A 115,343-nucleotide genomic window follows, 5' to 3' on the forward strand; every position below is an offset into this window, starting at 1 on the left:
GCCTGTTCGTTGCGGCCCTGGTGGTACGGCATGACGCCGGCGTACTCCACGAGTGCCTGCCCGAGGCCGGCCACGTTGCCGTGGCCGAAGACGCCCCAGGTGCCGGCGATCAGACGGTGCCGTACGCCGTCGCGTTCGGTGTACTGGGCGGCCAGGAAGCGCACCAGGGCCTGGGCGGTGGTCAGTCGGAGGGTGACGGCGCTCATGCGGACCTCTCGGGTGCGGTGTAGAGGGGGAGCCGGGGGTCGACCGGACGGCCGGGCCAGGTGTCGCGGATCCAGGCGTGGCCGGGATGGTCGCTGATCAGCCAGGCGCGTTCGGCCCCGGGGCCCGCCATGACGTTGAGGTAGTACATGTGGTGGCCCGGTACGGCCATCGACGGTCCGTGCCAGCCGTCGGGGATGAGGACGACGTCCCCGTCGCGGACCTCGGCCAGCACGTCCGTGCCCCGTCCCCGCCCGGACGGCGAGACCCGCTGGTAGCCGAGGCCGGGGATGCCGTCGTGGGCGGCGAACTCGAAGTAGTAGATCTCCTCGAGCACAGACTCCTCGCCGGGGCGGTGCTCGTCGTGCTTGTGCGGCGGGAACGACGACCAGTTGCCGCCCGGGGTGATCACCTCGACGGCGATCAGCCTGTCGCACTCGAAGACGTCCGCGGCACCGAAGTTGTTGACCTGCCGCGAGCAGTTGCCGGTGCCCCGGAGCTCCACCGGGACGGACGAGGCCGGGCCGTAGCGGGCGGGCAGGCGCCGGGTGCAGCGGGCGCCCGTGAGGGCGAACCGGCCGCCGCCGGCGGACGTCACCGTCGTACGGGCGTCGCGCGGTACGTAGGCGAAGTCGGTGACGCCGTCGAACACGCCGGAGCGGCCGGTGAGCTCGAACGTCTCCCGGCCGAAGTCGTCCGCGGTGGCGACCGTGCAGCCGCCGCCGAGCGGCAGGACGATCCATTCGCTGTCGCCGCTGTCGAAGGTGTGGTTGCCGCCGGGCGGCAGGTGGAGCACGCGCAGACCGGAGTGGCCCCAGCCGGCCTTCTCGGGCGTCACGTCCACGGTGTACGGGCCGTCGGCCGCCCCGCCCGCGGGAAGGTGATAGGTCATCGGGTCCTCTCCCGTCCTCTCTCGCGTCACGTCTCCTGGTTCACAACAGGCCGACGGCGGTGTCCACCGCCTGTTCCACCGTGCCCTCCGCGGGGTAGAGAAGCGAGCGCCCGACGACCATGCCCTGCACGGTGGGCAGCCTGAGCGCCTTGCGCCAGCGCTCGTAGGCGGCGGCCTGGTCCGCGGGGGAGCCGCCTATGTCGCCGCCGAGCAGCACCACGGGCAGCGTGGAGGTCTCCAGGACCTCGCCCATGTCGTCCGGGTCGCGGGTGACGGGCAGCTTCAGCCAGGTGTAGGCGGAGGTGCCGCCCAGGCCCGAGGCGACGGCGACCGAACGGGTGACGGCCTCGGCGGACAGGTCGTTGCGGACGCGGCCGTCGATCCGCCGGGAGACGAACGGCTCGACGAACACGGGGAGCTCGCGCGCCGCCATGGCGTCGACCGCGCGGGCCGCGGACTCCAGGGTGGACAGCGAGCCGGGGTCGTCGTAGTCGATGCGCAGCAGCAGCTTGCCCGCGTCGAAGCGCAGGCGGGCGATGTCGTCGGCGCGGTGCCCGGTGAAGCGGTCGTCCATCTCGAAGGCGGCGCCCGCGAGGCCCCCGCGGTTCATCGAGCCCATGACGACCTTGTTCTCCAGCGCCCCGAGCAGCAGCAGGTCCTCCAGCACGTCGGCGGTGGCCAGCACCCCGTCGACACCGGGCCGTGACAGCGCGGTGCACAGGCGTTCCAGCAGACCGGCCCGGTTGGCCATGGCGAGCCGCCGGCCGCCCACACCGAGCGCGCCGCGCGCCGGATGGTCCGCGGCCACGATCAGCAGGCGCCCGGAGTCGCCGATCAGCGGACGGCGTACCCGGCGGGCCGCCGCCTCCGCGATGGCCTCCGGGTGCCGGGCTCTGACCGCCGTGAGGTCGGGGATGCTCAGGGACAAGGCAACGCTCCGTTCAGGGAGTGGCTCGCGCGAGGAGGCCGTCGACCTCCGCCCCGGTGGGCATCGCGGAGGAGCAGGCGAGACGGGAGGCGACGAGGGCGCCGGCCGCGTTGGCGTACCGCACGGTCCGCTCCAGTTCCCAGCCGGACAGCAGGCCGTGGCACAGGGAGCCGCCGAACGCGTCGCCCGCGCCCAGGCCGTTGACCACCTCGACCGGCACCGGCGGCACCTCGGCCGTCCGGCCGTCGCGGTGCACGGCGAGCACACCGGCCGGGCCCTGTTTGACGACGGCCAGCTCCACGCCCGAGGCCAGCAGCGCCTCGGCACAGGCCCACGGCTCGCGCACGCCGGTGGCGATCTCGCACTCGTCGAGGTTGCCGACGGCGACGGTCGCGTGCCGCAGCGCCTCGGCGTAGTGGGGGCGGGCCTGGTCGGGGTCGGCCCAGAACATCGGGCGCCAGTCCAGGTCGAAGACCGTGATCCCGGCCCCGGCGCGGTGGGCGAGGGCGCCCAGGGTCGCGGTGCGGCTCGGCTCCTCGCTCAGTCCGGTGCCGGTGACCCAGAAGACGCGGGCCGCGCGGATCGCGTGGTGGTCCAGCTCCTCGGGGCGAATCTCCAGGTCGGGAGCCTTGGGCCGGCGGTAGAAGTAGAGCGGGAAGTCGTCCGGCGGGAAGACCTCGCAGAAGGTGACGGGCGTCGGGTACGCGGCCACCGGTGCGACCCAGCGGTCGTCGACGCCGAACTCCCGGAGGGCCCGGTGCAGATAGCGGCCGAACGGGTCGTCGCCCGTGCGGGTGATGACGGCCGCGGCACGGCCGAGGCGGGCGGCGGCGACCGCCACGTTCGCGGCCGAGCCGCCGAGGAACTTGCCGAACGTTTCGACCTCCGCAAGGGATACGCCCGTCTGAAGTGGATAGAGATCCACTCCGATGCGGCCCATCGTGATCAGATCGAACTGCCGGACCGGCTCGGCCATGTACGACGCTCCTCGGGCTGGGCGGGGGCTGCCGCCTCCCAGATGTAGGACGGCGGAAGGACCCTGTCAATAGTTTGTACTTACATTCTGACCAGCTCGTGAAATAATGTCCTAACAAAGTATTGACAGCGGGCCTCTCAGGGACTTGTATCCGGTCCCAGCGCCAACAGCCGTTCTTCTCCCCTCCGACACACGGTTCCCCGTCGCACAGTGAGGTGCAGGAAAGATGGTCCGCTCTTCGCACGCCCGCTCCCGCAGACTCGCCCCGGCCGTGGCCCTCGCCGCGGCGGCGCTGACCCTCGCCGGCTGCTCCAGCGGCTCCGGGGGCAAGAAGGCCGACGAAGAGGGGGACTCCGGCGCCTCCGCGGGCAAGGCGAACACCCCGCGCATGACGGTCGCCCTGGTCACCCATCAGGCGCCCGGCGACACCTTCTGGGACATCGTCCGCAAGGGTGCCGAGGCCGCCGCCGCCAAGGACAACGTCAAGCTCGTCTACTCCGCCGACCCCAACGCGGGCAACCAGGCCAGTCTGGTGCAGAACGCGATCGACCAGAAGGTCGACGGCATCGCGGTCACCCTCGCCAAGCCGGACGCCCTCCGCGGGGTCCTGGCCGAGGCCGAGCAGGCCGGCATACCCGTCGTCGGCCTCAACTCCGGCCTCGCCGACTGGAAGAAGCTCGGCCTGCTGGAGTTCTTCGGGCAGGACGAGAGCGTGGCGGGCGAAGCCTTCGGCAAGAAGCTGAACGAGGTCGGCGCCAAGAGGGCCGTCTGCGTGATCCACGAGCAGGGCAACGTCGGCCTGACCCAGCGCTGCGACGGGGTGAAGAAGACCTTCGAGGGCTCGGTGGAGAACCTCTACGTCAACGGCACCGACATGCCGTCCGTGAAGTCGACGATCACCGCGAAGCTGAAGCAGGACGGCGCCGTCGACCACGTCGTCACGCTCGGCGCCCCGTTCGCCATGGCCGCGACGCAGTCCGTCGAGGAGACCGGCAGCAAGGCCGAGGTCGCCACCTTCGACCTCAACAAGGAACTCACCGGCGCCATCGAGAAGGGCACCATCGAGTTCGCCGTCGACCAGCAGCCCTTCCTCCAGGGCTACTTGGCGGTCGACGGCCTGTGGCTGCAGAAGAACAACGGCAACTACAGCGGCGGCGGCGAGCAGCCGGTGCTGACCGGCCCGGCCTTCGTCGACAAGTCCAACGTCGAGGCCGTCGCCGGGTTCGCCGCGAAGGGCACCCGGTGATGAGCGCGTCCCCACGGGCCGAGCCGGCGGTGACCGCACCGCCGGCTCCCGGCCCGCGACCGGCCGACGGGCGGACCCGGCGGCGCTCGCCGGCGCTGCGGCTGCTGGCCCGCCCCGAGGTGGGCGTGTTCCTCGGCGCCGTCGCCGTGTTCGTCTTCTTCCTGGTCGCCGCGCCCCCGGTCCGCGACGGCGGCTCCATGGCGACGGTCCTCTACCAGTCGTCCACCATCGGCATCATGGCGCTGCCGGTCGCCCTGCTGATGATCGGCGGCGAGTTCGACCTGTCCGCCGGCGTCGCCGTGGTCACCTCGGCGCTCACCGCCGCCATGCTCAGCTACCAGCTCACCATGAACGTCTGGATGGGCGTGGTCGTCGCCCTCGCGGTCTCCCTGGGCGTCGGCGCCTTCAACGGCTGGGTACTGGTCAGGACCGGACTGCCGAGCTTCCTCGTCACCCTCGGCACCTTCCTGATCCTCCAGGGCGTCAACCTCGCCGTCACCAAACTGGTCACCGGCAACGTCGCCACCGACGACATCAGCGACATGGACGGCTTCGACCAGGCCGAGGCGCTCTTCGCCTCGTCCTTCGGCGTCGGCGGCGTCCAGGTGAAGATCACCGTCGTGTGGTGGCTGGCCTTCGCCGCGCTCGCCACCTGGGTGCTGCTGCGCACCAAGTACGGCAACTGGGTCTTCGCGGTCGGCGGCGACCAGGAGTCGGCCCGCGCGGTCGGCGTCCCCGTCACCTTCACGAAGATCACGCTGTTCATGCTGGTCGGCTTCGGTGCCTGGTTCGTCGGCATGCACCAGCTGTTCTCCTTCAACACCGTGCAGTCCGGCGAGGGCGTCGGCCAGGAGCTGATCTACATCGCCGCGGCCGTCATCGGCGGCTGCCTGCTCACCGGCGGCTACGGCTCCGCCGTCGGCCCGGTCTTCGGCGCCTTCATGTTCGGCATGGTGAACCAGGGCATCGTCTACGCCGGATGGAACCCCGACTGGTTCAAGGCGTTCCTGGGCGTGATGCTGCTCGGTGCCGTCCTCATCAATCTGTGGGTCCGCCGCGCGGCGACCCGGAGGTGATCGGAAATGACCAGCGAGACCACCGGCACCCCCGGCGCCGTCCTGGCGGACACCGCCCCCGGCGACGGCGGCCGCCCGCTCGTCGAGCTGCGCGGCGCCGGCAAGACCTACGGCAACATCCGCGCCCTGCACGGGGTCGACCTGGCCGTCCACCCCGGCCGGGTGACCTGCGTGCTCGGCGACAACGGCGCCGGCAAGTCCACCCTCATCAAGATCATCTCCGGGCTGCACCGGCACACCGAGGGCGTCCTCCTCGTCGACGGTGAGCCGGTGCGCTTCGCCACGCCGCGCGACGCCCTGGCCCGGGGCATCGCCACCGTCTACCAGGACCTCGCCACCGTGCCCCTGATGCCGGTGTGGCGGAACTTCTTCCTCGGCTCCGAGCTGACCAGGGGGCCCTGGCCCGTCCGCCGCCTCGACATCGCCCGGATGAAGAGGACCGCGGACGAGGAACTGCGCACCATGGGCATCGTCCTGGACGACCTGGAACAGCCCGTCGGCACCCTCTCCGGCGGCCAGCGCCAGTGCGTCGCCATCGCCCGGGCCGTCCACTTCGGCGCCCGCGTCCTCATCCTCGACGAGCCCACCGCCGCACTCGGCGTCAAGCAGTCCGGAGTGGTGCTCAAGTACATCGCCGCCGCCCGCGAACGCGGCCTCGGCGTCGTCCTCATCACCCACAACCCGCACCACGCCTACCTGGTCGGCGACCACTTCAGCGTGCTGCGCCTGGGTACTCTCGAACTCAGCGCCGCACGCGCCGGCATCAGCCTCGAGGAACTCACCAACCACATGGCCGGCGGCGCCGAACTCGCCGCACTCAAGCACGAACTGGCGCAGGCCGGAGGGGTCGACACGGCGGCGCTCCCGGAGGCTCCCGCGTCCGGCGGCGCGGCGCCCGCGACCGGCGCGTCCGGCACCGCCGAAGGGAAGGCCTGACATGCCCGCTGCCCTGGACCGCATCCGCGTCGGCTCGGCCCCCGACTCCTGGGGCGTCTGGTTCCCCGACGACCCGCGGCAGGTGCCCTGGGAACGCTTCCTGGACGAGGTCACCGAGGCTGGCTACGAGTGGATCGAACTGGGACCCTACGGCTACCTGCCCACCGACCCGGCCCGGCTCACCGACGAGGTCACCCGGCGCGGCCTGAGGGTCTCCGCGGGCACGATCTTCTGCGGGCTGCACCGCGGTCCCGCCGAGTGGGACGCCACCTGGGAGCAGGTCGGCCGCGTCGCCGCCCTCACCCGGGCCGTGGGCGGCACCCATCTCGTCGTCATCCCGTCCTTCTGGCGCGACGACAGGACCGCCGAGATCCTCGAGCCGCCGGAGCTGACCGGCGAGCAGTGGACGCACCTGACCGAGGGCATGGAACGCCTCGGCCGCGAGGTCGGGGAGACCTACGGCCTGGACGTCGTCGTCCACCCGCACGCCGACACCCACATCGACAGCGAGGAGCACGTCGAGCGCTTCCTCGACTCCACCGACTCCGACCTGGTCGGCCTCTGCCTGGACACCGGCCACTACGCCTACTGCGGCGGCGACAGCGTCAAGCTGATCGAGACCTACGGCGAGCGCATCGGCTACCTCCACCTCAAGCAGGTCGACCCGGAGGTCCTCGCCGAGGTGCGAGCGAACGGCGTGCCCTTCGGCCCGGCCGTCCAGCGCGGGGTGATGTGCGAACCGCCGGCCGGCGTCCCCGAGCTGGGCCCGGTGCTCACGGCGGCCCAGCGCCTGGGCGTGGACCTGTTCGCCATCGTCGAGCAGGACATGTACCCCTGCGCGCCGGACAAGCCGCTGCCTGTCGCGGTCCGCACCCGCAGGTTCCTGCGCTCCTGCGGAGCCTGAGGCCCGGTCCGCCCCTGCGGTTCGGCGCGCCGTCGCCGGGACGAAGCGCTAGCGTGCAAGGCACGACCGTTCGCCCCGTTCCGGGAGGTTTCCATGGCCTCGCGCCTCAATCCGTACCTCAGCTTCGACGGCGACGCCCGTCAGGCGATGGAGTTCTACGAGCAGGTCTTCGGCGGGTCGCTCTCGCTGAACACCTTCGGAGCGTTCGGCGACGCCGACGCCCCGGAGGCCGACAAGATCATGCACGGCACGCTGGAGACGCCCGGCGGCTTCACCCTGATGGGCGCCGACACGCCGCCCGGCATGGCGTACAGCCCCGGCAACACCTTCTCGGTGAGCCTCAGCGGCGACGACGAGGCCGAGCTGCGCGGCTACTGGGAGAAGCTCTCCGCCGGCGGCACCGTGGCCGTGCCGCTGGAGAAGCAGATGTGGGGCGACGTCTTCGGCATGTGCACGGACCGGTTCGGCATCCCCTGGATGGTCAACATCAGCGGAAGCCGGGGCTGACCGTCGCCCGGGGGCGGACCGGCCGTGCGCGGGTGCGGGGGCGCCCTCAGGGCCGCCGCACCTCGGCGACGGTCACGGGGCGGTGCTCGCGCAGCGACAGCGTGCACGCCTCGGCGATCCAGCCCGCCTCCAGCGCGTCCCCGATCGTGCAGGGGGAGGGGCGTGTCCCCGCCACGACCTCGGTGAACGCGGTGAGCTCCGCGCGGTAGGCGGCGGCGAAGCGGTCCATGAAGAAGTCGTGCGGGACACCGGCCGGGAAGGTGGCGCCGGGTTCGACCGAGCGCAGCGGCAGCTGGTCGTCCAGGCCGACGGCGATGGAGTCGGCGAAGCCGTGGATCTCCATCCGCACGTCGTAACCGCGCGCGTTGTGACGGCTGTTGGAGACGACGGCGATCGTGCCGTCGTCCAGGGTGAGGACGGCGCCGGTGGTGTCCGCGTCGCCCGCCTCCCGGATGAAGCCGGCACCCCGGTTGCCGCCGACGGCGTACACCTCGGTCACCTCACGGCCCGTCACCCAGCGGATGATGTCGAAGTCGTGCACGGCGCAGTCCCGGAAGATGCCACCCGAGGCGGCGATGTACGCGGCCGGCGGCGGGGCCGGGTCCAGCGTGGTCGACCGCACGGTGTGCAGCGTGCCCAGCTCACCGCCGCGCACGGCCGCCCGCGCCGCGGCGAACCCGGCGTCGAAGCGGCGGTTGTAGCCGATCTGCACCGGCACGTCACGGCCCGCGACCGCCTTGAGCACCTCGACGCCCTCCGCCACGGTGCGGGCGACGGGCTTCTCGCAGAAGACGGGCACGCCGGCCTCGACGGCGGCCAGGATCAGGCCCGGGTGGGCGTCGGTGGCGGCGGCGATCACCACCCCGTCCACCCCGGCCGCCAGTACCGCCTCGGGCGAGGCGGCCACCTCGGCACCGAACCGCTCGGCGGCGGCCCGCGCCGCGTCCGCGAACGGGTCGGCGACGACGAGCGAGCCGACGGCGTCGAGTCCGGAGAGGGTCGCGGCGTGGAAGGCGCCGATGCGGCCGAGGCCGAGGATTGCGATGCGCATGGTTCCGCTGCTCCTTGTGTCTGGTTGCCCTCGTGCGTACGCCGCGGTCGCCGGAGCCCGCCGGGCAGGTCCGGCTCCCGCTCGCCGGCCCCGGCGTCACTCCTCGGCGTGCACCTCGACCCAGGCCCGGCGCTCGGCCGACCGGGCCATCGCGTCCAGTACGGCCGCGCTGCGCACCGCGTCCGGCAGCGTCGCGCCGTGGGGCGTGCCCTCCGCCACCGAGCGCAGGAAGCGGTGGGCCTCCACCACCTTGAGGTCGTCGTAGCCCATGGCGTTCGCGGCCCCCGGCTGGAAGGCGGCGAACTCGCCGTGCGCCGGACCGACGTGGACGGTGCCGACCGGCTGGTCCTGGTACAGCGTGCCCCGGGCGACACCCAGTTCGTTCATGCGGCGGAAGTCCCAGAACACCGCGCCCCGAGTGCCGTGCACCTCGAACCCGTAGTTGTTCTGCTCGCCGACCGAGACCCGGCACGCCTCCAGGACACCGCGGGCGCCGGAGGCGAAGCGCAGCAGGCAGCCGGCGTAGTCCTCGTTCTCCACCGGGCCCGACTCGCCGCCCGGGGCGCGCGCGTGACCGGCGGTTGCGGCGGCCGGGCGGGGCCGCTCCGGCAGGAAGACCGCCGTGTCGGCGGACAGGGACGCGATGTCGCCCAGCAGGAACCGGGCCAGGTCCGCGCCGTGCGAGGCCAGATCGCCGAGCACCCCGCTGCCGCCCCGCTCCCGCTCGTAGCGCCAGGTCAGCGCGCCCTCGGGATGCGCCGCGTAGTCGCTGAACAGGCGGAAGCGGGCATGGGTGACGGCGCCGATCTCCCCGGACGCGATCAGCTCACGGGCGGCCTCGACCGCGGGCGCGTTGCGGTAGTTGAAGCCGACGGCGCCCTGCACGCCGGCCGCGCCCACGGCGGCCGCCACCGCGCGGGCGTCCGCGACGGTGAGGCCCACCGGCTTCTCGATCCAGATGTGCTTGCCGGCCCCGGCCATCGCCACGCCGATCTCCCGGTGCAGGAAGTTCGGCGCGGTGATGCTGACCGCCCCGACGCGCGGGTCGGCGGCCACCTCCCGCCAGTCGCGGGTGGCCGAGGCGAACCCGAACTGCGCGGCGGCCTCCTCGGCCCTGCCCGGCACCTCGTCGGCGACGGTGATCAGCTCAGGACGCAGCGGCAGCAGCGGATAGTGGTGGCGGACGCGGGCGTACGCCCGGGCGTGCACCCGGCCCATCCAGCCGAAACCGACGACGGCGACACCGAGCGCGTCCACCATGCGAGCCCCTCGAGGACCGGTCCGTGATCTGACGAGGCCCACCCTGTGCGGAGCCCTGGCATCATGTCAACCTTTTGACAGGACAAAGGTGCGCGGCGGGAGCGGTCCCGCCCGGCGGGACTACCCGAGGTCGACCGCGTACGCCTTGCGCAGCGTCTCGTGCACCGTCCACGTCGTCAGGTCGCCCTCGCGCAGGACGGCCGGGTCGCCGGGCCCGACCCTCAGCGTCGGGCCGCCCTCCACCTCGATGGTGGCCGAGCCGCTCAGCACGACGAACAGCTCGTCCGCCTCGGTGTCGGTGACGACGCCGGGGGTGATCTGCCAGATGCCGCGGGCCTGGCGGCCGTCCGCCGACTCCCGGACCACCTTGCCGGTGACCTCGGGGCTGCCGGACACGATCTGCTCGGGGGAGAGGGGCTCGGGTACGAGCTCGGCGTCGGGGACGTGGACAACGAAGCTGTGGGTCATGCGGCGACGCCAGTCGGGACGGGCGGGGCCGCGGGGGCGAGGTTCGCGCTGACCGCCTGCGGCGTCTTCCTGCTCAGCGTCCACATGCCGCTGGCGCTCACCTTCGTGGCGGTCTTCCTCACCGGAGTGTTCCTCAACAGCGCCCAGACCACGATCTACGCGACCGTCTCCATCGGCTCCGCCCCCGCCGACCGCGCCACCGCGATCGGCTGGACGTCCGGCATGGGCCGCTTCGGCGCCGTCTTCGGCCCGTGGCTGGGCGGCCAGTTGCTCGCCGCGGACAAGGGCGACTGGGGCTTCACCGCCTTCGCGCTCGCCGGTGTCTCGTCCATGGTCTTCATCGGCGTCGCGGCCCTGCGCACGAGGCCGGCCGGGGACGGCGCGGGACAGAAGCTGGTCACCGCGCACTGACCGCGTCCGGCGACGCGGGGGTACGCACGCGCGGGCGTGCCAGGGGAGCCGGGCCGGTCAGGGTGACGTGAGGCCGCGGGCGTCCAGTTCGTCCCCGCACTCCTCGGGCACCATGGTCACCGTCAAGGTCTGGACGGCCTGCTGCGCAGGGGACGCGGACGGTGCCGGCCACGCCTCCGCCTCCTCGCGCTCCCGGCGCCCCTCGCCGACACGGTCGGCGATCTCCGCGCAGTCGACGGCGTGGCTCGCCGTCGGAGCCGGATCCTCGCCGGGGGACCCGGGCCCGTCCGCGTACGGATCGGCGCCGAGGGCGGCGGTGGCGGCGAGGCCGGCCAGGCACAGCCCCGCCCAGACCGCGACGATCCGCCGGTGGCCGTTCACGGGCCGGCCGTCCCGCCGGCGCCCGCACGCACGGGTGGGGCCGTTCTCGCGCCGCACACGATGCTCAACCCGGTTTCCTCCGCCGCGTCACCGGTGCCGTACCGCCGGGGCCGCAGATTACCGTCCCCGGCGGGACAGCCAGGCGGCGGTCAGGGAGCCGGAGACGTTGTGCCAGACGGAGAAGACCGCGGCCGGCAGCGCCGCCAGCGGACTGAAGTGGGCGGTGGCCAGGGAGGCCGCCAGGCCGGAGTTCTGCATGCCGACCTCGAAGGCCATGGCCCGGCTTGCCGGTTCACCGAGCCGGCCGAGGCGCCCCGCGCCGTAGCCCAGCGCCAGCCCGAGGCCGTTGTGCAGCACGACGGCGAGGAACACCATCGCCGCCGCCGACTTGATGGCGTCGGCACTGCCCGCGACGACCACGGCCACGATCACGGAGATCGTCAGCGCGGACAGCCACGGCAGCGCGGTCAGCGCCCGTCGCACGTACCGGCCCGCCACGAGCCGTACGACGACGCCCGCGAGGATCGGCAGCAGGACCGTCTTGAGGATGTCCGTCACCATGGACCCGGCGTTGACCGGGAGGTACTCGCCGGCCAGCAGCAGCGTCAGCGGCGGGGTGACCAGCGGGGCGACGAGCGTGGAGACGGTGGCGACGGAGACCGAGAGGGCGACGTCGCCCCGGGCCAGGTAGGTCACCACGTTGGAGGCCGTGCCGCTGGGCGCGCAGCCCACCAGGATCACGCCGGCGGCGAGCTGCGGCGAGAGGCCGAGCAGGTGGGCGATCGCCCAGCCGAGCCCCGGCATGATGACGTAGTGCGCCACCAGCCCGAGGGCCACCGCCCAGGGGCGCTTGGCGACCCCGCGGAAGTCCTCCGGGGTCATGGTGACGCCCATGCAGAACATCACCACGCCCAGCAGGTACGGCACCGCCTCGCCCCACCCGGTGAAACTCCCCGGGAGCAGCAGGCCGACGGCGCCGGCCGCGAGGACGAGAAGGGGGAAGACGGTGACGGCCCGGCGGGCGGAGCGGTCGCCGGTGACGTCGTCGCTGATGTGTTCGGGTCGTTCGGTACGCACCGTGCGAGGTAACGCCCGCCGGCGGCGGGACGCAACGCCGTCTCGCGATGTGATCATCGGGGCGGCCCGGGCCGCCGGCCGCGCCCCCTCCGGCGGATGGGGTAGGGTTGACCTGCGTGATCACACGGAAACCGCTCACCCGCGGCCCGTGGGACGCACACCGGGACGTGGCGCAGCTTGGTAGCGCACTTGACTGGGGGTCAAGGGGTCGCAGGTTCAAATCCTGTCGTCCCGACGGTGACGAAGGGTCTTCGCGAGCAACGGCTCGCGAAGGCCCTTTAGCGTGTCCGCCCCGCACGCGGCCGACCACGGCGTGGACACCCCCTTGACGCACCCGGGACACAGGCCGACACTTCCCTGGTAATCCTAGTGAACAGGTAGGGAATCATGGGGAGCATCGAGCCGGTCACCGCCGACGCGGACCGCCGCACGCCGGGACCGTCGCCCCTGCTCACCTCCCGCCGTCACATCGACCTCCTCCGCGTCCGCAGCGCCATCACCTCACCGCGCTGAGCCGTCCGGCACCGGCCGCCCGCGCTCCCGCACGCGTCCCGTGCGGCCGGGTGCCCGCGCACGGCCCGCCCGCCGCCGCCTCCGCCGCGCGTGTCCCACGCGCCCGCACCCGAGGAGCACCATGACCGTCACCCGCCTCGCCCCCGCGCCGGCCTTCCGGGGGCGCATCGGCCGCGACCCGCGCAGCGGCCACTACGCCGTGCCGCGCCGCTACCGCCTCCACCTGTCGCCCGGCCACGACGACTGTCTGCGCATCGCCGTCGTGCACGGCCTCCTCGGACTCGACGACGTGTGTCCGGTGACCCTCCTCGACCCCGTTCCCGACGGTGCCGACGGCGGCCACCCCGCGCTGCGGTCGCTGTACGAGGCGAGCGCGCACCACTACCGGGGACCGGCCGTCGCGCCGGTGCTCAGCGACGACTGGTCGGGCCGCATCGTGAGCACGCACGCGCCCGACATCATGCGCGACCTCGCCCGGTACTTCGCCTCCGCGGGCCCCGAGCTGTACCCGGACGGCCAGGACGCGGCGATCGAGGCCGTGGAGCTGCTCTGCGCCCGAGCGGAGGACCCCGCGGCGCTGGACTCGCTGGAGCAGCGGCTCGCCGGCCACCCCTACGTCCTGGGGGAGCGGCTCACCGCGGCCGACGTCGAGGTGTGGGTGGCCATGTCCCGGCTCGGCGCCGCCCACCGCACGGACCGCCACCCCGCCCTGTGGTCCCACGTGCGGCGCCTGAGCGCGCACCCGGCCTTCGCGCACCGCGTCGGAGACCGTCCCGTCTGACGGGACGGCGTTGACACGAGCACGGCCAACTGCCTTACTTACGGACCAAGAACGGTCATGAGCGTCAGTGACAAGCCCTGGCTGGCTGACCGGCAACCCTCGCTCCGCGGTGGGGTGCCCCAGGTGACGACCGGACCGGATGCACTTCGGTAAGCGCGAGGCCCGCAGGGCCGGAACAGTGACGATGACGGACATGTACGCAGCTCCCAGGACGGCGGACCGCCGCCCCCAGGGCCCTGTACGCCCGTACCCGAGCCCGCTCGTCGCCGACCGTGCCGTCGATCTGCTCCGCGTCAGCAGCGCACTGTGTACCGACCGCGGCCGCGGCCGCCGCCAGGGCTGACCTCCCTCCTTCCGGACCTCAGCGCTCGCGGCGACCGCCCGGCCCCTACTTCGCCGCCAACCCGGGCGTCGCCTATCACGTCACACGGACGGCGAAGACCCCCGGCGCCACGCGCAGCGCGGGCACCTACTCGGGAGCCGGCGCCTCCCTCCAGGGCCTGATCGCGGCCACCGCCAAGAAGGACAGCGGGCTCGCCGAACCGATCGCGGACGCCATCAACCACCTGATCGACAACGGCCAGTACGCGAAGTGGCTGGCCGTCTGGAACCTCTCCAGCGAGGCCGTCGAGTCGGCCGAGGTCAATCCGCCCGGCCTCCCCCTCGACAACAACTGACGACCCGTCATCATAACGTCCCCCCGCCGGTCCGTCCGCAGGAGAGGAACCCGAACCCGTGACCCAGCCGACCGGCCTACGCGTCGACACGGCCCCTGCCGCCCTCGCCCCGCACCCCCTGGACAACGCCGTCTGGGCCGCCCTGACCGGCCCGCACGCCCCCTTCGCCGAACGCCTCGGCAGGGCCGCCCGCTACCCGTCGGACGTGGCCGTCTTCGCCGCCCTCGAGGACCCCGCCGATCCGGCCGCCTGGGCCGACCTGCACCGCCTCGTCGGCCCCGGCACGGCGGTCGCGGTGCCCGGCGCGCCCACCGTCCCCGCGGGTTGGCGGGCCTTCGGCGGCGTGCCCGGGGTGCAGTTCGTCGACACCGCGCTGCGCGCCGAGCCGGACCCCGGGGCCGTACGGCTCGGGCCCGCCGACGTCCCCGAGATCCTGGACCTGGTCGCCCGCACCCGGCCCGGCCCCTTCCTGCCCCGCACCGTTCTCCTCGGCACCTACCTCGGCATCCGGCACCGGGGCCGGCTGGTCGCCCTGGCGGGCGAGCGACTCCGGCTGCCCGGCTGGACCGAGATCAGCGCCGTGTGCACCGACCCGGCGCACCGCGGCCGGGGACTCGCCACCCGTCTGGTCCGCGCCGTCGCCGCGGGCATCCGCGAACGCGGCGACACCCCGTTTCTGCACGCCGCCGCGAGCAATACCCGGGCCATCGGGCTGTACGAGTCCATCGGCTCCACCCTGCGCCGCCACACCGAGTTCCGCGACGTGCGCACACCCGGCACGGCCGCCGCGCCGGGGAACCGGTGAACGGCCGCGCGCCCACGGCGACTCCGCCCGCCCGGCGGACGGAGTCGGGTCCGGCGCGTGCCCCGGCCCCCGCCCGCCCCCGCCCCCGGCCGCCCGGCGACCCGCGGCGCGTGGCCGGCGCGCTCCGCCACCCCCGGCCCGACGCGCTCCACCACCTCCGGCCCGACGCCCACCCCGCCCGCTCCCGGTGAGAACCCCGTTTCCCTCCGGACGACCAGGAAGGCAGACCACCCGTGTCCACCACTCCTCCCACCCCGCTGCACCTCGCCGTCGCCCTGGACGGCACCGGTTGGCGCCCCGCCTCCTGGCGCGAGCCGGTGGCCCGCCCCGCCGAGCTGTTCACGGCCGCCTACTGGGCCGGCCTCGTCGCCGAGGCCGAACGCGGCCTGCTCGACTTCGTGACCATCGAGGACGGCCTCGGCCCGCAGTCCTCCCGCCTCCTCGGCCCCGACGAGCGCACCGACCAGGTCCGCGGCCACCTCGACGCCGTCCTGATCGCCTCCCGCGTCGCGCCACTGACCCGGCACATCGGACTGGTGCCGACCGTGATCGCCACCCACACCGAGCCGTTCCACATCTCCAAGGCGATCGCCACGCTCGACTACGTCAGCACCGGCCGCGCCGGTCTGCGCGTGAAGATCTCCGCCCGCCCGACGAGGCCGCCCACTTCGGCCGCCGCACCGTCCCGCGCATCGAGAGCTACGAGAGCCCGGCCGCACGCGAGCTGGTCACCGAGCTGTTCGAGGAGGCCGCCGACCACGTCGAGGTGGTCCGCCGCCTCTGGGACAGCTGGGAGGACGACGCGGAGATCCGGGACGCGGCCACCGGCCGCTTCGTCGACCGGGACAAGCTGCACTACATCGACTTCCGGGGCCCCGCTTCAGCGTCAAGGGCCCCTCCATCACCCCCCGGCCTCCGCAGGGCCAGCCCCTGGTCACCGCCCTCGCCCACTGGACCGTGCCGTACCGGCTCGTCGCCCGGCAGGCCGACGTCGGCTACGTCACCCCGCATGACACCGGCCAGGCACGGGCGATCGTCGCCGAGATCCGCGCCGAACAGGCGGCGGCCGGACGGGCCGGCAAGCCGCTGCACGTCTTCGCCGACCTGGTCGTCCTCCTGGACGACGACCCGGCCGATGCCACCGCCCGCAGGGAGCGCCTCGACGCGGCGGCCGGGACGCCGTACACCGGCGACGCCCGCGTCTTCGCCGGAAGCCCCGCCCAACTCGCCGACCTACTCCAGGAATTCGCGACCACCGGGCTGACCGGGTTCCGGCTCCGCCCCGCCGTCCTCGGCCACGACCTGCCGGCGATCACCCGCGGTCTCGTCCCCGAGTTGCAGCGCCGCGGCGTCTTCCGCGAGGCGTACGAGGCGGACACCCTGCGCGGACTGCTCGGCCTCGACCGTCCCGCCAACCGCTACGCCGCCACCCCCACCGCGACCGCCTGAGCCGGGAGGACACCACCGTCATGACCAAGCCGCTGAAGCAGATACACCTGGCCGCGCACTTCCCCGGCGTCAACAACACCACCGTGTGGAGCGACCCCCGGGCCGGCAGCCACATCGAGTTCGCCTCCTTCGCCCACTTCGCACGGACCGCCGAACGGGCCAAGTTCGACTTCCTGTTCCTCGCCGAGGGCCTGCGCCTGCGCGAACAGGGCGGGCGGATCTACGACCTGGACGTCGTCGGCCGCCCCGACACCTTCACGGTCCTCGCCGCACTCGCCGCCGTCACCGACCGGCTCGGCCTGACCGGCACCATCAACTCCACCTTCAACGAGCCCTACGAGGTCGCCCGGCAGTTCGCGAGCCTGGACCACCTCTCCGGCGGCCGCGCCGCGTGGAACGTGGTCACCTCCTGGGACGCCTTCACCGGCGAGAACTTCCGCCGCGGGGGCTTCCTGCCGCAGGAGGAGCGCTACTCCCGCGCCCGCGAGTTCCTGGCCACGGCGAACGAACTCCTCGACTCCTGGCACGGGGACGAGGTCGTCGCCGACCCGGTCACCGGCACCTTCCTGAGCGACGCCAAGGCCGGAGCCTTCGCACACCGGGGACAGCACTTCGACATCCACGGCCGCTTCGACGTCCCGCGCTCCCCGCAGGGCCGCCCGGTCATCTTCCAGGCCGGGGACTCCGAGGAGGGACGCGAGTTCGCCGCCGCCGACGCGGACGCGATCTTCAGCCGGTACGCCACCCTGGAGGAGGGCCGGGCGTTCCACCGGGACGTCAAGAGCCGCCTCGCCAAGTACGGCCGCCGGCCCGGCGACCTGCTGATCCTGCCCGCCGCGACCTTCGTGCTCGGCGACACCGACGACGAGGCCGAGGAACGGGCGCGCGAGGTCCGCCGGCAGCAGGTCAGCGGGGCCACCGCCCTCAAGCACCTGGAGTTCGTCTGGAACCGGGACCTGTCCGCCTACGATCCGGACGGCCCGCTGCCCGACGTCGACCCGGACGTGTCCGAGGGGCACATCGCGCGCGGGCGGGCCCAGGTGCGGATGTACCGCGACCCGCTGGCCACCGCCCGGGAGTGGCGCGAACTGGCGGCGGCTCGCGGCTGGTCCATCCGCGACCTCGTCCTCCACACCGGCAACCGCCAGACCTTCGTCGGCTCCCCGGCCACCGTGGCCCGCACCATCAACGACTTCGTGCAGGCCGACGCCGCCGACGGCTTCATCCTCGTCCCGCACATCACCCCGGCCGGCCTGGATCAGTTCGCGGACGAGGTCGTCCCGCTGCTCCAGGAACAGGGCGCCTTCCGCACCGACTACGAGGGCACCACCCTGCGCGACCACCTCGGCCTCACCCACCCCGACACGCAGCTCGCCGACGAACGGGCGGCGTCCTGATTCACCGGCCGCCCCGATGACGGCGGTGCCGTGTCCGCCGCCCCCTCGCACGGCGGACACGGCACGGGCCGGGGACGTCACCCTCCCCCGAAGGCGACGTCCCCGGCCGTCCCCGGCGCCGGACTGTGGCCGGCCGTGGCCGGGTGCGGCGGATCCGTGCTGTCACCAGCACATGACCGCCGTCTCGCCCGCACCCCACGAGGAGTACAGGCGCACCCGGGCGGTATAGCGGCGGCCCTTGACGAGACGGGCCCTGATCATGGCGTTGCGGAGTGTTCCCCCGTCGTCGTGGCCGGCGAGGTAGCGGGGCTCCCCGTCGCGCTCCTCGAAGACCACGACGACGGCGTCGCTGTCGCCGAACGTGCCGACGGTGTACTCGCGGGTCTCCGGCGGGTCGAGGCGGAAGTCGGCCTGCTCGCCCGGTCCGAGGCCGAGCGGCACCGAACGGAACGGCACCAGCGGTCCCGGCCGGCCGGCGGGCGGGTACCAGCGCAGCGCGAACTCCTTGTCGGCGGCGGAGAGGGTGCCGGGCGGGTGCAGACCCGCGCGGTGGTGCTCCGGCTCCAGTATCAGCCCCGACGGGAACGGGTACTCCAACCACCTCTACGGCGCCTACACCCGCCTCGGCGCCGGAGACCGCGGCGCCCTGCCCTGGCTGGTGGACCTGCCCGCGGCCCAGCTCGCCTGACCGGACCTCAGGCGGCGCCGAACGCCGAGAACGCCCACCCCGTGGCCTGGTGCACCGCGTCGCCGGGCAGCGCGGCCCGCGCGTCGCGCAGCGACTCCGCCAGGGACAGACCGGCGTCCAGCCCCTTGTGCAGCGCGAGCATCAGCGGCACCACCGCGGCGTCGTTGACCGGCGCGCTGCACGCCACCACCCCGGCCGTGCCCAGCGGCAGCAGCGCGGTGACCAGCCCGAGCAGCTCGTCCGCGCCGACGGACGCGAAGCGGGCGGTGTCGCAGCAGGACAGGATGATCCGGTACGGGCTGCGGTCCAGGCGCTCCAGGTCGTGCACGATCAGGGGACCGTCGGCCATCCGCAGCGAGGAGAACAGCGGGCTGTCCGCACGGAACGTGCCGTGCGCGGCGATGTGCGCCAGCGCGGCCCCGTCCAGCTCCCGCAGCACCCGCGGCACCCGCGCCTCGTCCCCCTCCAGCACGACCGGAGCCCCCTGCCGGTCCCGGGCCCCCGGTCCACCGTCCCGCGCGTCGTCCGCTCCGGTGCCCGGCGACGGCGGGATGCCCGGCCCGGGGCTCCCGCCGCGCGCTCCGTGGTCCCGCATGGCGTCCGGTGACGGGGAGCGGCCCGCGAGTTCCGTGACCTCGGCACCGCCGGTCGCCAGTCCGGGGCCGCGTACCAGGATCCGGCGTCCGCCGGGCGGCGGTGCCGTCTCGCGGGCGCGCAGCCAGCTGCTCGCGGACGGCGACACGCTCAGCACCCGCTCCCGCAGCGCGGGGAGCAGCGCCCACGGCACCCGGTGCAGCCGCGCCGGCGGGACGACGACGACCGGGCCGGTGCCCAGGTGCGCCGCCGCCGGACCGAGCAGCAGCTCCTGCAGCCGCGCCCCCGCGGCCTCCACCACCGGCAGCCGCGCCTCCGCCCCCGGATGGGCCAGCCGCCGCAGCCCCGCCTGGACGTGCTCGGCCTCCCGCTCCGCCGCGGCCAGCAGGCCCGCCTCGAACCGCCGCACCCGCCCCTGCCCGCACAGCAGCACGTGCACCCGCCCGTCGAGCACGGCCAGCTCCACCAGCCGTACGCCGTCGCCGAGCCGCCGCAGCAGCCGGTCGGCCTCGAACCGGTCCCCGTCCCCGGACGCCTCGCCCCGCATGTGCAGGGTGCGGGAGCGGATCTCCCGTTCCAGGCGCCGCTGTTCGCGCTCCAGCGCGGGAACGGGCCGGCCGCCGTCCAGCCGGGCCTCCTCCGCACGGGCGGCGATCTCCCGGAACGCCGTCATGCCGCTCAGCAGCGCCGGGTCGGTCGGCGGCCGGGTGGGCGGCGCCGACAGCACGGTCGCCCGCCACCGCTCGCTCCACACCAGCAGCCGACGCGGTCCGCCCGAGACCAGGCTCGCCCGCTGAGCCATCGCCGCCAGCTCCGCGCCCTGCGCGGTGGCCCGGGCCCGCAGCTCCGAGGCGCCCAGTGTCATCCGGTGGTCGTCCAGGACGTCCAGCCCACGCCGGCAGGCCTCGAGCACGCCCCGCGTCGAACCCGCCGCCCGGGCCCGCAGCGCCTGCGCCGCCCAGCCCGTCATCCGCGCCAGCGGCGGCCCACCGTGGCGGCTGCGCGCGGCGACCGCCAGATGCCGTTCGGCGTCGGCCGTCCAGCCCAGGTCCAGTGCGATCCGGCCGGCCAGCAGCGACGCCTCCGGCGCGGCCGGCGCCCCGAACGCGGCCAGCCGTTCCGCCACCGCCGCCGCGTCCGCGACCAGCCGGCCCGACCCGCGCCCCGCCGCCACCCGTGCCTCGGTCAGCACCAGCCGGGCGTGCGTCTCGTACCAGGTACGCCGCTGCGCGGCGAACAGCCGTACCGCGACGGCCGCGCGCGCGATCGCGGTCCGCGGGTCGTCCGCCAGCCGGGCCGCCCGCGCGGCGACCAGCAGCAGCTCCGCCTTGCGCGTGGACTGCCCGCCGATGCAGTCCAGCGCGGCGACCGCCCCGTCCGCCTCGGCCAGCGCCTCCCGGGCCAGCCCCGCCGCCAGCAGCACCTCGCAGCGCCGGATGGTCAGCATGAACGTCGGCGTGCCCAGCTTGGCGTACCGCTCCTCCGCCTCGTCCAGCAGCCGCAGGGCCGCCGGCACGTCACCCGACCGGTACGCCGCGAGCCCGCGGCTCTCCACCGCGTCGGCCTTGTCGTGCTCCTGGCCGGTCGTGTCCCAGAGCGCCTCCGCCGCCGCGAAGTCCGCCTCCGCCCGCTCCACCGCGCCCAGCGCCAGGTGCACGGTCGCCCGCAGCGTCAGCGCCCGTGCCGTCCAGATCACGTCGTCCGCCTGCCGCAGCACCGGGACCGCCCGGCGCACGTCCTCCAGCGCTTCGCCGTGCCGGCCCAGCACCCACCACACGTACGCCCGCCGGAACAGCACCCGCGCCCTGGTGTGCCCGGTGCCCCGTGCCACGCCTTGCTCGAACGCCGCCAGCCCGTCCCGGGTGCGCCCGGCGTGCACCAGCGCCACCCCGAGCGTGGCCAGCACGTCGGCCTCCCGCTCGGCCGAGTCCGCCCGGGCCGCGAGGTCGCGGGCGCGCCGCAGATGGGCCAGCGCCCGCCGCAGGTCGCCGAAGTCCCGCTGCCAGATGCCGATCACCTGGTGGGCGACGGAGGCGTGCAGCGGCGACGGATCGGCGTCGAGCACCTCTCCCGCCCGCTCCACGGCCTCGTTGGGGGCGGCGAACACCATCGGCAGCAGTTGGAGAACCGAGTCGTTTCCCGCTGTCACCCCACGGATGGTAGTGCTCCGCAACCACGTCCCACAGGTTCGAGTCTGTATCAATCACCCACCCCGGGACTCCGATTGACGACAGCCGGCGACCGCGAACGGCCACCGGCGACCGTCGCCCGACAGCCGCCTCAGTGGAGGACCCGCATGGCACCACAGCGATTCCGTGAGCAGTTCGACCAGATCCAGCGCTCGATGCCCGGCGTCCCGCTGGCGATGGGCCCGGACGACTCCGCCGAGTTCTTCTACGAGAAGGGCGTCGTCCTCGCCCGCGACGGCGAGGAGGCCCGCCTGGTCGAGGACACCGTGCGCGAGCACTTCACCACGTTCGCCGGCCTCGCCCCGGACCACGTACGCCGGGCGAGTCCCGAGACCAACCGCACGGGCATCACCCGCATCCAGGTCGGCGACCCCGGACAGGGCGGCCCGGACGGCGATCCCGGAGTGGCGGGCGCGCTGCGCTCCCTCAGGACGGTGGAGGGCCGCGCGGGCCGCCGCCTGATCAGCCGCAACCACGTCGTCTCCATCGCCGTCAACGCCTGCCCCGGCGACGAACCCGTGCCCGCCGCGGCGGGCGAGCCCCCGAACCCGGCCCCGGCCGCGACGGAGTACGACGCGGGCACGGCCGTCGGCGTCCTCGTCGTCGACACCGGGCTCATGCACGACTACCGCTCCTCCCCGCTGCTGGCCCACACCGAGGGCGACGCCCAGGCCCGGGAGTGCGACGACGACGGCGTCCTCCAGCAGTACGTCGGCCACGGCACGTTCATCGCCGGCCTGCTCGCCGCCGTCGCCCCCAACACCGACGTGACCGTGCGCGGCACCCTCAACGACGCCGGTGCGATCCTGGAGTCCGAGTTCGGCGAGAAGCTGTTCGAGGCCGTCGACCGGGGCGGCTGGCCCGACATCCTCAGCCTCTCCGCCGGCACCTCCAACGGCCGCACCGACGGCCTGCTCGGCCTCCAGGCCTTCATGGAGGAACTCCGTGACCAGGGCACCCTGCTGGTCGCCGCCGCCGGCAACAACGCCAGCGCCACGCCCTTCTGGCCCGCCGCCTACGCCGACCTGCCCGGCTGGGAGAACGCGGTCCTCTCTGTCGGCGCACTGCGCGCCGACGGCGAGTTCGGCGCCTGCTTCAGCAACCACGGCGGCTGGGTCAAGGCGTACGCCCCCGGCGAGCGCCTCACCAGCGCCCTCACCGGTTTCCGCACGCCCGTGCCGTACGTCTATCAGCACTCCACCTACGACGCCTGCCGGTTCGGCTTCGGCTACACCTGTACCTGCCAGTACCCCCGGCACAACGGGATCCTCAGCGAGCCGGGGGGAGCCCCTGCCAAGCCGGACCAGGTGATGTTCGAGGGGCACGCGCAGTGGAGCGGCACCTCCTTCGCGACCCCCGTGGCCGCCGGCCTGGTCGCCGCCCACATGACGGCGCACAAGGAGAGCGACCCCCGTGCGGCCCGCAAGCAACTGCTCGCCGCCGTGACCGAGTTCGCCGAGGTACGCGGCGCGCACGTACCGGCGCTGCTGCCGCCCACCTGGCGTCCGGCCTCCGTCGAACCGCCGGCCGCGGGGGCGTGAGCGGTGTGACGGCGAGCGGAACGGCCCCCTGCGCGGCGTACGATGACGTGTCGTACACGAGGGGTGGGGCCGTGGACCGTGCAGATGTCGGGGCGCTCGTCCGGTCGGCCGCCGACGGGGACGCGGCGGCCTGGAAGTCACTGGTGGACGGGCTGGGACCGCTCGTGTGGTCCGTCGTACGGGCACACGGCCTGTCCGACGCCGACGCGCACGAGGTCTACCAGACCGCCTGGTTCAGGTTCGCCCAGCACCTGGGGCGGATCCGGGAACCGGAGAAGACCGGTTCGTGGCTGGCGAGCACGGCACGCCACGAGTGCCTGAAGCTGCTCAAGGCGTCGAAGCGCTGGACGCCGACCGACGACCCGCAGCTGCTCGACCGGCCGAGCGAGGACCGTACGCCGGAGGAGTCGGTGCTCGACTCCGAGGCGGCCGCCGCGCAGACCGAGCGCGTGCGCCGGCTGTGGCAGGAGTTCGAGGAACTGGGGGAACGCTGCCGCCAGTTGCTGAGGGTGCTGATCTCCTCGCCACCGCCCAGTTATCAGGAGGTGTCCGCCGCGCTGGGAATCGCGGTGGGCAGCATCGGGCCGACGCGCCAGCGCTGTCTGCGCCGGCTGCGGGCCCGGCTCGAGGCACGGGGGACGACATGAGCGACCTGTACGACGGCCACGACGACTCCGAGGACGGACCGCCCGGCGGGACGCCCGGCGACGACGGTCCGGACACCGGCCCGCTGGAGGAGGAACTGCGGCAGGCCGCCGCCATCCTGGACCCGGTGCCGGCCGGGCTGCGGCAGGTCGCCGTCGACGCCTACGCGCTGCACGACCTGGAGGCGCGCGTCGCCGAGCTGACGTTCGACTCGCTGACCGACGCCGTCCCGGTGCGCGGGGAGCCGGACCCGCCGCGCATGCTGACCTTCCGCGCGGACGACGTGATCGTCGACGTGGAGGTGACCTCCGACGGCCTGTTCGGACAGGTGATCCCGCCGGGCCCGGCCCGGATCGAGGTGCTCGGCGGCCCGCTGGCCCACGCCCGGCTGACGGCGGACGACATGGGGCGCTTCACCGGCGACGCCCCGCCCACCGGCCCGTTCGCCCTGCGGCTGCGGACCGGCGGCGAGGTGGTCGTCACGGAGTGGCTGCGCGCCTGACCGCCGGCGCCCGCGCGGGCGCTCCCGGGCCGGTGGGCGGGTGATCAGCCCGACACTGCGTCGACGAGCGCCGCCAGCGACGACGCGAGGCGGGACAGTCCTGGGCCGGCCGGGCCGCCCGGCTCGGTCATGTAGGTGTCCCGGCGGATCTCCACCATCAGCGCGCCGACCTCGCCCCGCTTCCCGTAGAACTCCAGCGGCACGTACGTCCCGCTGAACGGGCTGTCGAGCCCGGTCTCCCCGCAGGGCGCGAACGCCCGCCGGGCGGCGGCGAGCAGCGCGGGCGGCGTGTGGAACCCGTCGGTGCCCAGGCAGACCGGCGGGCGCGGACCCTCGCCGTGCAGCTCGTAGGGCAGCGGCTCGGTGGGGTAGGAGTGCACGTCGACGATCACGGCCCGCCCGGTGGCGGCGAGCCGGTCGGCGACCGCCTCGGTCATGGCCCGCGCGTACGGCCGGAAGTACCGCTCCAGCAGGGGCTCGGGGTCGACGCCGTCGGCCCGCAGCACCTCCCGGTGCGAGGTCCGCGTGTACACGGCGCCCATCCCGACGGCCGTCATCTCCTCCCGCTCGTCCGGGAACCGCTCCGGGTCGACCACCAGCCGCGAGGCCCGGTTCACGAACCGCCAGGGCGTGACGCCGGCCAGCCCGGCGGCGGCCTCGGCGATCTCGGCCGTGTGCGAGTCGGTGATGTGGTCGAGCTCCCGCTCCAGTGCCGCGTCGTCGAGGACGATGCCGGGCCGGACGTCGGCCGGTATCTCCCGCGAGGAGTGCGGCACGTGCAGGATCACGGGGGAGTGCGCGGCGCCGGGCAGCAGCTCGAAGGTCCGCGGGGCGTCGGTCATGGGACTGCTCCAGAAGTGTGGTCGTGGGGGCGGGGAGGGGAAGGCGGGCGCGAAGAGACGGGCACCCCGCCTCCGACGTGCGGAGACGGGGTGCCCGGGAGCCCCGTGGGGCCGGCGAGGATCAGGCGAGGGACGCCAGCGCCTCGTTCCAGGTGGCCGACGGACGCATGATCGCGGCGGCCTTGGCCGGGTCGGGCTGGTAGTAGCCGCCGATCTCGGCCGGCTTGCCCTGTACGGCGTTCAGCTCGTCCACGATCTTCTGCTCGTTGGCGGCGAGGGTCTCGGCGAGCGGGGCGAAGGCCTTGGCCAGGTCCGCGTCGTCGGTCTGCCCGGCCAGCTCCTGCGCCCAGTACAGGGACAGGTAGAAGTGGCTGCCGCGGTTGTCGATGCCGCCGACGCGACGGGTCGGCGACTTGTCCTCGTTGAGGAAGGTCGCCGTGGCGCGGTCGAGGGTGTCGGCGAGGACCTTGGCGCTGCCGTTGCCGGTGGCCGCCGCGTACTGCTCCAGGGACGGCACCAGGGCGAAGAACTCACCGAGGGAGTCCCAGCGCAGGTAGTTCTCCTTGACCAGCTGCTGGACGTGCTTCGGCGCGGAACCGCCGGCGCCCGTCTCGAACAGGCCGCCGCCCGCCATCAGCGGGACGACCGAGAGCATCTTGGCGCTGGTACCCAGCTCCAGGATCGGGAAGAGGTCGGTCAGGTAGTCGCGCAGCACGTTGCCGGTGACGGAGATGGTGTTCTCACCGCGGCGGATGCGCTCCACCGACAGCTTGGTCGCCTCGACGGGGGAGAGGATCCTGATGTCCAGACCCTCGGTGTCGTGCTCCGGCAGGTACGCCTTGACCTTGGCGATCAGGTTGGCGTCGTGGGCGCGGCCCTCGTCCAGCCAGAAGACGGCCGGGTCGCCGGTGGCGCGGGCGCGGGTGACGGCCAGCTTCACCCAGTCGCGGATCGGGGCGTCCTTGGTCTGGCAGGCGCGGAAGATGTCGCCGGCGGAGACCGTCTGCTCCAGGACGGCGTTGCCGTCGGCGTCGACCAGGCGGACCGTGCCCGTGGTGGGGATCTCGAAGGTCTTGTCGTGGCTGCCGTACTCCTCGGCCTTCTGCGCCATGAGGCCGACGTTCGGGACGGAGCCCATCGTCGACGGGTCGTAGGCGCCGTTGGCGCGGCAGTCCTCGATGACGGCCTGGTACACGCCGGCGTAGGAGGAGTCCGGGATGACGGCGAGCGCGTCGTGCTCCTGGCCGTCCGCGCCCCACATGTGGCCGGAGGTGCGGATCATGGCCGGCATGGAGGCGTCGATGATGACGTCCGACGGCACGTGCAGGTTGGTGATGCCCTTGTCGGAGTCGACCATCGCCAGCTCCGGGCCCTCGGCGAGCTCGGCGTCGAAGGAGGCCTTGATCTCGGCGCCCTCGGGCAGGGCCTCCAGGCCCTTGTAGATGCCGCCCAGGCCGTCGTTCGGGGTGAGGCCGGCCTTGGCGAGCGCCTCGCCGTACTGCGCGAACGTCTTCGGGAAGAAGGCGCGGACCACGTGGCCGAAGATGATCGGGTCGGAGACCTTCATCATCGTGGCCTTCAGGTGCACCGAGTACAGGATGCCCTCGGACTTGGCGCGCGCGACCTGCGCCGTCAGGAACTCGCGCAGCGCGGCGACGCGCAGCACGGAGGCGTCGACGACCTCGTCCTTCTTCACCGGCACGGACTCGCGCAGCACCGTGGTGGTGCCGTCGTCGCCGACCAGCTCGATCCGCAGCGTGCCGTCCTCGGCGATCACCACGGACTTCTCGGTGGAGCGGAAGTCGTTCTCGCCCATGGTCGCGACGTTGGTCCTGGACTCGGGGGTCCAGGCGCCCATGCGGTGCGGGTGGGTCTTGGCGTAGTTCTTCACCGAGGCCGGGGCACGGCGGTCGGAGTTGCCCTCGCGCAGGACCGGGTTGACCGCGGAGCCCTTGACCTTGTCGTACCGGGCGCGGATCTCGCGCTCCTCGTCGGTCTTCGGGTCGTCCGGGTAGGCCGGCAGCGCGTAGCCCTGGCCCTGCAGCTCGGCGATGGCGGCCTTGAGCTGCGGGATGGACGCCGAGATGTTCGGCAGCTTGATGATGTTCGCCGCGGGCGTCTTGGCCAGCTCGCCGAGCTCGGCGAGGGCGTCCGGGATGCGCTGGTCCTCGGCGAGGTACTCCGGGAACAGGGCGATGATCCGGCCGGCCAGCGAGATGTCCCGGGTCTCCACGGAGACACCTGCCTGCGAGGCGTACGCCCGGATCACCGGCAGGAAGGAATACGTCGCCAGGGCCGGGGCCTCGTCAGTGTGTGTGTAGATGATGGTCGAGTCAGTCACCGGGTGCTCCGCTCCACGTCTGCAACATTGCTCGACATCAAGATATCTCGTGTCCGACCTCGGCTCGACAGGGGTCGCGCGGAGATTCCGGCCAACCGGCCGCGCGACCCCCGCCGAGCGGGTGACGGTCACGCGAACGGCACGGCGTCCTCGCCCGACCGCTGCTGCGGAATGACCACGGTCCCCTGCTGGAGCGCGACCGTCCGGGCGGGCGCCGGGATGCGGATGCCCTCCTCGCGGTAGCGCCGGTGCAGGCGCTTGATGAACTCGTGCTTGATCCGGTACTGGTCGCTGAACTCGCCGACGCCCAGGATCACGGTGAACCCGATCCGCGAGTCGCCGAAGGTGTGGAAGCGCACCGCCGGCTCGTGCTCCGGCACCGCCCCGGTGATCTCCGTCATCACCTCGGCGACGACCTCGATCGTGACCCGCTCCACATGCTCCAGGTCGCTGTCGTAGGCGACACCGGCCTGCACCAGGATGGTCAGCTTCTGCTCGGGGCGCATGAAGTTGGTCATGTTCGTCTTGGCGAGCTGCCCGTTGGGGATCACGACCAGGTTGTTGGAGAGCGCGCGGACGGTGGTCTGCCGCCAGTTGATGTCCTCGACGTAGCCCTCCTCCCCGCTGCTGAGCCTGATGTAGTCGCCCGGCTGCACGGTCTTCGAGGCGAGGATGTGGATGCCCGCGAACAGGTTCGCGAGCGTGTCCTGCAACGCCAGGGCGACCGCCAGACCGCCCACGCCCAGGGCGGTGAGCATCGGCGCGATGGAGATGCCCAGCGTCTGCAGCACCACCAGGAAGCCGATCGCCAGCACCAGGACCCGGGTGATGTTCACGAAGATCGTGGCGGACCCGGCCACCCCGGAACGGGACGTCGTCACCGTCCGGACCAGCCCGGCGATCACACGGGCCGCCGACACCGTCACCACGAAGATCAGGAGGACCGTGAGCACCTGGTTGACGTGGTGCTGCACCGTCCGGGTGAGCGGCAGCGCCGCCGCCGCGCCCGCCGCGCCGCCCGCGACCGCCGCCCACGGCACCACCGAGCGCAGCGCGTCCACGACCACGTCGTCGCCGCCCCAGCGGGTGCGCTCCGCGTGCCGCCCCAGCCAGCGCAGCAGCATGCGCAGCAGGAACGCCCCCAGCAGACCGGCGGCCAGCGCGATGCCCGCGGGCACCAGATGGTCCATGGTGAGGTCGTCCGTCATCGGCCGCCTCCCAGGGGCGCGGCAGCGGCGGAGCCGCTCGCGGACGGGCGGATGTGCTTACTCGTCACCTGTCACCTGCTTGCTTCCGTGATGTGCGATCGCACCGGCCCGCAAGGGAGTTCGACCGGCGCGAGGGCTCATCCTGCCGTATGCGGCACGGCCGTCCGAACCGGCGGTGGGCGTTCGGCCACCGCCCGGTCCGGTCCGGCCACCGGCGCCGTACCCCCGTTCTCAGAGCACCCCGGTCCGCACCAGCACCGCCAGTGTCAGCGCCCCCGGCAGCAGCGGCAGCCACACGGTGATGACGCGGAAGGCGAGCACCACCGCCGTGGCCACGGCCGCCGGGCCGCCCGCCGCGACCAGCGCCACGACCAGCGCGGCCTCCACCGAGCCGATGCCGCCCGGTGTGGGCACCAGGGCCACCGCGACCGTCGCCGCCAGATACGCCACCGCCATGTGCCCGGGCGGCACCGCGAGCCCCAGCGACCTGCCGACCAGGACCAGCACGGTCGCCTGCAACGCCGGGAAGGCCAGGGCACCGCCCCACAGCGCGAGCGCCCGCGCCGGGCGGGCGTGCACCGACCGGGCCTCACCGAGCGCGGTCCGCAGGAAGGAGACCACGGCCGTCCGCAGCCGCCGCACCAGCACCAGCGCGCCCGCCGCCACGGCCGGCACCGCTCCCGCCGCGACCAGCAGCGGACCGACGGCTTCCTCGGGCAGCAGCGTGCCCGGCCGCAGCGCGCCGGGGAACGCGAACAGCAGCCCGCCCAGCAGGGCCAGCCGGCCGGCGCTCTCCGCCAGCAGATACAGGGCGAGGGCGGCGGACGACCGGGCCAGGGGCAGCCCGCACACCGTCATGAACCGCAGGTTGACCGCGCTCGCGCCCAGCCCCGTCGGCAGCAGGTGGTTGGCCGCGCCCGCCGCGAACTGGGTGGCGAGCAGCCGCCGCCGCGGCAGCCGCTCCACCACGGCACCCTGCCGGGTGCAGGCGGCGGCCATCCAGGTCAGGCACGTCACGCCGGCCGCGGCCAGCAGCCAGGGTCCCTCGGCGGCGGAGAGCCGGCCGAAGCCGTCGGTGAGCACGGACCGGTGCCGTACCGCGACCACGGTGACCAGCAGCAGCGGAAGGACACAGACGAGCCGCCGGATCGGGCGGGCACGGCCGTCCCGCCGGATCCGGCCGTCCCGGCCGGTCCGGGCACGGCCGGGAAGGGGCGTCTCGGGGAGGCGTACCGCTGTCACAGCACAAGAGATTCCCCCAGCCCCGCCAACTGCGGATGACCGACGCGCGGACGCGGGCTTACGGATCCCCGGCACGGCGTCCTTGACCTCAAGGATGCTTGAGGTCATACCGTCCTCCGCATGAGCATGGAGACCACCGCCTGGACCCAGCTGCACAGCGTGATGAACGCCGAGCAGGAACGCCGCCCCTTCGCCCGTGCCACCCTGCGCCGCATCGGCGCGTTCGCCCGTCCGCACCGCCGCCGCATCACCTGGTTCGTGCTGCTCGGGGTCGCGACCGCGTTTCTCGCCGTCGCCACCCCCGTGCTGGCCGGGAAGGTCGTGAACGTCATCGTGACTGGCGGCGACGAGAACACCGTCGTCCGATTGGCGCTGCTGATCGCGCTGATCGCCGTCGCGGAGGCGGCGCTCGGCATCCTCTCCCGCAGGCTGTCGGCGAGGCTCGGGGAGGGGCTGATCCTGGATCTGCGGACGGCGGTGTTCGATCATGTGCAGCGCATGCCGGTCGCGTTCTTCACACGTACCCGTACGGGAGCGCTCGTTTCCCGTCTCAACAACGACGTCATCGGCGCCCAGCGCGCCTTCAGCAACACCCTGTCCGGCGTGGTCAGCAACCTCGTCACCCTGCTGCTGACCCTCGCCGTCATGCTCACCCTGTCCTGGCAGATCACCCTGATCGCGCTGGTGCTGCTGCCGGTGTTCGTGCTTCCCGCCCGGCGGATGGGCCGCCGCATGGCCCGCATGCAGCGCGAGGCCGCCACCCTGAACGCCGCGATGGGCACCCGGATGACCGAGCGCTTCTCCGCGCCCGGCGCCACCCTCATCAAGCTGTTCGGCCGCCCGGAGGAGGAGTCGGCGGAGTTCGCCGCCCGCGCCCGCCGCGTCGCGGACATCGGCGTGCGCACCGCCACGGCCCAGGCCGCCTTCATCACCGCGCTCACCCTCGTCTCCGCCCTGGCCCTGGCCGTCGTCTACGGCCTCGGCGGCTGGTTCGCCCTGCGCGGCACCCTGGACCCGGGGGCCGTCGTCGCCCTGGCGCTGCTGCTGACCCGGCTGTACGCGCCGCTCACCGCGCTGGCCGGCGCCCGCGTCGAGGTGATGAGCGCCCTCGTCAGCTTCGAGCGGGTCTTCGAGGTGCTGGACCTCGCCCCGCTCATCGACGAGAAGCCCGACGCCCGCCCCGTCCCCGACGGCCCGGTCGCGGTCGAGTTCGACGACGTCCGCTTCGGCTACCCCTCCGCCGACAAGGTCTCCCTGGCCTCTCTCGAGGAGGTCGCCTCCCTGGACACCCGGGGCGGCGACGAGGTCCTGCACGGACTCTCCTTCCGCGCCGAACCCGGCCAGACGATCGCGCTCGTCGGCTCCTCCGGCGCCGGCAAGTCGACCATCGCCCAGCTGCTGCCGCGCCTGTACGACACCGACGCCGGCGCCGTACGCGTCGGCGGCGTCGACGTCCGCGACCTCACCGCCCGGTCACTGCGCGACACCCTCGGCATGGTCACCCAGGACGGCCACCTCTTCCACGACACCGTCCGCGCCAACCTGCTGCTGGCCCGCCCGGAGGCCACCGACACCGAGCTGTGGGACGCGCTGCGCCGCGCCCGCCTGGACGACCTCGTACGCGCCCTGCCCGACGGCCTCGACACCGTGGTCGGCGAGCGCGGCTACCGCCTCTCCGGCGGCGAACGCCAGCGCATGACCATCGCCCGGCTGCTCCTGGCCCGCCAGCGCGTCGTCATCCTCGACGAGGCCACCGCACACCTCGACAACACCTCCGAGGCGGCCGTCCAGGAAGCACTCACCGAGGCCCTGGAGGGCCGGACGGCCATCGTGATCGCCCACCGGCTGTCCACGGTCCGGGCGGCCGACCAGATCCTGGTCGTCGAGGCGGGCCGCATCGTCGAACGCGGCACCCACGAGGAGCTCCTCGCGGCCGACGGCCGGTACGCCGAGCTGCACCGCACGCAGTTCGCCCGCCCCGCGGTCGAGAAGGCGGCGTAGCGCGGCCCCGGGGACGGCAGACCCGTGCGAACGGGGGGGCAGGGGGCCGCGGGTCTGTCGTCCAGGGGGTGTCGTCTGCTCGCCCCGGCAGCCGGACGAGATGCCCGGGCCCAGGCCCCCGGCGGCTCCCGCGCAGACCAAGGAACGGAAAGCGTCCTTCCCGGCTGCGCCCGCCGTCCCGGCCCGCCGGCCGGAGGCCGGTGCGGGCCCGCTGTCGGAGGCGGGTGCCACACTCGGCCCATGAACGAGCACCGCTTCGACTGGCATGACTTCCTGGGCCGTTGGCAAGAGGAATGGATACCCGGCGAGGACGACCTGGAGGACATGGAGGAGGGCGGTGTCAGCCTCGCCGACATGGCCCTCGCCGCACCACCCGCGACGCGGGAGGAGATCGCCGCGGCCGAGGAACGCCTGGGCACCCGGTTGCCTCCGTCCTACCGGGGCTTCCTCGAAGTCAGCAACGGCTGGCGCGTCGACGCCACGGCGTCGATCTACCGGCTGGGCGGGGTTCACGAGATCGGCTGGTTCGGGGATCCGTTCGGCATGACCGAGGCCTACCGGCAGCAACTGGGCGAGCGTTCGACCGAACAGGAGGTACTGCTGGCCGGCATGTGGGAGCGGGCCCTGCAGTTGGAGACCGACTCGGACATGTCGTACGCCCTGCTGGACCCGGGGGACACCGGCGAGGACGGCGAGTGGGCGCTGTACGTGTACAAGGGGTTGAGCGGCGAGTTCCCGGACCGCTATCCGTCGTTCCGCGCCTACATGGAGGAGATGTACCGGAACTTCCACGCGGACCGCGCGAGCAATCCCCGATTCGTCAACGACACCACGCGCGCCCTGGACGCCGACGTCGAGCGCGCCCGGCAGGAGGCCCTGGGCGGGCGGTGGGAAACCGCCCTCGAGTTGCTGGCCGAGACGCAGCGCTACGGACGGCCGTCCGCCTGGGGGATGCTGCGGCAGATCCAGACGCTGTCGCACAGGGGCGGCGGGGACGCTTTCGGCGACCTCGTGGCCGATCCGCGGTACACGGACGAGCTGGTGCCGGTGATGGCCGCCGCCCGTCTGCGGCACCATCGTCGCGGCGCCTTCGGTGACCGGTTCGTGCTGGGCACCGAGACCGACGACGCCGTCGGTGCGGCCGCCGACGGGATCTTCGCCCGGGTGCGCGACCGCTCCTACCGCTACGCTCCGGGCGGCATCTTCGGACAGGCGGTGGCCGAGGCACGGGAGGCGGCTCGGTGGGGTGACACGGACGGGGCCTGGCGGGTGATCCGCGCGGCGCTGCCGTCGTGGTCGCCGCCGGGACCGGATCTGCTGGCGCCGCTCGGACTGCTCGCGGATCCCGTGCTGGGGCCGGTGGTGACACCCGAGCGCGGCAGGGAGCTGCTGGCCACGCCGCGCGCCGGCCGGCCGGGCACCGCGCCGGATCCGGTGGCGGACCTGGACCCGCCCGGACTGCGCTGGCTCGCGGACACACCCCGGTGGAACCCGCCGCACGACTCCTACCGAGGCCTGTGGGTGGAGGGCGTGGAGCCGGAGGCGCTGACCTCCCTGGTCGGGGAGGACGGATGTGCGGGCCTGACCGTTCCGCCCGGTCGCCGGGACCCGTGGATCCACCACGGCGCCCAGCGGCGGGACGACCTGGCGCCGTGGGAGGACCGGGCCGTGGTGTCGGTGGGCCGGACGGGCACCGGGTGGGCGTTCGGCTTCGACATGGCTCCGCGCACCTCCTCCGTCGGGAACTTCTTCGTCTCCCCGGCCGCGGCCGCCGCGCGTGACGGGCGCGCGGTGGTGCTGTGGGTGCGCAGAGCCCGGTCCGGCGGTCTGTCGGTCTTCCACCTGTCGGTGGCCCGGCACGGAGAGGAGCTGTACGCGTTCACGCTGCGCGGCACCGGCGTCGAGCGCTCGGGACCGGTCCCCGGGGCGCTGGATCCCGAACGGCTCCTCGACGGCATCGGCGAGGACGCACACGAACAGCTCCTGCTGGCCGCCGTGGAGGCGGAGTTCGGCCTCTCCCTTCCCCGGCTCGCCCTGGCCGAGGGCATCCTGCCCGAACTGACCACCCGCTCCTGGAACCGCGCGCCGAGGCAGGGCGAGGCGTACGCGTATGTCACGGTCCACGTCGGACCACCCACGCGGCCCGGTGAAGCCGCCGGACGGGAGGCAGGTCCCGCGGCCACGACCTGATCACCGCGCCGACGAAGGGGGCTCTGCCCTTGCCCGGATCCGGTGGCCGCGGTGCTTGCTCGGGCGGCGGCTGCCATGGTCACCGTGCCCGCGTGACCGCAGCCGGTTGCGGACACCTCGGCCGTTGCCGTACGTCTAGCCCGGGCCCGTCCCCCCGCTCCGCGCCGGCAGGTCCTGCTCGGCCCAGACGACCTTCCCGCCGGCGGTGCGGCACGAGCCCCAGCGCCGGCACAGCATGTTGATCAGCTGCAGCCCTCGCCCGCTCTCGTCGCTCACGTCGGCGTGCTGGATCCGCGGCAGGTCGGGCCCGGAGTCGGACACCTCGACCGTCAGCCGTTCGTGCCGCAGCAGCCGCAGCTCACCGGGGGCGTTCCCGTACCGCAGGGCATTGCCGACCAGCTCGCTGACCACCAGCTGCGTCGTGTCGACCAGATCCTCGAGCCCCCACCGCTCCAGCTGCTCGCGCGCCGCGCCACGGGCCAGCCCCGCGGCCGTGCCGTCCGGCGGCAGCGCGCGCACGTACATGTCGCCCTCGGGGCCGAGCGGCCGGGCGGCGGCCACGAGCACGATCGCGTCGTCGGTCCGGTCCCCGCCCACGCTCGCGGTGATCGCCCGGCACATCGAGCCGTCCTCGGGCACGGCCGCGCCGACCGCCACGCGCAGCCGTTCCAGCTGCGTGTCCAGGCCGGCGGTGCGCGACCTGATCAGCCCGTCCGTGTACAGCGTCAGCCGCCCCCGCCCGGGCACGGGGCACTCGACCGGGTCGTACGGGATCACCCCGGTCCCCAGCGGCGCCCCGGCGGGCACGTCGAGGAACGACGTGGTGCCGTCCGGCCCGGTCAGCAGGGGCGGCGGATGACCGGCGCTGGCGATGCGGAAGGTGCCGCCGTACGGGTCGTGGACCGCGCACAGGCAGGTGGCGACCTGGTCCTCCTCCAGGTCGCGGGCGGCCAGGTCCAGCCGGGCCAGCAGCTGCTCGGGCGCGATGTCGAGGGCCATCAGGGTGCGGGCCACCGTGCGCAGCCTGCCCATCGTCGCGGCGGCGGCCATCCCGCGCCCCATCACGTCGCCCACCATCAGCGCGGTGCGGCCGCTGGGCAGGGCGACGACGTCGAACCAGTCGCCGCCAACGGCGGCCGGATCACCGGCCGGGACGTAAGCCGAGGACACGTCGAGGCCGGGCGTGCTCGGGCTGGACCGGGGGAGCAGGGCCCGCTGCAACGTGATCACGTGGTCGCGCTCGCGCCCGTACAGCCGGGCGTTGTCGATGCACATGGCGGCCTTGGTCGCCAGCTCCGTGGCCAGGGCCACGTCGGCGCGGGTGAACGGTGCCCTGCTGCCGGCCCGGATGAAGTCGGCCAGACCGAGCAGCACCCCCCGGGCGATCAGCGGCACCGCCAGGTAGGAGTGAACGCCCGCGCGGTGCATCAGGTCGGCCGCCTCGGCGGTGGGGGCCACGGCGGCGAAGTCGGACCGCGTCATCCGGGTCAGCAGCACCGGCCTGCGGGAGGTCAGGCAGGTCTGCCCCAGCCGGTCGGCGGTGTGCACGGACAGCTCGCCCACCGGGTCCGGGGCGAGGTGCAGCCCGAGGACCTGGGACACCGCCATGGCCCTCAGCTCCGGCGCCCCCGGGCCCCGGAAACGGTCGCCCTCCTGGAATCGCAGCACCGAGTCCAGCAGGTCGACGGCGCACCCGTCCGCCAGCTCCGGCACGGTGAAGTCCGCCAGCTCCTTCGCCGTGCCCTGGAGGTCGAGCGTGGTCCCGATGCGCGTCCCGGCCTCGTTCAGCCAGGCCAGCCGGCGACGTGCGCCCAGCGCCTCGGTGACCGGACGCAGCGCGGTCCGCAGCGTGCGGTGCCCGCCGACGAAGGGACCCGGAGGCCGTCGCGCACCACTCGGCCGCTGTCGTTCCCGCACGCGTCGCCTCCTCCCACGGCCTCCTGGAACCGATTCTGCCCCTCCTGCCGCCCACCGCGCCTGTCCGATCGCGATACCGGCCGCACACGGGTGCCGGTTCGAGGCGCGTGCGTCGCCGCGTCCGGTACCGGCGACGGCCCGCGCCCGCGCCCGGGCCGGGGCCCGCGCGGCGGTACGGCGACCGCCGAGTGAGACGCGCCACGGCCCTGCGCGGCTGAGCGGGCGTCCGGGAGGGGTAGGTACCTACGGCTCGGCTGTGCCCACAGGGAAAGGGGCGAAGAACACCCTCTGCACGCGGACCTCCCGTCATCCCCTCCGAGGAGAGAACACGAGACATGTCTTCACGTGAATCCGCGCACCAACCACCACAGCGCATCGGCGTGGTGGCCGAGTCCGTCTCCGGGGAGACGCGTGTCGCGGCGACTCCGACGACGGTTCGCCGGCTGCTCGGCCTCGGTTACGAGGTCGTGGTGGAGCCGGGGGCCGGCGCGGCCTCCGGCTTCACCGACCGGTCCTATCTCGACGCCGGCGCCGAGACCGGCGAGGCCTGGACCGCGGACGTCGTCCTGAAGGTCAACTTCCCCTCCGTGGAGGAGGCCGGCCGGCTGCGGCGGGGCGCCGTCCTGGTCGCCCTGCTGGCCCCGGCACAGAATCCCGAGCTGCTCCGGACGCTCGCCGAAGCCGGGGTGACCGCGCTGGCGCTGGACGCGGTGCCGCGCATCTCGCGGGCGCAGTCCATGGACGTGCTGTCGTCGATGGCCAACATCGCCGGGTACCGGGCGGTCATCGAGGCCGCCCACGTCTTCGGCCGGTTCTTCACCGGCCAGGTCACCGCGGCGGGCAAGGTGCCGCCGGCGAAGGTGCTCGTCGCCGGCGCGGGCGTGGCCGGGCTGGCGGCGATCGGCGCGGCCTCCAGCCTCGGCGCGATCGTCCGGGCCACCGACCCGAGACCCGAGGTCGCGGACCAGGTGAAGTCCCTCGGCGGCGAGTACCTCCCGGTGGACGCCGTCCAGGAGACGAGCACCGACGGATACGCCAGGGCGACCTCCGCCGACTACGACCGTGCCGCCGCCGAGCTCTACCACGAGCAGGCCCGGGACGTGGACGTCGTGATCACCACCGCGCTCATCCCGAGCCGGCCGGCACCGCGCCTGCTCACGGCCGAGGACGTGGCCGCCATGAAGCCGGGCAGCGTCGTCGTCGACATGGCCGCAGCCCAGGGCGGCAACGTCGAGGGCACGGTACCGGGACGCACCGTCGTCACCGGCAACGGCGTCACCCTCATCGGCTACACCGACCTGGCCGCCCGGCTGCCCGCCCAGGCGTCCCAGCTGTTCGGCACCAACCTGCTGAACCTGCTGAAACTGCTCACGCCCGGCAACGGCGGCCGGCCGGTGATCGACTTCGACGACGTCGTGCAGCGCGCCGTGACCGTGGTGCGGGACGGTGAGGTCACATGGCCGCCGCCGCCCGTCCCCGTCTCGGCGGCGCCGGCCGCGCAGCCCGCCGCCGCAGCACCCCCGCCGCCCGGGCCCGGGCGAACGGCGCCGGCGCCCGCGGTACGCCTGGGCCTGCTCGGGCTCGGCATGCTCGCGATGTTCCTGCTGGTGGCCTTCGCCCCGGCCCAACTCGCCGAGAACCTCACCGTGTTCGCCCTGGCCGTGGTGATCGGCTACTACGTCATCGGCAAGGTGCACCACGCGCTGCACACACCGCTCATGTCGGTGACCAACGCGATCTCCGGAATCGTCGTGATCGGCGCCCTGCTCCAGATCGGGCACGAGAGCAGGATCGTCACCGCGCTGTCCTTCGCGGCGATCCTGCTGGCGAGTGTCAACATATTCGGAGGCTTCGCCGTCACCCGCCGCATGCTGTCCATGTTCTCGAAAGGCTGAACCCGGATGACCTCCATGACGGCCTCTCACGCTGCCGACCTGGTCGCCGCGCTGCTGTTCATCTTCAGCCTGGCCGGTCTGTCCCAGCACCGCACCTCACGCGCCGGTGTCGTCCAGGGCATCGCGGGCATGGCCCTCGCCCTGGTCGCCACGGTCGTGGTGGCGTCGCGGAGCATCACCGCCGGAGCGGTGGCCCTGATCGTCCTGGCGATGGCGCTCGGCGCCGCGGCCGGACTGTGGCGCGCCCGCCGCGTCGAGATGACGCAGATGCCCGAACTGATCGCGGTGCTGCACAGTTTCGTCGGCCTCGCCGCGGTGCTGGTGGGCTGGAACAGCTACCTGGAGGTGGAGGCGCACGGCTCGGCGCAGACCCGGATCGGAGCCGACCTGCTGGGCATCCACCACGCCGAGGTGTTCATCGGCATCTTCATCGGCGCCGTCACCTTCACCGGCTCGATCGTCGCCTTCCTCAAGCTCTCGGCGCGCATCGAGTCCCGGCCCCTGATGCTCCCGGGCAAGAACGCGCTGAACCTCGGTGCCCTCGGCGCGTTCGTCGCGCTGACCGTCTGGTTCACGATCAGCCCCGGTCTGCCGCTGATGATCGCGGTGACCGTGCTGGCGCTGGTGCTCGGCTGGCACCTGGTCGCCTCGATCGGCGGCGGCGACATGGCGGTCGTCGTGTCGATGCTGAACAGCTACTCGGGCTGGGCGGCGGCCGCGGCGGGCTTCCTGCTCGACAACAACCTGCTCATCGTCACGGGCGCCCTGGTCGGCTCCTCCGGCGCCTACCTGTCCTACATCATGTGCAAGGCGATGAACCGTTCCTTCCTCTCCGTCATCGCGGGCGGTTTCGGCATCGAGGCGCCGTCCGGCCGCGCGGAGGAACAGGGGGAACACCGCGAGGTGCGGGCCGCGGAGGCCGCCGAGCTGCTCGCCCGCGCCCGCTCGGTGATCATCACCCCCGGGTACGGCATGGCCGTCGCCCAGGCCCAGCACCCGGTCGCGGAGCTGACGCGGGGACTGCGCGAGCGGGGCGTCGAGGTCCGCTTCGGCGTCCACCCCGTCGCGGGACGCCTGCCGGGGCACATGAACGTGCTGCTGGCCGAAGCGAAGGTGCCCTACGACATCGTCCTCGAACTCGACGAGATCAACGACGACTTCGCGGACACCTCGGTCGTGCTGGTCATCGGCGCGAACGACACCGTCAACCCGGCCGCGACCGAGGACCCGGCCAGCCCGATCGCCGGCATGCCCGTCCTGCGGGTCTGGGAGGCGGAACACGTCGTCGTCTTCAAGCGCTCCATGGCCTCCGGTTACGCGGGCGTCCAGAACCCGCTGTTCTTCCGCGAGAACAGCAGCATGCTCTTCGGCGACGCCAAGCAGAGCGTCGAGGAGATCCTGCGCGCGCTCGGCACGCACGACGAGCGCGGACCGGTCCCGGGCGCGCGCCGGGCCACGCCGGCCCGCCGCTGACGCGGACCCGGAACACGGTGGCGGCCCCACCGGTCGGACCTGTGGGGCCGCCCCCGAACACCGGGATGCCGGTCGCCTGAAGCCGGTCCAGCAGTCGGGGACCCGGCCGAACAGCGTTACGTGGGCGCCGGAGTGGCCATCCCGAGCGGCTCAGCCCCAAGTTTGGCGATCCCTTCGATCCGGTCGCCGAGAGCCTACGAGGACGCGCTGACAACAGCACGGCGGCGCCGGGCCGGTGAGGAGTCCGGTGCGCACCTCGCGTGTGGAGGAGGTGTGTGCGGGCGGACGACGGGTGATCTTCATGGTCACCGTGCGTGTTAGCCTGCCCGCGCTCGCGATCGAACGCGTACGGGGGAGGCACGGTGGGCTCGAGGACGCGTACGGCGTCCGTCTTCCGCGGCGGCGGGGGCGGTGCGGTTGTCGCGGCGACCGCGTTCCTCGCTCTCGCCACGGGCTGCGGATCCGGCACCGACGACTCCGCGGGCACCTCCAGCCATGCGGTGACGGACACCAGCATCACCGCCGAACCGGGCGAGCGCTTCACGCTCACCGTCCCCCAGAACGCCTCCACCCGCGAGTACTGGTACCTGGTCGACCCCGAGCCCGACAGCTCGGTGCTCGTCGGCCGCGGTCAGGACCACGCCTCCGACTCCGGGGACGAGCCGGTGGACGGCGCCGGCGGCCGGCTCACCTTCACCTTCGAGGCCAAGGGCAAGGGAACCACCCGGTTCACGCTGCTGCACTGCACCTTCACCACCTGCCAGGGCAACACCTCCACGCTGCCCCCCGAGACCACCGGCCCGGGCGCCGGCCCGTCCACGAGCGCGGCGCCCCCCTCCCAGGCTCCCGAGCGCATCACCTATACCGTCACCGTCGGCTGAGCCGCGGCGGGCCGGCCGGACGGGACGAGACACCCGGGGCCCCGCCACGTGCCGCCGCCTGCGGCGTCGCGGGCGCGACGCGGTGCCCCGTGCTAGCCTTACGCGTTTGCGTGGTCGTCGCGGTGGGCGATTCCTTCTGTTCGGTTCCGCCGGTGCGGGGGCTGTTCCGTCCTGCCGGGCCTTCCTCGGTACGTTCCTCTGCGGAAGGCAGTTCATGAAGCACCCCGACGACTCCGGCACCCCTCACGGCGGCCCCGCCCGGCCCGGCGCCACCACCCCGCCGCCCCCGGCCGTCTCCTTCGCCGGTCTCGACCTGCCGGTGGCGGTGCTGCGGACACTGAGCGGACTCGGGGTGCGCGAACCCTTCCCGATCCAGGCCGCCACGCTGCCCGACGCCCTGAAGGGCCGCGACGTCCTGGGCCGCGGCCGCACCGGCTCCGGGAAGACGCTCGCCTTCGGCCTGCCGCTGCTGACCCGTACGGCAGGACGGCGTGCGGAACCCAAGCAGCCCCTCGCCCTGATCCTCGTGCCCACCCGTGAGCTGGCCGAACAGGTCACCGAGGCGCTGGCACCGTACGCCGAGGCTCTGCGGCTGCGGCTGGCCACGGTCGTCGGCGGCATGTCGATCGGCCGGCAGACCGCCGCGCTGCGCGAGGGAGCCGAGGTGGTCGTCGCCACCCCCGGACGCCTGCACGACCTGATCGAGCGCAACGCCTGCCGCCTGGGACGGGTGCGGATCACCGTGCTCGACGAGGCCGACCAGATGTGCGACATGGGATTCATGCCGCAGGTCGTCGACCTTCTCGACCAGGTGCGCACCGACGGACAGCGAATGCTGTTCTCGGCCACCCTGGACGGCGACGTCGACCAGCTGGTCCGCCGCTACCTCCACGACCCCGTCGTCCACTCGGTCGACCCGCCCGCGGGCGCGGTCACGACGATGCGGCACCACGTTCTCGTCGTCCACGGCCCCGACCGCTACGCCGTCACCACGGAGATCGCCGCCCGCGACGGCCGCGTCCTGCTGTTCCTCGACACCAAGCACGCCGTCGACCAGCTCACCCGGCACCTGCGGGCCAGCGGGGTGCGCGCCGGGGCCCTGCACAGCGGCAAGTCCCAGCCACAGCGCACCCGGACGCTGGCGCAGTTCAAGAGCGGCGGGATCACCGTTCTGGTGGCGACCAACGTCGCGGCCCGTGGCCTGCACGTCGACGACCTGGACCTCGTGGTCAACGTCGACCCGCCCACCGACCCCAAGGACTATGTGCACCGGGCGGGCCGCACCGCCCGCGCCGGTGAGTCCGGCAGCGTGGTCACACTCGTACTGGGGGGCCAGCGCCGGGAGACGAGCCGCGTCCTGGCCGAGGCCGGTATCGAGCCGACCGTCACGAAGGTGCGTTCGGGCGAGGCGGAACTGAGCCGGATCACCGGCGCCAGGACTCCCTCCGGGATCCCGCTCGACGGAGGGCCCGCCGCCCCCCGGCCCAAGAACACCAACGCCCCCTTCCGTGGCCTCGGCACCAGCAAGGACGGCTCCCGCGGCGCCGGCGGGAAGTCCCGGAAGGCCGGCGAGGCCCGCAGGCTCGCCGAGGCCCGCAAGGCCGCCCACGTGCGTCGCAACGGCTGAGAAATCCGACCGCGGCGGCTCTGCCGGCATGACAAGCTGTGCCTGCCAGCCACCCCGAACCCAGGAGATCACCATGACCGCAGAACCCGCATCCACGGACGGTTCGGAGCCGGCCACCCCCGAGACGTCCCCGCTGGCGCCGGACAGCGACGGCAACTACGACCTCAAGCGCAAGTTCCGCGAAGCCCTGGCACGCAAGCGCGGTGCGCAGGCGGACGCCGCCGACGCCGCCGCCACGCCGGACGCGTCCAAGGTGCGTGGAGCACACGGTCCGGCCGCGAGCCAGCGGTCGTTCCGGCGCAAGAGCGGCGGCTGAGCCGGCCGGCCCCGCCCCGGCCGAGCCACCGGCACCGCACGCGCCATTACCGCGCGCGCCGGTGCCGGCCCCGCGACATGGCCCGGAGCAGCCACGCGACGCCCCGCCACCGCCCGTACCACCGGGCAGTGGCGGGGCGTCGCGCTGCCCCGGCCCGCTGCTTCGAATCGCCGCCGCCCGTACCCCTGCCCGACGATTGACCAGAAACCGCCGACGAGCGGCACCTTGTGCTGCGGTTTTGTGAACGGAGTGTGTCCTGCCGTCCGAAACTTGGCCGGAATGATGTGGCGGAGGGTGTCCGCGCGCACACGCACGCGGCGCGTCCAGCGGTCGTACCTGTCGTCGGACGTGCCCTGCGGAAGCGGGCAGTTGCCAGGTCAGCACCGGTCACAAGGATCAAATGTCACTGTGCGTGAGCCTGTTGACATCCTCTGAGCACGCTTGCGATTGTCTTGCGTACCGCGTCGACCGAACGAGCAGTCGGTGCGGCAGGGGGAGGAAAAGTGGACGCAGTGAGTACGGGCGGGCCGGACGAGGACTGTCCGGGGAACACGGACGACGTCTCCGCTCTCGTGATCGTCGGCGCCAATCCGACCGTGGCCAGGGCGGCGGCATCCCTGCCCGGCGAGCTGATCCACGTACAGCTGCCCGGCGCCCCGGCCCTCGACCCGGGCACCCGGGTCCTGACGGCCGACTTCCGGGACCTGCCCGCCTTCCTGGCCTTCACCGACGAGGTGCTGCGCCCGCTGCGGCCCACCGCCGTCGTCTCGCTCACCGAGTTCGGCCTGGAGCCGGCCGCACTGGCCGCCCGCCGGCTCCGCGTCACCGGGGTGGACCCGGCCGTCGTCCGCGCCACCCGCGACAAGCTCGTCATGCGGCGGATCCTGGAGCGTGAGGCACCGCATCTGAACCCGGCCTTCGCGGCGGGTGACGACGCCGAGGCCGTGGACCGGCTGTTCGCCGCCTACGGGCGGGTCATCGTCAAGCCGGTCGACGGGGTCGGCAGTGCCTCCATCGCCCTGGTGGAGGGCGCCGACGCCCTCCCCGCGGACCGCCGTACGGCCGCCACCCTGGTCGAGCAGTTCGCCGACGGGCGGGAGTTCAGCGTCGAGACCCTCTCCGCGGGCGGACGGCACACCGTCGTCGGCATCGCCGAGAAGGGCACCGCGGACGGCTTCGTCGAGGTCAGCCACATGATGCCGCCGCCGTCCCTGGATCCGCGCCGTCAGGAACTGGTCACCCGGGCCGTCGGCGAACTGCTCGACGCCCTCGGGCTCACCGACGGCCCCAGCCACACCGAGGTCATGGTCGACGGCGACAAGATCGTCGTCATCGAGACCCACACCCGGCTCGGCGGCGACGGCATCGCGGACCTGGTCCAGCTCACCACCGGGGTCGAGTGGCGGCGCGCCGCCCTCGGCTGGGCGATCGGCGCGGACGTCCGTCAGGGCCCCGCCGTCGCGGCCGCGGCCGCCACCGTCTTCCTCACCGCCCCGCCCGGGCGCGTGACGGCCGTCAAGGCGCCGCCGGCCCTCGCCCGCGGGCGGATCCACGCCTGGGAACCGTCCGTCCGGCCCGGCGACGAGGTCCGCCCGATGCGCTCCTCCGCCGACCGGCTCGGCATGGCCGTCCTGACCGCGGACGGCACCGAGGCCTGCGCGGCCGCCGTCGCGGAACTCACCGCCCTGCCGGTGATCACCACCGAGCCCGAGCCACGACTCTGACGCCGGACCGCACCACGGCTCCGCGTCCCCACGAGCGATCGCCGCTCCGTCCCTCCTTCCTGCCTGGTTCCTGACACAACACCGCACCGGGGGTCACATGTCCGTCCAGAACGCGCCGATTTCCTACGATTTCCACGGTGATGTCCCGTTCACCACGCCCTTCGTGGACATCAAGCCCGACGACATCCACATCTACCTCGACCTCGACACCAAGGTCGGCAAGAACACCTGTGGCCAGAAGTGCGCGCACTGCTGGTTCGTCAACTACGAGAAGGTCTACGACAAGTCCTTCGCCATGGAGGAGGGCCCCCGCATCCTGGAGGGCCTGCAGTCGCACGGGTACCACGTCTACCCCCGCTACGTGGACAGCTTCGCCTACGACGGCGAGTTCATGAACCTCTACGGACCGGCCAACAACCGTGAGTTCCGCCAGGAACTGGACCACACCCCGACCGCGACCATGGAGAAGGGCGACGCCTGGACCAGCGGCCGCCCCCTGCTCGCCGACAACTGGCGGGAGCTCCTCGACCGGGCGGTGGAGAACGGCTACGGGACCATCTCCATCACCTACCACGGCGTGATCGACGAGAACCTCGCCGTCACCGACCACAAGACCTACCCCATCAAGGGCGTCTTCTCGGGCGCGGACACCGAGAAGGTGCTGAGCCGCATCGCCGAGTACAACGAGGGCGTCGCCCCCGAGGACGCCTTCCGCGTCAACATCGGCGTCACCATAGGCCGCCACAACCACGGCCGCACCTCCCTGGAGCGCTACGCCCACTACTTCAACAACCTGGGCGTGGCCACCGTCCGGTTCAACAACTTCACCGACCACGGCAACCGCCACCCCGAGCTGCGCCTGAGCCGCGAGGAGGTCGAGCAGGCTTACCGCGACTTCAAGTGGCTCCACGAGACGATCCCGCTCGGCTTCCAGCTCGGCGTCAGCGAGGACTTCGGCACCTTCGGCATCAAGGCCATGGGCTTCCCCGGTCACGTCGGCTGGTGCCGGGCAGGCCGTCAGCTCTTCGCCGCCATCCCCGCGCAGGAGGAGGTCCTCTCCGAGGGGCCCGAGGGCCGCCGCGAGAAGATCGGCGACATCGTGGGCTGCGTCAACACCTTCGAGCCGCACCTCGGCATCCTGACCCGCACCGTCAGCACCGACGGCACCACGTACGACGTGGAGTTCGACCACGACGAGATCGAGGCGTTCACCGCCAAGCGGATGTCCGGCACGTACAAGGACGGCTGCTTCGCCACCGAGCTGTCCGAGGAACTCGGCCTGATCTCCAGGGTCCCGGAGCGGCGCCGGCTGCCGCTCCTCACCGACTCCGCGTCCTGACCGAGAGAAAGACCCCGCGATGCGCCACATCCTCGTCTTCGCCAAGACGCCCTACGCCAAGACCCCGTACGACCGGTGGCTGGCCGGCTCGGGGATCGTCCCGGTCGTCGTGACCGCGCGGGAGTACGCGGACGGCTACTCCCATCTCCCGCACGTGTACGCCTTCGACGCGTACGACACCAACCAGCTGGTCGAGAAGACCGCGCTGCGGCTGGCCCGCGAGTTCGCCGTCGAGGCGGTCTTCGCCCGGGCCGAGGCCGACGTCGTACGCGCCGCGCAGCTGCGGGAGCGGCTCGGACTGCCGGGCCAGCACACCGCGAGCGCGCTGGCCTTCCGCGACAAGGTCGTGATGAAGGACCATCTCGCGGGCGGCCCCGTCGACGTGCCGGCCTACCGCCGGCTCGACTCGGCCTACACCGCCCTCGACTTCGTCGCCGAACACGGCTACCCGGTCGTGATCAAGCCGGTGTCCGAGTCGGGCTCGCTGGGCGCGGCGATCATCCGCGACGAGGCGGAGCTGGACGTCTACCTGGCCAGTCCGTGGCGGGGGACCAGCGAGATCGAGGTGTTCGTACCCGGGCAGATGTACCACGTGGACGGGCTGGTGGCGGGCGGGGAGGTCGTGTTCGTCCACCCCTTCCGCTACCTCAACGACTGTCTGTCGTTCCGGAGCAACGACTGGGTCGCCAACCTGCCGCTCACCCGGCAGGATCCGCTGTACGACCGGCTGGTCAAGGCGGCACGGGCGGTGCTGGACGAGCTGCCCACGCCGCCGCAGACCGCCTTCCACGCCGAGTTCTGGATCACTCCGGACGACCGCCTGGTCTTCTGCGAGATCGCCAGCCGTACCGGCGGGGGCATGATCAGTGCGATGGTCCGGCACGCGTTCGGGCTCGACCTGGACAAGGCGTGGCTGTACGCCGAGTGCGGCCTCTCCTCGGCGCCGGACATCTCCGCGTACCGGCCCGCCGGGGCCCTGTGCATCCCGCCAAAGGACGGGGTGCTGGAGCGGCTGCCCGCGGCGGACGAGCAGCCCGGGTGCGTCCGTGAGGTGATGGTCACCGGAGCCGTCGGCCAGGAGTTCCACGGCGGGGTGAAGTCCGGCCTGTTCCTCGCCGGTTACGTGGTCGACGGGGACAGCGAGGAGGACGTGGCCGCCAACCTCGAACGCGTGGCGGACTGGTTCTCCGGCACCGCCCGGTGGCGGCCGGCCCAGCCCTCCGGAGGCGTCGCGTGAGCACCACGACGCCCCCTGGAGGAACGGCCGTCGGCGCCCGCCGGAGCGCGGGCCCGCCCTCGGAGCGCCCGGGGGACACCGGCGAGAGCGGCACGCCGTGAGCGGGGGACGCGCCGGCGGCGGACTCGCCTCGAAGTACCGGACGTTCACCGGTCTGTCGTCCGCGCTCAAGTCACTGATCGTCCTGTCGTTCGTCGTCGCGCTGGGCAGCTACATGGTCACCCCGTTCATCGGAGTGCTCATGGTCCAGGCCGTCCACCTGGACGTCCGGGTGGCCGGGGTGCTGGTCGCGGTGGCCACCTTCATCCAGTTCGGCGGCAGCATCCTCGGCGGCGCGGTCGTGGACCGGCTCGGGCTCAAGCGGACCATGGTGCTCGCGCTCGCCCTGCGCACGGCCGGCCTGGTGCTGCTCGGGTTGGCCGTCAGGATGCCCTGGGTGGCGTACCCGGCCGTCGTCCTCGTGGCGGGCGGCCCGGCGCTGTACCTCCCGGCGAACAAGGCGTACATCGTCACCAGCGTCTCCGACGGACTGCGCCCGCTGTTCCTCGGGGTGAGCAGCGCCGCGCTCAACGCCGGAATGGGCCTCGGCCCGTTGCTGGCCGCACTGCTGGTCGACGCCGACCCGATGGCGCTGCTCATCGGTCTCGCCGGGCTCTTCGCGCTGATCACCACGGCCCACCAGATCACGCTGAAGCCGGCCGGGCCCCGGGCGGACACGGCGCCGGAGCCGGCCGGGCAGGAGGAGACCGCCGGGAAGTGGTCGGCGCTGCGGGGAGCGCTGCGCCCGGTCCTGTTCACCGCCCTCGCCTACTACCTGTACTTCTTCTTCCAGAGCTTCATCGGTCTCTACGCGGCCGGGGTGTCCAACATCCAGGCGCTGGGCTGGGTGATGCTGCTCAACTGCGCCATGGTGGTGGTGCTCCAGCCGGTGCTCGCCGACCGGATCGCGCGGGCCGACTACCGCCTGCTGATGGCCGGTTCGTTCGCCGTGATGGCGGCCGGCATGGCCGTCATGGCCGTCGACGGGACCCCGGCCCTGCTGGCCGGCACCGCGCTGTTCACCATGGGCGAGATCTTCCTCTTCCTCCGCTGCGACCTGGAACTCGTCGAACTCCTGCCGCGCAACGCCGCGTTCGCCTTCGGCGTGCAGCGGCTCACGGGCGGTGTCGGCGGCCTCCTCGCCGGTGTCGTCGGCGGATTCGTCTTCGCCCACTTCGAGTCCGGCGGCCACCTCGGCGCGTTCTGGCTGGTGGTGGGAGCCCAGTGCGCGATCGCGGCGCTGCTCGCCCTGGCGCTGGGCCGCCACCGGCGGCCCGCGGTGCCCGAACCGTCGCTGCCCGAACCGGCGGTGGGCCGGTGAACGAGCCCATCGACTCCCCGGAGACGCGGTACGTGCACGCCGGCTCGGACCCGACCCGGCAGGGCGGCTACGTCAACCCGCCCGTGCACCACGCCTCCACGGTCCTCTACCGGGACGTGGCCGAGATGGACGCCTCCCAGGCCGACCCGCTCAAGCGGGGCGGCTCGGTCTACGGCCGTTTCGGCACGCCCACCAGCCGCGCCTTCGAGGAGGCGCTGACCGAACTGGAGGGCGGCCACGCCGCGGTCGTCACCTGCTCCGGCCTCTCGGCGATCACCACGACGATCCTCGCGTACGTCCAGGCCGGCGATCACATCCTCGTCAGCGACTCGGTGTATCTGCCGACCCGGAGGTTCTGCGACTCGCTCGCCGCGCTGGGCGTGGAGACCGAGTACTACCACCCGATCGCGGACGGCGCCGCGATCGCCCGGCTGATCCGCCCGCGGACACGGCTGCTGTACCTCGAGTCGCCGGGCTCCACCACCTTCGAGGTGCAGGACGTCCCGGCGCTCACCGCCGTCTGCCGGGCCCACGGGGTGGCCACCATCGCCGACAACACCTGGGCCACACCCGTGTTCCACCGCCCGCTGGCTCTCGGCGCGGGCGTGGACGCGGTGGTGCACTCCGCGACCAAGTACCTGACGGGGCACGCGGACAGCATCCTCGGGGCGGTCGTCTGCACCGAGGAGAGCTATCCGCTCGTCCGGGGCGCGGCGATGCGGCTCGGCCAGTGCGCCGGGGCCGACGACGCCTACCTGGGCCTGCGCGGGCTGCGCACCCTCGGCGTGCGCCTGGCCCGGCACCAGGAACAGGGCCTGGAACTGGCCCGCTGGATCGCGGGACAGGAAGGTGTGGCGGCGGTCCTGCACCCCGGTCTGCCCGGGGACCCCGGTCACGACCTGTGGCGCCGCGACTTCACCGGCGCGGCCGGCCTGTTCGGGGTGGAGCTCGAACCGGGCTTTCGCAAACCGGACATCGACGCGATGCTGGACCGCCTGCGCCTCTTCGGCCTGGGCCACAGCTACGGCGGCTACGAGAGCCTGATCGTCCCGGCCGACCCCGTCTCCGGGCGCCTGCCCGGGACCTGGGCGGGCCGGGGCCCCCTGATCCGGGTGCACGCCGGCTTCGAGGCCCTGGCCGACCTGAAGCAGGACCTGAGGGCGGGCTTCGAGGCCCTGCTCCGCGGACGCGTCCCCCACCGCGTCACGTAGGTGCCCCGGGAAGACCTCGGTTCCGCCCCCGCCGTGCGAGCGGCGGGGGCGGAACCCCTCGGCCCTCCGGTGCCCGCAGTGCCCCGGCGGACCGCTTCCCGCCGCCGCACGGTCCCGCGGACGGCCGCTGTCCGTCACCGTCCGCCGGTCAGCGGGAGGCGGTACCGGCCGACGACGCTGAGGGTGATCTGGGCGCTGTGCGTCGCCTCGGCGCCGGTGGCCACGACCTTGACGGTGTAGTCGCCCGGCGGGGTCGAGGCGGAAGTCCGCAGGGTCAGCGCGGACCCGGCGCCCGACTGGATCTCGGCGGGTGCGAAGGCCGCCGTGGTGCCCGTCGGCAGGCCCGTCGCCGTCAGCCGCACGGTCTGGGGGTCGCCCTTGGTGACCGAGGTGGCGATGGCGGAGGTGACCGCCGAGCCGGGCGTGGCGGAGGTCATGGGCTGCTCGGCGGTGACGGAGAAATCGTGCGCCGGGGCGAAGACCTGGACCTCGGCGAGCGACAGCACGCCGGTTCCGGCCAGTTGCACCATGACGTACCGGCCGGTGGTGCCGGCCGTCACCGTGGTCGGGGTGCCGGCGGTGGTGGTCTGGTGACGGGACCGGACGCCGGGCCGCGCGGCCTGCTGCTCGGGGGTCAGCGAGGTGTCGAAGGGCGTGTCGGAGACGAACACCCAGTAGTCGGAGAGCCGGGCGGCGCAGCAGTCGGTGCGGTTCCACAGGGCGATCCTGCCGAGCGGCACGGAGGCGCCGAGGTCGGTCTGCCACCAGGCGTGCGGGTCGGAGCCGGTGTGCGTGACCGAGCCATTGAAGAAGTCCCCGTTCGTGCCGCCGTCGACGGCGTGCGCGGCCTCGCCCCCGGGCTGGGTGGAGGACGACTGGGTGGCCGCGGTGCCGAGGGCCAGGTTGTCGTCCGTGCCGTCGTGGTAGAGGCCGAGGGTCGCGATGGCGGGCGGCAGGGCGCGCGAACCCAGGACACGCAGCCGGACCTTGGACGTCTTCACCACGCCGCCCAGGCGCAGGAGCCGCTTGTGGCCGATGGTCGTCGCGGCGCCCGCCTGTTTCCAGGCGCCGCCGTCCCAGGTGTCGACGGCGAAGGACGAGACGCGCTGGCCGACCTGGATGTTCTCCTGGAGCGCGACGGTGTTGAACCGTTTCTCGCCGTTCAGCTCCACCACCAGGGAACCGGTGGAGCCGGTGGGCTGCCAGGCGGTGGAGTCGTCGCCGTCGAGGACGTGGGCGGGCCCGTTGCCGTCGGTGCTGGCGGTGCCGTCGGCGTTGGCGGCGGCGGCGCCGGCGGTCAGGTCCTCGTCGAAGACGGACCGGATCCGCTCGCCGAACTCGCGCAGCCGGTCCGCCTCGGCCGTCCCGAACCGTCCGCTCCGATCGGGGCCCACGTTGAGCAGGAGCTGGCAGTTGCGTCCGACGGAGCCGAAGTACATGTCCTCCAGGGCGGACAGTGACTTGGGCTGCTGGCCGGGACGCCAGAACCACGCGGGCTGCAGCCGGGCGTCGCACTCGCCCGGGAACCAGGCCAGGTAGTCCGACTCGGTGGTGAGCCTGCCGTCACCGGCGATGTCCGTGGCGGTCTCGCCGAACGTCGGCCTCCGCCGGGCGTCGGGATCGGCCGCCCCCTGGTTGGGGATCACGCTCCACTCATCGGCGCGTGCGTAGCCGTCCTCGTTGCCGACCCAGCGGATGTCGGGGCCGCCGAAGATCACCGCCCCCGGCTGGAGGGTCCGGATCATCCGGTACCAGTCGGGGAAGTTGTAGGGCTGGCGGCCGTTGGTGGGGTCGTAGCCGTCGAGCCACACCTCGGAGACGGTCCCGTACCGGGTGAGCAGCTCGTGGAACGTGTTCATGTAGTAGCGGTTGTAGTCGTCCGCCTGGAAGGTGAACGAGGGGCCGGAGCCGCCCTGGCTCGGGATGCGGCTCTCCTTCTTCGCGCTGCCGTTGCCGAACGTGCCGCCGGGCTGGGCCTCGTGCAGGTCGGCGGGCGAGAGATAGAGGCCGACCTTGACGCCGTACTTGCGGGCGGAGTCGGTGAAGGACTTGACGATGTCCCCCTTGCCGCCCATCCAGCTGCTGGAGGCCACACCGTAGGACGAGTACCGCGACGGGAAGAGCAGCATGCCGTCGTGGTGCTTGGCGGTGAGGATGACCTTCTTGAACCCGGCGTCCCTGAACGCCGAGATCCACTGGTCGGTGTCGAGGCCGGTGGGCTGGATCAGGTCGGGGCTCTCGGTGCCCAGCCCGAGGTCGCGGCCGGTGTAGGTGTTGGGGCCGAAGTGCACGAAGCCGGTCAGCTCCTCGCGCTGCCAGGCGAGTTGGCGGGCGCTGGGGGTGACCCGGGCCGCCTTTTCGAGCAGGTCCTCCTTGGTGTCGGTCGGTGCGATGGGCACGACCTGGTTGCCGAGGGCCCGCGCTTTCGCGTGTGCGGGGGCGGACAGGGCCGCGCCCCCGAGTAAGACCGTGAGGGCGGCGGCCGCCGCCAGAAGTCCGTTCCTCATGTGTCCTGCTCCCTTCGGGTTCAGACGATGACGACCCGCACGCGCGCGGAGGTGAGCGCCGTGCCGTCCGCCGGACGGAAGTCGAGGGTGATGTCGTGCTCTCCCGGCGCCGCGGCGGTCAGGGCGCGGTACGTCCGGCGGGCGGCCGCCTGCTCCGCACTGCCCGTCGGCCGAGGCCGCTGTCCAGGTCGGCGAGCGATGTCGGTGTTGCGGACGAGCCGGTCGATCACCACCGAGTGCCGGCGCGGGCCCCGGCGCACGCCCCCGTGGATCGCGTGGGGACGTGCGCCGCGTGTCAGGCCGCGGGCGTGCCGTAGACGCCGATCTCGTGGATCGAGTAGCCCCAGGTCGTCCTCCGCTCGACGCCCTGCACGCGGACGTACCGCGCGGCCTCGTCGTCGGTGACCCGGACGAGGTCGTTGCCGCAGGAGTCCGGGCGCTGCGTGGACACGGTCTTCCAGGTCACCCCGTCCTGGGAGGTCTGCACGGCGTACTCCGTCGCGCAGGCGTTCTCCCAGGAGAGGGTCACCGCGGCGACCTTCGCCGGGGCGGCGAGCTGGATCTGCACCCACTCGTCGTTCGTGTAGCCGGAGGCCCAACGAGTGTCCAGGCGTCCGTCGTTGACGTTCCGGGCCGCGAGCCGGTCGAGGTCCAGCTCCACGCTGGAGGCGGTCGCCGTGCCCTTCAGGGCCAGGTTCTCCGTGCCTCCCGCGGAGTCCCACAACCGGAGCCGGAGGTCGGCCTGGGCGAGGAAGGCGTCGAGCACACCGTCACCGACCTTGGGCTGGACCTCTCCCCAGGAGTTGCGCGGCGGGTCGACGCGCACGGCGCGGGCCTGTTCCTGCAGCGCGTCCGACTCGGCCAGCAGCCGGTCCGAGGTGTCCTTGTCCCAGGCCTGCCGTGCCGCGAGCGCGTCGAGCGTCTTGACCATCGCCTCGCCCCACAGCTCGGTGGCGTCCAGCCAGGGCGCCGCGTCGACGGTGAAGCCCTTCTCCACGGAGCCGCCGCGGATGACCGACGGGGCCCGCTCGACGGCGGCCGCGTACGCGCGCAGGGCCCGCACGGCGTCGGTGCGGTCACCCGCGTCCCACGCCTTCCAGAACTCCTCGACCCGGCGGGCGAGTTCCGGGGCCTGGGGCTGCCAGGGGGTGGAGCCGAAGGTCGGGGCCATGTGCTCGAGGTCGCCGAAGGCGAGCAGGGCCCCGGTGGCCTCGGGGTCGCCGCCCGCGAGGTAGGACATGGCGTTGCGCCAGTTGGTCCGCGCGTCGTAGGCCCGGTCGTTCCAGGTGAAGTCCGCGGTGCCGAAGACGGCGACCTTGCTGGCGTAGGGCTGGTTCATGGGGTTGGCCACGATGCCGGACAGGTGGTCGGACAGCCCGGCCTCACGCTTGTCGTAGGGCGCGAGCAGCAGCCGGCCGCTGGTGTTGCCGAAGTCGTTGACCGGGTAGTTGTCCCAGACGAAGACCTTGCGGCCGAACACCTTCGCGGCCTGCTCGGCCTCGTCGTTGGTGATCTGCGTGGGTACCACGCCCACACCGGTCCACATCACCTCGACCGCGGGGTCCAGGGTCTCCCGCAGGGCTCGCTTGTAGGCCGAGTCGCTGTTGTTGTAGTACTCGGTGGGCACCATCTGCAGCGGCCAGGTGCCCGGGTGCGTGGCGACGAAGGTGCGCTGCACGTCGTTGAGCAGGTCGACCTGCGCCTTCCCGGCGGCCCCGGCGCCGGGTTCGCCGTAGGCGGCCCGGTCGGCCTCGCAGTTCCAGCGGGTGTAGTTGATGTCGTCGAGCGGGACGGAGAAGGCGCGGGTGCCCAGGTCGTACATCGCCTGGAGCTTGGCCTTGAGGGCCGCGCGGTCGGCGGGGTCCGAGTAGCAGATCGACTCGCCGGGGGAGACGGCGAAGGTGAAGCGCACGTGGTTGGCCGTGGCCCGGGCGACGAGTTCCCCCAGCTCGGCCTGCTTGTCCGCGGGGTAGGCCTCGCGCCACTTGCCGCGGTGGTAGGGGTCGTCCTTGGGGGCGTAGATGTAGGTGTTGGCCTTGACGTCCCCGTAGAAGTCCATCTGGTCGAGGCGCTCGGCGTGCGTCCAGGGCTGCCCGTAGAAGCCCTCGATGGTGCCCCGCAGCGGCATCGACGGGAAGTCGCTCACCTGAACTCCCGACACCTTCCAGCCGTCGTCCCCGGCGGGGACGAACAACTGCCGCAGGGTCTGCACGGCGTAGTACTGGCCGGTGGCGTCCTTGCCGCCGAGGGCGATCCGCGCACCCCGCCCGGCCCGCGCGACACGCAGGGCGTATCCCTCCGCGTGGTCCGGCACCGCGGTGTCGCCGAGCGCCGCCGCGATGTCGGGGCGTGCGGCCGGACCGAGCCGCACGGTGAGCAGGCCGGCGGCGGCCTGGGGAACGTTCCCGGGGGTGACGACGTCCACCCGGTCGGCGCCGTGGGCCTTCAGTTCGTCCACGAGGCGGGCCCGGGCCGGGGCGTCCGTGGTCCCGTCCGCCACGACGATCACCCGGCCGGTCACGACGACGTCGCCACCTGCGCGGGTGAGGGACTGCGGGGTCGGCGAGACCGGCGGCACCGGGGCCGCGGCGCTGGGGGCGGCCTCACCAGGAGCGGCCGACGACGACTCGACCGCCATCGTGCTTGCGAGTGCGAAGCAGATGCCCAGCGTCGTGATGGTTGTCGTGCGTCTTCTCACGAAGACCTCCAGTGTTGGTCTGGACCATGAAATACCTTCTCCACAGGGATGATGCAGGGATCGGTCGTTGGAGGTAAGACGTATGGGGTCTAGACCTCTTGACGGGTGGGCTTTACTCTGGCCAACACTGATCGACAGGGTGTCGCTTTGGCATGCCCTGTTCACGGCATGGCTTCACGCGGTCACATCACCGACGGAAACGTTCCTCGAGCCCGTGTCATCGGAGGCGCCCATGCACCAGTTGTCCAGATCCCACCGGACCCGGGGGCGCCGCGCCTCCGCCCGGTCCGGAAGACCGGCCCTGCGGCCGCTGGCGGCCGGCCTCGCCCTCGCCCTGCTGGCCCTCACCCCGGCGGGCGGCGCCGTGGCCGCGCCGGACGGGCCGGCAGGCGGGCAGCGGGGCCGGGCGGCGGCGGCCCCCGTCGCGGTCCCGGCCGCCTTCCCCGGCAACGACGGACAGCCGCACCGGGTCGGCTGGGACGACAAGTCCCTCACCCTCGACGGCGAGCGGCTGACCGTGTGGTCCGGGGAGTTCCACTACTGGCGGCTGCCCAGCCCGGACCAATGGCGCGACGTCCTCCAGAAGCTGAAGGCCTCGGGCTTCAACGCCGTGTCGCTGTACTTTTTCTGGGGCTACCACTCCAGCCGCCCCGGCACCTACGACTTCACCGGCGTCCGCGACGTCGACCGGCTTCTGACCATGGCCGAGGAGGAGGGCCTGTACGTCATCGCCCGCCCCGGCCCGTACATCAACGCCGAGGCGAGCATGGGCGGTCTGCCGGCCTACATGACCACCCACGCCGGTGAGGAACGCACGGCCGACCCGCGGAACCTCGCGGCCGACCTGGAATGGCTGAAGGCCGTGAACGCGATCATCGGCAGGCACCAGATCACCGACGGTGGCGGCAGCGTCATCGCCTACCAGGTCGAGAACGAGCAGATCGACAACGCGCCCAAGCACGTCGAGTACATCGAGAAGCTCCAGACCGCCGTCGAGGAACACGGCATCACCGTGCCGCTGTTCCACAACGACTGGGGCGACGGCCACGGATGGAACGCGCCCGGCACACCCGGCGGCTCCAAGCTGGACCTCTACGCCTTCGACACCTACCCGCTGGGCTTCGACTGCAAGGGCGCACGCGGTCAGCTCAAGGACTTCGAGTCCCGCATCCGCGGCTACTCGCCCGGGACGCCGGTGTTCGTCGCCGAAGGACAGGGCGGGGCGTTCACGGCGTGGGGACGCGACTTCCAGACCAGCGAGTGCGCGAACTTCGTCGACTCCGCGTTCACCCGCCAGTTCGCGGTGAACAACCTCGCCAACGGCGTGACCATGTTCAACTCCTACATGGAGTACGGCGGCACCAACTGGGGCTGGACCGGTGACCCCGGATCCGGCTTCACCTCCTACGACTACGGCGCCCCGATCTCCGAGGACCGGCGGATCACCCCCAAGCTCGCCGTCCACAAGGAGTTCGGCTACCTGCAGCACGCGGTGACGCCGATCGCCTCCTCCTCGACCGTCACCCCGCCGGGGGTCACGGTGACCGGCGGGGGACCCGTCAAGGCCCAGCAGCGGCTCTCCACGGAGAACGCCGCGGCCTCCGTCTCCGGCCACGGCACCCGCCTGATCACCCTGCGCCACCCCGACTCCAACGACACCTCCACCAGCCGGGTGACCTTCCCGCTCGACCTGGCCGACCCTCCGAGACCGGTGCCGGCCTTGTACCGCTGGAACGACTCCGACACCGGGACGCTGCGGTTCACCGGCTCCTGGGAACGCGCCTCCGGCAAGGCCTGGACCGGCGGCGACCACCAGGGCGACGAGACCTTCTCCGACCGGGCCGGTGACAGCCTCGAGGTCACCTTCGAGGGGCCGACCGTGCGCTGGATCGGACCGGACTCCGTCAACCACGGCACGGCCGACGTCTACGTCGACGGCGTGAAGAAGGCCACCGTCGACAGCTACGCCCCGGCACCCGTCTTCCAGCGGGTCCTGTTCGAAGCGAACGACCTGGGGAAGGGCGAGCACACCCTGAGGATCGTCGTGACCGGGGAGAAGGGGACAGCCGCCTCCCAGGGCACGTTCGTCTCCGTCGACGCGATCGACACCACCCCGAGTACGGCACCGCACCCGTCGGAAACGGCCTACCCGCGCATCCCGCAGCAGGAGGGCACCGCGATCACCGTCGCCGGGCGCGACGCCAAGGCACTCGTCGCCGACTACGCCTTCGGCCCGCACCGCCTGGTCTACTCCACCTCCCAGGTGCTCACCCACCTGTCCGCCGGCCGCGACCTCCTCGTCCTCGACGGCACGAAGGGCGAGGCGGGCGAGACGGTGCTGCGCCACGCGTCGCAGCCGAAGGTCACGACCCTCGACGGCGACCCCGTCGACGTCACCTGGGACGCGGCACGCAAGGACCTGCGCCTCAACTACACGCACGGCGGCCCCCGCACGCTCCGGATCACCGGTGACGGCACGGACCTGACCGTCCTGATCACCGACCGCGACGGGGTGGCGAACACCTGGCGGCTCGACGCCGGAAGCAGTGACGTCCTGGTCACCGGCCCCGAACTGGCCCGCACCGCCCGCCTCACCGGGGCACGGCTCGACCTCACCGGAGACACCCGGGAGGCCGGCACGCTGCGGGTGTTCGCCCCGGCGGGGGTCACCACCCTGACCTGGAACGGCCGCCGGCTCGCCGTCGCACGCGACGCGGCGGACGCCCTGACCGCCACCCTGCCCGGCCCCGGCACTCCGCCGCTGCCCGCGCTCGCCACCTGGCGCACCGCCGACGCCGACCCCGAACACACCGCCGGCTTCGACGACTCGGGCTGGACGAAGGCCGACCGCACCACCGCCGACAACCCCCGGCACGGCCCCGGTGAGGCGTCCGGCGTCGTCCTGGACACCGACGAGTACGGCTTCCACGAGGGCGACACCTGGTACCGCGGCCACTACACGCCCGGGACGGCGAGCAGCACGGTGAAGGTCTCCGTCAAGACCGGGACGGCCGGCCACGCGCTGGTCTGGCTGAACGGCCGCTACCTCGGCGCCCAGGGCGACGGCACCGCCACCCACACCGTGCCGGCCGGCGTCACCGAGCCCGGCGAGCCGGCCGTGCTGGCGATCCTGGTCCGCAACATGGGGCACTACGAGGACTGGTCCTCCGACGGCCGGTCCAAGGGCGGCCGCGGTCTGGCCGACGTGGCCGTGCCCGGCTCCGGCCCGGTGACGTGGCGCATCCAGGGCGCCGCGGGCGGCCCCGACCCGGTCGACACCGTGCGCGGTGTCGACAACAACGGCGGTCTCCACGGCGAGCGCGCGGGCTGGCACCTGCCGGGCGCACCGGACTCCTCCTGGCGCACCACGTCCTCGCTCAAGAGCGACCGGCCCGGTGTGCGCTGGTTCCGCACGACGGCCCGGCTGAACCTGCCGAGCGGCACCGACACGGCGATCGGCCTGCGGATCGACGACGCCGGCGCGCGCGCCGACAAGTACCGGGTGCAGATCTTCGTGAACGGCTGGAACACCGGCCAGTACGTCAACAACGTGGGCCCCCAGCAGGAGTTCGTCATCCCCTCCGGTTTCCTCAGGGCGCGGGGCGAGAACACCGTCGCGCTCGCCGTCACCGCCGAGCAGAGCGGCGTCGGACCCGACTCCGTCCGGCTCGTGCACCGGGGCACCGTGCTCGGCGGCGTCCAGGCCGGGCAGAACGCCTCACCCGGCTACGGGGAGCTGTTCGGCGCGGCCCGCTCGCGAGAGCGGTGACCCTGCCGTCCCCACAGCCCCCGGCCCCCACAGAACCCGCCCGCCCCGGTCACCGGAACGCAATGCCGTTGCTTTTGGGGTGTGCGTGGTGTTGAGCCATGCGTGTTGGTGTCGCGTCTGGAGCGGTTGGGGTTGGGCATCCTGACTCGGTCGTGTCCTGCTGAGCTGGTGGACCGGGTCGTTGCCGAGGCCGGGTGCGCGGAGAAACGCCGGCGTGTGCTGTCGGCCCGGTTCACGGTGTACTTCGTGCTGGCACTGTGCCTGTTTCCGCAGGCCGACTACCTGGAGGTCTTGCGGTTGGTGAAGGCCGGCGAGCCGACGCTTCGGCCGTGGGCCGGGGTGAACAAGTCATCTCTGACACGGGCGAGGCAGCGGCTGGGCTGGCCGGTGATGCGAGAGCTGTTCCGGGCCGTGGCCCGGCCGCTGGGCCGGAGCACGGAACTCTTCCACGGGCTGCGGGTCCTGGCCCTGGACGGGATGCTGCTGGCCGTCCCCGACTCGGCCCACAACCGGGAAACCTTCGGCAAGTCCGGCTCGCAACGCAATCCGATGGGCTATCCGCAGGCCCGGGTGGTCGCGGTGACGGAGTGCTCGTCGCACGCGGTACTGGACGCGGTGATCGGCGGCTGGAAAGACTCCGAGCGGATCGTGTCCGACGAACTGGAAGCCCATATCGGGGCCGGGACGCTGGTCTTGGCCGACCGCGGACTATGGGGCCTGGCCCGCTGGCACCGCTTTCGCGACCGGGGCGCCCACCTGCTGTGGAGGATCGAGCGCCGGGCAGCCCGCAGGGTCCAGGACGTCCTGCCGGACGGGAGTTACCTGGCCCTGATCCAGGCGAACAAGCACGCCAAGGCCGCCGGAACCGTCAAAGCTCCACCAGTCCTGGTGAGGGTGATTGAGTACCGCGTGGACGGTCAGGCGGACGTAATCCGGCTTGTCACCAGCCTGACGGACCATGAGGAGTATCCGGCCGCCGAACTCGCCGCCCTGTATGCCCGGCGCTGGGAGATCGAGATCATCTTCGATGAGATCAAGACTCATCAGCGGGGCAGACCGGTCCTGCGCTCGCAGACTCCGGACGGGGTCAGGCAGGAGATCTATGCTCACCTGATCGTCCACCACGCGACCCGCGACCTGCTCAACGAGGTGGCCCGGATCGCGCAGACTTCCGCCGAGCGGACATCGTTTACCCGGGCTCTGCATGTTGTCCGCCGTTCGGTGATCGCGCCGTGCGGCTTTTCCCCCCTCAGCCCGAAATCATGACCGCCTTCTCGGCCTCGCCGAGATCCGCTGGTCTCTCCTGCCACGACGACGCTCACGCGACTGCCCCCGCAAACTGAAGTCGTCGATCACCCCGTTCAGCAGCAAGGCCCCCGACGAACCTGCCAGCCACCGCCGCCCACCAGCCGTCATCACCGTGAACCAAAGATGGCAGTAACCACCAAAAGCAACGGCATTGCACCGGAACGACCGGGGCGGGCGGCCCCGACCCGCACGACGGAAAGGTGAACATGAAAGCCGGACGACGACGCGGAACCACCGGACTGGTCTGCGCGATCGCCGCGGCGGTCACGGCCGCCCTGCTCCCGATGACCTCCGCCGGCGCGCAGGAACCCCGCGCGGCCACCGCCGGAGCGGCGGCCCCCGAGGTACTGCCGACCCTGCGCGAGTGGAACGCGGAGCCGGGGGAATTCCGGCTCGGCGACCGGGCACGCATCGTGCTCCGCGACGTCGACGCCCGGACGGCCGCCGACGCGCGCAGATTCGCCGGCGAGCTGCGCGAGGTCACCGGGCGGACGCCCCAGGTGGTGAGAGCGCGGTCCGCCGAACCGGGTGACATCGTGCTGAGCCAGGACGCCGCCCGCAAGGGCGAGTTGGGGACCGAGGGGTACCGTCTGGGGTCCGGCGGCCGGCTGACCGTGACCGGCGCGACCTCCACCGGCGTCTTCTACGGCACCCGCACCGTGCTGCAGATGCTGCGCGAGGACGGTACGGCCCCCGCCGGCACGACAACGGACGTCCCCGAGTACCGCGAGCGCGGCGTCGGCGTGTGCGCCTGCTACATCCACGTCTCCATGGACTGGTTCGAGCGCCTGATGCGCGACATGGCGTCGCAGAAGCTGAACCAGCTCTGGATCGAGGCGAAGGTCAAGAGCGACGTCGACCCCGAGTCGGCGTTCTGGGGCTACTACACCAAGGCCGAGGTGCGCGAACTGGTCGCGATGGCCGAGCGCCACCACATCGAGCTGATCCCGGAGATCAATTCGCCGGGCCACATGGACCCGTACCTGGAGAACCACCCTGAGCTGCAGCTGAAGGACGGCAGCGGCAAGGCCTCCCCGCCCCGGCTCGACATCACCCGCCCCGAGGCGTTCACGTACTACACCTCCCTCGTGGACGAGGCGCTCGACGTATGGAACACCCGGTCCTGGCACATGGGCGCCGACGAGTACATGATCGGCTCCGCCTACCCCGACTTCCCGCAGATCCAGCAGTACGCCACCGACAGGTTCGGCCCCGGAGCAACCCCGGACGACGCCTTCGTCGACTTCGTCAACCGGGTGGGCGACCACGTCCGCGAGGACGGCCGCACGCTGCGCGTCTGGAACGACGGACTGCTCGGACGCAACAGCCTGGTCCCGCTCGACCGGGGCATCGCCGTGGAGCACTGGCTGGGCGGCGGGAACCTGAGCAAGCCGTCCTCGCTCCTCGCCGAGGGCCGTCCGGTGATGAACTCCGCCTACGCTCTTTACCTGGTGCGCGGCGGCTTCACCACGAACACGCGGCAGCTCTACGACTCCGGCTGGACGCCACTGCGCTTCGAGGGCGAGACCCTCACCTCACGGCCCGCGAACCTCACCGGCGCGAAGATCAGCATGTGGCCGGACAACGCCGCCGCCGAGACGGAGAACGAGGTCGAGGCCAAGGCGTTCATGCCGCTGCGGTTCATCGCGCAGGCCACCTGGGGCGGACCGCGGTCGAGCGCCACCTACGAGGGGTTCGAGGACCTGGCGCGCCGCGTCGGCCACGCCCCGGGCTGGGCGAACACCGACCGCACACCGCTCGCCGACGGCGTCTACGCGCTGACCGGAACCGGCGGCAAGCGGCTCGCGCCCGCCGGCCAGGAGGCCGGCACCACCGTGGGCTTCGTCCGGGACGGCACCGCGGCCTGGGACCTTACCGCCACCGCGGACGGCTACTACACCCTGCGGTCGTCCCGGACGGGCCTGTGCCTGGACGTCACCCGCGGCAAGCACTACCTGGGCGCGCCGCTGGAGGCCGGAGCGGAGATCACCCAGGAGACGTGCGTGGCGGGCAAGCGCACCCAGCGCTGGCAACCCACGCCGGACAAGGGCGCCCTGACGCTCGTGAACGCCGTCTCGCAGCTCCGGCTCACGGAGCGGCGGGCGGACGGCACGGCAGTGCAGACGGCACCCGACGTCACGGCCCCGACCCGCGTCCGGGCGGTCCCGCAGGGCTGACCCGGAGCACCGGCACACAGCGGCCGGGTCCACGGGGCATGGCCCGTGGACCCGGCGGCACGGCCGTCGCACCGGCCGGTCAGGCCGACACGATCCGCCACTGCTGGCCGGCCCGGCCGTCGGCGGTCTGCTACTCCACCGTCGCGAGGTTCGCCGTGGAGTCGCCGGTGACGCCGAGCACCTTGCCGCTGCGGACCGAGGCGACGGTCACGTGTCCGTCGGCCGCCGCGGACAGCCGCCACCGTTGGTTGGTGGCGTGGGTGGACGCCCACTGGGTCAGCCGGGCCCCGTCGGCGGTGGATCCGCCGGCGATGTCCCAGTACAGGGGGTCGGCCAGATGGGTGGTCCGCACCTCGAAGAGCCCCCCCCGCCGACGGGGACGAACCGGAACCGCTGGTTGGCGGCGCCGCCCGGCGTGTACTGGACCAGCTCCCGGCCGGCCGTGCCCGAAGCCCCGGGGACGTCGATCGCCTTGCCGCTCAGCCGGTTCACGAGCTGGACCGGGCCGGGGGTCACGGTGACCGATCCGGCCGCCGGTATCGTCACGGCCCGGCTCCAGGCGCCGGCCACCACGGTGGTCCGGGTGCCGGGCCGGCCGTGCACGGTGGCCGAGGTGACCTGGCCCGACGACCAGTCGACGTCGACCGTGCAGCCGCCGCGCACGCCCACGCCGGTCACCGAGCCGGAGGCGGCCCACGCGGCGGGCAGCGCCGGCAGCAGCTCGACCCGGCCGGGCCGCGACTGCACCAGCATCTCGAGCATGGCGGCCGGCGTCCCGAAGTTGGCGTCGATCTGGAAGGTCGCCCGGCTGCCGAGGTCGTACATGTCGAAGAGGTTGATCGCGCTGCCGTTGCTGTGACCGACCGACGGCCTCATCACGGTGGTGACCAAGCGGTAGGCCCTGTCGGCGTCCTTGAGCCGTGCCCAGCACGGGGCGCGCCAGGCGCAGGCCCAGCCGTAGCTCTCCATCCCCCGCGCGGCGAGCAGGGCGGTGACGCCCTCGATCAGCTCCCCGGGCGACTCCCCGAGGCCGATCCGGTCGCCGGGGAACAGGCCCACCAGCGGGAACAGGTGACGGTGCGTGGTCTCGCCCAGGTCGGCGTCCGTCATCCACTCCTCCAGCCGGCCCGTGGTGGCGCTGACCCGGGGCAGGTACAGCCGCTCCTGCAGCGCGGCGACCGTGGCGGCGTACCCGGCGTCCAGGTCCAGGGCCGCCGCGGCCTCGCGGTAGTTCGCGGCGATACATCGGATGAATTTGTGTCACGATAGAGAGGAAGCGCGCTCAGGGACAGGGTTGTGACATGGTTGCGTGCCACACATGGGAGGTATCCGGGGTGACGTCGATGTCGGGACGGGTAAACCATTCATCCGACGTATAGTCGTCACCTGGGGTATGAGGAGGTCACAGTGCCAGTCACCGACGAGGCGATCGAGAAGATCAAGGCGATGATCGTCGACGGCGAGCTGCGCCCGGGGGAGCGGCTGCCCAAGGAGTCCGACCTGGCCGGGCGGCTGGGGTTGTCGCGCAACTCCCTGCGCGAGGCGGTCAAGGCCCTCTCGCTGATCCGGGTGCTCGACGTGCGGCAGGGCGACGGGACGTACGTCACCAGCCTGGAGCCCGGCCTGCTGCTGGACGCGCTCGGCTTCGTCGTCGACTTCCACCACGACGACACGGTGCTGGACTTCCTCGAGGTCCGCAGGATCCTGGAGCCGGCCGCAGCGGCGATGGCCGCGGCGGCCATGCCGGACGAGGACGTCGCCGCGCTGGAGAAGGTGCTGGACCGCCTTCCGCGGGAGGCGTCGCTGGAGGAACTGATCGCCAACGACCTGGAATTCCACCGTCTGATCGCCTCCGGTTCCGGCAATCCGGTGCTCTGCTCGCTGATCGACGGGCTCTCCGGTCCGACCACACGGGCGCGGATCTGGCGCGGGCTGACCGAGGAGGGTGCGGTGGAGCGCACCCGCGACCAGCACCGGGCGATCCACGAGGCCGTCGCCGACCGGAACCCTGAGCTGGCCCGGTCGTGGATGACGGTGCACGTGGCGGGTGTCGAGCAGTGGCTGCGCGGCACCCTCGGGGGGGACGAGCCCGCGCTCTGAGGGCCCGTCGGCGGAAGCGGTCCTCAGGCGGTGCCGAGCGGGACTTCGACCGCCACGACGTGCGGGTCGGGTCCGGCCGGCACGTCCAGGGTGATGTCGTGCCCGTTCCCGGTGACGCGCAGGGTGCTGGGGACGGCGGCCCCGTCCGGGTACAGGCCGATCGCGTGCACCGTCCCCGGATCACCGCCCGGGGAGGTGAGATGCCATTCCAGGCTGCCGTCCGCCGTGAGGCCGGGGTCGGCGGGCCGGGACCCGTGGACCGCGTGCCCGATGGTGCCGAGGATCGCGCCGAGCTCGCGCATGCGCTCGGCGACATGACGGGAGACGCGTCCGGTGGCGTCGGGGCCGACGCCGATCAGGTAGTTGCCGCCGCGGGCGACGATCCGCACCAGATCGGCGGCGATCTCCCCGATCGGCTTGGCCGGATCGTCGGGAGTCTCCGAGCACCAGCTCCGGGTCATGGTGATGCAGGACTCCCACGGGTGGTCGAGCCGGGTGTCCGGCAGCTCCTGCTCGGGGGTGCGGTAGTTCTCGTTGGGTCCGTGGACCTCGCGGTCGACGACCAGGATGTCCGGCTGCAGCGCGCGGGCGCGTTCGGCGATCGTGTCGATCCCGATCGGCTCCTCGGGCTCACGGACCCAGCCGGCGTCCAGCCACAGCACGTTGAGGCGTCCGTAGCGGGTGAGGAGTTCCTCGATCTGGCGGTGGGTGAAGTCGACGAACGAGCGCCACTTCTCCGGCTTCTCGGCGATGTCGTAGTTGTGGTACCTGTCGCGGATCGGACGCGCCCGGTCCCAGTAACCGGGGTGGTTCCAGTCGGCCTTGGAGAAGTAGACGCCGGTCTCCAGGCCTTCCGCACGGAACGCGTCGAACGTCTCGGCGACGATGTCGCGGCGCAGACCGCAGTCCTCCGCCGTGGACTTGAAGTTCGAGTAGTCCGTGTCGTACAGGGCGAAGCCGTCGTGGTGCTTCGAGGTGAGGACCAGGTAGCGCAGGCCGGCCCCGGCGCACATCCGCGCCCACTCGGCGGGGTCGTAGTCCTCGCCGCGGAAGGTCCGCCCCTGTCCCGCGTACCAGGTGTGGTACTCCGCGTCGGTGCCCGACCAGCCGGCGGGCGGATCGGTGAAGTCGCCCAGCCGCTCACGGTGCAGGGACCACGACTCGCCCTGCCCGATCGCGCTGTAGATGCCCCAGTGGATGATCACGCCGACCTTGAGGTCGCGCCAGTGCTCCAGCGCCGCGCGGGTGCGGGGGTCGGCCGGCCACTGGTACCCCGGGTCGGGAACGGCGGTGGGCGCACCGGCGGCCGTCAGGGTGCCCGCGGCGAAGCCGTGCTGTTCGCCGTGTCCGGCGGCCTGCTCTGTCATCAGGACTTCCTTCCTCCTCTATGCCCGGAAGCAGTATTTCGGGTGCCGACCTGGGGCGAAACGCCGCCGGTGGCCCTACAGCCCGTAGACGCGGACCGCGTTGCCGCCGAACACCGCGTCCTTCTCCGTGGGGGACAGTCCCGCCGTGAGCGCGTCCGCGATCCCGACGACCGTCGTGTAGTCCGCCCGCAGGGTGCAGACCGGCCAGTCGGACCCGAACAGCAGCCGCCGCGGACCGAACGCGTCCAGAGCGGTCCGCGCGTACGGTTCGAGGTCCTCGGTGCGCCACGCGCCGGGGGCGGTCTCGGTGACCAGGCCGGAGAGCTTGGCCACGGTGTTGGGCAGGGCGGCCAGGCGGCGCAGGTCCGAGGCCCAGGGTTCCAGCGCGCCCGTGGCGATCGGGGGCTTGCCGAGATGGTCGAGGACGAAGGTCAGTCCGGTGAGCAGGGCCGCGGCCTCCACCGCGGCGGCCAGTTGGTGGGGCCTGACGACGAGGTCGTGGACCAGCCCGGCCGCGGCGACGGCGGTGAGCCCGCGCTGGACGTCCGGGCGCAGCAGCCAGCGCGGGTCCGGCTCCTCCTGCACCTGGTGGCGGATGCCGACCAGCCGGTCGCCGCCGGGCAGTTCGCGCAGTGCGGCGATCGCGTCGGCGACGTCCGGCGCGGTGAGGTCGGCCCATCCGACGACCCCCGCGACCAGCCCGTCCCCGGCGGCGAGCGCCAGCAGCTCGGGCGTCTCCTCGGGCACGCACACGGTCTGCACGACGACCGTGCCGGACACGCCCGCCGCCCGCGCCTCGGCGGCGAGGTCGGCGGCCGAGAAGGACCGGGCGAGCGGGGCGAGGGCTTCGCCCGTGATCCACGGCTGCGGCCGGGCCGCGAGGTCCCAGACGTGATGGTGCGCGTCGATGATCCGCCGGCCGGTCACAGCTCCCACACCACCGGGAGTCCCGCCCCGGCGCCGTCCTCGGAGAAGTCGTGGACGACGTCGAGGAGGTCGGCCATCCGCGCCTGCCAGGCCACGTTGACCGGGAGGTGTTCCAGCTCCGCGAGCAACCGGGCGTAGTCCTCGCACTCCAGCAGGTGGAACAGCTCGCGGCCGCTGCGCCAGATGGTCCACGAGGTGACGCCCGCGGCCCGGATGGCGGCGGTGAGTTCGGCCGGCACCTCGCGGTGGGCGGCCTCGTACCGCGCGACGCGGTCCTCGCGTACGCGGGTGTGCAGGGCGATCCTCATGGCCGCTCCGGGTGGATGGGGTCGACGGCGTCCGGGGTCCGCGGTCCGTCGAGTGGCCGGTCGGGGTCGCGCGGGGGCAGCCGGGGGGTGGGTACGTCGGCGGGGAGCAGTCCGCGTTCCTTGAGGTCCGACCACAGCGCGTCCGGGACCGGGTGGCCGAGCAGGGTGGCCGCGTCCCGGACCTCCGCCGCGCTGCGGGCTCCGGTGAGGACGCTCGTGACGGCGGGGGACCCGAACGGGAAGTGCAGGGCGGCGGCGCGCAGCGGCACCCCGTGCCGCTCGCAGACCGTCTGCAGCTCCAGGGCCCGGGACAGCGCGTCGAGGCGCGCCGGTGCGTAGTCGAAGGTGGCCCCGGGGCGCGGGTCGGCGAGCAGGCCGGAGTTGAAGACGCCTCCGACCACGACACCGACGCCCCGCTCGGCGGCGAGCGGCAGCAGCTCGACGAGCCCGGACTGGTCCAGGAGCGTGTAACGGCCCGCCAGCAGGACGGCGTCGACGTCGGTCTCGCGGACGAAACGGGCCAGCGGACCGGCGTGGTTCATGCCGGCGCCGATCGCCCCGACCACCCCTTCGTCGCGCATCCGCTCCAGTTCCGGATACGCCTGCTCCAGTGCCTGCTCGAGGTGGTCGTCGGGGTCGTGGAGGTAGGCGATGTCGATCCGGTCCAGACCGAGCCGCTCCAGGCTCTCCTCGATCGACCGGCGCACACCCCGGGCGCTGAAGTCCCAGCGCCTGTGGTGGGTGGCGGGAACGGCGAAGCCGTGGGCGAGGTCGTCGCCCACGGCCGACGGGTCCGGCTCCAGGATGCGGCCGACCTTGGTGGACACGGCGAACTCGTGGCGCGGCCGCGTGCGCAGGGCGGCGCCCAGGCGGCGCTCGGACAGGCCGAGACCGTAGTGCGGGGCGGTGTCGAAGTACCGGACGCCCGCCTCCCAGGCGGTGTCGACGGTCCGTGCGGCCTCGTCGTCGGTGACGGGGGTGAACAGGTTGCCGATGCCCGCCGCGCCGAAGGCCAGCGTGCCGACCCGTACGGCGCTCCGCCCGGGCCGGTGCGGACGCGGTGTCACGACCGCGGCTCCGGTCGCAGCCGCAGTCCGGCCATGCCGCCGTCGACCGCGAGGGCGGTGCCGGTGGTGCTGCCGGCGGCGGGGGAGGCGAGGTGGACGATGGCGTGGGCCACCTCCTGCGCGGTCACCAGGCGCCCGGTGGGCTGGCGGCCGTCGAGCGCGGCGCGTTCGGCGGCCGGGTCGGCTGCGGCGTCGAGCAGGCGGCCGACCCAGGGGGTGTCGACGGTGCCGGGGCTGACGCAGTTGACCCGGATGCCCTCGCGGACGTGGTCGGCGGCCATGGCCAGGGTGAGGGACAGGACCGCCCCCTTGCTGGCCGAGTACAGGGCGCGCTGCGGCAGTCCCGCGGTGGCGGCGACAGAACAGGTGTTGACGACGGAGGCGACGGAGGAACGGCGCAGGTAGGGCAGGGCGGCCCGGGTGGTGCGGACGATGCCGAGGACGTTGACGTCCAGCACGCGGTGCCACTCCTCGTCCGCGTTGTCCTCCACGGTCCCGGCAGCGCCGATACCGGCGTTGTTGACCAGGATGTCGATCCCGCCGAGTGCTTCGGCGGCCTCCTCGACGGCGGCGCGGACGGCGCGGTCGTCGGTGACGTCGGCCGTGAAACCGCGCAGGGGAGCGGGCACGCCGCCCGGATCGCGGTCCAGGACGGCGACGTCCGCGCCGTGCTCGGCGAGCAGCCGCGCGGTGGCGAGGCCGATGCCGGAGGCGCCGCCGGTGACGACGGCGGTGAGTGAGGCGAGAGCGGTCGTCATGCGGGGACCTCCGTGTCCTGACCGGGTGCGTCGGCGGCCGCGGTACCGGTGCCCGCCGTGGCGGCCCGCGTCGCGTCGGCGACCCAGAACGAGCCGTGCGGATAGGTGTACGTGTCGATACTCGCCTGCTTCATGGCGGCCGAGAAGCCGGGCGCGGCGGGGGGCCGGTAGTGACCGTCGGCGATCACCACCGGGTCGAGGAAGTGCTGATGGAGGTGGTCGACGTACTCGATGACGCGGTTCTCGGTGGTGCCGGTGAGGGCCACGTAGTCGAACATGGAGAAGTGCTGAACGAGTTCGCACAGACCGACGCCGCCGGCGTGCGGGCAGACCGGCACGCCGAACTTCGCGGCGAGCAGCAGGACGGCGAGGTTCTCGTTGACGCCGGCCACGCGTGCGGAGTCGAGCTGGAGGACGTCGACGGCGCCCGCTTGGAGGAGCTGCTTGAAGACGATGCGGTTCTGCACGTGCTCACCGGTGGCGACCTTGACGGGGTGCACGCCGCGCCGGATGGCGGCGTGGCCGAGGATGTCGTCGGGGCTGGTGGGTTCCTCGATCCAGTACGGGTCGAACTCCGCGAGCGCCCGGGTCCACGCGACGGCCTCGTCGACGCCCCAGCGCTGGTTGGCGTCGATGGCCATGCGGAAGCCGGGGCCCACGGCCTCGCGGGCCGCGCGGCAGCGGCGGATGTCGTCGTCGAGGTCGGCGCCGACCTTGAGCTTGATCTGGGTGAATCCCTCGGCGACGGCCTGCTCGGCGAGGCGGGTGAGCTTCTCGTCGGAGTAGCCGAGCCAGCCCGGGGAGGTGGTGTAGGCGGGGTAGCCGCCGCGCAGCAGCTCGGCGGTCCGGTCGCCGGCGCCCTGCCTGCCTCTGCGCAGGAGCTCCAGGGCCTCGTCGGGAGTCAGGGCGTCGGTGAGGTAGCGGAAGTCGACCTGGGAGACCAGCCACGCGGGGTCGGCGTCGGCGAGCAACCGCCACAGCGGCTTGCCCTCACGCTTGGCCGCCAGGTCCCAGACGGCGTTGACGACGGCGCCGATGGCCATGTGCATCACGCCCTTCTCCGGCCCCAGCCAGCGCAGCTGACTGTCGCCGATCAGGTCGCGGTAGAGCGTGCCGGGGTCGGCGCACAGTTCGGCGACGGACCGTCCGACGACGTGCTCGCGCAGCGCGTCGATGGCCGCGACCTGGACGTCGTTGCCGCGGCCGATGGTGAAGGTGAAGCCGTGGCCCTCGTGGCCGCCCTCCGCGGTACGCAGGACGACGTAGGCGGCGGAGTAGTCGGGGTCGGGATTCATCGCGTCGGACCCGTCCAGTTCCCGTGAGGTCGGGAAGCGGATGTCGTAGGTGTCGACGGCGGCGATCCGCGCGGCGGTTGCGGACAACTCGGTGCCTTTCACGCGTTGATGAGCTGCTGGTGCTGGGTGCCGAGTCCGTCGATGGACAGTTCGACGGCGTCTCCCGCGCGCAGATAGGGGGTGCCGGGCAGGCCGAGGGCCACGCCGGCCGGGGTGCCGGTGTTGATGACGTCGCCGGGGCGCAGCACCATGTCGGTCTTCACCGAGCCGCGGGGGATGCGCACCGGGTCGTGGGGGCCCACGACGGTGGACGGGTCCTTCATGAAGACCACCGGCCGCTCGGGGACGGCCGCGCCGGTCTCCTCGGCGTGGTCACGGTAGTTGAGACCGACGCACACGACCTTGCCGGGGCGGGCGACGGGAGCGCCGATCCGCCGGCCGGCCGTGTCGAGGCGCGGCAGCGATCCCCCGGCCAGTTCCTCCCTGACCCGGTCCACGCCGCCGGAGGCGAGGAACGTGCCGTCGATGTCGGCGGTGACACCCGTCAGCGAGAAGGCGACGCCGTCCTCGCCGAGGACCGCCGGCGTCTCCCGCCCCGGGTCCCCGACTCGCAACAGCCTCATGTTCGTCTCCTGTCGTCGCTTGTGGAGGCCGAGGCCCTCCGTCGATCAATACATCGGATGAATCTCCGGGGGTGACCATACGAGTGACCGACGACCATCCGCAAGGAGACCTCCGACCTTTTCGGTCTCATCTGATGGCCATTTGCGGTGGTCTAGTGAGGTATGCGCTCCCCGGTCGTCCTCCTCGACACGTCGACGCAGTCTGGACGTGACGATTGAGATTCGTCCGACGCCTCCTCTTGTCAGCCCAAGTTTCCGACTCGTAAGGTCCTCGATGCCGCAAGCCATCCGATGACTTCGGGGGCGCGCTTCGTGACAGGTCCTCGGCAGTCGTCGGCGGGGGAGCGCGCCACCCCGTACGCCGGTCCGCCGACCCGGCTCCCACTCACCTCGGCCGAGGCACCGGCCGTCCCACCCAAGGAGATCAGCACGATGAAGCCTCGCTCCTCGTCGCCGTCTGGCTGGTCCTGCCCGACGAGGGTTCCCGCTTCCTCGGCCTCGGGCTGTTCCCCGGTTGGGCGGCCATCCCGTTGTGCCTGCTGGTCGGCGCGCTGATCGGCGTGATCAACGGCTTCCTCATCCTCAAGCTGCGACTGAACGGCTTCATCGTCACCCTGGGCATGCTCACCCTGCTGCGCGGACTCCAGGTCGCCATCTCCGATGGCCAGTCGATCGTCGACCTGCCCGGTTCCTTCACCTACCTCGGCCGCGCCTCCTGGCTCGGGGCGCCCGCCGGGATCTGGATCTGCGCGCTGCTCTTCCTGACCGGCGGCAGCGCGCTCGCCTGGCTGCGCCACGGCCGCGCCCTCTACGCGATCGGCGGCAACGCCGAGGCGGCCCGGGCGGCGGGCATCCGGGTCGACCGGATCGTGTGGTACTGATCGTCGGCAGCCTGCTCGCCGCCTTCGCCGGCATCCTCTACACCGACCACTACGGCTCCCATCTCCGCGGACCAGGGCAACGGCTGGATCTTCCAGGTCTTCGCCGCCACCGTCATCGGCGGTGTCAGCCTCAACGGTGGCCGCGGCACCCTGTTCGGCGCCCTCACCGGTGTGCTGACCCTCCAGCTCGTGGTCAACGTCATGACCCTGGCCGGCGTACCGCCGCTGTGGAACCAGTTCCTCAACGGCGCGATCATCATCGTCGCGCTGATCATCTCCCGCTTCGCCTCCGGCGAGAAGAAGGAGTAGCGAGGGCGCAGCTGCTCGTCGTCCCGAGACGGACCACGGGGCGGGGATGCCCGAACGCGGCACATTCGCTCCGACACGTCCCCCGCCCCAGCGCGCCGATGAGCCGGTCACGGCCGTAATCTGCGGCGCATGAGCGACGACGCCACCCGTGCAACCCCCGCCACCCCACGCGAAGCCCTCGACCTGCTCCTGGCCGGCAACCAGCGCTTCACCGCAGGCACGCCCCGGCACCCCAACCAGGACGCCGGCCGCCGCGCCGACACGGCGTCCGCGCAGCACCCGTACGCCGTACTGCTCGGATGCTCCGACTCCCGCCTGGCCGCCGAGATCATCTTCGACCAGGGACTGGGAGACCTGTTCGTCGTACGGACCGCGGGGCACACCGCCGGGCCGGAGATCCTCGGCAGCATCGAGTACGGCGTGAGCGTGCTGAGCTGTCCACTGGTCGTGGTCCTCGGTCACGACGCCTGCGGTGCCGTCGCGGCCACCCGCACGGCCGTGGAGAACGGCGCGACCACCCGCGGATACGTGCGCGACGTGATCGAACGGGTGACCCCCAGCGTGCTGGCGGCTCAGGCCGCAGGCGTGGCGGAGGACGACGGCTTCATCGCCACGCACGTCCGCAACACCGTCGACCTCATCATGGACCGCTCCCGGGAACTGACCGAACAGGTGGCCGCCGGGCGCACGGCGATCGTCGGCCTGACCTACCGCCTGGCCGAGGGCAGCGTGCGGCCGGTCAGCTCCCACGGCGTGGAACTGCCACCGGCCCCGCCCACGGGCCCCGGCACCACCTCGGCACCGAACAGCCGATGACCCAGCCGGCTCCGTGCGCCGGACGAGCCGTCAGGGGGTGCGGAAACCCCGGAAGGTCACCTTCCGGCGGGTCGTGAAGCCGAGGCGCTCGTACAGCGCGATCGCGCCGGTGTCGGTCTCGGCCACGTGCAGGAAAGGACGCTCGCCGCGCGCCACGATGCGGGCGGCGAGCGCGGCGACCAGACGGGCGGCGTGTCCTCACCCCCGTGCCTCGGGCGCGGTGCAGACGGCACTGATCTCGGTCCAGCCCGGGGGACGGAGGCGCTCCCCGGCCATCGCCACCAGGGCGCCGTCGACCCGGACGCCCAGGTAGGTGCCGAGTTCGCGGGTGCGCGGCCAGAAGGGTCCCGGCTCGGTCCGCGCGACGAGACCGAGCATCTCGGGCACGCTGTCCGCGCCCAGTTCGACGACGCCGTCCTCGGCCGGAGCGGGGTCGGGCACGCCGCCGGGCCGGACCATCTGACGGCCCTCGAGGCGGAACACCGGCTTCCAGTGGGGCGGCGGGAGGGCCGGACAGCTGAACAGGTCGGCGAAGGCCCCCGGTCCGAGCAGCCGGGCCAGGTCGGCCCAGTCCTGCGCGTCGGGGTCGGTGGACACGGCGGAGAAGGTCGCCACGTCCGTGACATGGGCGGCGGCCCGGCCGAGCCGCCGGGCAAGGTGCGCGTGCCGGCCACTCAGCGACCGGCCCACCGGGTCGTCGAGTACGGCGTCGTCGTCTTTCGTCATCCTGCTCAGTTCCCTCACCCGGTGGGCGCGCGAGCCGGCCGGCCCGGGACGCGGGCCCCGAGGGACGTCGCGCTCGGCACCCGCGATCACCTCGCCGGACGGGGCACCGTCACGCGCGCACCCCACCCCACTGTCGGGCGAGGTTACCTAGCCGGTGGTGCGGAGCCCGCCCGGCAGTCCTGCCGGCCAGGTGCGGCGGGCCGGTGACGTGGCGCGGCCTCGTGAAGCGCGGGGCCCGGACGGACCGGGCCCCGCACCGGAGGGGGCTCCCGCCCCCCCCCCCCGTACATCGCGCTCACGGCTTGTCGAGCACCGTCCCCGTCAGCACCGGCCCGTCGGGCAGCGGCTCGGCGTGGCGGTCGGTCAGCGCCACGCGCATCGACTCGGCCGGTTCGGCCACCTGGTCATGAAGGGTCGGCACGGCGAAGTCCACGCTGGTGCTCCCGGGAGGGATGTTCAGCCACACCCACAGGTTCGCGTCGGACAGCGGCCGCTCGGGGTCGGGCACGTCACCGGACCACTCCTGGAGCCACTGCGGGTCCACGTCCTTGGTGGACAGCCCGGCACCCTCGGTGACCGGAAGGACCCGCACCGGCTGCCAGATGTCCACCGCCGTGGGCGCGTCCACGGACAACCGCCAGGTCAGCGTCTCTCCCTCGGTCACGCGGTCCGCGACCGGTGACAGGGTGATCGCCGGTTCGGGGTCGTCGTTCTCGACGGTGAGCCCGCCCCGGTGCTTGCCGACGACGGCGCCCCGGACGGCCTTGACGGCGATGTCGTGCTCCACGTCGTCACCGTAGACCGTGTCGCCCTCCACCTCGACCGGCACGTCGATCGCGTCGCTGCCGGGCCGTACGGTCACGAGGCGGTTCTCGGACCGGCCGCTGTCCGGGTCGAGGACGTACACGCGGACCTGCCCGCTGCCGTGCCCGGAGATCTCGACCGGGATCCGGTAGGTGCGGGTGCCCGAGTCGCCCTCCTCGACGATCGTGCGGCCCACGTCGACACGCGGCAGTGCGGCCGCCTTCACCGCCGAAGTGCCGGGCGCCCAGCCCCAGGCGTCCATCAGCCAGACCTGCCCGGACCGCGAACGGGGCGTCAGGTCGAAGGACTTGACATGCCTGAGATCGAGCCCGGCCCGGGTCGCGGCCGACAACGGGACGCGCAGCTCCTGAGCCCAGTAGGAGGCCGTGTTCGCGGAGCCCGGGAGTCCGTCCGCCACGACCGAGCCCAGCGTCACCCGACGGTCGGAGGAGTCGGTGACGGACACGTCGAACTTCGTGCCGGTCGTGTTCGGCGGTACGAAGACCCGGAGGGCGAGCTTCTGGGAGTCGCGGAGGGAGAGCGGCTCGGCCGGAGTGATACGCGCGGCCGTGTCCGGCGCGGACCACTTCAGGTCCACCGCGCTGCGGCCGGTCTCCTGGGACGTCTCCCACCACGCGAAGTGCGGTGACGATCCTGGAGTCTCCGGGTCCAGACAGGCCACGTCCGGGTCGGGGGCGATCGCCGAACACAGCCGGGCACCGGTCACCTTCGCCCCGCCGTCGGGCAGGAAACCACCGTTGCGGCGGCCGCCGACGGCGTGGGTCAGCACCCGGGCCGGGTCCGCGGACGGGGCCCGCTCGCCGGAACCGTCGAGCAGCGGACGCACCCGGTCGTCCCCGGCGAGGAAGAGCCGGGCCGCGGCGGCGATGTACGTGGCACCCGCCCTGTGCTGCTGGACAGCGGTGAGCCGGGTGGCGGCACCCGGCGTGCACACCGGGTCCGGCTGCTCCGGGTCGGTCGAGAAGTCGTCCCTGGCCGGCGCGACGGCTTCGCCCGGGGTCCACTCGCTGTTGAAGTAGTTGTGGTTGGCGCCGACCATGTAGACCGCGCTGTGCAGTGCGGTGCCCCGGCTGATGCCGCGCGTCCCGTCGACGAAGTTCTCGCCCTGCAGGTCGGACACGTCGCCGTCACAGCCCGGCAGCAGCGTCACGGACGGCACGTCGGCGACCGGATTCTGGCCGAAGATCGTCGGTCCGATGAGCACGGTCCCGCGCACCTTCCAGCGCACCGGGCCCCGGTAGCCGTCCTCGGCGGCCGGCGGCGGGTAGAGGCTGTCCATGGCCGCCCGGTTGACGCCCTCGCCACCGCGCGAGTGGCCGACGAGCAGGACACGGGAGAGATCCGCCCCGGCCGCCTCGCGTACGACGGCCGGGGCGGAGGAGCGATGGGCGGTCCAGCCGGCCCAGCGGGCGAGGTGCTGCCGTACCAGTGAGGAACGGGCCTGTGCGCCGGCGTCCTCGGCCTGCCAGTCCTGGGCGTTGATGCCGTTCGCCGAGATCGACACCGTCACATAGCCCTGGGAGGCGAGCAGTTGCTGGTCGCGCAGGTAGCCCAGGTGGCTCGGTATCGGCTTGTAGCCGTCCGCACAGGGCCAGTCGCCGGTCACGTCGTCCTCGGAGCCCGGCTTGTAGCAGGTGTCGTGGCGGCCGTGCAGGAAAAGCGCGAGCGGCCGGCTGCCGGCGGGCCCCTTCGGCGCCACCACCTCGGCGGTCATCTCCACCGGGGTGTCGAACCCGGGCAGGCGCACCGGGTCGAGGTCGTACCCCCCGCTGACCGTGCGGTACGAGCCGGCCCTGCCCGGATCGACGCCGTTCGCCGGTGCCTGCGCGGGCCTCCGTGCCACGCGTGGGCCGGAGCTGTGCGTGCCGTCGGCCGCCGCGTCCAGCCGGCGTCCGGCGGCCGTCACTCGAAGCCCCGGTAACTGCTCGGGCCGCGTCTCGCCCAGGGCGAGCCGGAAGGTCCGGCCGTCCCTCGCCGGCCTCGGCACCCCGAGCAGCCGGTCCCCGGTACGGAACTCGACCCGCGCATCCCCCATGGGCACGGCCTTCGGCGCACGCCAGACCAGCTCACGCGCTCCGCCCGTCCCGTCGATCCGCCAACCCGGCGGAAGTGGGCCGTCACCCGTCGTGCTCAACAGTTTTGGCGCGTCCTCCTGTTGGGCCTGTGCCGGTCCGGACGAGCCCGCCAGGGCAGCCAGCACCGCCACGGCGCTCACGCATATTCGCCGGGCACCGATCAATGATCCACTCCTCAGATTCCCGTGCGCAGACGTCCCGTCGGTCCCGGGCGCCTCTCGCGTCACCTAGGACGGGGGAGGGGTGTCCGTGGGTTGTCCGTGAGGAGACGCCGATCGAGGCGAGCATGCGATCAAGCCAGTGCGGCTGATCGCTCCGGGAGTCGGTCCATCCGATCCATCCGATGCAGAGAAATCTTTGCATAGAAGTCTATGCACAGGATTCTTTGTCAACTAGCCTGGTAGCCATGGAACATCCCGAGCAGCCCGAGCAGTCCTCCCAGGTCCAGCTGAACGCTCGCAACCTGCGGGGCGTCGCACATCCGCTGCGCGTGCGGATCCTGACGATCCTGCGGACGGAGGGGCCGGCCACGGCCACCACGCTCGCCCGGCGGCTCGACCAGAACACCGGCGCCACCAGCTACCACCTGCGCCAGCTCGCCGAGTACGGCTTCATCGTCGAGGCACCGTCCCGCGGCGGCCGCCGTGAGCGCTGGTGGCAGGCGGCGCACGTCAACACGGTCGTCCCCGACGACTCGGTGCTGGCGGGCGGAGAGGGCCTCGGCATCGCCTACCTGCAGGCGCTCAGCAGGGTCTGGTCCGACGCGATGACGAACGCCGTCGAGGCGACCGCCTCGCTGCCGCCCGAGTGGCGCGAGGCCCAGGACTTCGGCGACTACGTGCTCACCCTCACCCCCGCCGAGGCCAAGGAGCTGTCGGCGGACCTCCACCGGCTGCTCCGCCGGCGCAACACCGCACCGCGGCCCGAGGGTTCACCACTGCCCGAGGGCGCGGCGCGGGTCGCCTTCCAGTTCCAGTTGTTCCCCACCAGTGCGGACCGGCACGTCTCCCACCCCCCGGACTCGGAGTGAGAAAGATGACCTCTCGGCACACGGCCGCCCAGCAGGCGGCGGACAGCGGTACACGCACGCCCTCCCCGGACGCCCCGGCCGACGGCCCCCGGGTCTTACGCGGACTGGTCGGCATGCTGTCGGCCTACGCGGCGGCCCTGTCGGCCAACCGGGTGCTGTCCATCGCCCTGCCCTGGTTCGTCCTGACGACGACCGGCAGCGTCGGCAAGACCGGTCTCGTCGCCTTCTGCCAGATCGTGCCGTACGTGGTGGCGCAGGCGCTGGCCGGGCCGATCATCGACCGGGTCGGCCCCAAGCGCATCAGCGTCGCCGGTGACGTGGCCTCCACCGTCGCGACGGCCACCGCCCCGTTGCTCTACTTCACGGGGAACCTGTCCTTCGGCCTGCTGCTGGCGCTGCTGGCCGTGGTCGGCGCGGCGGACGGCCCGGCCAACGGGGCCAAGGGGCTCTTCGTGCCGGCGGCGACCCGCGCGGCCCGGGTGCCGCTGGAGCGGGGGACCGGCCTGTCCGCGGCCGTCGAGCGGACCGCGACGACCATCGGACCGGCGGTCGCCGGCGTGGTCGTCGCCTCCTTCGGCAGCCTCTACGCCCTGTGGGTCACCGCCTGCCTGTTCGCCGTGTCGGCGCTGATCGTCTCCACGACCCTCACCGACCCGGTGCCCGAGCCGCACGAGACGCCGGTCGAGGAGGCCGAGGGCTATCTCTCGCGGCTGCGCCAGGGCGCCGTGTTCCTGCGCGACGCCAAGCTGCTGCGGTCCATCGTGGGCATGCTCGCCTTCACCAACATGCTCGACCAGGCGTTCATGGCCGTGCTGCTGCCGGTCTGGGCGAAGGAGACGGGCAACGGCGCGGAAGCCGTGGGCCTGGTGGTCAGCGTCTTCGCCGCGACGTCGATCGTCTCCGCGCTCGTGGCCGCGGGAGTGGGCGAGCGGCTGCCCCGGCGTGCCGTCTACCTGATCGGCTTCACCATCGGTGGAGTCCCGCGTTTCGTGGCCATGGCCACGGGCGCGCCGCTGTGGCTGGTGCTCGCGGTGCTGGCGCTGGGCGGCCTGGGATCGGGCTTCGTCAATCCGATCATCGGGGCCGTGACGTACGAGCTGATCCCCACCCCGCTGCTGGGGCGCGTCAAGACGCTGGCACAGGCCGTCACCTGGGCGGGCATCCCCTTCGGTGGGCTCCTGGGCGCGGGACTGGTGACGCTGGCCGGCACCTCGGGCGCGCTGTGGATCGTCGGCGGTCTCTACCTCGTCGCCATCGGCGTGCCGGCCCTGAACCGGGAGTGGACGCACATGCGCAAGCGGACGGTGCCCGACGCGAGCCCCGCCGGCACCCGGCACGAGAGCGGGAGCACGGCCGCCGCGGCCCCCGGCCCCGAAGCGGAGGTGGCCGAGGCGACCGTCTGAGCCGCGGTACGCGACCGGCGCCGGCCGGGCGGTCCACCGCCGGCCGGCTGCCCGCTTCGCGCGCCGACCCGCCGGGGCGCACGGGCGGGCGACCATTTCCTTGTCTCTGTCCCTGTCCCAGGGGCAGAAGTGTCCACGTCCCGCGGGCAGAAGTAACCAGTTATCTCTCCAAGATCGCTCTGCGAGCATCGGATTCGACTGAGTTTCCGAGGGGTTTTCGCACACGGTCGACGACGAGGAACTGGTGGACACATGACGACGAATCCGATGACGGCCTCGGCCCCCGGACAGGTGGCCGACCAGGGCGGTTTCTCCCCGGCCGAGGCCCGCGTCGCCGCGGTGTGGAATGCGGTGACCGGCACCGAGGTGGCCACGGCCGAGGACGAATTCTTCCGGCTGGGCGGAACCCGCTCGCAGGCCACGGAAATGGCGCGCCGTATCGCGGAGGAATTCGGTTCGGAATTCGGCACGGAACCGTTGCCCGAGCCGTTGACGGTGCGGGCGGTGGCGTCGTTCCTCGCGGAGGAGGCCCTGCTGAGGGCCCGCCGGCTGTTCGAGTCGTCCGGCTTCGACGCCGTGGACGCGGCGGACGCCATGGGCGCCCTGGTGGCGGCCGGGGCCCCGGACGACGCTCCGGTCATACCCCGCGCGCCCCGGGACGGGCGTCCGCTGCCGCTGTCGTTCGCCCAGCGGCGGCTGTGGTTCCTGGACCAGTTGGAGCCCGGCCGGGCCGAATACCTGATCCCCATGGGACTGCGCATCCGCGGCCCCCTGGTCGTCCCGGCGCTGCGTGCGGCCCTGTCGGAACTGGTGGCCCGGCACGAGGTGCTGCGCACCCGCTTCGCCAGCGGGGCCGACGGTGATCCCGGTCAGGTCGTCGACCCGCCCCGGCCGCTGCCCCTCGCCGTGCACGACCTGCGAGCCGTCGCCGGGGACCGCGCGCGCGAAGAGGCGGCCACCGCGCTCATGGACACCGAGGGCTTCCGCCCGATGGACCTCGGCACCGGTCCGGTCGTACGCGCACTGCTGATCCGGCTGGCCGACGACGAGCACCTCCTGTCGCTGACGGTGCACCACATCGCCTTCGACGGCTGGTCGGCCGGGGTGCTGTCCCGGGAGCTGACCGAGCTGTACGGCGCGCGGATCGCGGACCGGGCACCCGACCTGACCGAACCTCCGCTCCAGTACGCCGACTTCGCGGTCTGGCAGCGCCAGTGGTTCACCGGCGACGTGCTGGCGGAGCAACTGGGCTACTGGCGCGACCGGCTGGCCGGCCTCGAACCGCTGGAACTGCCCACCGACCGTCGGCGTCCGGCGCGCCACAGCGGCAAGGGCGCCATGCTCACCTTCCGGGTGCCCGCGGAGACCGCCGACGGCGCCCGCGGGCTCTCCCGGGAGACCGGCGCGAGCCTGTTCATGACCCTGCTGGCGGTCTTCCAGACGGTGCTGTCGCGCTACAGCGGTCAGGAGGACATCGCGGTCGGCACGCCGATCGCCGGCCGCAACCGGGCCGAGATCGAGAACATGGTCGGCTTCTTCGTCAACACCCTGGTCATGCGGACCGACCTGTCCGGCGACCCGACGTTCGCCGAGCTGCTGGCCCGCGTCAAGGACACCGCGCTCGGCGCCTACGACCACCAGGACCTGCCCTTCGAACGCCTCGTGGAGGAGCTGGCGCCGCAGCGGGACCTGTCGCGCAATCCCCTGTTCCAGACGATGTTCGTCCTCCAGAACACCCCCGACAGCCGGTCGTGGGAACTGCCCGGCCTGACCGTGCGACAGCTCGAGGTGACCGCCCAGGACTCCAAGTTCGACTTCACCTTCTACGCCACCGAGGCCGCCGACGGTGCCCTGGACGGCACCGTCGTGTACTCCACGGACCTGTTCGACGAGGCCACGATGGTGCGGCTCGCCGGGCACTTCGAGACGCTGCTGGCCGCCGCCTGCGCCGCCCCGGACACCCGGCTGTCCGAGCTGGAGATGCTGACCGCCGCCGAGCGCCGGACGATCCTGGGCGAGTGGAACGGCCCCGACACCGACGCCCCGGACACCCTGACGGTGACCCGGCTGATCGAGGAGCGGGCCGCGTGCCGGCCGGACGCGCCGGCCGTGACGTGCGGCACCGACCGGCTCACCTACCGGCAGCTCGACGAGCGGGCCGAGTGGATCGCCGGCCGGCTGCGCGAGCGCGGCGCCGGGCCGGGCACCCTGGTGGCGGTCTGCCTGGACCGCGGCACGGACATGGTGTGCGCGCTGCTCGGCATCCACAAGTCGGGCGCCGCGTACGTGCCGCTGGATCCGGCGTACCCCACCGACCGGCTCGCCTACATGGTCGAGGACAGTGGCGCCCCGCTGATCGTCACCAGGTCCGCGCACACCGGCCGCCTGCCCGCCCACACGCCGGCACTGCTGCTGGACGGGTCCTGGGAACAGCGGCCGCCCACCGCAGGCGCCGGTCCGGCGGCGCAGGCCGGCCCGGACGACGTGGCCTACGTCATCTACACCAGTGGGTCCACCGGCCGTCCCAAGGGCGTCCAGATCACCCACGGCGCGCTGCGGGCACGGATGCGCGAGACGTGCCGCGAGCTGGAGCTCACCCCCGAGGACCGGGTCCTGCAGTTCGCGTCGATCGCGTTCGACTCGTCGGTGGGCCAGATCTTCGCCCCGCTCGTCTCGGGCGCCGCTCTGGTGCTGCGCGACGACGCCTGGGACCCGGGCCGGCTGGCGGCGGCGCTGCGCGAGCACCGGGTCACGGTGGCATGGCTCACCCCGTCCGCGTTCGGCGCGCTGGCCGCCGACCTGGACGGGCCGGACACGCTCGGCCCGGAGCTGCGGCTGGTCCGGCTCGGCGGCGAGGCACTCCAGCGGGAGCAGGTCCGGGAGTGGTTCCGGCACTGCGCGGTGCCCCTGGTCAACGGCTACGGGCCCACGGAGGCCGCACAGGAGGCGACGACCGCCAGGATCACCGGGCCCGTCGACCGGGTGCCGATCGGCCGGCCGGTCGCCAACGCGAAGGTCTTCGTGGTCGACCGCCACGGCCGGCCGGTACCCGTGGGAGTACCGGGCGAGATGTGGATCGGCTGCCCCGGACTGGCCCGCGGCTACCTCGGCCGGCCCGAACTGACCGACGAGAAGTTCACCGTCGTGGACGTGGACGGCACACCCCGGCGCGTCTACCGCACCGGGGACCGTGCCCGATGGCTGCCGGACGGGCGGCTGGAGTTCACGGGCCGCGCGGACAACCAGGTCAAGCTGCGCGGCTACCGCGTCGAACTCGGTGAGATCGAGACCGCGCTGCTCGCCCACCCCGCCGTCGCCGGCGCCACCGTCGTACTGCGCGAGGACGTCCCCGGAGCGCAGGGGCTGGTGGCGTACGTGGTGCCCGTGGGCCCCCTCGACACGAGCGCGCTGCGCGCCCACCTCCGGCGCGACCTGCCGGACTACATGGTGCCGGCGGCCTTCGTGCCGCTGGAGCGCATCCCCCTCACCCCGAACGGCAAGACCGACCGCCGGGCACTCCCCGCCCCCGCCTTCGACCGGTCCGGACTGGGCGCCGTGTACACCGCGCCGCGCACGGACGCCGAACGCACGGTGGCCGAGGTGTGGTCCGAGGTGCTGGGCGTCGACCGGATCGGCGTGCACGACGACTTCTTCGCGCTGGGCGGGCATTCGCTGCTGGCCACCCAGGTCGTGTCGCGGCTGCGCCGGCGGCTCGGTGCCGACGTGCCGGTGCGCACGCTGTTCAGCGCGCCGACCCCGGCGCTGCTGGCCGAGGCCGTGACGGAGCTGGACGGCGGCGCCGCGGACCGCATCCCGTCGGCGCCGCGCGACAGCGGTCCGCCGCCGCTCAGCTTCGCGCAGCAGCGGCTGTGGTTCCTGGACCAGCTGGATCCGGGCCGGGCCGAGTACCTGCTGCCCTTCGCCTTCCGCATCCGCGGCCCGCTGGACGTGGACGCCCTGAACGCCGCGTTCACCGCGGTGGTGGCACGCCACGAGATCCTGCGCACCCGGTTCGGCACGGACGCGGCGGGCGCGCCGGTGCAGCTGATCGACGGGCCACGGCCGGTGCGGATGCTGGTACGGGACCTGCGCGGGGTCGACGACGCCACCGCCCGTGAGGACGCCCTGGCGGAAGTGCTGCGCGAGGACGGGCTGCGGCCGGTCGACCTCGGCACCGGACCGATGCTGCGCGCGCTGCTGGTGCGGCTGGCCGACGAGGAGTGCGTCCTGGCGGTCACCGTGCACCACATCGCCTTCGACGGCTGGTCGGTGGGCGTGCTGGTGCGCGAGCTGTCCGACCGGTACGCGGAAGCCCTCCCGGGCCGGGCCGGCACGTCCGGGGCCGGGCCGCTGAGGGTGCAGTACGCCGACTACGCGGTGTGGCAGCGCGCCTGGCTCTCCGGCGCACCGCTGGAGCGCCAACTCGCCTACTGGACCGAGCGCCTGGACGGCCTGGAGCCGCTGGAGCTGCCGACCGACCACGCCCGGCCGGCGGAGCGCGGCGGCCACGGCGAGGCGGTCAGGTTCTCGGTGCCCGCCGAGGTGGCCGTCCGTGCCCGCGAGGTGTCCGCCGAGAGCGGCGCGAGCCTGTTCATGACCCTGCTGGCGGTCTTCCAGCTGCTGCTGGCCCGCTACAGCGGGCAACGGGACATCGCGGTCGGCACCCCGATCGCCGGCCGCAACCGCGCCGAGACCGAGGACCTGATCGGCTTCTTCGTCAACACGCTGGTCATGCGGACCGACCTGTCCGGCGACCCGGCCTTCACCGAGCTGCTGGACCGCGTCAAGGACACCGCGCTCGGCGCCTACGACCACCAGGACCTGCCCTTCGAACGCCTGGTGGAGGAGCTTGCCCCCGACCGCGACCTGTCCCGCAACCCCCTGTTCCAGACCTTGTTCGCGCTGCAGAACGCACCGGGCGCGGACGCCTGGAACCTGCCGGGCCTGTCCGCCGAACCCGTCGAGACCCCGGTGCGCAACGCCAAGTTCGACCTGTCGATGTACCTCGCGGAGGCGGCGGACGGCACGCTGGAGGGCGCCGTCGTCTACGCCGACGACCTGTTCACCGAGGACACCGCGCGCCGCCTGGCCGCCCACTTCACCAACCTGCTGGCCGCGGCCACGGCCCGCCCGCACAGCACGCTGTCCGAGATCGAGATGCTCGACGCGGGCGAACGGCACCGCCTCCTCACCGAGTGGAACGACACCGCCGCGCCCGTCCCGGCGGCGACCCTGCACGGACTCTTCGAACAGCGGGCGGCACAGGACCCGGACGCCGTGGCCGTCGTGTGCGGCACCGAGACCCTGACCTACCGCCAGCTCGACGAACGGGCCAACCGCCTCGCCCACCGGCTGCGTGCCGTGCCGGGCATCGGACCGGACGTACCCGTGGGCGTCTGCCTGGAACGCTCGCCCGCCATGGTGTGGACGCTGCTCGGCATCCTCAAGGCCGGCGCCGCCTACGTGCCGCTCGACCCGGAACACCCGGCGGAGCGGCTGGCGTACCTGGTGGCGGACTCCGGCGCGCCGCTGATCGTCACCGACGCGGCGCACACCGCCCTGCTGCCCGAGGGCCCTGACCTGCTGGCCGTGGACCGGCCCGCCGACCTGCCGGACACCCTCCCCACGGACCCGCCGGAGCCCGTCGCGGAACCCGGCGACCTCTGCTATCTGATCTACACCAGCGGCTCCACGGGCCGCCCCAAGGGCGTCCGCATCGAACACCGCGGAGTGGTCAACTACCTGGCCGGCATGCAGGACGCCTTCCCGCTCGCCGAGGGCGAGGGATTCCTCCAGGCGACGCCGCTGTCCTTCGACGTCTCGGCGTACGAGATCTTCTGGCCCCTGTGGCAGGGCGCCACGGTCGTGCTGGTGCCCGGCTCCGACCGGCTCGACATGGCCGAGGTGTCCCGTCTGATGCGCGCCCACCGCGTGGTCGGCCTCCACTTCGTGCCGAGCCTGCTGGACCTGTTCGTCTCCGGGGTTCGGCCCGGCGACTGCACGCACCTGCGGTACGCCTTCGCCAGCGGCGAGCCGCTCCAGCCGACGCTGGTCAGCCGGTTCACCGAACGCTTCCCCGGCGACCTCGTCAATCTGTACGGCGCCACCGAGGTCTCGGTGGACACGACGTACTGGCGGGCTTCGCGCACGGACCCGGCCGGGCCGGTCCGCGCGGGCCGGCCCATGGTCAACCAGACCGTCTACGTCCTGGACCCGGACCGCCGTCCCGTACCCGCGGGCGTGCTCGGCGAGGTGTACCTCGGCGGCGACAGCGTCGGACGCGGATACCACCGGCGGCCCGAGCTGACAGCCGAGCGTTTCGTCCCCGACCCGTTCCGCGGCGGCCTGATGTACCGCACGGGCGACCTCGGCCGGTTCACCGCAGACGGCGAACTCGACCTGCTGGGACGCATCGACCGGCAGGTGAAGCTGCGCGGCGTCCGGGTCGAGCTGGGCGAGATCGAGGCGACACTGCTCACCCATGAGGCGGTGGGGGTCTGCGCGGTGGCCGTCCGTGAGGACACGCCCGGCGACAAGCGGCTGGCCGCCTACTGCGTGCCCGCGCCCGGTGCCACCGTGGACGTCGGCGAGCTGCGCGCGTGGGCCGCGGAACGCCTGCCGCGCGCCATGATGCCGTCCGCCTTCGCCGTCCTCCCGGAACTGCCGCTCAACCGGAACGGCAAGGTCGACCACGCGGCACTGCCGGCCCTCGGGAGCGACGGCGACGCCACCGCCGGACACAGCGCGCCGGGGGACGAGATCGAGGCGGAGCTCGCGGGCATCATGGCCGCCGTGCTCGGCGTCGAACGCGTCGGAGTCCACGACGGGTTCTTCGACGCCGGCGGCCACTCCCTGCTCGCCATCCAGCTCGTCAACCAGGTGGAGGCGGCGACCGGAGTACGCATCGGTCTGCGGCGCCTCTTCCAGTCGCCCACCGTCATCGGCATCAAGCGACAGCTCATCGAATCGTTCGACGCGCAGGAACAGGATTCCTGAACCAGCGGCCCCTGCCCACGCGACAAGACGGAAGAGGACGGAACATCATGGGCGAGAACTCGGTCGAGGCACGGCTGCTGTCCCGCATGCGGCGGCGCGCGGCAGCGGCCCGGATCGTACGCGCTGACCGGAAGGCCGCACCGCTGCCGCTGTCGTTCGCGCAGCAGCGGCTGTGGTTCCTGGACCGGTTGACGCCGGACAGCGCGGACTACCTGGTGCCGACGGTGCTGCGGGTGCGCGGCGCGCTGGACGTCGCCGCCCTGGGCACCGCCCTGTCGGGGCTGGTGGCCCGGCACGAGGTGCTGCGGACGGCGTTTCCGGCGGACGACGACGGCACACCGAGGCAGGTGATCACCGCACCCTGGCCGGTGGAGGTCACGGTCCACGACCTGCGGACCGAGGCGGACGCGGAGGCCCGCGCGGGCGAGGTGCTGCGCGCCGAGGCCACACGGCCGTTCCACCTGGACGCCGGCCGTCTCCTGCGGGCCGACGTGGTGCGGCTCGCGGACGACGACCAGTACCTGCTGCTGGCGTTGCACCACATCGTGTCGGACGGCTGGTCGTCCGGCATCCTGGCGCGCGAACTGCGCGAACTCTACGCGGCCGCCGTCGCCGGACACGAGGCGTCGCTGCCCGAACTGCCCATCCAGTACGCGGACTTCGCCGTCTGGCAACGGGAGCAGCTCAGCGGCGAGTCCGTGGAGCGGCAGTTGGCGTACTGGCGCGAGCGCCTCGCCGGTGTCGCGCCGCTCGAGCTCCCCACCGACCACCAGCGTCCGGCGCTGCCGGGCGGCGGCGGTGACGTGGTGACCTTCTCGGTGCCGTCGGAGGTGAGGGAGGCGCTGCAGGCGGCGGCGAGCGGGCAGGGCGCGAGTCTGTTCATGGCGTTGCTGTCCCTGTTCCAGATCGTCCTGGCCCGCTATTGCCGTCAGGACGACATCGCGGTCGGCACCCCGATCGCCGGCCGCAACCGCGCCGAGACCGAGGACCTGATCGGCTTCTTCGTCAACACGCTGGTCATGCGCACGGACCTGTCCGGCGACCCGACGTTCACCGAGCTGCTGGACCGCGTCAAGGACACCGCCCTGGGCGCCTACGATCACCAGGACCTGCCCTTCGAACGCCTGGTGGAGGAACTGGCCCCCGAGCGGGACCCGTCCCGCAACCCGATCTTCCAGACGATGCTCGTCCTCCAGGCGCCCCAGAGCGCGGAGGGCCGGACCTGGGAGCTGACGGGCACGCGGATCGAGCCGGCCGAGATCGAGCGGGGCGTCGCCAAGTTCGACCTGACGCTCACGGCGGTCGAGTCGCCGGACGGCCTTCGCGCGGTGCTGGAGTACCGGACGGACCTGTTCGAGCGGGCGACGATCGAGCGGTTGGCCGGTCACTTCGCGACGCTGGCCGCGTCGGTGGCGGCCGCGCCGGGGGCGCGTCTGTCCGAGCTGAACATGCTGACGGCGGGGGAGCGGCGGGAGATCCTGGTCGGCTGGAACGGTGTCACGGGTCCGTATCCGGACACCGCGACGATCCACCGGCTGATCGAGGAGCGTGTGGCCGCCAGTCCCGACGCGGTCGCCGTGACGCAGGGCGACCACGGCTGGAGCTACGCGGACATCAACGCCCGCGCGAACCAGCTCGCTCACCACCTGCGTGGCACCGGTGTCTCGCCGGACACGCTGGTTGCGGTGTGCCTGGAGCGGTCGCCGGAGCTGATTGCGACGCTGCTGGGGATTCTGAAGGCGGGTGCCGCGTTCGTTCCCCTCGACCCGGAGTATCCGGTCGACCGTATCGCCTACATGGTCGAGGACACCGGTACGCCGTTGATCATCACCAGCTCCGACCTGGCCGGTCGTCTGCCCGGCACGGTTGACCGTCTGCTGGTGGACACGCAGTGGCCGGCGGGTCCGGAGACCGATCCGGAGCCTGTGGCTTCGCCGGATGATCTGGCGTATGTGATCTACACGTCGGGTTCGACGGGCAGGCCGAAGGGTGTGGCGTTGGAGCACCGGGGGGTGGTCAACTACCTGCACTGGTGCGACCTGAACTATCCGGCGCACGTGCCCGGGGGCATCGGTTCGGTCCTGTATTCGTCGGTGACGTTCGATCTGACGATCACGGCGTTGTTCCTGCCGCTGATTCAGGGCCAGCGGCTCGTGATTCCGGTGGTCGGGCCGGATCAGACGGCGTTCGACGCGGCGATCGACCTGATCTGCACGGACACCCCGATCAGTTTCCTGAAGGCGACCCCGTCGCATCTGGAGGTCCTGGCCGCGCACCTGGAAGCGCGCGGTGCCCGCCATCACATCACCACCATCGTCGCCGGCGGTGAGAACCTCACCCCGCAGCTCGTCGCTCGTCTGCTGGGCGCCAGCAGCACGCAGACGACGATCAGTAACGAGTACGGGGCGACCGAGGGCTCGGTGGCGAACGTGATGAGTCTGACCACCGTGCCCGACCCGCACGGCGGCACCACCACCCTGGGCCGGCCCATCACCAACACCACCGCCTACGTCCTGGACCACCACAACCAGCCCGCACCCGTCGGCATCCCCGGCCACGCCCTCCTCGGCGGTATCTGCCTGGCCCGGCACTACCACCACCGGCCCGAGCTGACCGCACAGCGCTTCACGCCCAACCCCCTCACCCCGCCGCATCCCGATCCTCGCGTCTACCACACGGGTGACCTGGTCAAGTGGCGGGCGGACGGCACGATGGAGTTCATCGGCCGTATCGACAACCAGGTCAAGCTCCGCGGCTACCGCATCGAACTCGGCGAGATCGAGAACGCCCTCGCCACCCACCCGCACATCCACACCACCGCCGTCACCGTCCGCGAGGACACCCCCGGCAACAAACAGCTCACCGCCTACCTCGTCCCCACCCCCGGACACGCACCCACCGCCGGCGAACTGCGCACCCACCTCCAGCAGCAGCTGCCCGACTACATGATCCCAAGCACCTACGTCACCCTCGATCAGCTTCCGCTCACGCCGAACGGCAAGGTCGACACCAAGGCCCTGCCCGCCCCCGACCACCACCGGCCCGACCTCGCCACCACCTACACCCCACCCCGCAACTCGACCGAGCAGACCATCACCGGCGTCTGGTCCGACGTCCTCGGCATCGACACCATCGGCATCCACGACAACTTCTTCGAACTCGGCGGGCATTCACTGCTCGCGACGCAGGTGACGTCGCGTCTGCGTCAGCGGCTCGGAGTCGACGTCCCCGTGCGGGCCCTCTTCACGTCGCCCACGGTGGCGAGACTGGCCGCGGCCGTGCGCGAACTGGAGACGGCCGACGAGGCGCCGCTGGCTCCGACCGACCGCGACAGCGGTCCGTTGCCGTTGTCGTTCGCGCAGCAGCGGCTGTGGTTCCTGGACCAGTTGACGCCTGGCAGCGCCGAATACCTCGTGCCGTTCGGGCTGCGGGTGCGGGGCAAGCTCGATGTCGGTGCCCTGGGAGCGGCGTTCACCGGCCTGGTCACCCGGCACGAGGTGCTGCGCACCCGGTTCGTCACGGACGGCTCAGGACGTCCCGCGCAGGTGGTGGACTCCCCGTGGGTGGTCACTCCGGTGGTGCACGACGTCCGGGCCCTCCCGGCGGCCGACAGGGACCAGGCGGCGTCGGACATCATGGCGACGGAGGCCCGCAGGCCGTTCGAGCTGGACGGCGGCCGGCTCCTGCGCGTGGACGTGGTGCGTGTCGCCGACGATGACCATTTCGTACTGCTGACGATGCACCACATCGTCTCGGACGGCTGGTCGTCCGGCATCCTGGCGCGCGAACTGCGCGAACTGTACGCGGCCACCCTCGCCGGACGCGGGGCGTCGCTGCCCGAGCTCCCCGTCCAGTACGCGGACTTCGCCGTCTGGCAGCGGGAGCAGCTCAGCGGCGAGTTCCTGGAAGGTCAGCTGGCGTACTGGCGCGAGCGCCTCGCGGGAGTGGCGACCTTGGAGCTGCCGACCGATCACGGGCGGCCGGCCGAGAGGGAGGGCGCCGAGGGCGACACCGTGTACTTCTCAGTGCCGTCGGAGGTGACGGAGGCGCTGCGGGCGGCGGCGAGCGGGCAGGGCGCGAGCCTGTTCATGGCGTTGCTGTCCCTGTTCCAGATCGTCCTGGCCCGCTACTGCCGTCAGGACGACATCGCGGTCGGCACGCCGATCGCCGGCCGTAACCGGGCCGAGACCGAGGACCTGATCGGCTTCTTCGTCAACACCCTCGTCCTGCGCACGGACCTGTCCGGCGACCCGGCCTTCACCGAGCTGCTGGACCGCGTCAAGGACACCGCCCTGGGCGCCTACGATCACCAGGACCTGCCCTTCGAACGCCTCGTCGACGAGCTTCGCCCCGGGCCGGGACCTGTCCCGCAACCCGCTGTTCCAGACCCTGTTCGTCTTCCAGAACACACCGGACGGCGACGCGTGGAGCCTGCCCGGTCTGACGGTCGAGCAGGTCGGTGTGGGTGGCCAGGACGCCAAGTTCGATCTCCAGCTGACCGCGACCGAGTCGGACGGCGAGCTGCTGGCGGCCCTGGAGTTCCGGACGGATCTGTTCGAGCGGGCGACGATCGAGCGGTTGGCCGGTCACTTCGCGACGCTGGCCGCGTCGGTGGCGGCCGCGCCGGGGGCGCGTCTGTCCGAGCTGAACATGCTGACGGCGGGGGAGCGGCGGGAGATCCTGGTCGGCTGGAACGGTGTCACGGGTCCGTATCCGGACACCGCGACGATCCACCGGCTGATCGAGGAGCGTGTGGCCGCCAGTCCCGACGCGGTCGCCGTGACGCAGGGCGACCACGGCTGGAGCTACGCGGACATCAACGCCCGCGCGAACCAGCTCGCTCACCACCTGCGTGGCACCGGTGTCTCGCCGGACACGCTGGTTGCGGTGTGCCTGGAGCGGTCGCCGGAGCTGATTGCGACGCTGCTGGGGATTCTGAAGGCGGGTGCCGCGTTCGTTCCCCTCGACCCGGAGTATCCGGTCGACCGTATCGCCTACATGGTCGAGGACACCGGTACGCCGTTGATCATCACCAGCTCCGACCTGGCCGGTCGTCTGCCCGGCACGGTTGACCGTCTGCTGGTGGACACGCAGTGGCCGGCGGGTCCGGAGACCGATCCGGAGCCTGTGGCTTCGCCGGATGATCTGGCGTATGTGATCTACACGTCGGGTTCGACGGGCAGGCCGAAGGGTGTGGCGTTGGAGCACCGGGGGGTGGTCAACTACCTCCACTGGTGCGACCTGAACTATCCGGCGCACGTGCCCGGGGGCATCGGTTCGGTCCTGTATTCGTCGGTGACGTTCGATCTGACGATCACGGCGTTGTTCCTGCCGCTGATTCAGGGCCAGCGGCTCGTGATTCCGGTGGTCGGGCCGGATCAGACGGCGTTCGAGGCGGCGATCGACCTGATCTGCACGGACACCCCGATCAGTTTCCTGAAGGCGACCCCGTCGCATCTGGAGGTCCTGGCCGCGCACCTGGAGTCGCGTGGTGCCCGCCATCACATCACCACGATCGTCGCCGGCGGTGAGAACCTCACCCCGCAGCTCGTCGCTCGTCTGCTGGGCGCCAGCAGCACGCAGACGACGATCAGTAACGAGTACGGGGCGACCGAGGGCTCGGTGGCGAACGTGATGAGTCTGACCACCGTGCCCGACCCGCACGGCGGCACCACCACCCTGGGCCGGCCCATCACCAACACCACCGCCTACGTCCTGGACCACCACAACCAGCCCGCACCCGTCGGCATCCCCGGCCACGCCCTCCTCGGCGGTATCTGCCTGGCCCGGCACTACCACCACCGGCCCGAGCTGACCGCACAGCGCTTCACGCCCAACCCCCTCACCCCGCCGCATCCCGATCCTCGCGTCTACCACACCGGGGACCTGGTCAAGTGGCGGGCGGACGGCACGATGGAGTTCATCGGCCGTATCGACAACCAGGTCAAGCTCCGCGGCTACCGCATCGAACTCGGCGAGATCGAGGCCGCCCTCGCCACCCACCCGCACATCCACACCACCGCCGTCACCGTCCGCGAGGACACCCCCGGTAGTAAGCAGCTCGTCGCCTACGTCGTCCCCATCCCTGGTATGACACCCGCGACCCACCAACTCCGCACGCATCTCCAGCAGCAGCTGCCCGACTACATGGTCCCGAGCACCTACGTCACCCTCGATCAGCTTCCGCTCACGCCGAACGGCAAGGTCGACACCAAGGCCCTGCCCGCACCCGACCACCACCGGCCCGACCTCGCCACCACCTACACCCCGCCCCGGACGGACGTCGAGCGCACACTTGCCGCGGTCTGGTCCGAGATCCTCGGCGTCGACACCGTCGGCATCCACGACAACTTCTTCGAACTCGGCGGGGATTCGATCATCAGCATCCAGATGATCGCCCGCGCCAAGAAGTTCGGTCTGCACCTCACGCCCCGGCTGATCTTCAAGAACCAGACGATCGCCGAGATCGCGGCCCACGCCGGTACGGCCACGCCGGTCGACGCGGAACAGGGCCGCGTGGTGGGCGAGGTTCCGCTGACGCCCATCCAGCACTGGTTCTTCGAGAAGGACCTGCCGGCGTTCGACCACTTCAACCAGGCCGAACTCCTCGTCACCGACGGGCTCGACGCCGACGTGCTGCGGCTCGCGCTGGCCGACCTGGTCGAGCACCACGACGCGCTGCGCCTGCGCTGCGCCGACGGGTCCGACGGCTGGCGCCAGTACCTGGACGAGACCGTGGACACCAGCGTCCTCGACGTGCACGACCTGTCCGGTGTCACGGACGAGTCCCTGATGTCGGTGTCGCTGGAGATCGCGGAGGAGACGCAGCGGAGCCTCGACCTGGCCAAGGGACCGCTGCTGCGGGCCGCCCTGCTGGAGTCGGGACCCACGCGCGGGCAACGCCTGCTGATCGTCGTACACCACATGGCGGTCGACAGCGTGTCCTGGCGGATCCTGCTGGAGGACCTGGGCAGTTGCTACGAGCGGCGGGCCGCCGGGCTCGCGCCCCTGCTGCCGGCGAAGACGACGTCGTTCCGGTCGTGGGCACAGCGACTGCACGGCTTCGCCGACTCCGAACAGGCACGAGCGGAGTTCGCCTACTGGGCCGAGCCCAAGCCGGCCGGCCGGGTGCCGCGTGACCGGGACGGTCGCAACGACCTGGGCTCCGCCGCCGGTGTCGTGGCGAAGCTCGGCCCCGAGGAGACCCGTGCCCTGCTGCGGGACGTGCCGGGGGCCTTCAGCACCCAGATCAACGACGCGTTGCTCACCGCGCTGGCGCACGCCCTGCGGGACTGGACGGGGGACGACGAGACCCTGGTCGGTCTGGAGGGACACGGCCGTGAGGATCTGTTCCCCGACGTGGACCTGTCACGGACGGTGGGATGGTTCACGTCCGTCTTCCCCGTGACCCTGCGGCTGGCACCGGGAGCCACCAGCGCGGTGGACTCGCTCGACGCCGTCCGCGAGCAGTTGGCGCGCATCCCCAACAAGGGTGTCGGCTACGGCATCCTGCGCCATCTCGGTGCGCCGGACGTGGCGTCCGTACTGCGCCGGCAGCCCACTCCGGAAGTGAACTTCAACTACCTGGGGCAGTTCACCAAGGACCTGCCGGGCATCGGTCGGTACGCCGGCCCCGAAGAGCCCAAGGGCCACTCGATCAGCCCGGACGGCATGCGGTGGAACGTGCTGGACGTGACCGCCGCCGTCGAGGGCGACACGTTCGGCCTGTACATCAACTACTCGACTGCGCTGCACGACCGGCGCACCGTGGAGCACCTGGCCGACGGCATCCTCGGCCACCTGCGCGAGCTGATCGAAGGCAGCGCCGACGGAGCCGCCGACGCCCGCCGGGAGACCCCCGGTGTCCCCCTCACCGATGTCGGTGACGCCGACATGGCCGCGATCCTGAAGAGGTTCTCGATATGAGCGCGCACAACGTGGAAGACGTCTACGGACTCTCGCCCCTGCAGTTCGGCATGCTGTACCACTCGCTGGAGGACACCTCCGACACGCGCCCCTACATGGTGCAGATGACGGAGGAGGCCGAAGGGCCCTTCGACGAGACGCTGTTCGGCGCCGCCTGGCAGCAGCTCGTCGACCGGCACTCGATCCTCCGCAGCGCTTTCGTATGGGAGGGGGTGTCGGAGCCGGTCCAGGTGGTGCAGCGCAAGGCTGTCCTCCCCTTCGAGGTGAGGGATCTGCGCGGCCTGGCCGATCAGCAGGAACGGCTCGACGCCTTCCTGGCGGAGGACTGGGACCGAGGGTTCGACCTGTCACGGGCCCCGCTGGTCCGGGTCACCGTGCTGCGCATGTCGGAGGAACGCCGGATCGTCGTCTGGTCGTTCCACCACATCCTCCTCGACGGCTGGAGTGTGCAGATCCTCCAGAAGGAGCTCTTCGCCCTCTACCGCGCGCTGCTCGACGGCACACCCGCCGGCCTGCCGCCGACCGTCCCGTACCGTCGGTACATCGAGTGGCTCAACTCTCGGCAGGACGACGGCTCCGCGGCGTTCTGGACCGACTACCTTGCGGGCGTCACCGAGCCCACCGCCCTGAACGTCGACCGGGACACCGGGGACACGGGAGTCGGCGAGTTCGAGGTGTGTGCCTCTCCGGAGCTGTTCGCGCGGGCCCGGGACTACGCCAAGTCCCAGCGCGTCACGATGAACACCCTGGTGCAGGGCCTGTGGTCGATCCTGCTCTCGCGGTACAGCCGGCGCGACGAAGTGCTGTTCGGCTCGACCATCTCGGGCCGCTCGATCGATCTGCCCGGCGTCGAGTCGATGATGGGCCTCTTCATCAACACGCTGCCGGTGCGCGGCCGGCTCACGGGCGACCTGATCGTCTCCGAGTGGCTGCGTGAACTCCAGGACGAGCAACTGGAGATGCGGCAGTGGGAGTACTGCCACCTGGTCGACGTGCAGAAACACAGCAGGATCCCGCGCGGCGAGCCGATGTTCCGGTCCATCCTCGTCTTCGAGAACTACCCGGTGGTGCACAAACCGTCGGACTTCCCCGAGGGGCTGAGCCGGCGCCTGGTGAACTGCGTGGAGCGCACCGGATATCCGCTGACCCTCGTCGTGTCGGCGGGCCGGGCCCTGGAGTTCCGCTTCGTCTACGACCGGAGCATGTTCGACGCGGAGACGATCGCACGTATGGCCGGCCACCTCGAGAGTCTGCTGGCCTCGGTGGTGGACTCGCCCGGGTCCCGCATCGGTGACCTCAACATGCTGACGGCGGGGGAGCGGCGGGAGATCCTGGTCGACTGGAACGGTGTCACGGGTCCGTATCCGGACACCGCGACGATCCACCGGCTGATCGAGGAGCGTGTGGCCGCCAGTCCCGACGCGGTCGCCGTGACGCAGGGCGACCACGGCTGGAGCTACGCGGACATCAACGCCCGCGCGAACCAGCTCGCTCACCACCTGCGTGGCACCGGTGTCTCGCCGGACACGCTGGTTGCGGTGTGCCTGGAGCGGTCGCCGGAGCTGATCGCGACGCTGCTGGGGATTCTGAAGGCGGGTGCCGCGTTCGTTCCCCTCGACCCGGAGTATCCGGTCGACCGTATCGCCTACATGGTCGAGGACACCGGTACGCCGTTGATCATCACCAGTACCGGTCTCGACCAGCGTCTTCCGGAAGGGCTCCCGCGGCTGCTGGTGGACACACAGTGGCCGACGGGCCCGGAGACCGATCCGGAGCCTGTGGCTTCGCCGGATGATCTGGCGTATGTGATCTACACGTCGGGTTCGACGGGCAGGCCGAAGGGTGTGGCGTTGGAGCACCGGGGGGTGGTCAACTACCTGCACTGGTGCGACCGGAACTACCCGGCGCACATCCCCGGCGGGGTCGGCAGTGTTATGTATTCGTCGGTGACGTTCGATCTGACGATCACGGCGTTGTTCCTGCCGCTGATCCAGGGCCAGCGGCTCGTGATTCCGGTGGTCGGGCCGGATCAGACGGCGTTCGACGCGGCGATCGACCTGATCTGCACGGACACCCCGATCAGTTTCCTGAAGGCGACCCCGTCGCATCTGGAGGTCCTGGCCGCGCACCTGGAGTCGCGTGGTGCCCGCCATCACATCACCACGATCGTCGCCGGCGGTGAGAACCTCACCCCGCAACTGGTCGCCCGGCTGCTGGACGCCAGCAGCACGCAGACGACGATCAGTAACGAGTACGGGGCGACCGAGGGCTCGGTGGCGAACGTGATGAGCCTGACCACCGTGCCCGACCCGCACGGCGGCACCACCACCCTGGGCCGGCCCATCACCAACACCACCGCCTACGTCCTGGACCACCACAACCAGCCCGCACCCGTCGGCATCCCCGGCCACGCCCTCCTCGGCGGTATCTGCCTGGCCCGGCACTACCACCACCGGCCGGAGCTGACCGCACAGCGCTTCACGCCCAACCCCCTCACCACGCCGCATCCCGATCCTCGCGTCTACCACACCGGGGACCTGGTCAAGTGGCGGGCGGACGGCACGATGGAGTTCATCGGCCGCATCGACAACCAGGTCAAGCTCCGCGGCTACCGCATCGAACTCGGCGAGATCGAGAACGCCCTCGCCACCCACCCCCACCTCCACACCACCACCGTCACCGTCCGCGAGGACACCCCCGGCAACAAACAGCTCACCGCCTACCTCGTCCCCATCCCCGGACACGCACCCACCGCCGGCGAACTGCGCACCCACCTCCAGCAGCAGCTGCCCGACTACATGATCCCGAGCACCTACGTCACCCTCGATCAGCTTCCGCTCACGCCGAACGGCAAGGTCGACACCAAGGCCCTGCCCGCCCCCGACCACCACCGGCCCGACCTCGCCTCCACCTACACCTCACCCCGCAACTCGACCGAGCAGACCATCACCGGCGTCTGGTCCGACGTCCTCGGCATCGACACCATCGGCATCCACGACAACTTCTTCGAACTCGGCGGGCAGTCGATCAGCGCGGTGCGGGTGGTCGCGCGACTGCGGGACGCCGGTCTGGGCGTCGCCCTCCAGCAGATCGTGCGGCACCCGACCGTGGCCCAGCTGGCGTCCGCCCTGGACGTCCCGCAACCGGCGTCCTCCGGGCTGGTGGTCCCCCTGTCGTCCGTGGTCGATCCCGAGCTGCCCGTCCTGTTCTGCGTACACCCGGGAGGCGGCAGCACCCACCCGTACCGGGTGCTCGCACGGAGCCTGGCGGGCGTCTTCACCGTGTACGGCATCCAGGCTCCGGGACTGGACCCGGCCGAGGCGCCGCTCGTCGGGATCGAGTCGATCGCGGAACGGTACTGGCGGGAGATCCGCACGGTGCAGCCCACGGGCCCGTGCACGATCCTCGGATGGTCGACGGGCGCCGTGATCGCGCACGCCATGGGCGTGGCTGCCCCGGAGGGGGTCGCCGGCCTGTATCTGCTGGAGCCGGCGGTGACCGGCCACGACCAGCGGGACCGCTTCCAGCGGCACGCCGAGGTGTACCGCAGGGTCGACGCGTTGTGGCGCCGCGGCCAGAACGAGCGCGGGGCCGAACGGGAGGCCACGGCACAGGAGTTGCGGCGCGTCGCACCGGAGATGAACCTCGACCCGAACCTGGTCACGCTCGACGAGTGGCTGCCCTACGCGGTGCTGGAGGCCGAGGTGCGCTCGCTCGCGGCCTACCGGCCCAGCCCCTCGGCGGCCAGGGCGACCCTGTTCGTCAGCGACACGGTGCGTGACGGCAGCGGGGACGAGGTGCCGGAAGCCCGGTACGTCGCCCACTGGCGCGGGCTGTACCCGGCCGGGCTGGCCCAGCGGGCGATGCCGGGCCGCCACATGGACATGGTCAGGGGCGACGAACAACTGCAGCTCGTGGTCTCCACGCTGCGGGAGGCCGTGCCGGCTGCTGCCGGCGACCGGGAGGGGGAGCTGCTGCCGGTCTGACCTCCGAAGGCCGCCGAAGGCCGCCGGAGCACCGGAGCCGGATAGAGGGGCCCGCCACGAACGTGGCGGGCCCCTCTATCCGTGCACCGCCCGCCGGTCGTCCGTGGGCGTCCGAGCCAGGCGGCCCCCGCCGCGCGCCGCCTGGCTCGGTCCCTTCCCGCCCGGTCCGTGCTGTCGGCCGGGACAGCGGGGCTCCCGACCCTCGGCATGCAGCCCCCGGGAGCCCTGGGCGCACGGCGGGCGACGACACGGCTCCGCCTCCCTCGCTCCCCCCGCGGCGCACGGCGACGCCCCGGTCTCCTGCCCCCACCGAACACGGGGTGGGAACAGGGGACCGGGGCGTCGTGGGCGGCGGCCGGCGCCGCCCGGCTCACCAGCGCTTCAGGTCGGGGAAGAAGCCCGGTATCTCGGTGGCCCGGCCGGTGCGCACGGCGGTCCGGTAGATGTGGTGGCCGACGGCCAGGTCGAGGACGCCGAGGCCGAACGGGGAGAACACGGTGGGGCGGTCGCGGCCGAGGGTCACGTCACCGCGCAGCACCTCGGACAGCGTGCCGTCGATGAAGTCGCGCGTGCCGTACTCCGTCTCCGTGAGGTGCGGGGACGTCTGTGCGGTGAGGCAGTGGTCGATGTCGTCCAGGACGTTGTGGCACTTGATCATGACGGTGGGGTGGATGTCGCGCAGGGACAGGTTCAGGATGAGCTGGTCCGGCAGGAGGGTCTGTCCCTCCGTCAGCCAGGGCGCCGGCGCGGTGGTGGCGAGGACGACCAGGTCGGCGGTGGCCAGGACCGCGTCGATCTGGTCCACGGCCCGGGCCTGCCAGCCGTGGGTGCCGGCGGCGTAGGCGGCGAAGGTCTCGGCGTAGGCCTCGACGTGGTCGTGGACCAGGCATTCGCGGACGCGGGTGCCGCGGGCGGCGAGGAAGTCGGAGACGGTCCGTCCGATGACGCCGGCGCCGACGAAGAGGACGGTCTTCGGGTCGTCGGCGTCGGTGAGGGTCTCCACGGCGAGCGCGGCGGACGCCGCGGTGCGGGCGGCGCTGATGCCGGACGCCTCCAGGCAGGCGAACGGGTAACCGGTCTCCGCGTCGTTCAGCAACAGGACGGCGGAGGCGCGCGGCAGGTTGTGGCGTACGTTCTGCGGGTAGCTGGCGATCCACTTGAGGCCGGAGACCGGTGTGTCACCGCCGAGGTGGGCGGGCAGGGCGATGATCCGGGCGCCGGGATCGTGGGGGAAGCGCAGGAAGTGGCTGTTGGGGTTGACGGTGGCTCCGCGGTCGTGCTGGAGGTAGGTCTCCCGCACGAGGTCCAGGATGTCCGACGGCGAGGAGCTGATGACATCCTGGGCGACGGAGCCGTCGATCACATGGAAGGTCGACATCGGTGGTTGCCTTTCGAGGGCAGGTGGCGTGGGCGGGCCGGTGGAGCGGACGGGATCACGTCAGGACGCCGAAGTTCCGCTCGACCCAGTCGTCGTTGTAGATCGTGCCGAGGTAGCGCTCGCCGAGGTCGGGGGAGATCGCGGCGATGCGGGAGCCGGCCGGGAGCGTGCCCGCCCGGCGGCGGACGGCGGCCAGGACCGAGCCGGTGGAGCCGCCCGTGAGCAGGCCGTGGGTGCGGGCGAGCCGCCGGCACTCGCGCACGGCGTCCTCCTCGGCGACGAGTTCGACGTCGTCGACGAGACCGGGTTCGAACAGTTCGGGGACGCGGCTGGCACCTAGGCCGGGGATGCGTCGCGAGCCGGGTACGGCGCCGAGGATGACGGAGCCGACGGCGTCCACGGCGACGATCCGGGTGTGGGACGAGAACTCGCGCAGGTACTGTGCGCAGCCGACGAAGGTGCCCGTGGAACCGACGCCGATGAACACGTAGTCGACGTGCTGGACCTCCTTCAGCAGGCTGCGCGCGGTCTGTTCGTAGTGGACGCGCGGGTTGGCGGTGTTGGCGTACTGGTTGAGCCAGACCACGGCCGGGTCGGCCTCGACGCGGCGCCGGATGTGGGCGATGCGCGACTGGAGGAAGCCGCCGTTGGCGTCGACGGTGTCGACGACGACCACCTCGGCGCCCAGGGCGCGCATGTGGTCGATGCTCGTGGCGTTGGTGTTCGGGTCGACGACGCAGGTGAAGCGGTACCCCTTGGTGGCGCAGATGGAGCTGAGGGCGATGCCGAGGTTGCCGGAGGAGGACTCGATCACGCGGGCGCCCGGCGTGAGGACGCCGCGGTGCTCGGCGTCCTCGACGAGGCTCAGCGCGGTCTTCAGCTTGACGGAGCCGGCCGGGTTGAGCCCCTCGATCTTCAGGAAGACGTCGGAGCCGGGCACCATCCGGGGCAGCAGGACGAAGAGGTCGTCGGTGACCAGTTCGTAGGCGTGTTCGTAGATCATGACCGGGGCTCCCACAGGTCTTCGGGGCCGGTCTCCTCCACCGCGTAGCGGCCCAGTGCGCTGACGGCCATGCGCAGTTCCAGCGCCATGGCGTCCAGCAGGCGCCCGAGTCCGTGCTCGGGGTCCTCGTCGGCGGCGATCAGGGCGGCGCGGCCGAGGCCGACGGCGCGGGCGCCGAGGGCGAGCAGCTTCACGGCCCGGATCCCGTCCCAGACGCGTCCGCTGGTGAGGAGGGTGCGGCCGGCGGGGTCGACTCGGCGCAGGCACGCGGCGAGGGGCAGTCCGACGTGGCCGAGGAAGCCGGTGGGGGCCCAGCCGGTGCCGCCCTCGGCGCCGTCGACGGCGACGGCGTGGGCGCCGGCGTCCCAGGCGACGCCGGCGGCGTGGCCGACGTCGCGGCCCGGGAACAGCTTCACCCAGCAGCGGGCGCGCGGGTAGTTGTTGCGCATGAGCTGGATCTGCCGGCGGAAGATCTCCTCGGTGAAGGTGCCGGGGCTCGCGCAGCGCAGGATCGACGAGGTGCCGGGGCCGAGCCGTTCCACGGCGTACTGCCCGGCGAGGTCGGACGCGACCTCCTCGCTGATCATGGTGAGGCCGCCGAGGCCGGGCTTGGCGCCCTGACCGACCTTGAGTTCGAAGCCGAGGCGGCCCGAGGTGAGGAGACCGGTGACGGCCGGGTCGCTGTAGACGTGGTTCCAGACCTCGGAGTCGGCGTCCTCGGTGCTCTGCTGGACGCAGATGCCGCCGACGCCGTCGGGAAGTTCCTCGCAGTACGCCTGGATGCGTTCGAGCAGGCCCTTGCGGTGGTCGTCGGCGCCGGTGCGGAAGCCGTTCATGGGGGCGACGTTCTCGCCGACGACCATCGGGATGCCGAGCCGTCCGGCCTGGCGGCTGAGCGCGAGACTGGTGCCGGCGGCGCGGGTGGAGCCGAGCGCCGACAGGTAGACCGGCAGCGGGGAGGAGAAACCCCCGAGGTCGGTGTCGAGGCGGACGTCCGAGTGGAGGGGTTCGCGGCCGAGGTCGATGAGCGCGGCGAGGCGGCCCGGCATGAAGACGGGCGGGGCCAGGCGCAGCGCGTCGATCTCGTCGCCGCCGGGTTCCGGTGAGGCACCGAAGACGGCGGTGCCGTAGGTGTCGAGGGGCGGGAAGACGGCGGCGGCGCCGGCGCGGGCCCGGGCACGGACCGCGTCCTCGGGCAGGCCGGGTGCGGTCAGCCGGGTCACGGCGACACCACCCCCGCGATCTTCGGGAAGGCGGTGGTGCGCCAGGCGGCGTCCAGGCCGGTGACCCAGCGGGTCAGGCGCTCCAGACCGATGCCGAAACCGGCGCTGCTGGGGATGCCGTGACGGGCGACGTCGAGGTACCAGGCGTACTTGGAGGGGTTCTCGCCGGTCTCCCGCATCCGGGTCACCAGAGCCGCGTAGTCGTACTCGCGTTCGCTGCCGCTGCACAGTTCGCCGCAGCCCTCGGGGGCGATGAGGTCGAAGTTGAGCAGGGTGCCGGGTTCGGCCGGGCTCTCCTTGTCGTAGAAGCCGCGGGAGCCCTTGGGATAGCCGACGATGAAGAACGGGGCGTCGGCCTGGAGGGAGATGCGCTCCTCGGCCTCCCAGTCGATCTCGGTCCCGGCGTCCTGCGGGTAGCCGCCGCGGCGCAGGCCGTCGACGACCTCGCCGTGCGGGACGCGGGCGAACGGCCGCGCCACGTACCGGCGCAGGGCGTCCGGGTCGCGGCCGAGCATCGCGAGATCGGCGCCGCACTCGTCGACGGCGGCGGTCACGGCGTGGCGGACCAGCTCCTCGGCGATGTCCATGGCGACGTCCCGGGTGGCGCCCGCGTACTCGACGTCGATCTGCCGGAACTCGGCGAGGTGGCGCTGCGTGCTGCTGGTCTCGACGGGCTCCAGGCGGACGTTGGGCGCGACGAGGAAGATGCGGTCGAAGGCCAGCAGCGACGCCTGCTTGTAGAGGATGGCGCTGGTCATCAGCTTGTAACGGTGGCCGTAGTAGTCGACGTCGACCTGCTTGGCGCCGCGGGAGCCCGGGTCGGTGACCGGGCCGATGACCGGGTGGGCCATCTCCACGGCGCCGTCGGAGCGGAGGAAGGCGCGGGCACCGGCCACCAGTGCCTGCTGGACGCGCAGGGCCGCGCGGGTCCGCGGGTCGCGCAGGTGTTCCAGCGGCGAGGGCAGCACGGCCGTCCGGGGCGCCGTCGGGAGATCCATCTGGAGTGTCATGTCGTGTCCTGTCCTGTCGTTACCGGGTAGGGGCAGCCGGCGGGGGGAGGGGCCCCGGGTCGGGGCCGCTCGGGTCAGCTCGCCCTGCCGAGGAGGGCGGCGGGGTCGTCGTAGCGGTTCTTGACGTGGTGGAGCGCGTGCAGCAGACCGGACGAGGTCAGCCGCCGGGACGGCGGTGCCGCGGTGGACCGGCCGAGCGGGAGCGATCCGGTGCGGGACCACTCCAGCCGGCCGCGGTCGGAGATGAAGCTGCGGGCGCGCCCCGCGTTGTCGGGGTGCAGGCAGAAGGGAACGTCGAGGTAGCCGTGCGCGAAGGCGCGGACCAGGGCCTGGCCGAGGTCGTCGTGCAGGTGGAGGACGGCCTCGACGAGGGCGCGGGCCTCCGCCTCGACGCCGGTGGACGGCGGCGGAGGGGCCGGCCGCGCGGTCCGGGCGGCGGCGGCCGCGGTCTCCAGCGCGGTGACGTTCTCCTCGACGGAGGGGATGCGGGCCGACTCCGCCGGCGTCTTGACGATGAGCCGGGCGGCCCCGGTGCGCACGGCGAGCCGGGCGGCGTCCGCGACCAGCCGCAGCGCACCCGCCCGGGTCTCCGGGTAGACGCCCATGTACGCGTAGACGACCACGTGCCAGGACGTGTCCGGGAGGTGGTCGGCGGCCAGGGCGCGCAGCGCGTGGACGGCCTCCTCGTCCTGCTCCGGGTCGATCTGCTGGGCGTAGCTGAGGGAGACGCTGCGCAGGCCGTGCCGGCGGAAGAACATCGCCTCCAGCACGGAGAGGGCGACGAGCAGGGACGGCGGGCAGAGCTGGCCCAGCATGCACCCGCCGAAGGTCTCCAGATGCGGTTCTGCGCCGCTCTCGCGCAGGGCCGCGAGGCTGCGGCACGCCTCGGCCCACGCACGGACCGAGGTGGCCAGCGGGGTACGGCCGTAGGGCAGGCAGTAGGAGACGGGCCCGCCCTCGGTGGCGTCGAGCCCGGCGGCGACGAGGGCGTCGACGATCGGCCCCGGCCGCGCCGAGCCGTGCCGCACCTGCACGGGGAAGCCGGGGCCGTGGACGCCGCGGAGCAGACCGGCGGTGGTCTCCCGGTCCATGCTGACCAGCGGATAACCGTTGAGAGGGTGGCCCTGGGCGGCGGCGCGCGCCGCGGCGGCGTAGTCACCGACGCGGGTGAAACTGTCCAGGGTGAGGGTGCCGACGGTGGTGGCGTCGGCGGCGCGGGTGGCGATCAGGCCCGCGCGCATCCGGGCGGGGTCGGCGAAGCCCATGCGGGGCTGCACGACGAGGCCGCCGGTGCGTGCGGCGTCCGCCATGAAACGGTGGAAGGCGCCGGCGGCCGGGCCGGGCTCAGCGGACGGCATCGGCGTGCGACCTTCCGTGCCGGTGCCCGGGCAGGCCGTCCAGCAGGGCGAGCAGCCCGGGGACGGCGTTCGCGCCGGTCAGGACGGCGTCGAAGCCGGCGTCGGTGAGCGCCGCGTGGACGTCCTGGGCGGGATCGCCGGAGGTGTCCAGCTTGCCTCCGACGACGAGCGGCACCTCGGCCAGCGCCGGCACGGCGCGCACCGCCCGGGCCAGACCCGGGGCCTCTTCGGCGCCGTGTCCGTTGACCGTGCTGACGACGATGAGGTCGGGCGTGCGGGCCGTGGCCTCCTCGACCAGGACGCCGACCGGGACGCACGCGCCGAGATTGGTGACCTCCCAGCCCTGCTCCTCGAGCAGCAGTTGCAGGAAGAGCAGGTTCCAGGTGTGTGAGTCCGAGGCGATGGTGGTCAGCACCGCCTGGCGCGGGCTGTGCGGGGGCTGGTGATGCGGGTACACGACCGGCTTTTCCTCTCGACACCATGATGGGGCCGCGACCGCTGCGATCGGGCCGGGTGCCCGTGAAGGCGCCCCCAGTCGGGCGTCCGGGCTGTTGTCCACGAGTGACGCCGTCCATGGTGGCCAGCGGTGATCGCGGGCGGCACTGGGCAGTTGTGCCCACCCCGCGGGGCGTCACTTGTGCCCACTGGGGGCGCCCGCCCGCGCCGCCTAGCGTGCATGTCGCGGACGTCCTGCCGGGGCCGTGGTCCTGCCGGCGGCGCGGCTCCCGGCCCGGCCGGGTCGCCCCCGCCCCACCCCGCACCGCCCGTCCTGCGACGTGCCGCCCGTGAACCGCTTGTACCGCTGACGATGTCCTGACGATGGGGAGTGAACGGTGGCTGATCACCAGCTGGGGGAGTGGAGGCACGAGTCGGCGGGCCCGGAACCGCTGGAACTGCCGTCGGACCGGCGGCCGTCGGACGACGGCCCCGGCCCCGCCGGCCGGGTCCTGTTCGACGTGCCCGCCCGGACCACGGACGCGCTGGCCGCGTCGGCGCGCGCCGGCGGCGTGGAGCTCCCCGCGGTCGTGCTGACGGTGTTCCACACGCTGCTCGGGCGGTACGCCGGCCGGGGCGACGTCCCGGTGGCGGTGCCGGTGGACGGCCAGGACACCGCGATCGTGGTGCGGGGCCCCGACGGCGACCCGGTGTTCACCGAGGCCGTTACCCAGGTCGCGCGACGCATGGCGGACGCCGCAGGCCGCACGGCGGCGCCCCTCGCGCCGCCGGCGGACGCGGTGGCGTGGTTCGCGTGGCGCACGGCCGCCCGGGAGGCCGCCGTGTTCCCGCCGGAGGCCCACATCACCCTGGAGGTCGTCGCGGACGGCGGCGGCCTGCGCGGCGTCCTCGGCTACCGCACCGACCTGTTCGAGCGGGCCACGGCGGAGCGGATGGCCGGGCACCTGGCGACACTCGCGCGCTCCGCCGCCGGCACGCCCGGCCAGCCGCTCAGCGCGCTGGAGATGCTGACGGAGCCCGAGCGGCACCGGATCCTGACCGAGTGGAACGGGCCGAGGTCCGCGTTCCCGGACACCGCCACCGTGCACCGGCTGGTGGAGGAGCGGGCCGCCCGCCGGCCCGACGCGGTGGCTCTGGAGTACGGCGAAAGCCGGCTGACCTACCGGGAGCTGGACGAGCGGGCCGAAGGGCTGGCGCGGTACCTGGGGGAGCGGGGCGTCGGCCCCGGCGCGCTGGTCGCCGTGTGCCTGGACCACGGCCCGGACCTGGTGTGCGCGCTGCTCGGCGTGCTCAAGTCGGGTGCCGCATACGTGCCGCTGGACCCGGCCTACCCGGCCGAGCGACTGCGGTACCTGGTCGAGGACAGCGCCGCCCCGGTGGTCGTGACGCAGTCCGCGCACGAGGGCCTGTTCGCGCCCGGCACCGTCCTGCTGCTCGCCGACCGGGAGTGGCCGTCGGGCCCCGGCGCCGCCCCGCCCGTCCCCGCCGGCCCGGACGACGTGGCGTACGTCATCTACACCTCCGGTTCCACGGGCCGCCCCAAAGGTGTGCGGGTCGGGCACCGGGGCGTCGTCAACTACCTGCACTGGTGCGACCGGAACTACCCGCCGGCGCCCGGCGCGCGCATCGGTTCGCTGCTGTGCTCCTCGGCGGCGTTCGACCTGACGGTGACCGCGCTGTTCCTGCCGCTGGTGCAGGGGCTGTGCCTGGTGGTGCCGCAACCGGAGCCGGGCCGCACCGTGTTCGACGCCGCCGTGGACATCGTCGCGTCCGGCGTCCCGGTCAGCTTCCTGAAGGCGACGCCCTCGCACCTGGAGCTGCTGACCGCCCGCCTGGAACAGGACGGCGTCCGGCACGGCATCGCCACGGTGGTCGCCGGCGGCGAGGACCTGACACCGGCGCTGGCGCACCGGGTGCTGACCGCGGGCAGCGGGGACACGGCGATCGTCAACGAGTACGGGCCGACCGAGGCGACCGTCGGCAACGTGGTCAGCCGGACCGTGTCGGTCGAACCGACGGCGGACCACGTGCCGATGGGCCGGGCCATCGACAACACCGAGGTCTACGTGGTCGGGGCGCACGGTCAGGTCCAGCCGGTCGGCGTGCCCGGCGAGCTGCTGATCGGCGGCGTCAACGTGGCCCTCGGCTACCTGGGGCGACCCGAACTGACGGAACGGCGGTTCGTGCCGCACCCCTTCTCGGCCGACCCCGGGGCCCGCGTGTACCGCACCGGCGACCTGGTGAAGTGGCTGCCGGACGGGCGCCTGGTCTACCTGGGCCGGATGGACGACCAGGTCAAGCTGCGCGGGCACCGGGTGGAACTCGGGGAGATCGAGAACGCCCTGCTGTCCCGGCCCGGCGTCGCCGCCGCCACGGTGGTGGTCCGCGAGGACGTCCCCGGCGACAAGCGGCTGGTGGCCTACCTGGTGCCGGCCGGCGGCGCGGCCGCGGACGTGGCGGAACTGCGCGCGGCGCTGGCGCGAGAGCTGCCCGCGCACATGGTGCCCGTCCGGTACGTCGTACTGGAACGGCTGCCGCTCACCCCGAACGGCAAGGTGGACCGGCGGGCCCTGCCCGCACCCGAGAGCAACCGCCCGGACGTCTCCGCCGCGTTCACCGCGCCGCGCACGCCCACGGAGCGGGCGGTCGCCGGCATCTGGGCCGAGGTGCTGGGCGTCGACGCCGTCGGCGCCGACGACGACTTCCTCGAACTGGGCGGGCACTCCCTGCTGGCCGCCCAGGTCACCTCCCGGCTGCGCCGGGACCTCGGGGTGGACGTGCCGCACCGGACGCTGTTCGACGCGCCGACGCCGGCACTGCTGGCCGCGGCCGTGGACACGCTCGTGCCGGGCACCACTTCCGCCGCGATCCCGCGGGCGGACCGCTCGGGCCCCCTGCCGCTGTCCTTCGCACAGCAACGCCTCTGGTTCCTCGACCAGTTGGCACCGGACCGGGCCGAGTACACGATCCCGGTGGGACTGCGGGTGGAGGGGGACTTCGCGCCGGACGCGTTCGGCACCGCGCTGACCGCGCTGACTGCGCGGCACGAGATCCTGCGGACCCGGTTCGTCGCGGACACCACGGGACGCCCGTTCCAGGTCGTCGACGCCGTGCGGGAGGTGCCCGTGGACGTCCACGACGCCCGGCACCTCGGAGCCGGCGCCGCGCGGGAGATCCTGCACGAGGCGGCGGAACGGCCGTTCGACCTGGCCGCGGGGCCACTGCTGCGCGCGGTGGCGGTACGGGTGGCCGACGCGGAGTGGCGGCTCCTCCTCGCCGTGCACCACATCGTCTCCGACGGCTGGTCGGAGGGCATCCTGGCCCGGGAACTGGGCGAGCTGTACGGCGCGGCAGTGGCCGGCCGGCCGGCCGGTCTCACCCCCCTCGGCCTCCAGTACGCGGACTTCGCGAGCTGGCAGCGCGAGACGCTGGACGGCCCGGCGCTGGACGAGCAGTCCGCCTACTGGCGCGAGCGCCTCGACGGAGTGCGCCCACTGGAGCTGCCGAGCGACCACCGGCGGCCGGCCGAGCGGTCGGGCCGGGGCGGCACGGTCTCCTTCTCGGTGCCCGCCGACGTGGCCGGCGCGGCCCGGCGGCTGGCGGCGGGTCAGGGGACGACCCTGTTCATGTCCCTGCTGGCGGTGTTCCAGCTGCTCATGGCCAAGTACAGCGGCCAGGACGACATCGCGGTCGGCACCCCGGTCGCCGGCCGCAACCGCGCCGAGACCGAGGACCTGATCGGCTTCTTCGTCAACACCCTCGTCATGCGCACCGACCTGTCCGGCGACCCGGCCTTCACCGAGCTGCTGGCCCGCGTCAAGGACACCGCCCTGGGCGCCTACGACCACCAGGAGCTGCCCTTCGAGCGCCTCGTGGAGGAGCTGGCCCCCGACCGCGACCTGTCCCGCAACCCCCTGTTCCAGACGATGTTCGTGCTCCAGAACACCCCGGACGGCCACGCGTGGCGACTGCCCGGCACGGTGGTGGAGCCGGTCGCGGTCCGTGCGGAGGAGGCCAAGTTCGACCTGACCCTGTTCCTCACCGAACGGCCCGACGGCTCGCTCGACGGCGATCTCGTGTTCGCCCTCGACCTGTTCGCACCGGACACGGCCGAGCGGCTGGCCGGACACTTCACCACGTTGCTGCGCGCCGCCGTCACCGGCCCGCAGCGCCCGCTCTCGGAACTGGAGGTCCTGGCCGGCGCCGAGCGGCGCCGTGTGCTGGCCGACTGGAGCGGAGCACGGGCCGCCGCGGACACCGCGGCCGACACCGGCGCCGGGACGACGGTGCACCGGCTCGTCGAGGAGTGCGCCGCCCGGCGACCGGACAGCACGGCGGTGCTCTCGGCCGACGGCGAGCTGACCTACCGGGAGCTGAACGCGCGGGCCAACCGGCTCGCCCGGCACCTGCGCTCACGCGGCGCCGGCCCCGGAAGCGCGGTCGCCGTGTGCCTGGAACGCGGCCCCGAGCAGATCACCGCACTGCTCGCGGTCCTCAAGTCCGGCGCCGCCTACGTGCCGCTGGACCCCGAGCACCCGGCCGGCCGGCTCGCCTTCATGGTCGCGGACGCGCGGGCCGCGCTCGTCGTCACCGACGCCGCCGGGGCCGCACGGCTGCCCGAGGAGCCCGGCCGGTTCCTCACCGACCGCGACTGGCCGTCCCTCGCGGACCTGCCGGCGCACGACCCGGACCCCGCCGCGGGCCCCGGCGACCTGGCGTACGTCATCTACACCAGCGGCTCCACCGGCCGGCCCAAGGGCGTCGAGATCGAGCACCGCAGCCTGGCCGGCCTGGTCCGCTGGACGGCCGGCACCTTCGGCGCGGACCCCGGACGGCGTGTCGCGCTGCTCGCGGGGGTCGGGTTCGACGCGGCGGCCTGGGAACTGTGGCCCGCGCTGGCGACCGGCGCCACCGTGTGCGTACCCGACGACACGGTGCGGCTGACGCCGGCGCTGCTCCAGCGCTGGCTGACCGAGCGGCGGATCACGGGCACCTTCGTGTCGACGCCGGTGCTGGAGGCGCTGGCGGCCCTCGACTGGTCGGAGCCGACCTCCCTGGAGTACGTGCTGACCGGGGGCGACGCCCTGCGCCTCCCGGCCGGGTGGCGCCTGCCCTTCCGCGTCGTCAACAACTACGGGCCGACCGAGTCGACGGTGGTCACGACCTCCGCCGAGGTCGTCCCCGGCACGGCCGTGCCACCGATCGGCCGACCGGTGCCCGGCACCATCGTGTACGTCGTCGACCGGCACGGACGGCCGGCGCCGACCGGAGTGCCCGGCGAACTCCTCGTGGGCGGGACCGGACTCGCGCGCGGATACCGGGGGCAGCCCGGCCGGACGGCGGAGCGGTTCGTGACCGTCCACGTCGACGGCGCCCCGCGCCGCGTCTACCGCACCGGTGACCGGGTGCGCTGGCTGGCCGACGGACAACTGGAGTTCCTGGGCCGGCTGGACGACCAGGTGAAGCTGCGCGGGCACCGCATCGAGCCCGGGGAGATCGAGGCGGTCCTGCTGGCCGGCCCCGACGTCACCGCGGCCACCGTCGTCGTCCGCGAGGACACCCCCGGCGACAGGCGGCTGGTCGCCTACGTCGTCCCGGCGCGGGACGCCGCGGTCCGCGGCGAGACCCTGCGGGACCGGCTGCGCCGTGAACTGCCCGCCTCCATGGTGCCGTCCGTGTTCGTGGCCCTGGAGCGGCTGCCGCTCACCCCGAACGGCAAGGTGGACCGGCGGGCGCTGCCCGCGCCGGAGCCCCGCGCGTCCGAGGCCGGCGGCCCCGCCCCGCGCACCCCGGCCGAGCGTGCCGTCGCGGCGGCCTGGTCACAGGTGCTGGGCACGGAGGTCACCGGCGTGGACGACAACTTCTTCGAGCTCGGTGGCCACTCCCTGCTCGCCACCCAGGTGACCTCACGGCTGCGGGACGCGCTCGGCGTCGAGGTGCCGGTGCGGGACCTGTTCGCGGCGCCCACCGTCGCCGGGCTGGCCGCGGCCGTGGAGGCCCTGGGGACGGGCGGCACGGCCGGCGCGGAGCGGATCGTGCCGCGCGACCGCACCGGCGGGCCGCTGCCGCTGAGCTTCGCCCAGCGGCGACTGTGGTTCCTCGACCAACTGGAGCCCGGACGCGCCGAGTACGCCGTGCCCTTCGCTCTGCGTGTCAGCGGCGCGCTGGACACCGAGGCGCTCGACGCGGCCCTGACCCGGATGCTGGCACGGCACGAGGTGCTGCGCACGCGGTTCGTCGCCGACGAGGACGGAGAACCGGCCCAGGTCGTCGATCCGCCGGCACCGGTGCGCACGGCCGTCCACGACCTGCGGCACCTCACCGACGCCGCGGAACGGCAGCAGGCGGCACGGAGCTTCGCCCGCGCGGAAGCCGCCCGCCCGTTCGACCTGGCGACGGGACCGCTGCTGCGCGCGCACCTGGTGCGGCTGGCCGACGAGGAGGCGCACCTGCTGCTCACGGTGCATCACATCGCCTGCGACGGCTGGTCGGAGCCGCTCATGGCCCGCGAACTGCGGGAGGGCTACCGGGCGGCGACGACCGGCACCCCCGCCGACGACACGGAACTGCCGGTGCAGTACGCGGACTTCTCCGTGTGGCAGCGCGGGCGGCTCTCCGGTGAGGTGCTGGACGAACAACTGGCGTACTGGCGGGAGCGGCTCTCCGGTGTGGAACCGCTGGAACTGCCGGCCGACCACCGCCGCCCGGCCGGCCGGACCGGCGGCGGCGACACCGTGACGTTCGAGGTGAGCGCGGCGGTGGCCGCCGGACTGCGGAAGGCGGCCCGGAGCGGCTCCGCGAGCCTCTACATGGTGCTGCTCGGGGCCTTCCAGGTGCTGCTGGCCAAGTACGGCCGCCAGGACGACGTGACCGTCGGCAGTCCCGTCGCCGGCCGCAACCGCGCCGAGACCGAGGACCTGATCGGCTTCTTCGTCAACACGCTGGTCATGCGCACCGACCTGTCCGGCGACCCCGCCTTCACCGAACTCCTCGACCGGGTCAAGGACACCGCCCTGGGCGCCTACGACCACCAGGACCTGCCCTTCGAACGCCTCGTGGAGGAGCTGGCCCCCGACCGCGACCCGTCCCGCAACCCCCTGTTCGACACCCTGTTCGTACTCCAGAACACGCCCGACGGCGGCGGCTGGAGCCTGCCGGGGCTGGCCGTGGAGCCGTTCTCGGTGACGCTGCCGGACGCCAAGTTCGACCTCACCCTGATGATGTCGGAGGACGCGGACGGCGGTCTGCGCGGCGCCCTGGAGTACCGGACGGACCTCTTCGAGCGGGACACGGCCGCCCGGCTGGCCGGCCACCTGGGCACCGTCCTGGAGACGGTGGCCCGCGAGCCGGAAGTACGGCTGTCCCAGCTCTGCCTGCTCACCGAGGAGGAGCTGCGCCAAACCGTGGTCGAGTGGAACGGCGCCGCGTCCGCGTTCCCGGACACCGCCACCCTGCACGGCCTGTTCGAGGAGCGGGCGGCCCGGCAGCCGGACACGGTGGCCGTCGAGAGCCCCGAGGGCGCGCTGACCTACGGCGAGCTGAACGCGCGCGCCAACCGGATCGCCCACCACCTGCGCGCCCGGTACCGAGTGCGGCCGGACATGCCGGTCGCGGTGTGCCTGGAACGCGGCATCGACCTGGTGACGGCCCAGCTCGGCATCCTCAAGGCGGGGGCGGCGTACGTGCCGCTGGACCCGGACTACCCGTCGGAGCGGCTGTCGTACATGGTGCGGGACTCCGCGACCCCGGTCGTCCTCACCGATTCCGCGCACGCCGGCCGGCTGCCCGCGGACGTACCGCTGCTGCGGCTCGACGACGACGCCGCGACGCTGGCCGGTGAGCCGGACACCGATCCGCGGCCGGCAGCCGCCTCGCACCACCTGGCGTACCTGATCTACACCAGCGGTTCCACCGGCCATCCCAAGGGCGTCCAGGTCGAGCACCGCAGTGTGATCAACCTGGTGCACTGGACGGTGGGGCGGTACGGCCTGGAGCCCGGGCAGCGGATCGCGCTGATGGCCGGGATCGGCTTCGACCCGGCGGCGTGGGAGCTCTGGCTGGGCCTGACCCGCGGCGCGACGTGCTGCGTCACCACCGAGACGGTCCGGCTCACCCCGCACCTGCTGCGGGACTGGCTGTGCGAGCAGCGCGTGCACACCACGTTCCTGTCCACACCGATGCTGGAGGCGCTGGTCGCGGTGGAGTGGCCGGCGGAGAGCCCCCTCGACTACGTGCTGACCGGAGGCGACCGGCTGCGGATGCCGCCCCGGGCCCGGCTGCCGTTCCGCGTGATCAACAACTACGGGCCCACCGAGACCACGATCATCGTCACCTCGACGGTGGTCGAACCGGGCGACGTGGTCCCGCCGATCGGCCGGCCCATCGGCAACGTGCTGGCGTTCGTGGTGGACCAGCACGGCCGGCCGCTGCCGGTCGGGGTGCCGGGCGAACTCCTCGTCGGCGGCGAGGCGGTGGCCCGCGGCTATCTGGGCAGGCCGGACCTGACCGAGGAGAAGTTTGTCGCGTACGAGGCGGCGGGAGTGCGCACCCGGGTCTACCGCACCGGTGACCTGGTGCGGTGGCGGGCGGACGGCGAGCTGGAGTTCCTGCGGCGGATCGACAACCAGGTGAAGATCCGCGGCAACCGCATCGAGCTGGGCGAGATCGAGGCCACCCTGCTGACCCACCCGGGCATCGGCGAGGTCAGTGTGGCCGTCCGCGAGGACACGCCCGGCGACAAACGGCTCGTGGCGTATCTCGTGCCCACCGGCGCGGACGCGCCGAGCACCGCGGAACTCCACGCCCACCTGGGGCGGTTCCTGCCCGACTACATGATTCCGGCGGCCTTCGTGACGCTGGACCGCATCCCGCTGACCGCCAACGGCAAGGTGGACCGGGCGGCCCTGCCGGTACCGGACCACCAGCGGCCGGACCTGGGGACGCGGTACACGGCGCCGCGCAACGCCGTCGAGCGGACCGTCACCGACGTGTGGCAGGAACTGCTGGGCATCGAGCGCGTCGGCGTGGACGACAACTTCTTCCAGCTGGGCGGGCATTCGCTGCTCGCCACGCAGGTGGCGTCCCGGTTGCGCAAGGCGCTGCGGGTCGACGTTCCGGTGCGGGCCGTGTTCGACTGCCCGACCCCGGCGGGACTCGCCCAGTGCATAGCCGACCTGATGATGGCGGCGATCACGGCGCAGTTCGCGCCCGCCGGGTGACGTGACCCGGTACCACGCCCAGCGGGGGCCGGACCTCGGTGACGAGGCCCGGCCCCCGCAGGGCGCTCCGGGTATGTCGAGTGCGGGACCTCACGCCACGTCCTCGGCGCGGATGCCACCACTGGCGAGCGCGAGGACGCCGAGCTGGAACCGGCTCTGGGCACCGAACCGGTCGGTCAGCTTCTCCGAGAGCCGGCGCACCGTGCGAAGGGAGACGTCCATCCGGCGGGCCGCCGCCGCGTCCGTGAGCCCCTGCGCCCACAGCCGGAGCACGTGCTGCTCCTGGAGGGAGAGGTTGCCGCGGGTGCGAGGGCGCGCCTCCGCGAGCGGCAGGGCCTCCTTCCACAGCCGGGCGAACAGGGTCGTGAGGGCTTCCGTGACCGACTCGACGCCGCACGCCATCGCGCCGGCCACGCCCCGGCCGCCGATGACCGGCACCACGACGTGCCTCCGGTCGGAGAGAAACATCCACACCGGCAGCGACGGCAGGGTGCGGACGGTGCCGCCGCACTCCTCGGTCCGGCGCAGGCGCTCCGTCGTCGCGGGGTCGTTGCGGACGCTCTCCAGCACGATGGCGCGTACCGGAGTGCGGCGCCGGCGCAGTATCTCGTCCACCGGGCGGCCCGCGTCGAGGACCGCCGCGTCCAGCCGCTCGGCCGGCCCGACGGTCAGCCACTCGTTCGCGCAACTCTCGGCGAGCGAGGTGACGCGCCGCCACACGGCGTCCGCACCGGCCAGCCACTCGACGTCCGGCACGCTCTCCCGGCCGCGCCGCCCGCGTTCCGACAGCAGCCGCGTCACCTCCAGCCGGCTGCCCTCCACCTGGAGGCGGTGACGGGCGAGTTCGTCCTGCTGGCGGGCGAGCATCGCCGCCAGCCCGACCTCCGGGTCGACCGGACGCCAGCCGCTCGCGGAGTCCCCCGGAACGACGAGCAGCAGGGCGGACAGCCGCTCCAGCCCGCTCCGGACCGTTTCCTCGGTCTCCTCCAGATGCTCGGCCAGCTCGGACACCTGCGCGCCGGGTCGGTCGACCATCGCGATGTACACGCTCCGCGCAACGGAGTCGATACCCAGAGAGGTCCGCATGTCGTCCACTCCTGTATGTCTTGTCGTACGGCACCTGTTGGCTGTGGGGAACGGGTCGAGACCGGACCGGCGGGACCTGCCCCGGGACGGGAGCGGACCGCCGGCCGGACACCAGTAGAGCGGGAGCCGTCGCGGCGGCGGATGCGGGGCGATCACCCAAGTTCCTCACGGGGGGCCGGGCGTGGGGCGGGCGGGGCACCACCAGGGGCGGCGGCCCCGCGCGGGCACGCGGGTCCCGTGCCACAGGGCCGGCCCCCCGCCCCGTACGCCTCCTCGGCCACGCGGCACCGGGCACCGGTCGTCAGCCGCGCGTACGTCGCCGGCCTGCGCTTCTCAACCGGCCGGGCGGCACGGCCCGGCCCGGCGGCGTCCGGCGCCGCACGCTCCGCGTCCGCCCGCCTCCCCACCGACCGACGGCACCGGGCACGGGCCGCCGGAGAATATGGGGGACAGTCCCCCATGCGGGCCCCCGCCACATCTGTGACCTTGTTCTCGTGACCGAATCAGCCGCACCCGCGACTCCCGCCGGCACGAACCCCCCGGCCCCCGCCCGCCGGGTCTCCGCACGCTGAGAGACACCGGGCGTTCCTCACGAAGCCGCTTGCCCACCGTCCCGCACCCGCCCTCACAGACACGAGGTTCCTCATCATGGCCGAGCTCCGCCGCGATGCCTCCTCCGCCCCCGCCGATCTCCCCGCCCGTCCGGCCGCCGAGACGGACGCCGCGGGCGGCATCAACCTGGCGGGCCGCAACCGCGCCTGCGCCCGGGCCCGCGTCCTGGCGGGCATGGTTCTCACCAGCGGTATCGTCATCACCCTGACCTCGATCGACACCTCGGTATCCGCCCCGCACTGAGCGTCCGCCAGGTCGCCGGGCACCGGACCGCCCCGGCCGAACGAGGACGGCCGGCCCGCTCACCGGGGCCGGCCGGGCGGTCCTAGGCGTCCCGCAGGGCGGCCGAGCGGGCGCACAGGTCCGCGCGGTTCACCGCCCCCGTCTTGGTGACCAGACTCGCGATGTGCTTCTCCGCCGTGCGCGGGGAGATGAACAGCCGGTCCGCGATGTCCTTGTTGCTCAGCCGCTCCGCCAGCAGCCGGAACACCTCGAACTCCCGCACCGTGACGCCCTGGGCGCGCAGCAGGTCGGGGATGCCGCTGGTGCCGGTGCGGTGCTGGTGCACGGAGGCGCCCAGTCGGCGCAGCCCGGCCCGGCAGGCGCCCGTGACGGCCTGTACGTCGCGCTCGTGGAAGTAGTGCTCCGCCCGCCGCAGCCAGCCCACCGGATCGCCCCAGCCGTCCCGGTGCGCCGCGTCCGCGACGAGCCGCAGCCCCAGGTGCCGGGCCAGCGGATACGGCTCGGCCACCTCCAGCGCGGCCTCCACCGTGGCCGCCGCCCGCTCGCCCGCACCCTCGCGGCCCAGCAGCACGGCCTCGCTCAGCAGCACGAACTGACGGTTCCAGCGCATCCGGGCGACGGCGGTGGTGGTGATCTCCTTGTGCCGGGTCCGGTCCGCGTCCCCGGCCAGCACGTCCAGCAGCAGGACCAGGCCGTGGGTGCCGCCGAGATGGTAGGTCGAGGGGTTGCCCGCCTCCAGCGCCAGCACCTGCCGCAGCTCCTCCCGGGCGAGGCCGCGGTCCTCCTCCAGCAGGGCGCAGAAGGCCCGGGCCAGACCGTAGCCGAGCGCCTCCTCCTGCGAACCGGCGCCGTCCCACTCCGCGAAGGCCGTCAGCGACCGCTCCATCGACGCCCGGTCGGCGTGATGGGCCGCCAGGACGGCCTGGGCCATCAGGACGTACCGCACGACCGGCGCCATACGCAGCCTCCGCACCACG

At 72.9% G+C, this 115,343-nt stretch carries 72 protein-coding genes, 1 tRNA gene, 10 pseudogenes and 1 riboswitch (2 of these 84 cut by a window edge); of the genes and pseudogenes, 45 read left to right on the top strand and 38 right to left on the bottom strand.

Translation table 11 applies throughout. From position 1 onward, the window contains the following. The 4 genes in view from iolD to iolC are tightly spaced (at most 40 nt apart) and all read right to left on the bottom strand, a layout consistent with a single transcriptional unit that may run on beyond the window. Positions 1–206, bottom strand: partial view of a 3D-(3,5/4)-trihydroxycyclohexane-1,2-dione acylhydrolase (decyclizing) gene (gene iolD, locus AC0VYN_RS12885; RefSeq protein WP_475536095.1) — the 5' portion only. It extends 1,666 nt beyond the left edge of the window; the window shows 206 of its 1,872 coding nt (coding positions 1–206); the start codon lies at positions 204–206; the stop codon falls past the left edge of the window. After that, positions 203–1,096, bottom strand: coding sequence for a 5-deoxy-glucuronate isomerase (gene iolB / locus AC0VYN_RS12890; RefSeq protein ID WP_475536096.1), 894 nt, complete (start codon positions 1,094–1,096; stop codon positions 203–205). The genes iolD and iolB overlap by 4 nt, the downstream gene beginning before the upstream one ends. A gap of 40 nt (positions 1,097–1,136) precedes the next feature. After that, positions 1,137–2,024 (bottom strand): Cgl0159 family (beta/alpha)8-fold protein, encoded by an 888-nt coding sequence (locus AC0VYN_RS12895; protein ID WP_386925438.1) that lies wholly within the window; start codon positions 2,022–2,024, stop codon positions 1,137–1,139. Positions 2,025–2,037: 13 nt separating this feature from the next. Then, positions 2,038–3,000 (bottom strand): 5-dehydro-2-deoxygluconokinase, encoded by a 963-nt coding sequence (gene iolC, locus AC0VYN_RS12900; protein WP_475536097.1) that lies wholly within the window; start codon positions 2,998–3,000, stop codon positions 2,038–2,040. Positions 3,001–3,226: 226 nt separating this feature from the next. On the opposite strand from iolC, the gene AC0VYN_RS12905 reads away from it, so the two are divergent. From AC0VYN_RS12905 to AC0VYN_RS12925, 5 genes are all read left to right on the top strand, one after another. Beyond that, the gene (locus AC0VYN_RS12905) at positions 3,227–4,246 is read left to right on the top strand and encodes a sugar ABC transporter substrate-binding protein (RefSeq protein ID WP_475536098.1); all 1,020 of its coding nucleotides are present in this window, start codon (positions 3,227–3,229) and stop codon (positions 4,244–4,246) included. After that, on the top strand, positions 4,246–5,322 hold the full coding sequence (locus AC0VYN_RS12910; protein WP_475536099.1) for an ABC transporter permease: 1,077 nt from the start codon (positions 4,246–4,248) through the stop codon (positions 5,320–5,322). Before AC0VYN_RS12905 ends, AC0VYN_RS12910 begins: the two co-directional genes overlap by 1 nt. A gap of 6 nt (positions 5,323–5,328) precedes the next feature. Next, complete coding sequence (locus AC0VYN_RS12915) at positions 5,329–6,258, top strand: ATP-binding cassette domain-containing protein (RefSeq protein WP_451692669.1); 930 nt, start codon at positions 5,329–5,331, stop codon at positions 6,256–6,258. A gap of 1 nt (position 6,259) precedes the next feature. Continuing rightward, on the top strand, positions 6,260–7,162 hold the full coding sequence (locus AC0VYN_RS12920; RefSeq protein WP_475536100.1) for a sugar phosphate isomerase/epimerase family protein: 903 nt from the start codon (positions 6,260–6,262) through the stop codon (positions 7,160–7,162). Between the two features lie 93 nt (positions 7,163–7,255). Continuing rightward, complete coding sequence (locus tag AC0VYN_RS12925) at positions 7,256–7,669, top strand: VOC family protein (RefSeq protein ID WP_475536101.1); 414 nt, start codon at positions 7,256–7,258, stop codon at positions 7,667–7,669. 46 nt (positions 7,670–7,715) lie between these two features. On the opposite strand, the gene AC0VYN_RS12930 is transcribed toward AC0VYN_RS12925, so the two are convergent. From AC0VYN_RS12930 to AC0VYN_RS12940, 3 genes are all read right to left on the bottom strand, one after another. Beyond that, a complete protein-coding gene (locus tag AC0VYN_RS12930) occupies positions 7,716–8,720 on the bottom strand; it encodes a Gfo/Idh/MocA family protein (protein WP_475536102.1) in 1,005 nt (334 codons plus the stop codon). 96 nt (positions 8,721–8,816) lie between these two features. Next, positions 8,817–9,980 carry a Gfo/Idh/MocA family protein gene (locus tag AC0VYN_RS12935; RefSeq protein WP_475536103.1) on the bottom strand — a complete coding sequence of 388 codons (1,164 nt, stop codon included), beginning with the start codon at positions 9,978–9,980 and terminating at the stop codon, positions 8,817–8,819. Between the two features lie 120 nt (positions 9,981–10,100). Continuing rightward, positions 10,101–10,448 carry a cupin domain-containing protein gene (locus AC0VYN_RS12940; protein WP_475536104.1) on the bottom strand — a complete coding sequence of 116 codons (348 nt, stop codon included), beginning with the start codon at positions 10,446–10,448 and terminating at the stop codon, positions 10,101–10,103. Between AC0VYN_RS12940 and AC0VYN_RS12945 the strand changes: the two genes are divergently transcribed. Continuing rightward, positions 10,440–10,859 carry a hypothetical protein gene (locus tag AC0VYN_RS12945; protein ID WP_475536105.1) on the top strand — a complete coding sequence of 140 codons (420 nt, stop codon included), beginning with the start codon at positions 10,440–10,442 and terminating at the stop codon, positions 10,857–10,859. The genes AC0VYN_RS12940 and AC0VYN_RS12945 overlap by 9 nt on opposite strands. A 57-nt stretch (positions 10,860–10,916) precedes the next feature. Here AC0VYN_RS12945 and AC0VYN_RS12950 read toward each other — a convergent pair whose 3' ends face one another. Both AC0VYN_RS12950 and AC0VYN_RS12955 read right to left on the bottom strand, forming a co-directional pair. Then, on the bottom strand, positions 10,917–11,240 hold the full coding sequence (locus tag AC0VYN_RS12950; protein ID WP_475536106.1) for a hypothetical protein: 324 nt from the start codon (positions 11,238–11,240) through the stop codon (positions 10,917–10,919). 117 nt (positions 11,241–11,357) lie between these two features. Then, complete coding sequence (locus AC0VYN_RS12955) at positions 11,358–12,317, bottom strand: bile acid:sodium symporter family protein (RefSeq protein ID WP_475536107.1); 960 nt, start codon at positions 12,315–12,317, stop codon at positions 11,358–11,360. A gap of 161 nt (positions 12,318–12,478) precedes the next feature. On the opposite strand from AC0VYN_RS12955, the gene AC0VYN_RS12960 reads away from it, so the two are divergent. The 7 genes and pseudogenes from AC0VYN_RS12960 to AC0VYN_RS12990 all read left to right on the top strand — a co-directional run. Continuing rightward, positions 12,479–12,552, top strand: a tRNA-Pro gene (locus AC0VYN_RS12960). A gap of 152 nt (positions 12,553–12,704) precedes the next feature. Then, positions 12,705–12,830, top strand: coding sequence for a hypothetical protein (locus AC0VYN_RS12965; RefSeq protein ID WP_475536108.1), 126 nt, complete (start codon positions 12,705–12,707; stop codon positions 12,828–12,830). Between the two features lie 121 nt (positions 12,831–12,951). Next, the gene (locus tag AC0VYN_RS12970; RefSeq protein ID WP_475536109.1) at positions 12,952–13,611 is read left to right on the top strand and encodes a glutathione S-transferase C-terminal domain-containing protein; all 660 of its coding nucleotides are present in this window, start codon (positions 12,952–12,954) and stop codon (positions 13,609–13,611) included. A gap of 53 nt (positions 13,612–13,664) precedes the next feature. After that, positions 13,665–13,773: riboswitch (SAM riboswitch) on the top strand. A 227-nt stretch (positions 13,774–14,000) separates the two neighbouring features. Beyond that, positions 14,001–14,288 (top strand): annotated as a pseudogene (locus tag AC0VYN_RS12975) (ABC transporter substrate-binding protein); the annotation flags it as partial. Between the two features lie 58 nt (positions 14,289–14,346). Further along, entirely contained in the window at positions 14,347–15,093 is a 747-nt protein-coding gene (locus AC0VYN_RS12980; protein WP_475536110.1) for a GNAT family N-acetyltransferase, read from the top strand. Between the two features lie 233 nt (positions 15,094–15,326). Further along, a pseudogene (locus tag AC0VYN_RS12985) lies at positions 15,327–16,542 on the top strand (LLM class flavin-dependent oxidoreductase). 20 nt (positions 16,543–16,562) lie between these two features. After that, a pseudogene (locus tag AC0VYN_RS12990) lies at positions 16,563–17,939 on the top strand (NtaA/DmoA family FMN-dependent monooxygenase); the annotation flags it as partial. A gap of 162 nt (positions 17,940–18,101) precedes the next feature. On the opposite strand, the pseudogene AC0VYN_RS12995 reads toward AC0VYN_RS12990, so the two are convergent. Further along, positions 18,102–18,536: pseudogene (locus AC0VYN_RS12995) on the bottom strand (hypothetical protein); the annotation flags it as partial. A gap of 98 nt (positions 18,537–18,634) precedes the next feature. Continuing rightward, positions 18,635–21,331, bottom strand: coding sequence for a CHAT domain-containing protein (locus tag AC0VYN_RS13000; RefSeq protein ID WP_475536872.1), 2,697 nt, complete (start codon positions 21,329–21,331; stop codon positions 18,635–18,637). A gap of 186 nt (positions 21,332–21,517) precedes the next feature. Between AC0VYN_RS13000 and AC0VYN_RS13005 the strand changes: the two genes are divergently transcribed. From AC0VYN_RS13005 to AC0VYN_RS13015, 3 genes are all read left to right on the top strand, one after another. Beyond that, the gene (locus AC0VYN_RS13005) at positions 21,518–22,951 is read left to right on the top strand and encodes a S8/S53 family peptidase (RefSeq protein WP_475536111.1); all 1,434 of its coding nucleotides are present in this window, start codon (positions 21,518–21,520) and stop codon (positions 22,949–22,951) included. Positions 22,952–23,022: 71 nt separating this feature from the next. Continuing rightward, positions 23,023–23,598 carry an RNA polymerase sigma factor gene (locus tag AC0VYN_RS13010; protein ID WP_475536112.1) on the top strand — a complete coding sequence of 192 codons (576 nt, stop codon included), beginning with the start codon at positions 23,023–23,025 and terminating at the stop codon, positions 23,596–23,598. Beyond that, positions 23,595–24,098 (top strand): hypothetical protein, encoded by a 504-nt coding sequence (locus AC0VYN_RS13015; protein WP_475536113.1) that lies wholly within the window; start codon positions 23,595–23,597, stop codon positions 24,096–24,098. Before AC0VYN_RS13010 ends, AC0VYN_RS13015 begins: the two co-directional genes overlap by 4 nt. 44 nt (positions 24,099–24,142) lie before the next feature. On the opposite strand, the gene AC0VYN_RS13020 is transcribed toward AC0VYN_RS13015, so the two are convergent. The 4 genes from AC0VYN_RS13020 to AC0VYN_RS13035 all read right to left on the bottom strand — a co-directional run bounded on the left by AC0VYN_RS13020 (position 24,143) and on the right by AC0VYN_RS13035 (position 29,731). After that, positions 24,143–24,940 (bottom strand): N-formylglutamate amidohydrolase, encoded by a 798-nt coding sequence (locus AC0VYN_RS13020; protein WP_475536114.1) that lies wholly within the window; start codon positions 24,938–24,940, stop codon positions 24,143–24,145. A gap of 121 nt (positions 24,941–25,061) precedes the next feature. Then, positions 25,062–27,281, bottom strand: a complete 2,220-nt coding sequence (locus tag AC0VYN_RS13025) for an NADP-dependent isocitrate dehydrogenase (protein ID WP_385471153.1) — start codon at positions 27,279–27,281, stop codon at positions 25,062–25,064. 128 nt (positions 27,282–27,409) lie between these two features. Then, positions 27,410–28,489 (bottom strand): mechanosensitive ion channel family protein, encoded by a 1,080-nt coding sequence (locus tag AC0VYN_RS13030; RefSeq protein ID WP_385471155.1) that lies wholly within the window; start codon positions 28,487–28,489, stop codon positions 27,410–27,412. Between the two features lie 231 nt (positions 28,490–28,720). Beyond that, positions 28,721–29,731 carry a lysylphosphatidylglycerol synthase transmembrane domain-containing protein gene (locus tag AC0VYN_RS13035; RefSeq protein WP_475536115.1) on the bottom strand — a complete coding sequence of 337 codons (1,011 nt, stop codon included), beginning with the start codon at positions 29,729–29,731 and terminating at the stop codon, positions 28,721–28,723. A 126-nt stretch (positions 29,732–29,857) separates the two neighbouring features. Between AC0VYN_RS13035 and AC0VYN_RS13040 the strand changes: the two genes are divergently transcribed. Both AC0VYN_RS13040 and AC0VYN_RS13045 read left to right on the top strand, forming a co-directional pair. Next, a complete protein-coding gene (locus tag AC0VYN_RS13040; RefSeq protein ID WP_475536873.1) occupies positions 29,858–31,732 on the top strand; it encodes an ABC transporter ATP-binding protein in 1,875 nt (624 codons plus the stop codon). A gap of 240 nt (positions 31,733–31,972) precedes the next feature. Next, positions 31,973–33,922 carry an SMI1/KNR4 family protein gene (locus AC0VYN_RS13045; RefSeq protein ID WP_475536116.1) on the top strand — a complete coding sequence of 650 codons (1,950 nt, stop codon included), beginning with the start codon at positions 31,973–31,975 and terminating at the stop codon, positions 33,920–33,922. Positions 33,923–34,057: 135 nt separating this feature from the next. Here the strand turns inward: AC0VYN_RS13045 and AC0VYN_RS13050 are convergent, their stop codons facing one another. Continuing rightward, positions 34,058–35,839 carry a SpoIIE family protein phosphatase gene (locus AC0VYN_RS13050; protein WP_475536117.1) on the bottom strand — a complete coding sequence of 594 codons (1,782 nt, stop codon included), beginning with the start codon at positions 35,837–35,839 and terminating at the stop codon, positions 34,058–34,060. Between the two features lie 335 nt (positions 35,840–36,174). Between AC0VYN_RS13050 and AC0VYN_RS13055 the strand changes: the two genes are divergently transcribed. The 10 genes from AC0VYN_RS13055 (at position 36,175) to metC (ending at position 48,902) form a co-directional block, all read left to right on the top strand. Then, on the top strand, positions 36,175–37,734 hold the full coding sequence (locus AC0VYN_RS13055) for a Re/Si-specific NAD(P)(+) transhydrogenase subunit alpha (protein WP_475536118.1): 1,560 nt from the start codon (positions 36,175–36,177) through the stop codon (positions 37,732–37,734). A gap of 6 nt (positions 37,735–37,740) precedes the next feature. Further along, complete coding sequence (gene pntB / locus AC0VYN_RS13060; protein ID WP_475536119.1) at positions 37,741–39,207, top strand: Re/Si-specific NAD(P)(+) transhydrogenase subunit beta; 1,467 nt, start codon at positions 37,741–37,743, stop codon at positions 39,205–39,207. Between the two features lie 362 nt (positions 39,208–39,569). After that, positions 39,570–40,088, top strand: a complete 519-nt coding sequence (locus AC0VYN_RS13065) for a protease inhibitor I42 family protein (protein ID WP_475536120.1) — start codon at positions 39,570–39,572, stop codon at positions 40,086–40,088. A gap of 214 nt (positions 40,089–40,302) precedes the next feature. Beyond that, positions 40,303–41,715: a DEAD/DEAH box helicase gene (locus AC0VYN_RS13070; RefSeq protein WP_475536121.1), complete on the top strand. Its 1,413-nt coding sequence runs from the start codon at positions 40,303–40,305 to the stop codon at positions 41,713–41,715. Positions 41,716–41,788: 73 nt separating this feature from the next. After that, entirely contained in the window at positions 41,789–42,031 is a 243-nt protein-coding gene (locus tag AC0VYN_RS13075; protein ID WP_386927214.1) for a DUF5302 domain-containing protein, read from the top strand. A 503-nt stretch (positions 42,032–42,534) separates the two neighbouring features. Next, entirely contained in the window at positions 42,535–43,755 is a 1,221-nt protein-coding gene (locus AC0VYN_RS13080; protein ID WP_475536122.1) for an ATP-grasp domain-containing protein, read from the top strand. 97 nt (positions 43,756–43,852) lie between these two features. Continuing rightward, entirely contained in the window at positions 43,853–45,094 is a 1,242-nt protein-coding gene (locus AC0VYN_RS13085) for a radical SAM protein (RefSeq protein WP_475536123.1), read from the top strand. Positions 45,095–45,113: 19 nt separating this feature from the next. Beyond that, entirely contained in the window at positions 45,114–46,331 is a 1,218-nt protein-coding gene (locus AC0VYN_RS13090; RefSeq protein ID WP_475536124.1) for an ATP-grasp domain-containing protein, read from the top strand. A gap of 97 nt (positions 46,332–46,428) precedes the next feature. Continuing rightward, positions 46,429–47,691 (top strand): MFS transporter, encoded by a 1,263-nt coding sequence (locus AC0VYN_RS13095; protein ID WP_475536125.1) that lies wholly within the window; start codon positions 46,429–46,431, stop codon positions 47,689–47,691. Further along, the gene (gene metC / locus AC0VYN_RS13100; RefSeq protein WP_475536126.1) at positions 47,688–48,902 is read left to right on the top strand and encodes a cystathionine beta-lyase; all 1,215 of its coding nucleotides are present in this window, start codon (positions 47,688–47,690) and stop codon (positions 48,900–48,902) included. Before AC0VYN_RS13095 ends, metC begins: the two co-directional genes overlap by 4 nt. Positions 48,903–49,036: 134 nt before the next feature. Here metC and AC0VYN_RS13105 read toward each other — a convergent pair whose 3' ends face one another. The 3 genes from AC0VYN_RS13105 to AC0VYN_RS13115 are packed head-to-tail and all read right to left on the bottom strand — an operon-like array spanning position 49,037 to position 54,047. After that, entirely contained in the window at positions 49,037–51,409 is a 2,373-nt protein-coding gene (locus AC0VYN_RS13105) for an alpha-L-fucosidase (protein ID WP_475536127.1), read from the bottom strand. A gap of 20 nt (positions 51,410–51,429) precedes the next feature. Next, entirely contained in the window at positions 51,430–51,669 is a 240-nt protein-coding gene (locus AC0VYN_RS13110; protein WP_475536128.1) for a hypothetical protein, read from the bottom strand. Between the two features lie 35 nt (positions 51,670–51,704). After that, positions 51,705–54,047 carry a beta-N-acetylglucosaminidase domain-containing protein gene (locus tag AC0VYN_RS13115; RefSeq protein ID WP_475536874.1) on the bottom strand — a complete coding sequence of 781 codons (2,343 nt, stop codon included), beginning with the start codon at positions 54,045–54,047 and terminating at the stop codon, positions 51,705–51,707. Between the two features lie 301 nt (positions 54,048–54,348). Here AC0VYN_RS13115 and AC0VYN_RS13120 point away from each other — a divergent pair, with 301 nt between their 5' ends. The 3 genes from AC0VYN_RS13120 to AC0VYN_RS13130 all read left to right on the top strand — a co-directional run bounded on the left by AC0VYN_RS13120 (position 54,349) and on the right by AC0VYN_RS13130 (position 61,361). Continuing rightward, positions 54,349–57,876: a beta-galactosidase gene (locus AC0VYN_RS13120; protein ID WP_475536129.1), complete on the top strand. Its 3,528-nt coding sequence runs from the start codon at positions 54,349–54,351 to the stop codon at positions 57,874–57,876. 168 nt (positions 57,877–58,044) lie between these two features. Beyond that, positions 58,045–59,142 (top strand): IS4 family transposase, encoded by a 1,098-nt coding sequence (locus tag AC0VYN_RS13125; protein ID WP_475533885.1) that lies wholly within the window; start codon positions 58,045–58,047, stop codon positions 59,140–59,142. Between the two features lie 248 nt (positions 59,143–59,390). Next, complete coding sequence (locus tag AC0VYN_RS13130; protein ID WP_475536130.1) at positions 59,391–61,361, top strand: family 20 glycosylhydrolase; 1,971 nt, start codon at positions 59,391–59,393, stop codon at positions 61,359–61,361. A 130-nt stretch (positions 61,362–61,491) separates the two neighbouring features. Here AC0VYN_RS13130 and AC0VYN_RS13135 read toward each other — a convergent pair whose 3' ends face one another. Continuing rightward, positions 61,492–61,713 carry an RICIN domain-containing protein gene (locus tag AC0VYN_RS13135; protein ID WP_475536131.1) on the bottom strand — a complete coding sequence of 74 codons (222 nt, stop codon included), beginning with the start codon at positions 61,711–61,713 and terminating at the stop codon, positions 61,492–61,494. Continuing rightward, positions 61,638–62,612, bottom strand: a complete 975-nt coding sequence (locus AC0VYN_RS13140) for an RICIN domain-containing protein (protein WP_475536875.1) — start codon at positions 62,610–62,612, stop codon at positions 61,638–61,640. The genes AC0VYN_RS13135 and AC0VYN_RS13140 overlap by 76 nt, the downstream gene beginning before the upstream one ends. A 156-nt stretch (positions 62,613–62,768) precedes the next feature. On the opposite strand from AC0VYN_RS13140, the gene AC0VYN_RS13145 reads away from it, so the two are divergent. Further along, positions 62,769–63,461 carry a FadR/GntR family transcriptional regulator gene (locus AC0VYN_RS13145; protein ID WP_475536132.1) on the top strand — a complete coding sequence of 231 codons (693 nt, stop codon included), beginning with the start codon at positions 62,769–62,771 and terminating at the stop codon, positions 63,459–63,461. Between the two features lie 23 nt (positions 63,462–63,484). Here AC0VYN_RS13145 and AC0VYN_RS13150 read toward each other — a convergent pair whose 3' ends face one another. The 7 genes from AC0VYN_RS13150 to AC0VYN_RS13180 form a co-directional block, all read right to left on the bottom strand. Next, complete coding sequence (locus tag AC0VYN_RS13150; protein ID WP_475536133.1) at positions 63,485–64,828, bottom strand: alpha-L-fucosidase; 1,344 nt, start codon at positions 64,826–64,828, stop codon at positions 63,485–63,487. Positions 64,829–64,903: 75 nt separating this feature from the next. Further along, positions 64,904–65,755, bottom strand: a complete 852-nt coding sequence (locus AC0VYN_RS13155) for an amidohydrolase family protein (RefSeq protein WP_475536134.1) — start codon at positions 65,753–65,755, stop codon at positions 64,904–64,906. Further along, positions 65,752–66,063 (bottom strand): L-rhamnose mutarotase, encoded by a 312-nt coding sequence (locus AC0VYN_RS13160; protein WP_475536135.1) that lies wholly within the window; start codon positions 66,061–66,063, stop codon positions 65,752–65,754. The genes AC0VYN_RS13155 and AC0VYN_RS13160 overlap by 4 nt, the downstream gene beginning before the upstream one ends. Then, a complete protein-coding gene (locus AC0VYN_RS13165; RefSeq protein ID WP_475536136.1) occupies positions 66,060–67,130 on the bottom strand; it encodes an aldo/keto reductase in 1,071 nt (356 codons plus the stop codon). The genes AC0VYN_RS13160 and AC0VYN_RS13165 overlap by 4 nt, the downstream gene beginning before the upstream one ends. Further along, positions 67,127–67,888 (bottom strand): SDR family NAD(P)-dependent oxidoreductase, encoded by a 762-nt coding sequence (locus AC0VYN_RS13170; protein WP_475536137.1) that lies wholly within the window; start codon positions 67,886–67,888, stop codon positions 67,127–67,129. The genes AC0VYN_RS13165 and AC0VYN_RS13170 overlap by 4 nt, the downstream gene beginning before the upstream one ends. After that, entirely contained in the window at positions 67,885–69,270 is a 1,386-nt protein-coding gene (locus AC0VYN_RS13175) for an L-fuconate dehydratase (RefSeq protein ID WP_475536138.1), read from the bottom strand. Before AC0VYN_RS13175 ends, AC0VYN_RS13170 begins: the two co-directional genes overlap by 4 nt. A gap of 11 nt (positions 69,271–69,281) precedes the next feature. Beyond that, positions 69,282–69,806 (bottom strand): fumarylacetoacetate hydrolase family protein, encoded by a 525-nt coding sequence (locus AC0VYN_RS13180; RefSeq protein WP_475536139.1) that lies wholly within the window; start codon positions 69,804–69,806, stop codon positions 69,282–69,284. 503 nt (positions 69,807–70,309) lie between these two features. Here AC0VYN_RS13180 and AC0VYN_RS13185 point away from each other — a divergent pair. After that, positions 70,310–70,996: pseudogene (locus AC0VYN_RS13185) on the top strand (ABC transporter permease). 129 nt (positions 70,997–71,125) lie between these two features. Beyond that, positions 71,126–71,812: a carbonic anhydrase gene (locus AC0VYN_RS13190; RefSeq protein ID WP_475536140.1), complete on the top strand. Its 687-nt coding sequence runs from the start codon at positions 71,126–71,128 to the stop codon at positions 71,810–71,812. 30 nt (positions 71,813–71,842) lie between these two features. On the opposite strand, the pseudogene AC0VYN_RS13195 reads toward AC0VYN_RS13190, so the two are convergent. Then, a pseudogene (locus AC0VYN_RS13195) lies at positions 71,843–72,538 on the bottom strand (GNAT family N-acetyltransferase). A 295-nt stretch (positions 72,539–72,833) separates the two neighbouring features. Further along, positions 72,834–75,578: an alpha/beta hydrolase gene (locus AC0VYN_RS13200; protein ID WP_475536876.1), complete on the bottom strand. Its 2,745-nt coding sequence runs from the start codon at positions 75,576–75,578 to the stop codon at positions 72,834–72,836. 266 nt (positions 75,579–75,844) lie between these two features. On the opposite strand from AC0VYN_RS13200, the gene AC0VYN_RS13205 reads away from it, so the two are divergent. The 9 genes and pseudogenes from AC0VYN_RS13205 (at position 75,845) to AC0VYN_RS13245 (ending at position 96,779) form a co-directional block, all read left to right on the top strand. Continuing rightward, positions 75,845–76,468: a helix-turn-helix domain-containing protein gene (locus tag AC0VYN_RS13205; RefSeq protein WP_475536141.1), complete on the top strand. Its 624-nt coding sequence runs from the start codon at positions 75,845–75,847 to the stop codon at positions 76,466–76,468. A 5-nt stretch (positions 76,469–76,473) separates the two neighbouring features. Continuing rightward, positions 76,474–77,871 carry an MFS transporter gene (locus AC0VYN_RS13210; RefSeq protein WP_475536142.1) on the top strand — a complete coding sequence of 466 codons (1,398 nt, stop codon included), beginning with the start codon at positions 76,474–76,476 and terminating at the stop codon, positions 77,869–77,871. A 252-nt stretch (positions 77,872–78,123) separates the two neighbouring features. Next, positions 78,124–84,867, top strand: a complete 6,744-nt coding sequence (locus AC0VYN_RS13215; RefSeq protein WP_475536143.1) for an amino acid adenylation domain-containing protein — start codon at positions 78,124–78,126, stop codon at positions 84,865–84,867. An 86-nt stretch (positions 84,868–84,953) separates the two neighbouring features. Further along, positions 84,954–86,288, top strand: a pseudogene (locus AC0VYN_RS13220) (condensation domain-containing protein); the annotation flags it as partial. 27 nt (positions 86,289–86,315) lie between these two features. Beyond that, positions 86,316–87,632: pseudogene (locus AC0VYN_RS13225) on the top strand (non-ribosomal peptide synthetase); the annotation flags it as partial. Positions 87,633–87,674: 42 nt separating this feature from the next. After that, positions 87,675–89,156: pseudogene (locus AC0VYN_RS13230) on the top strand (condensation domain-containing protein); the annotation flags it as partial. A 100-nt stretch (positions 89,157–89,256) separates the two neighbouring features. Then, positions 89,257–89,490, top strand: a pseudogene (locus AC0VYN_RS13235) (condensation domain-containing protein); the annotation flags it as partial. 129 nt (positions 89,491–89,619) lie between these two features. Beyond that, positions 89,620–92,793 carry an amino acid adenylation domain-containing protein gene (locus AC0VYN_RS13240; protein WP_475536144.1) on the top strand — a complete coding sequence of 1,058 codons (3,174 nt, stop codon included), beginning with the start codon at positions 89,620–89,622 and terminating at the stop codon, positions 92,791–92,793. Next, positions 92,790–96,779 (top strand): amino acid adenylation domain-containing protein, encoded by a 3,990-nt coding sequence (locus tag AC0VYN_RS13245; RefSeq protein ID WP_475536145.1) that lies wholly within the window; start codon positions 92,790–92,792, stop codon positions 96,777–96,779. The genes AC0VYN_RS13240 and AC0VYN_RS13245 overlap by 4 nt, the downstream gene beginning before the upstream one ends. A gap of 370 nt (positions 96,780–97,149) precedes the next feature. Here the strand turns inward: AC0VYN_RS13245 and sbnB are convergent, their stop codons facing one another. From sbnB to AC0VYN_RS13275, 6 genes are all read right to left on the bottom strand, one after another. Further along, positions 97,150–98,157 (bottom strand): 2,3-diaminopropionate biosynthesis protein SbnB, encoded by a 1,008-nt coding sequence (gene sbnB, locus AC0VYN_RS13250; protein ID WP_475536146.1) that lies wholly within the window; start codon positions 98,155–98,157, stop codon positions 97,150–97,152. A gap of 55 nt (positions 98,158–98,212) precedes the next feature. Continuing rightward, positions 98,213–99,160 carry a 2,3-diaminopropionate biosynthesis protein SbnA gene (gene sbnA / locus AC0VYN_RS13255; RefSeq protein WP_385470958.1) on the bottom strand — a complete coding sequence of 316 codons (948 nt, stop codon included), beginning with the start codon at positions 99,158–99,160 and terminating at the stop codon, positions 98,213–98,215. After that, entirely contained in the window at positions 99,157–100,383 is a 1,227-nt protein-coding gene (locus AC0VYN_RS13260) for a glutamate synthase-related protein (protein WP_475536147.1), read from the bottom strand. Before AC0VYN_RS13260 ends, sbnA begins: the two co-directional genes overlap by 4 nt. After that, positions 100,380–101,393, bottom strand: a complete 1,014-nt coding sequence (locus AC0VYN_RS13265) for an asparagine synthetase A (protein WP_475536148.1) — start codon at positions 101,391–101,393, stop codon at positions 100,380–100,382. The genes AC0VYN_RS13260 and AC0VYN_RS13265 overlap by 4 nt, the downstream gene beginning before the upstream one ends. A 74-nt stretch (positions 101,394–101,467) precedes the next feature. Beyond that, positions 101,468–102,751, bottom strand: a complete 1,284-nt coding sequence (locus tag AC0VYN_RS13270) for a methylaspartate mutase (protein WP_475536149.1) — start codon at positions 102,749–102,751, stop codon at positions 101,468–101,470. Continuing rightward, positions 102,738–103,208, bottom strand: a complete 471-nt coding sequence (locus AC0VYN_RS13275; RefSeq protein ID WP_475536150.1) for a cobalamin B12-binding domain-containing protein — start codon at positions 103,206–103,208, stop codon at positions 102,738–102,740. Before AC0VYN_RS13275 ends, AC0VYN_RS13270 begins: the two co-directional genes overlap by 14 nt. A gap of 376 nt (positions 103,209–103,584) precedes the next feature. Between AC0VYN_RS13275 and AC0VYN_RS13280 the strand changes: the two genes are divergently transcribed. Next, a complete protein-coding gene (locus AC0VYN_RS13280; RefSeq protein WP_475536151.1) occupies positions 103,585–112,425 on the top strand; it encodes a non-ribosomal peptide synthetase in 8,841 nt (2,946 codons plus the stop codon). A gap of 90 nt (positions 112,426–112,515) precedes the next feature. Here AC0VYN_RS13280 and AC0VYN_RS13285 read toward each other — a convergent pair whose 3' ends face one another. After that, on the bottom strand, positions 112,516–113,511 hold the full coding sequence (locus AC0VYN_RS13285) for a LuxR C-terminal-related transcriptional regulator (RefSeq protein ID WP_386927232.1): 996 nt from the start codon (positions 113,509–113,511) through the stop codon (positions 112,516–112,518). A gap of 648 nt (positions 113,512–114,159) precedes the next feature. On the opposite strand from AC0VYN_RS13285, the gene AC0VYN_RS13290 reads away from it, so the two are divergent. Continuing rightward, entirely contained in the window at positions 114,160–114,366 is a 207-nt protein-coding gene (locus tag AC0VYN_RS13290; RefSeq protein WP_451691815.1) for a hypothetical protein, read from the top strand. 82 nt (positions 114,367–114,448) lie between these two features. On the opposite strand, the gene AC0VYN_RS13295 is transcribed toward AC0VYN_RS13290, so the two are convergent. Continuing rightward, on the bottom strand, positions 114,449–115,343 hold the 3' end of the coding sequence (locus AC0VYN_RS13295; protein WP_475536152.1) for a helix-turn-helix transcriptional regulator. Its footprint extends 2,021 nt past the window's final position; 895 of the gene's 2,916 nt are visible here — the last part of the coding sequence; its start codon lies off the right edge, out of view; it ends in the stop codon at positions 114,449–114,451.

The sequence above is a fragment of the Streptomyces sp. 63XJN7_1_ISO-PGPR-S23-121 genome (genome assembly GCF_056173025.1).

What these genes read in the sequence shown, in the direction of transcription:
- AC0VYN_RS13170 (WP_475536137.1), bottom strand. Translation starts at nt 67,888, where the DNA reads ATGACGACCGCTCTCGCCTCACTCACCGCCGTCGTCACCGGCGGCGCC.
- AC0VYN_RS13005 (WP_475536111.1), top strand. Translation starts at nt 21,518, where the DNA reads ATGGCACCACAGCGATTCCGTGAGCAGTTCGACCAGATCCAGCGCTCG.
- pntB (WP_475536119.1), top strand. Translation starts at nt 37,741, where the DNA reads ATGACCTCCATGACGGCCTCTCACGCTGCCGACCTGGTCGCCGCGCTG.
- AC0VYN_RS13190 (WP_475536140.1), top strand. Translation starts at nt 71,126, where the DNA reads ATGAGCGACGACGCCACCCGTGCAACCCCCGCCACCCCACGCGAAGCC.
- AC0VYN_RS12915 (WP_451692669.1), top strand. Translation starts at nt 5,329, where the DNA reads ATGACCAGCGAGACCACCGGCACCCCCGGCGCCGTCCTGGCGGACACC.
- iolB (WP_475536096.1), bottom strand. Translation starts at nt 1,096, where the DNA reads ATGACCTATCACCTTCCCGCGGGCGGGGCGGCCGACGGCCCGTACACC.
- AC0VYN_RS13000 (WP_475536872.1), bottom strand. Translation starts at nt 21,331, where the DNA reads ATGGTGTTCGCCGCCCCCAACGAGGCCGTGGAGCGGGCGGGAGAGGTG.
- sbnA (WP_385470958.1), bottom strand. Translation starts at nt 99,160, where the DNA reads ATGATCTACGAACACGCCTACGAACTGGTCACCGACGACCTCTTCGTC.
- AC0VYN_RS12920 (WP_475536100.1), top strand. Translation starts at nt 6,260, where the DNA reads ATGCCCGCTGCCCTGGACCGCATCCGCGTCGGCTCGGCCCCCGACTCC.
- AC0VYN_RS13105 (WP_475536127.1), bottom strand. Translation starts at nt 51,409, where the DNA reads ATGAGGAACGGACTTCTGGCGGCGGCCGCCGCCCTCACGGTCTTACTC.
- AC0VYN_RS13020 (WP_475536114.1), bottom strand. Translation starts at nt 24,940, where the DNA reads ATGACCGACGCCCCGCGGACCTTCGAGCTGCTGCCCGGCGCCGCGCAC.
- AC0VYN_RS13040 (WP_475536873.1), top strand. Translation starts at nt 29,858, where the DNA reads ATGGAGACCACCGCCTGGACCCAGCTGCACAGCGTGATGAACGCCGAG.
- AC0VYN_RS13180 (WP_475536139.1), bottom strand. Translation starts at nt 69,806, where the DNA reads ATGAGGCTGTTGCGAGTCGGGGACCCGGGGCGGGAGACGCCGGCGGTC.
- AC0VYN_RS13290 (WP_451691815.1), top strand. Translation starts at nt 114,160, where the DNA reads ATGGCCGAGCTCCGCCGCGATGCCTCCTCCGCCCCCGCCGATCTCCCC.
- AC0VYN_RS13265 (WP_475536148.1), bottom strand. Translation starts at nt 101,393, where the DNA reads ATGACACTCCAGATGGATCTCCCGACGGCGCCCCGGACGGCCGTGCTG.
- sbnB (WP_475536146.1), bottom strand. Translation starts at nt 98,157, where the DNA reads ATGTCGACCTTCCATGTGATCGACGGCTCCGTCGCCCAGGATGTCATC.
- AC0VYN_RS12940 (WP_475536104.1), bottom strand. Translation starts at nt 10,448, where the DNA reads ATGACCCACAGCTTCGTTGTCCACGTCCCCGACGCCGAGCTCGTACCC.
- AC0VYN_RS13030 (WP_385471155.1), bottom strand. Translation starts at nt 28,489, where the DNA reads ATGACGGACGACCTCACCATGGACCATCTGGTGCCCGCGGGCATCGCG.
- iolC (WP_475536097.1), bottom strand. Translation starts at nt 3,000, where the DNA reads ATGGCCGAGCCGGTCCGGCAGTTCGATCTGATCACGATGGGCCGCATC.
- AC0VYN_RS13075 (WP_386927214.1), top strand. Translation starts at nt 41,789, where the DNA reads ATGACCGCAGAACCCGCATCCACGGACGGTTCGGAGCCGGCCACCCCC.
- AC0VYN_RS13015 (WP_475536113.1), top strand. Translation starts at nt 23,595, where the DNA reads ATGAGCGACCTGTACGACGGCCACGACGACTCCGAGGACGGACCGCCC.
- AC0VYN_RS13215 (WP_475536143.1), top strand. Translation starts at nt 78,124, where the DNA reads ATGACGACGAATCCGATGACGGCCTCGGCCCCCGGACAGGTGGCCGAC.
- AC0VYN_RS13115 (WP_475536874.1), bottom strand. Translation starts at nt 54,047, where the DNA reads ATGGCGGTCGAGTCGTCGTCGGCCGCTCCTGGTGAGGCCGCCCCCAGC.
- AC0VYN_RS13210 (WP_475536142.1), top strand. Translation starts at nt 76,474, where the DNA reads ATGACCTCTCGGCACACGGCCGCCCAGCAGGCGGCGGACAGCGGTACA.
- AC0VYN_RS13285 (WP_386927232.1), bottom strand. Translation starts at nt 113,511, where the DNA reads ATGCGGACCTCTCTGGGTATCGACTCCGTTGCGCGGAGCGTGTACATC.
- AC0VYN_RS13045 (WP_475536116.1), top strand. Translation starts at nt 31,973, where the DNA reads ATGAACGAGCACCGCTTCGACTGGCATGACTTCCTGGGCCGTTGGCAA.
- AC0VYN_RS13130 (WP_475536130.1), top strand. Translation starts at nt 59,391, where the DNA reads ATGAAAGCCGGACGACGACGCGGAACCACCGGACTGGTCTGCGCGATC.
- AC0VYN_RS13270 (WP_475536149.1), bottom strand. Translation starts at nt 102,751, where the DNA reads ATGCCGTCCGCTGAGCCCGGCCCGGCCGCCGGCGCCTTCCACCGTTTC.
- AC0VYN_RS13160 (WP_475536135.1), bottom strand. Translation starts at nt 66,063, where the DNA reads ATGAGGATCGCCCTGCACACCCGCGTACGCGAGGACCGCGTCGCGCGG.
- AC0VYN_RS13055 (WP_475536118.1), top strand. Translation starts at nt 36,175, where the DNA reads ATGTCTTCACGTGAATCCGCGCACCAACCACCACAGCGCATCGGCGTG.
- AC0VYN_RS13085 (WP_475536123.1), top strand. Translation starts at nt 43,853, where the DNA reads ATGTCCGTCCAGAACGCGCCGATTTCCTACGATTTCCACGGTGATGTC.
- AC0VYN_RS13205 (WP_475536141.1), top strand. Translation starts at nt 75,845, where the DNA reads ATGGAACATCCCGAGCAGCCCGAGCAGTCCTCCCAGGTCCAGCTGAAC.
- AC0VYN_RS13150 (WP_475536133.1), bottom strand. Translation starts at nt 64,828, where the DNA reads ATGACAGAGCAGGCCGCCGGACACGGCGAACAGCACGGCTTCGCCGCG.
- AC0VYN_RS13070 (WP_475536121.1), top strand. Translation starts at nt 40,303, where the DNA reads ATGAAGCACCCCGACGACTCCGGCACCCCTCACGGCGGCCCCGCCCGG.
- AC0VYN_RS12930 (WP_475536102.1), bottom strand. Translation starts at nt 8,720, where the DNA reads ATGCGCATCGCAATCCTCGGCCTCGGCCGCATCGGCGCCTTCCACGCC.
- AC0VYN_RS12910 (WP_475536099.1), top strand. Translation starts at nt 4,246, where the DNA reads ATGAGCGCGTCCCCACGGGCCGAGCCGGCGGTGACCGCACCGCCGGCT.
- AC0VYN_RS13090 (WP_475536124.1), top strand. Translation starts at nt 45,114, where the DNA reads ATGCGCCACATCCTCGTCTTCGCCAAGACGCCCTACGCCAAGACCCCG.
- AC0VYN_RS12965 (WP_475536108.1), top strand. Translation starts at nt 12,705, where the DNA reads ATGGGGAGCATCGAGCCGGTCACCGCCGACGCGGACCGCCGCACGCCG.
- AC0VYN_RS12935 (WP_475536103.1), bottom strand. Translation starts at nt 9,980, where the DNA reads ATGGTGGACGCGCTCGGTGTCGCCGTCGTCGGTTTCGGCTGGATGGGC.
- AC0VYN_RS13245 (WP_475536145.1), top strand. Translation starts at nt 92,790, where the DNA reads ATGAGCGCGCACAACGTGGAAGACGTCTACGGACTCTCGCCCCTGCAG.
- AC0VYN_RS12970 (WP_475536109.1), top strand. Translation starts at nt 12,952, where the DNA reads ATGACCGTCACCCGCCTCGCCCCCGCGCCGGCCTTCCGGGGGCGCATC.
- AC0VYN_RS12925 (WP_475536101.1), top strand. Translation starts at nt 7,256, where the DNA reads ATGGCCTCGCGCCTCAATCCGTACCTCAGCTTCGACGGCGACGCCCGT.
- AC0VYN_RS12905 (WP_475536098.1), top strand. Translation starts at nt 3,227, where the DNA reads ATGGTCCGCTCTTCGCACGCCCGCTCCCGCAGACTCGCCCCGGCCGTG.